The organism is Stenotrophomonas sp. PUT21 (assembly GCF_052232875.1).
Classification (GTDB): domain Bacteria; phylum Pseudomonadota; class Gammaproteobacteria; order Xanthomonadales; family Xanthomonadaceae; genus Stenotrophomonas; species Stenotrophomonas maltophilia_N.
On sequence record NZ_CP197645.1, the window covers coordinates 1866913 to 1982255 of the forward strand.

At 67.7% G+C, this 115343-nt stretch carries 82 protein-coding genes (2 of these 82 only partly in view); 33 read left to right on the forward strand and 49 right to left on the reverse strand.

Features of this window, described 5'->3' with window-relative positions; genetic code table 11:
- From ACTT2I_RS08720 to ACTT2I_RS08780, 13 genes are all read left to right on the forward strand, one after another.
- A protein-coding gene (locus tag ACTT2I_RS08720; RefSeq protein WP_421099932.1) for a DUF3348 domain-containing protein crosses the window boundary here: on the forward strand, positions 1-204 show its 3' portion. 474 nt of this gene lie to the left of the window's left edge; only the last 204 of its 678 coding nucleotides appear in the window; its start codon lies beyond the left edge, outside the window; its stop codon occupies positions 202-204.
- 10 nt (positions 205-214) lie between these two features.
- Positions 215-2467, forward strand: coding sequence for a DUF802 domain-containing protein (locus tag ACTT2I_RS08725; protein ID WP_421099931.1), 2253 nt, complete (start codon positions 215-217; stop codon positions 2465-2467).
- Positions 2464-3111, forward strand: coding sequence for an OmpA family protein (locus tag ACTT2I_RS08730; RefSeq protein ID WP_421099930.1), 648 nt, complete (start codon positions 2464-2466; stop codon positions 3109-3111). Before ACTT2I_RS08725 ends, ACTT2I_RS08730 begins: the two co-directional genes overlap by 4 nt.
- Positions 3101-3706, forward strand: a complete 606-nt coding sequence (locus ACTT2I_RS08735) for a DUF2894 domain-containing protein (RefSeq protein ID WP_421099929.1) — start codon at positions 3101-3103, stop codon at positions 3704-3706. Before ACTT2I_RS08730 ends, ACTT2I_RS08735 begins: the two co-directional genes overlap by 11 nt.
- Positions 3707-3882: 176 nt before the next feature.
- Positions 3883-5526 carry a malonate decarboxylase subunit alpha gene (gene mdcA, locus ACTT2I_RS08740; protein WP_421099928.1) on the forward strand — a complete coding sequence of 548 codons (1644 nt, stop codon included), beginning with the start codon at positions 3883-3885 and terminating at the stop codon, positions 5524-5526.
- 10 nt (positions 5527-5536) lie between these two features.
- On the forward strand, positions 5537-5857 hold the full coding sequence (gene mdcC, locus ACTT2I_RS08745; RefSeq protein WP_421099927.1) for a malonate decarboxylase acyl carrier protein: 321 nt from the start codon (positions 5537-5539) through the stop codon (positions 5855-5857).
- On the forward strand, positions 5854-6750 hold the full coding sequence (locus ACTT2I_RS08750; RefSeq protein WP_421099926.1) for a biotin-independent malonate decarboxylase subunit beta: 897 nt from the start codon (positions 5854-5856) through the stop codon (positions 6748-6750). The genes mdcC and ACTT2I_RS08750 overlap by 4 nt, the downstream gene beginning before the upstream one ends.
- Complete coding sequence (mdcE, locus tag ACTT2I_RS08755) at positions 6741-7445, forward strand: biotin-independent malonate decarboxylase subunit gamma (RefSeq protein ID WP_421099925.1); 705 nt, start codon at positions 6741-6743, stop codon at positions 7443-7445. The genes ACTT2I_RS08750 and mdcE overlap by 10 nt, the downstream gene beginning before the upstream one ends.
- Before the next feature lie 3 nt (positions 7446-7448).
- Complete coding sequence (gene mdcG / locus ACTT2I_RS08760; protein WP_421099924.1) at positions 7449-8087, forward strand: malonate decarboxylase holo-[acyl-carrier-protein] synthase; 639 nt, start codon at positions 7449-7451, stop codon at positions 8085-8087.
- Complete coding sequence (gene mdcB / locus ACTT2I_RS08765; protein ID WP_421099923.1) at positions 8084-8947, forward strand: triphosphoribosyl-dephospho-CoA synthase MdcB; 864 nt, start codon at positions 8084-8086, stop codon at positions 8945-8947. The genes mdcG and mdcB overlap by 4 nt, the downstream gene beginning before the upstream one ends.
- A complete protein-coding gene (gene mdcH, locus ACTT2I_RS08770) occupies positions 8944-9861 on the forward strand; it encodes a malonate decarboxylase subunit epsilon (protein ID WP_421099922.1) in 918 nt (305 codons plus the stop codon). The genes mdcB and mdcH overlap by 4 nt, the downstream gene beginning before the upstream one ends.
- Positions 9862-9948: 87 nt before the next feature.
- Positions 9949-11292 carry an SLC13 family permease gene (locus ACTT2I_RS08775; RefSeq protein ID WP_421099921.1) on the forward strand — a complete coding sequence of 448 codons (1344 nt, stop codon included), beginning with the start codon at positions 9949-9951 and terminating at the stop codon, positions 11290-11292.
- A gap of 74 nt (positions 11293-11366) precedes the next feature.
- Positions 11367-12086 carry a GntR family transcriptional regulator gene (locus ACTT2I_RS08780; RefSeq protein WP_421099920.1) on the forward strand — a complete coding sequence of 240 codons (720 nt, stop codon included), beginning with the start codon at positions 11367-11369 and terminating at the stop codon, positions 12084-12086.
- Between the two features lie 4 nt (positions 12087-12090).
- Here ACTT2I_RS08780 and ACTT2I_RS08785 read toward each other — a convergent pair whose 3' ends face one another.
- Positions 12091-12336 carry a hypothetical protein gene (locus ACTT2I_RS08785; RefSeq protein ID WP_088434254.1) on the reverse strand — a complete coding sequence of 82 codons (246 nt, stop codon included), beginning with the start codon at positions 12334-12336 and terminating at the stop codon, positions 12091-12093.
- Positions 12337-12846: 510 nt separating this feature from the next.
- Between ACTT2I_RS08785 and ACTT2I_RS08790 the strand changes: the two genes are divergently transcribed.
- Entirely contained in the window at positions 12847-15222 is a 2376-nt protein-coding gene (locus ACTT2I_RS08790; RefSeq protein ID WP_421099919.1) for an ATP-binding protein, read from the forward strand.
- Positions 15223-15282: 60 nt separating this feature from the next.
- Here ACTT2I_RS08790 and ACTT2I_RS08795 read toward each other — a convergent pair whose 3' ends face one another.
- Positions 15283-15747: a hypothetical protein gene (locus tag ACTT2I_RS08795; protein ID WP_421099918.1), complete on the reverse strand. Its 465-nt coding sequence runs from the start codon at positions 15745-15747 to the stop codon at positions 15283-15285.
- A gap of 160 nt (positions 15748-15907) precedes the next feature.
- Positions 15908-17449, reverse strand: coding sequence for an autotransporter family protein (locus ACTT2I_RS08800; RefSeq protein WP_421099917.1), 1542 nt, complete (start codon positions 17447-17449; stop codon positions 15908-15910).
- Between the two features lie 457 nt (positions 17450-17906).
- Between ACTT2I_RS08800 and ACTT2I_RS08805 the strand changes: the two genes are divergently transcribed.
- Complete coding sequence (locus tag ACTT2I_RS08805) at positions 17907-18308, forward strand: hypothetical protein (RefSeq protein ID WP_421099916.1); 402 nt, start codon at positions 17907-17909, stop codon at positions 18306-18308.
- A gap of 177 nt (positions 18309-18485) precedes the next feature.
- Here ACTT2I_RS08805 and ACTT2I_RS08810 read toward each other — a convergent pair whose 3' ends face one another.
- The 16 genes from ACTT2I_RS08810 to ACTT2I_RS08885 form a co-directional block, all read right to left on the reverse strand.
- Entirely contained in the window at positions 18486-20315 is a 1830-nt protein-coding gene (locus ACTT2I_RS08810; protein WP_421588916.1) for an autotransporter family protein, read from the reverse strand.
- 1062 nt (positions 20316-21377) lie between these two features.
- Complete coding sequence (locus ACTT2I_RS08815) at positions 21378-22664, reverse strand: DUF389 domain-containing protein (protein WP_421099914.1); 1287 nt, start codon at positions 22662-22664, stop codon at positions 21378-21380.
- 164 nt (positions 22665-22828) lie between these two features.
- Positions 22829-23500 (reverse strand): hypothetical protein, encoded by a 672-nt coding sequence (locus ACTT2I_RS08820; RefSeq protein WP_421099913.1) that lies wholly within the window; start codon positions 23498-23500, stop codon positions 22829-22831.
- A gap of 183 nt (positions 23501-23683) precedes the next feature.
- Complete coding sequence (locus tag ACTT2I_RS08825) at positions 23684-30133, reverse strand: ESPR-type extended signal peptide-containing protein (protein ID WP_443096830.1); 6450 nt, start codon at positions 30131-30133, stop codon at positions 23684-23686.
- Positions 30134-30264: 131 nt separating this feature from the next.
- On the reverse strand, positions 30265-30981 hold the full coding sequence (locus tag ACTT2I_RS08830) for a pilus assembly protein (protein WP_421099911.1): 717 nt from the start codon (positions 30979-30981) through the stop codon (positions 30265-30267).
- A 23-nt stretch (positions 30982-31004) separates the two neighbouring features.
- A complete protein-coding gene (locus ACTT2I_RS08835) occupies positions 31005-32009 on the reverse strand; it encodes a CfaE/CblD family pilus tip adhesin (protein WP_421099910.1) in 1005 nt (334 codons plus the stop codon).
- 170 nt (positions 32010-32179) lie between these two features.
- Positions 32180-34855, reverse strand: a complete 2676-nt coding sequence (locus ACTT2I_RS08840) for a TcfC E-set like domain-containing protein (RefSeq protein ID WP_421099909.1) — start codon at positions 34853-34855, stop codon at positions 32180-32182.
- Between the two features lie 60 nt (positions 34856-34915).
- Positions 34916-35431 (reverse strand): CS1 type fimbrial major subunit, encoded by a 516-nt coding sequence (locus ACTT2I_RS08845; RefSeq protein WP_421099908.1) that lies wholly within the window; start codon positions 35429-35431, stop codon positions 34916-34918.
- Between the two features lie 185 nt (positions 35432-35616).
- Positions 35617-36249, reverse strand: a complete 633-nt coding sequence (locus ACTT2I_RS08850) for a response regulator transcription factor (protein WP_088434242.1) — start codon at positions 36247-36249, stop codon at positions 35617-35619.
- Positions 36250-36489: 240 nt separating this feature from the next.
- The gene (locus tag ACTT2I_RS08855) at positions 36490-37260 is read right to left on the reverse strand and encodes a 2,3-dihydro-2,3-dihydroxybenzoate dehydrogenase (RefSeq protein ID WP_421099907.1); all 771 of its coding nucleotides are present in this window, start codon (positions 37258-37260) and stop codon (positions 36490-36492) included.
- Positions 37257-41168, reverse strand: coding sequence for an amino acid adenylation domain-containing protein (locus ACTT2I_RS08860; protein ID WP_421099906.1), 3912 nt, complete (start codon positions 41166-41168; stop codon positions 37257-37259). Before ACTT2I_RS08860 ends, ACTT2I_RS08855 begins: the two co-directional genes overlap by 4 nt.
- A complete protein-coding gene (locus tag ACTT2I_RS08865) occupies positions 41165-41416 on the reverse strand; it encodes a phosphopantetheine-binding protein (RefSeq protein WP_421099905.1) in 252 nt (83 codons plus the stop codon). The genes ACTT2I_RS08860 and ACTT2I_RS08865 overlap by 4 nt, the downstream gene beginning before the upstream one ends.
- Entirely contained in the window at positions 41413-42048 is a 636-nt protein-coding gene (locus ACTT2I_RS08870) for an isochorismatase family protein (RefSeq protein WP_421099904.1), read from the reverse strand. The genes ACTT2I_RS08865 and ACTT2I_RS08870 overlap by 4 nt, the downstream gene beginning before the upstream one ends.
- Positions 42048-43700: a (2,3-dihydroxybenzoyl)adenylate synthase gene (locus ACTT2I_RS08875; RefSeq protein WP_421099903.1), complete on the reverse strand. Its 1653-nt coding sequence runs from the start codon at positions 43698-43700 to the stop codon at positions 42048-42050. The genes ACTT2I_RS08870 and ACTT2I_RS08875 overlap by 1 nt, the downstream gene beginning before the upstream one ends.
- A gap of 16 nt (positions 43701-43716) precedes the next feature.
- Entirely contained in the window at positions 43717-44895 is a 1179-nt protein-coding gene (locus ACTT2I_RS08880) for an isochorismate synthase (RefSeq protein WP_421099902.1), read from the reverse strand.
- Positions 44892-46091 (reverse strand): MFS transporter, encoded by a 1200-nt coding sequence (locus ACTT2I_RS08885; protein WP_293984867.1) that lies wholly within the window; start codon positions 46089-46091, stop codon positions 44892-44894. Before ACTT2I_RS08885 ends, ACTT2I_RS08880 begins: the two co-directional genes overlap by 4 nt.
- A 471-nt stretch (positions 46092-46562) precedes the next feature.
- Here ACTT2I_RS08885 and ACTT2I_RS08890 point away from each other — a divergent pair, with 471 nt between their 5' ends.
- The 4 genes from ACTT2I_RS08890 (at position 46563) to ACTT2I_RS08905 (ending at position 50908) form a co-directional block, all read left to right on the forward strand.
- On the forward strand, positions 46563-48941 hold the full coding sequence (locus ACTT2I_RS08890) for a ribonucleoside-diphosphate reductase subunit alpha (protein ID WP_421099901.1): 2379 nt from the start codon (positions 46563-46565) through the stop codon (positions 48939-48941).
- Positions 48942-49073: 132 nt separating this feature from the next.
- On the forward strand, positions 49074-50114 hold the full coding sequence (locus ACTT2I_RS08895) for a ribonucleotide-diphosphate reductase subunit beta (RefSeq protein ID WP_088434232.1): 1041 nt from the start codon (positions 49074-49076) through the stop codon (positions 50112-50114).
- Positions 50115-50126: 12 nt separating this feature from the next.
- Positions 50127-50591, forward strand: coding sequence for a flavodoxin (locus ACTT2I_RS08900; protein ID WP_293984871.1), 465 nt, complete (start codon positions 50127-50129; stop codon positions 50589-50591).
- On the forward strand, positions 50585-50908 hold the full coding sequence (locus ACTT2I_RS08905; RefSeq protein WP_293984873.1) for a thioredoxin family protein: 324 nt from the start codon (positions 50585-50587) through the stop codon (positions 50906-50908). The genes ACTT2I_RS08900 and ACTT2I_RS08905 overlap by 7 nt, the downstream gene beginning before the upstream one ends.
- Positions 50909-50923: 15 nt before the next feature.
- Here ACTT2I_RS08905 and ACTT2I_RS08910 read toward each other — a convergent pair whose 3' ends face one another.
- The 5 genes from ACTT2I_RS08910 to ACTT2I_RS08930 form a co-directional block, all read right to left on the reverse strand.
- Positions 50924-51226, reverse strand: coding sequence for a DUF3817 domain-containing protein (locus ACTT2I_RS08910; protein WP_421099900.1), 303 nt, complete (start codon positions 51224-51226; stop codon positions 50924-50926).
- Positions 51227-51397: 171 nt separating this feature from the next.
- Positions 51398-53008, reverse strand: coding sequence for a ShlB/FhaC/HecB family hemolysin secretion/activation protein (locus tag ACTT2I_RS08915; protein WP_421099899.1), 1611 nt, complete (start codon positions 53006-53008; stop codon positions 51398-51400).
- A 20-nt stretch (positions 53009-53028) separates the two neighbouring features.
- Positions 53029-69909 carry a leukotoxin LktA family filamentous adhesin gene (locus tag ACTT2I_RS08920; protein ID WP_443096831.1) on the reverse strand — a complete coding sequence of 5627 codons (16881 nt, stop codon included), beginning with the start codon at positions 69907-69909 and terminating at the stop codon, positions 53029-53031.
- Positions 69910-70009: 100 nt separating this feature from the next.
- The gene (locus tag ACTT2I_RS08925; protein WP_421099897.1) at positions 70010-70765 is read right to left on the reverse strand and encodes a SapC family protein; all 756 of its coding nucleotides are present in this window, start codon (positions 70763-70765) and stop codon (positions 70010-70012) included.
- Positions 70766-71030: 265 nt separating this feature from the next.
- Positions 71031-71792, reverse strand: a complete 762-nt coding sequence (locus tag ACTT2I_RS08930; RefSeq protein ID WP_421099896.1) for an SDR family NAD(P)-dependent oxidoreductase — start codon at positions 71790-71792, stop codon at positions 71031-71033.
- Between the two features lie 103 nt (positions 71793-71895).
- On the opposite strand from ACTT2I_RS08930, the gene ACTT2I_RS08935 reads away from it, so the two are divergent.
- The 5 genes from ACTT2I_RS08935 (at position 71896) to ACTT2I_RS08955 (ending at position 78158) form a co-directional block, all read left to right on the forward strand.
- Entirely contained in the window at positions 71896-72804 is a 909-nt protein-coding gene (locus ACTT2I_RS08935; RefSeq protein WP_421099895.1) for a LysR family transcriptional regulator, read from the forward strand.
- Between the two features lie 177 nt (positions 72805-72981).
- The gene (locus ACTT2I_RS08940; protein WP_421099894.1) at positions 72982-73761 is read left to right on the forward strand and encodes a DeoR/GlpR family DNA-binding transcription regulator; all 780 of its coding nucleotides are present in this window, start codon (positions 72982-72984) and stop codon (positions 73759-73761) included.
- A gap of 11 nt (positions 73762-73772) precedes the next feature.
- Positions 73773-74921, forward strand: coding sequence for an MFS transporter (locus ACTT2I_RS08945; protein ID WP_421099893.1), 1149 nt, complete (start codon positions 73773-73775; stop codon positions 74919-74921).
- 137 nt (positions 74922-75058) lie between these two features.
- Entirely contained in the window at positions 75059-77236 is a 2178-nt protein-coding gene (locus ACTT2I_RS08950; RefSeq protein ID WP_421099892.1) for a TonB-dependent receptor family protein, read from the forward strand.
- A 97-nt stretch (positions 77237-77333) separates the two neighbouring features.
- The gene (locus ACTT2I_RS08955; protein ID WP_421099891.1) at positions 77334-78158 is read left to right on the forward strand and encodes an isocitrate lyase/PEP mutase family protein; all 825 of its coding nucleotides are present in this window, start codon (positions 77334-77336) and stop codon (positions 78156-78158) included.
- Between the two features lie 6 nt (positions 78159-78164).
- Here ACTT2I_RS08955 and ACTT2I_RS08960 read toward each other — a convergent pair whose 3' ends face one another.
- Both ACTT2I_RS08960 and ACTT2I_RS08965 read right to left on the reverse strand, forming a co-directional pair.
- Complete coding sequence (locus ACTT2I_RS08960) at positions 78165-78485, reverse strand: DMT family transporter (protein ID WP_088434219.1); 321 nt, start codon at positions 78483-78485, stop codon at positions 78165-78167.
- A complete protein-coding gene (locus ACTT2I_RS08965) occupies positions 78482-78853 on the reverse strand; it encodes a DMT family transporter (protein ID WP_088434218.1) in 372 nt (123 codons plus the stop codon). The genes ACTT2I_RS08960 and ACTT2I_RS08965 overlap by 4 nt, the downstream gene beginning before the upstream one ends.
- 109 nt (positions 78854-78962) lie before the next feature.
- Here ACTT2I_RS08965 and ACTT2I_RS08970 point away from each other — a divergent pair, with 109 nt between their 5' ends.
- Positions 78963-79829, forward strand: coding sequence for a LysR family transcriptional regulator (locus ACTT2I_RS08970; protein ID WP_421099998.1), 867 nt, complete (start codon positions 78963-78965; stop codon positions 79827-79829).
- Here the strand turns inward: ACTT2I_RS08970 and ACTT2I_RS08975 are convergent.
- The 3 genes from ACTT2I_RS08975 to ACTT2I_RS08985 form a co-directional block, all read right to left on the reverse strand.
- Entirely contained in the window at positions 79802-80728 is a 927-nt protein-coding gene (locus tag ACTT2I_RS08975; RefSeq protein WP_421099890.1) for a M14 family metallopeptidase, read from the reverse strand. The two genes, ACTT2I_RS08970 and ACTT2I_RS08975, sit on opposite strands and share 28 nt — an antisense overlap.
- Positions 80729-80793: 65 nt before the next feature.
- The gene (locus ACTT2I_RS08980) at positions 80794-81450 is read right to left on the reverse strand and encodes an SDR family oxidoreductase (RefSeq protein WP_421099889.1); all 657 of its coding nucleotides are present in this window, start codon (positions 81448-81450) and stop codon (positions 80794-80796) included.
- 78 nt (positions 81451-81528) lie between these two features.
- Positions 81529-81993: a (R)-mandelonitrile lyase gene (locus tag ACTT2I_RS08985; RefSeq protein WP_293984905.1), complete on the reverse strand. Its 465-nt coding sequence runs from the start codon at positions 81991-81993 to the stop codon at positions 81529-81531.
- A 201-nt stretch (positions 81994-82194) separates the two neighbouring features.
- Between ACTT2I_RS08985 and ACTT2I_RS08990 the strand changes: the two genes are divergently transcribed.
- On the forward strand, positions 82195-83088 hold the full coding sequence (locus ACTT2I_RS08990; RefSeq protein ID WP_421099888.1) for a LysR family transcriptional regulator: 894 nt from the start codon (positions 82195-82197) through the stop codon (positions 83086-83088).
- A 72-nt stretch (positions 83089-83160) separates the two neighbouring features.
- Here the strand turns inward: ACTT2I_RS08990 and ACTT2I_RS08995 are convergent, their stop codons facing one another.
- Both ACTT2I_RS08995 and ACTT2I_RS09000 read right to left on the reverse strand, forming a co-directional pair.
- Positions 83161-84138, reverse strand: a complete 978-nt coding sequence (locus ACTT2I_RS08995) for a zinc-binding dehydrogenase (protein WP_421099887.1) — start codon at positions 84136-84138, stop codon at positions 83161-83163.
- A 51-nt stretch (positions 84139-84189) separates the two neighbouring features.
- A complete protein-coding gene (locus tag ACTT2I_RS09000) occupies positions 84190-84960 on the reverse strand; it encodes a hypothetical protein (RefSeq protein ID WP_443096832.1) in 771 nt (256 codons plus the stop codon).
- A gap of 116 nt (positions 84961-85076) precedes the next feature.
- Here ACTT2I_RS09000 and ACTT2I_RS09005 point away from each other — a divergent pair, with 116 nt between their 5' ends.
- Together ACTT2I_RS09005 and ACTT2I_RS09010 are read left to right on the forward strand one after the other, a co-directional pair.
- Entirely contained in the window at positions 85077-86417 is a 1341-nt protein-coding gene (locus ACTT2I_RS09005) for an Nramp family divalent metal transporter (protein WP_421099997.1), read from the forward strand.
- 85 nt (positions 86418-86502) lie between these two features.
- Positions 86503-87336, forward strand: coding sequence for a class I SAM-dependent methyltransferase (locus ACTT2I_RS09010; RefSeq protein ID WP_421099885.1), 834 nt, complete (start codon positions 86503-86505; stop codon positions 87334-87336).
- 46 nt (positions 87337-87382) lie between these two features.
- On the opposite strand, the gene ACTT2I_RS09015 is transcribed toward ACTT2I_RS09010, so the two are convergent.
- The 7 genes from ACTT2I_RS09015 to cyoA are packed head-to-tail and all read right to left on the reverse strand — an operon-like array spanning position 87383 to position 93894.
- Positions 87383-88870 carry an MFS transporter gene (locus tag ACTT2I_RS09015; RefSeq protein WP_443096833.1) on the reverse strand — a complete coding sequence of 496 codons (1488 nt, stop codon included), beginning with the start codon at positions 88868-88870 and terminating at the stop codon, positions 87383-87385.
- A gap of 37 nt (positions 88871-88907) precedes the next feature.
- Positions 88908-89477 carry an SCO family protein gene (locus ACTT2I_RS09020; protein WP_421099883.1) on the reverse strand — a complete coding sequence of 190 codons (570 nt, stop codon included), beginning with the start codon at positions 89475-89477 and terminating at the stop codon, positions 88908-88910.
- Positions 89474-89956, reverse strand: coding sequence for a copper chaperone PCu(A)C (locus ACTT2I_RS09025; RefSeq protein ID WP_172407560.1), 483 nt, complete (start codon positions 89954-89956; stop codon positions 89474-89476). The genes ACTT2I_RS09020 and ACTT2I_RS09025 overlap by 4 nt, the downstream gene beginning before the upstream one ends.
- On the reverse strand, positions 89953-90306 hold the full coding sequence (gene cyoD / locus ACTT2I_RS09030; protein ID WP_293985056.1) for a cytochrome o ubiquinol oxidase subunit IV: 354 nt from the start codon (positions 90304-90306) through the stop codon (positions 89953-89955). The genes ACTT2I_RS09025 and cyoD overlap by 4 nt, the downstream gene beginning before the upstream one ends.
- The gene (gene cyoC / locus ACTT2I_RS09035) at positions 90303-90941 is read right to left on the reverse strand and encodes a cytochrome o ubiquinol oxidase subunit III (protein ID WP_088434206.1); all 639 of its coding nucleotides are present in this window, start codon (positions 90939-90941) and stop codon (positions 90303-90305) included. Before cyoC ends, cyoD begins: the two co-directional genes overlap by 4 nt.
- Positions 90938-92917, reverse strand: a complete 1980-nt coding sequence (gene cyoB / locus ACTT2I_RS09040; protein WP_421099882.1) for a cytochrome o ubiquinol oxidase subunit I — start codon at positions 92915-92917, stop codon at positions 90938-90940. The genes cyoC and cyoB overlap by 4 nt, the downstream gene beginning before the upstream one ends.
- A gap of 2 nt (positions 92918-92919) precedes the next feature.
- A complete protein-coding gene (cyoA, locus tag ACTT2I_RS09045) occupies positions 92920-93894 on the reverse strand; it encodes a ubiquinol oxidase subunit II (protein WP_088434204.1) in 975 nt (324 codons plus the stop codon).
- A 190-nt stretch (positions 93895-94084) separates the two neighbouring features.
- Between cyoA and ACTT2I_RS09050 the strand changes: the two genes are divergently transcribed.
- Positions 94085-95452, forward strand: a complete 1368-nt coding sequence (locus ACTT2I_RS09050; protein WP_421099881.1) for an aminotransferase-like domain-containing protein — start codon at positions 94085-94087, stop codon at positions 95450-95452.
- Positions 95453-95471: 19 nt separating this feature from the next.
- Here ACTT2I_RS09050 and ACTT2I_RS09055 read toward each other — a convergent pair whose 3' ends face one another.
- Positions 95472-95741 (reverse strand): hypothetical protein, encoded by a 270-nt coding sequence (locus ACTT2I_RS09055; protein WP_088434202.1) that lies wholly within the window; start codon positions 95739-95741, stop codon positions 95472-95474.
- Positions 95742-95911: 170 nt separating this feature from the next.
- Between ACTT2I_RS09055 and ACTT2I_RS09060 the strand changes: the two genes are divergently transcribed.
- Complete coding sequence (locus ACTT2I_RS09060) at positions 95912-96517, forward strand: TetR/AcrR family transcriptional regulator (protein WP_421099880.1); 606 nt, start codon at positions 95912-95914, stop codon at positions 96515-96517.
- A gap of 99 nt (positions 96518-96616) precedes the next feature.
- Positions 96617-97306 carry a type 1 glutamine amidotransferase domain-containing protein gene (locus tag ACTT2I_RS09065; protein WP_421099879.1) on the forward strand — a complete coding sequence of 230 codons (690 nt, stop codon included), beginning with the start codon at positions 96617-96619 and terminating at the stop codon, positions 97304-97306.
- A 16-nt stretch (positions 97307-97322) separates the two neighbouring features.
- Here ACTT2I_RS09065 and ACTT2I_RS09070 read toward each other — a convergent pair whose 3' ends face one another.
- From ACTT2I_RS09070 to ACTT2I_RS09100, 7 genes are all read right to left on the reverse strand, one after another.
- Positions 97323-98729: a DUF1254 domain-containing protein gene (locus ACTT2I_RS09070; RefSeq protein WP_088434199.1), complete on the reverse strand. Its 1407-nt coding sequence runs from the start codon at positions 98727-98729 to the stop codon at positions 97323-97325.
- A gap of 215 nt (positions 98730-98944) precedes the next feature.
- The gene (locus ACTT2I_RS09075; protein ID WP_088434198.1) at positions 98945-99139 is read right to left on the reverse strand and encodes a heavy-metal-associated domain-containing protein; all 195 of its coding nucleotides are present in this window, start codon (positions 99137-99139) and stop codon (positions 98945-98947) included.
- A gap of 89 nt (positions 99140-99228) precedes the next feature.
- Positions 99229-99729, reverse strand: coding sequence for a Cu(I)-responsive transcriptional regulator (gene cueR, locus ACTT2I_RS09080; RefSeq protein ID WP_293985045.1), 501 nt, complete (start codon positions 99727-99729; stop codon positions 99229-99231).
- Entirely contained in the window at positions 99726-102266 is a 2541-nt protein-coding gene (locus tag ACTT2I_RS09085) for a heavy metal translocating P-type ATPase (RefSeq protein ID WP_421099878.1), read from the reverse strand. Before ACTT2I_RS09085 ends, cueR begins: the two co-directional genes overlap by 4 nt.
- Before the next feature lie 119 nt (positions 102267-102385).
- Positions 102386-103702 (reverse strand): PQQ-dependent sugar dehydrogenase, encoded by a 1317-nt coding sequence (locus tag ACTT2I_RS09090; RefSeq protein ID WP_421099877.1) that lies wholly within the window; start codon positions 103700-103702, stop codon positions 102386-102388.
- Positions 103699-104115, reverse strand: coding sequence for a DUF2231 domain-containing protein (locus tag ACTT2I_RS09095; protein ID WP_421099876.1), 417 nt, complete (start codon positions 104113-104115; stop codon positions 103699-103701). Before ACTT2I_RS09095 ends, ACTT2I_RS09090 begins: the two co-directional genes overlap by 4 nt.
- An 80-nt stretch (positions 104116-104195) precedes the next feature.
- Complete coding sequence (locus tag ACTT2I_RS09100; RefSeq protein WP_088434193.1) at positions 104196-105125, reverse strand: LysR substrate-binding domain-containing protein; 930 nt, start codon at positions 105123-105125, stop codon at positions 104196-104198.
- Between the two features lie 148 nt (positions 105126-105273).
- Between ACTT2I_RS09100 and ACTT2I_RS09105 the strand changes: the two genes are divergently transcribed.
- Positions 105274-106431, forward strand: a complete 1158-nt coding sequence (locus ACTT2I_RS09105; protein ID WP_421099875.1) for an alkene reductase — start codon at positions 105274-105276, stop codon at positions 106429-106431.
- Positions 106432-106463: 32 nt separating this feature from the next.
- On the opposite strand, the gene ACTT2I_RS09110 is transcribed toward ACTT2I_RS09105, so the two are convergent.
- Complete coding sequence (locus tag ACTT2I_RS09110) at positions 106464-111212, reverse strand: ATP-dependent helicase (protein ID WP_443096834.1); 4749 nt, start codon at positions 111210-111212, stop codon at positions 106464-106466.
- 249 nt (positions 111213-111461) lie between these two features.
- Between ACTT2I_RS09110 and ACTT2I_RS09115 the strand changes: the two genes are divergently transcribed.
- Positions 111462-113249 (forward strand): FAD-dependent oxidoreductase, encoded by a 1788-nt coding sequence (locus tag ACTT2I_RS09115; RefSeq protein WP_421099873.1) that lies wholly within the window; start codon positions 111462-111464, stop codon positions 113247-113249.
- Here ACTT2I_RS09115 and ACTT2I_RS09120 read toward each other — a convergent pair.
- Together ACTT2I_RS09120 and ACTT2I_RS09125 are read right to left on the reverse strand one after the other, a co-directional pair.
- Complete coding sequence (locus ACTT2I_RS09120) at positions 113246-114400, reverse strand: pyridoxal phosphate-dependent aminotransferase (RefSeq protein ID WP_421099872.1); 1155 nt, start codon at positions 114398-114400, stop codon at positions 113246-113248. The two genes, ACTT2I_RS09115 and ACTT2I_RS09120, sit on opposite strands and share 4 nt — an antisense overlap.
- On the reverse strand, positions 114397-115343 hold the 3' portion of the coding sequence (locus tag ACTT2I_RS09125; protein ID WP_421099871.1) for a TonB-dependent receptor plug domain-containing protein. 1729 nt of this gene lie beyond the right edge of the window; 947 of the gene's 2676 nt are visible here — the last part of the coding sequence; its start codon lies beyond the right edge, outside the window — the gene reads right to left on this strand; the stop codon is at positions 114397-114399. Before ACTT2I_RS09125 ends, ACTT2I_RS09120 begins: the two co-directional genes overlap by 4 nt.

Consider the following 115343-nt stretch of genomic DNA (forward strand, 5'->3'; position numbering starts at 1 on the left):
CAGACCCTGAGCGCGCGCGAGCACAGCCTGCTGGCCAAGGTACCGGTGCTGCTGGGCGTGCATTTCGAGCGCCTGCGCGATGCCGGCAGCGATGATGCCTGGCTCGAGGTGTTCCGCCGCGACATGCAGAGCCTGCTGCTGGCCGAGCTGGATCTCCGTTTTCAACCGATCGAAGGCCTGCTTGCAGCGCTTCGCACCCACTAACCGGGACGTCATGTTCAGAACCAGTCTTCACTACGTTGTTTTCCTGCTGGGCCTTGTTGCGGTGTGCTGGATCGGGGCCGGTTACGTCAGCACCAATCCGGTCGGCTTCGCTGTCGCCCTGCTGATCGCCGTCTGCTACCTCGCTGGTGGCCTGGAGCTGTATCGGTACCGGCAGGCGACCGCGTCGCTGACGGCGGCCAGCGCCAGTGCCGGCTCCGCCACCCCCGGCCTGGCCGCCTGGCTCGGCCAGCTGCATCCCAGCCTGCGCAATGCCGTGCGTCTGCGCGTGGAGGGCGAGCGGGTGGCCCTGCCCGGTCCGGTTCTGACCCCCTATCTGGTCGGGCTGCTGGTGCTGCTGGGCATGCTCGGCACCCTGCTCGGCATGATGGCGACCCTGCGCGGCACCGGGCTGGCGCTGGAAAGCGCGACCGACCTGCAGGCCATCCGTGGCTCGCTGGGCGCGCCGGTGGAAGGCCTTGCAGTGGCATTCGGCACCTCGATCGCCGGCGTCGCCACCTCCGCCATGCTTGGCCTGCTCTCGGCGCTGTGCCGGCGCGAGCGCCTGGAAGCGGTACAGCGGCTGGACGTGGAAATCGCCACCACCCTGCACACGCACTCGCAGTCCTGGCAGCGCAATGAAGCCTTCCGGCTGCTGCAGCAGCAGGCCGAACTGATGCCCGTGCTGGTGGACCGGCTGCAGGCCATGTCCACCGCGATCGAACAGCAGAGCAGCGCCTCGGGCGAGCGGCTGCTGGCCAACCAGCAGCGCTTCCACGCCAAGGCCGACGAGGAATACGCGCGCCTGACCGCTGCCATCGAGCAGTCGCTGAAGGACAGCGTCGCCGAGAGCGCACGTGCGGTCGGCGCAGCCCTGCAGCCGGTGATGGACACCACGCTGGCCGGCATCGCCCGCGCCAACACCACCATGCACGAGACGGTGACTGAGGCGGTGCAGCGCCAGCTGACCGGCTTGACCGAGGGGTTCGACGCCAGCCGTGCGGCCACCGCCGCGTCCTGGCAGGCCGCGCTGGACAGCCAGCAGCAGACCAACACCGCACTGACCAACGATCTGCGCGCCGCGCTGGACGGATTCGCCGCACAGCACGATCAACGCGCGCTCGGCCTGCTCGACGCTGTTTCCGCGAAGCTGGTCAGCACTGCTGACGGTTGGCAGGCCGCCCAGTCCGCACAGCAGCAGACCAATGCAACCATGGCCGCCGAGCTGCGCAGCACGCTGGCCAGCTTCGCGCAAACGCATGACGCCCGGGCTACCGGCCTGATCGATTCGGTCGGCAGCCGCATGGAGGCCACCACCGCGCAGATCGCCGAGGCCTGGCAGCAGGCGCTGGCCCGCCAGGATGCCGCGGCGACCGCACTGAGCGAGCGCCACCAGCACGCGCTGGATGCCGCTGCCGCGACGCTGCAGGCGCAGGCAGTCTCGCTCGGCAAGGCGATGCAGCATTCGCACGCCCAGCTGCAGGACGCACTGGAAGCACGCGATCAGCAGCGCCTGAGCGTCTGGACCGACGCCTTCACCGCCATGAGCGCCCGCCTCGGCGAGCGCTGGGAGCAGACCGGCGCGAGCGTGGCCAGCCGTCAGCAGGAGATCTGCGACACCCTGGCACGCACCGCCAGCGAGATCACTCAGCAGGCCCAGGCGCACGCCAGCGAAACGATCAGCGAAATCTCGCGGCTGGTACAGGCCGCCTCGGAAGCGCCCAAGGCCGCGGCCGATGTCGTAGCCGAACTGCGCAGCAAACTCTCCGACAGCCTGGTCCGCGACACCGCCACGCTGGAAGAACGCAGCCGCCTGCTGGCCACCGTGGAGACCCTGCTGGATGCAGTCAATCACGCCGCCAACGAACAGCGCGTCGCCGTGGATGCTCTGGTCTCGACCTCGGCCGAGCTGCTGGACCGCGTCGGCACCCGCTTCACCGACCACATCCAAGCCGAGACCGGCAAGCTGGGCAGCGTGGCCGCGCAGGTCACCGGCAGTGCAGTGGAAGTCGCAAGCCTGGCCGATGCACTCGGCAGCGCCGTGCACGCCTTCGGCACCGCCAGCGATGGCCTCAACGAGCGCCTGGCCCAGATTGCCGCCTCGCTGGATGGCTCGCTGGCACGGAGCGATGAGCAGCTTGCCTATTACGTTGCGCAGGCCCGTGAGGTGATCGACCTCAGCGTGCTCTCGCAGAAGCAGATCATCGATGAGCTGCAGCAGCTGGCCGGCCGCCGCAGCAGCAAGGCCGGGGCCGCGTCGGCATGAGCGACGAGATCGAAGTCGAGGCCGACGGAGGCGCCCCGATCTGGGCCACCTTCGGCGATCTGATGTCGGTGCTGCTCGGCGCGTTCGTGCTGATCCTGGTCGGCGTGGTCGCGCTGCAGCTGGAGCTGACCAATCGGCTGGATGAAGAGGTCAAGCAGCGCCAGGCCGAAGTGCAGCGCCGCCAGACCCTGGAACAGGCCCTGGCCGGGCCGTTGGCGGCCGGACGCGTGACGCTCGTGGATGGCCGCATCGGCATCCGCGGCAACGTGCTGTTCGCGTTGAACTCCGATCAGCTCCAGCCGGAGGGCCTGGAGGTGCTCAAGAGCCTGGCCGGTCCGCTGAAAGGCTATCTGGCCTCGCGCGAGGAAATCCTCATGGTCAGTGGCTTCACCGACGACCAGCAGGTGCGCGACGGCAACTGGCGCTTCGCCGACAACTGGGAACTGTCCGCCGAGCGTGCGCTGACCGTGACCCGCACACTGATCGCCGAGGGGGTGCCGTCGGATGCAGTGTTTGCCGCGGCGTTCGGCGCCGAGCAGCCGGTGAGTTCCAACGCCAACGAGGACGGCCGCGCGAAGAACCGCCGCGTGGAGATCGCCCCGATCCCGAAACCCAAGGCGAGCAAGGCCGCGGATGCCCCGTAACCCTGTCGCAACCGCTGAGATTCTCCAGCGTTGGCGAGCAGACAAGCTCGACGAGCTGGACCGCACGCGCTTTGCGGTGATCGAGGCATTGCATGCCCGTGTGCAGGCGCATGACGGCGAGGTGCGGGCGCTGTTGCAGGCAAAGCTGGATGCATGGGTGGCCAGCTACGGCGAGCGGATTGCCGAGGCATCCGCGGCGGCGCCATCCGGGCTGGGCCCGTCACCCGGGCGCATCAGCCTGCAGGCGCTGATCACGGAATTGACCCGCCAGCACAACCCGGCCTACCCCGAACTGCCCGTGCTGGCCGAGGTTCGTGCAGGCTGGGCCACGCTGCGCAATGCCAGCCAGTTGAAGGAATCGCTCGCCCAAATGCCGACCAATGGCGGCCCGCTGAATTCCGGCGTGCTGGTCCATCGCGCCCTGACGCTGATGAAAGACACGTCGCCCGGTTATCTGACGCACTTCATGACGTACCTGGATGCCCTGTCCGGCATGGAGCATCTGCATCAGTGGGGCGTGCTCGTGGCGACGCCGAAGGCTGCATCACGGGGTGCAAAGCCGCGGCGGCCACGTGCGGGCAAGGCGGCCGGCTGATCGACCGCCGAGCGTGTCACTCGACCCTCGGCACATTGCGCTTTGGCCTGCGGTCATTCTCGGCCTCCGCTCACCTGAATACGACAGCCCCGAACGACGCTCTCTCGGCCCCTCTTGCCCCCGCCAATTTCGGGTGGTAATTTCGTAATTACAGCGTAATTACGTAGAGGCGGCAGATGGCTCGAGACTGGAACACGCTTGCGGACCGCCGCCAGGCAAGGCTGAAGCGGGCCACGGATGCCGGACTGGGGCCTCTGGTGCCCCATGCCGAAGTCACCCGGCTTCTGCACACCGTGCTCGAACCGGGTGACCGGGTCTGCCTGGAGGGCAACAACCAGAAGCAGGCCGATTTCCTCGCCGAGTGCCTGGCCCAGCTCGATCCGGCCCAGGTCCACGGCCTGCACATGGTCCAGTCCGTGCTGTCCCTGCCCTCGCATCTGGATGTATTCGAACGCGGCATCGCCCAGCGCCTGGACTTCTCGTTCTCCGGTCCGCAGAGCGGCAGGCTGGCCAATCTGGTCGCCGAAGGCCGGATCGAGATCGGGGCCATCCATACCTACCTCGAGCTGTTTGGCCGCTACTTCATCGACCTCACCCCGCAGGTCGCGCTGATCGCTGCCCAGGCCGCCGACCGCCACGGCAATCTCTACACCGGCCCGAACACCGAAGACACCCCCGTGATCGTCGAAGCCACCGCGTTCCGGGGCGGCATCGTGATCGCGCAGGTCAACGAAATCGTCGACACCCTCCCCCGCGTCGATATCCCGGCCGATTGGGTCAACTTCGTCACCGAGGCGCCGCGCCCCAATTACATCGAGCCGCTGTTCACCCGCGACCCGGCGCAGATCTCCGAGATCCAGGTGCTGATGGCGATGATGGCCATCAAGGGCATCTATGCCGAGTACGGTGTGCAGCGCCTCAACCACGGGATCGGCTTCGATACCGCCGCGATCGAGCTGCTGCTGCCCACCTATGCCGAATCGCTGGGCCTGAAAGGCAAGATCGGGACGCATTGGGCGCTCAACCCGCATCCGGCGCTGATTCCGGCGATCGAATCGGGCTTCGTGCAGTCGGTGCATTCGTTCGGCTCGGAGCTGGGCATGGAGCGCTACATCGAGGCGCGCTCGGATGTGTTCTTCACCGGCAGCGACGGCAGCATGCGCTCCAACCGCGCGTTCTCGCAGACCGCCGGCCTGTATGCCTGCGACATGTTCATCGGCTCCACGCTGCAGATCGATCTGCAGGGGAACAGTTCCACCGCCACCCGCGACCGCATCGCCGGCTTCGGCGGCGCGCCCAACATGGGCTCGGATGCACGCGGCCGCCGCCATGCCAGCCCGGCCTGGCTCAAGGCGGGTCAGGAAGCGGCGCTGCCCGGCCAGATGCCACGTGGGCGCAAGCTGGTCGTGCAGATGGTGGAAACCTTCCGCGAGCATATGGCGCCGGCCTTCGTCGAGCGCCTGGACGCGTGGGAGCTGGCCGAGCGCGCGAAGATGCCGCTGCCGCCGGTGATGATCTACGGCGATGACGTCACCCACGTGCTGACCGAAGAAGGCATCGCCAATCTGCTGCTGTGCCGCAGCCCCGAGGAACGCGAACAGGCGATCCGTGGCGTGGCCGGCTACACCGCGGTCGGCCTGGGCCGCGACCGCGCGATGGTGGAGAACCTGCGCGACCGCGGCATCATCCGCCGCCCCGAAGACCTGGGCATCCGCACCCGCGATGCCAGCCGCGACCTGCTCGCCGCGCGCTCGGTCAAGGATCTCGTGCGCTGGTCCGGTGGGTTGTACAACCCGCCCAAACGCTTCCGCAACTGGTAAGGGGCACGCCATGGAAACCCTGCGTCATCGCTTCCCCGGGCAGCACGATCTCACCGAGCGCAATCACCATGCGCTGGTCGGCGTGGTCGCCTCGGGCAATCTGGAAGTCCTGGTGGAACCGACCGATCTGGACGGCGCGATGGAGATCGAGGTGATCACCTCGGCCACCGGTTTCGGCACCATCTGGCAGGCCGTCCTGGCCGATTTCGCCGCGCGTCATCCGCTGCGCAATGTGCGGCTGTCGATCAACGATGCCGGCGCCACACCCGCGGTGGTCAGCCTGCGTCTGCAGCAGGCACTGGAAACGCTGCAGGAAGGAGACGCGCCGTGAGCAGTCACAGTTTCTACGAGGCCGACGCCCGGGAGCGCATCCACGGACTACTCGACAAGGGCAGCTTCACCGAATTCGTCGGCCCTGCCCGCCGCATCATCAGCCCGCATCTGGCCCAGCTGGATCAACCAGGCGCGTTCGATGATGGCATCGTGGTTGGCGCGGGCCGCCTGAAAGGCCGCGACGTGCTGATCGCCGCGCAGCAGGGTCAGTTCATGGGCGGCGGCGTGGGCGAAGTGCATGGCGCCAAGCTCACCGGCCTGCTTGAACGTGCCGTTGCGGTGCGTCCGGATGCGGTGCTGCTGCTGCTCGACAGCGGCGGCGTTCGCCTGCACGAAGCCAACGCCGGCCTGATCGCCATTTCCGAAATCATGCGGGCCGTGTTGGCCACGCGCGCCGCCGGCATTCCGGTATACGCACTGATCGGCAGCGGCAACGGCGCGTTCGGCGGGATGGGCATCGTGGCCCGGTGCTGCACGGCGGTGGTGATGTCCGAAGAGGGCCGCCTCTCGCTGTCCGGCCCGGAGGTGATCGAGACCGTGCGCGGGGTGGAAGAGTTCGACGCGCGCGACCGTGCCCTGGTCTGGCGCGTCACCGGTGGCAAGCACCGCTATCTGATCGGCGATGCCGTACAGCTGGTGCCGGATCGCATCGAGGCATTTGGTGACGCGGCGATGTCACTGCTCGCTGCCCACACCGAAGCCGACGACCCATTACAGGCCATCGAGCAGGAACACGCTCGGCTCGCCGCACGCATCAGCGCTTATGGAAACTCCCGCGATGGCCTCGAGGTCTGGCGCCTGCAGGGCATCGCCGATCCCGAACACCTGCCGTTGCTGGAGACCGCCGACTTCCTGGACGCGGTCAAAGACCGGAGCCTGCCATGGACCTGACCCCTCTGCTCGACGCCCTGTTCCCGCTGGGCCACGCGGTCACCCGCAGCGACGATGTGCTGGGCGGCACCGCCACCACTGCCGCAGGCGAGGGCACCGTGATCGGTACCGCCAACAAGCTGGAAGTCGGTGTCGACCATGCGCTGGCGCTGGCTGCCACCGTGCTAGCCAGTACCCGCGCCCATCCGCAGCGGCCGATCGTGATGCTGGTCGATACCGCCGGCCAGCGCCTGGCGCGCCGCGATGAAATGCTCGGCATCAACAGCTGCTTCGCCCATCTGGCGCGCACGCTGGATCTGGCCCGCCGCCGTGGCGCGCCGCTGGTCAGCCTGGTCTACGGTGAATCGGTCAGTGGCGGCTTTCTGTCGTTCGGCCTGATGGCCGACCGCATCTTCGCCCTGCCCGACGCCCAGGTGCGGGTGATGGATCTGCGCGCGATGGCCCGTGTCACCAAGCAACCGCTGGAGAAGCTGCAGGCGCTGAGCCAGAGTTCGCCGGTGTTCGCGCCGGGCGTGGAAAACTACGTGCGCATGGGCGCGGTGGAGGCCGTCTGGGAGGGCGACCTCGCGCAGGCATTGGTGGATGCGCTGCAGGCGCCGATCACCGGCGATCAACGCCGCGCACGGGGCGCCGAGCGTGGTGGCCGCCTGCTGGCGCGCGATGTCGCCGCTGCCGTGGCCGCGGGCGAGGCCTGAGCTATGCGCCGTCACGACCTGGTCTGGCTCGATCCGCAGGCGCCGTGGCAGGTTCTCACGGCCGGTGCCGATGCGCGGCTGCGGGCATGGGCCCAGGCGCGGCTGCCATTCGTGGTCGCGCGGCGCGATCCGGCCAGCGACGAACACCAGGTGCGGCTTGGCGTGCCACTCCCGGTGGCCGAGCACCGCCAGCGCCTGTCGCTGCGGGCTGATCCGTCCGCGGTCCTGCGCTGCGCGCCACCACCGCCGCTGGCCGAGGTTGCGGCTGATATCGGTCCGGCGTGGCGTGAGCGACTGCACGGTCTGGTCACCGTGACGGCCTCCCTCCCGGTGGCACCGCGCGTGTTCGGCAGCGCGGCGTGGCAGCACCTGACCGGCCTGCCCTATCTGCATGACGACTCCGATCTGGATCTGCTCTTCGAGGTCGCCGACACCCAGCATGCCGATCAGATCGTCGCGGTACTGCAGCACCATGAGCGCCAGCATCCCCTGCGGCTGGACGGCGAGCTGCGCTTCCCGGGCGATCGCGCGGTCAATTGGCGCGAGTACGCCAGCGGTGCCACGCGTGTGATGGTCAAAGGCGACGATGCCTGCTGGCTGGTGCCGCGTGAGGCGCTGGCTGCCTGGCAGGTGGCCGCATGAACGCCGTTCGCCAGCCCGTGCCGGGGATCGGAGCGCCCCGCTCCGCTGATGCGCGTCGGCTTGGCCGCCTGGCCATCGCCAGCCTGCACGCCGAGCTTGCCTGCACGCCCAAGCCGGGCCTGGTCACCCCCTTCAGCCGCGGCAGCCACAGCGACATGGATGCCGGCACCTTCCTGCGCAGCCTGTTCGCGCTGCGGGGTTACTTCGTCGCCATCGCGCAGGCCGGCGGCAACGATGCGCCGTTCGAGTCACTGCGCTCGCTCGGCATCGCTGCCGAAGCCGCGATGCTGCGCGCCACCGGCGGCATCAATACGCATCGCGGGGCGATCTTCAGCCTCGGGCTGCTGGTCGCGCAGTCCGCCCGGCTGCGCGCCAGCGGCGAACGCGCGCCATCGGGCGATGCGGTGTGCCGCGGCGTCACCCAATGGCGCGCGGCGCTGCTGGACGCTCCGTTGAATCCCGCAAGCCCCGGCCAGCGCGCCCGCCGCCGGCATGCCGTCCCCGGTGTCCGCGAACAGGCGGCTGATGGTTACCCGCTGCTGCGGGACCTGGCCCTGCCGACTCTGCAGCGTGTGCTCCACACCACCGCGAACGCCGAAGCGGCGCAGGTGGAGACCCTGATGACGTTGATCGCCCACACGGTCGATCTGAATCTGCTGCACCGGGGCGGTGACGCCGGGCTCGCATTCGCGCAGGGCCAGGGACGCCGCTTCCTCGCGCAGGGCGGTGTCCAGCAGGCCGACTGGCGTGAGCGAGTTGCCGCCATCGGCCATGCTTTCGAACAACGGCGGCTCAGCCCCGGCGGCAGCGCCGATCTACTGGCCTGCACGTGGTTCCTGCACCTGCAGGAGCGCGCATGAGCCTGGTCCTGCTCTGCTCGGGCCAAGGCGGCCAACACCCCGGAATGTTCGCGCGCGTTCGCGACGATGCACGGGCACGCCCCATCCTGGCGCAGGCCAGTGCGGTGCTGGGCACGCCGGTGGACGCCCTTGCCGCAGAGGAAAGGCGCTTCCGCAACGCCCTCGCCCAGCCCCTGGTCTGCGCCGCGGCACTGGCGCACTACACCGCACTGCGTGACGCACTGCCGACGATCACCGCCGTCGCCGGTTACAGCGCCGGTGAGCTGGCCGCGCATGCGATCGCCGGCAGCGTAGACAATGCCACCTGCCTGCACCTGGCCGCACGCCGCGCCGCGCTGATGGACGCCGCCTCGCCGGCCGATGCCGGCCTGATCGCCGTGATCGGCCTGGACGCCACACACATCGCCCAGCTGTGCGCCGCGCACGCGGTGCATGTCGCCATCGTCAACGGTCCGGACCACGTCGTGCTGGGTGGCCTGCGTCGCGGCCTGGACGCCGTCGCGGCGGCTGCTGCCCACCAGGGCGCGCGCACGCTGGCACTGTCGGTGGACGTTCCCGCGCATACCCCGCTGCTCGCGGCGGCGGCGCAGGCGTTCGAAACGCTGCTGCGCGATACCCCGCTGCTGGCCCCGCGGCTGCGCCTGCTGGCCGGCATCGACGGCCGCAGTGTCGGCGATGTCGCGCGTGTGGTGCACACGCTGGCCGCGCAGATCGCACAGACCGTGCAGTGGCAGCAGGCACTTGATCAAGCGGTCGAGCGCGGCGGCAAGGTATTTCTCGAGCTGGGCCCAGGCGCGGCGCTGAGCCGCCGGGTGCGCGAGCTGCACCCGCAGCTGCAGGCACGCTCGGTGGAGGATTTCCGCACGCTGGAGGGCGTGCGCGAATGGGTGGACGCGGCATGCGCACGCGCCTGAGCGGTCACCCGAAGCGGTAACACCAGCAGTCCCCGGGTGGCGGGTCGCCATCATGCTGCACGCGTATCAAGTGTCTCGGGAGGGCGCATGAGTCCGCAAATCGCAACGATCATCGGCTTGGTGATCATGTTCATCGTGGCCACGGCCCTGCCCATCAACATGGGTGCCGTCGCCTTCGCGCTGGCCTTCATCATCGGCGGCCTGTTCGTCGGGATGGAGGGCAAGGAGGTGTTGGCCGGTTTCCCGGGCGACCTGTTCCTGACCCTGGTCGGCATCACCTATCTGTTCGCCATCGCGCAGAAGAACGGCACCATCGATCTGCTCGTGCATTGGGCGGTAAAGGCGGTGCGCGGGCACATCGTCGCCATCCCCTGGGTGATGTTCGTGGTCACTGCAGTGCTGACCGCCTTCGGTGCGCTCGGCCCCGCGGCCGTGGCGATCATCGGCCCGGTCGCGCTGCGCTTTGCCAAGCAGTACAGGATCAACCCGCTGATGATGGGCCTGCTGGTGATCCACGGGGCACAGGCCGGCGGCTTCTCGCCGATCAGCGTGTATGGCGGCATCACCAACCAGGTCGTGCAGAAGGCCGGGCTGGAAGTCACGGAAATGGCCGTGTTCCTGACCAGCCTGGGCTTCAACCTGCTGATGGGCATCATCTGTTTCTTCGCCTTCGGCGGCCTGGCGCTGATGCGTCGCGCACCCACCGCGACCGAGCCGTTGCTGGCGGGCAGCCAAGCCTCCTCGCGGCAGTTCGCGATTGAAGGGCATGGCGCGCTGGTTTCGGCCGGTGGTGGCACCCTCTCCAATGATCCGGACGCGCTGGATGACGTGCGCATCAACCGCGAACGCGTGTTCACCCTGATCGGGCTGCTGGGCCTGGGCATCGCGGCCCTGGTCTACAACCTCAACGTCGGGCTGGTCTCGATCACTGTCGCGGTGGTGCTGGCCCTGCTCTCGCCCAACTCGCAGAAGGGCGCGGTGGATGGCATCAGCTGGTCCACCGTGCTGCTGATCAGCGGCGTGGTGACCTATGTGGCCGTGCTGCAGCAGGCAGGCGCGGTGGATTACATCGGTCATGGTGTGGGCGCGATCGGCATTCCCCTGCTGGGCGCGCTGCTGGTCTGCTATGTGGGCGGCATCGTCTCGGCATTCGCCTCCTCGGCGGCCGTGCTCGGCGCCACGATTCCGTTGGCGGTGCCGTTCCTGATGCAGGGGCATCTGAGCGCCGCGGGTGTGATCTGCGCGTTGGCGATCTCCTCCACCGTGGTGGATGTGAGCCCGTTCTCCACCAACGGCGCGCTGGTCGTGGCCTCGGCGGCGAAGGAAGAGCGCGAAGCCCTGTTCCGCCGGTTCCTGGTCTACAGCGGCCTGGTGGTGGCCTTCGGCCCCCTGCTGGCGTGGCTGCTGTTCGTCGTGCCGGGCTGGTTGTGAGCCCACGGCGGGCCTGCCCGGCAGGCCCGCCATGACCCGGTAGAATGCTGCACACCTCTCCACGAAGCCCCGCCATGCCCCTGGCCCCTGGTCCCCGCCTGTCGAATAAGCGCGTGCCGCTGTATGAAGAAGTGGCCGAACGGCTGCGCCAGAAGATCTACGACTACGAACTGCCACCGGGCGAGTGGATCGACGAGCCGATGCTGGCCGAAGAACTGGGCATCAGCCGTACCCCGCTGCGTGAGAGCCTCAAACTGCTGGCTGCCGAAGGCTTGGTGCAGCTCGATGCCGGCCGCGGCAGTCGGGTCACCCGGCTTACCTTGGAAGACCTCAACCAGCTGTTCCCGGTGATGGCCATGCTGGAAGGCCGCTGCGTGCATGAGGCGGTCAAGCGCATTGATGAGCAGGGCGTGGTCCAGCTGCAGGCGCTGCACGATGCGATGGAAGTGGCCGCCGCCGCCGGTGACCTGGCCGAGTACTACCGCAACAACTACCTGATCCATGAAAGCCTGCAGACCCACGCCGGCAACCCGTGGCTGATCCGCGTCACCCACGACCTGCACCGCATCCTGAAGATGCATCGCGGCCGTCAGTTGCTGACACCGGGCCGCATGGCCCAGTCATTGGCCGAGCACCGGGCGCTGATGGAGTGCATCCGCAACCGGGATGCGGAAGCGGCCGAGCAGATGATGAACCGCCATCTGCTCAGTCAAGGCGAGGCATTGGCCGCCTACGTGGCGGCCGGTGGCCAGTTGAACGTGCCTGCGCCGCTGCCACGGCACGGTGGGCGCTGAGCGGTCAGGCCAGTTCTACGGTCAGACGCGTCAAGGATTGCCCGAGCAGATGCAGCCGGATCTGATCCAGGCTGGTGAAGTAACACGCCGTGTCCGCACCGGCCAGCCGATAGATACCGCGCTTGCCACCGAGCAGGACGAATTTTTCCTGGTCCACCAGGTACTGGGCGACCGGTGGCACGCCCTGCGCTTTCAGCCCATCGATATCGATGGGTTCCAGCGCGTCGAGATCATGCAGTGCTGTGGTCATGGGGAAAGAAGTTCGCGACGGGAAGGTCAGGTTAGAGGCTGCGCAGGCAGCATCGCGTGGAATCATCGTGAGGACGGCGCGAGTGCTGCCGCCGAGCCCGATGACCCATCCTGCGCGAGACCCGCCCGCGCGTCTCTACAACGATTACGAAACGCAGCAGAAAGTGGCTCAAAGGGCCACGGATAGTCCGTCGTCAACGTCACAGCGCTTCCAATCGTGCCCGGGGTGATGGCGCATGCCTTCGCAACAGTTGCAGACGCTGCCCGGGATCGGCGAGGGCGCACGGCACTGTTCCTGCCGCGCCCGATCATTCTGACCCGCCGGTGTCAGCGCGGATATACAAGCACTATGAAAAACCATCTGCGGCATAGTTTCACGCCTGCCCTTCACATGACTTTGTGACGCGGCCTGCGGAGACAGCACCTGGCAGGGAACTTTCGTACTTTTTGCATACCGCCCCCCTGAGCGCGGGCGTATCTGTGGGGGATATTTTTGCCGGATGACAGGTGCATGGCTTCACGTGCTTCCACCCCTTCCCCCCTCAGCGGGCGGCACCGCAGTGCCGCACGCATTATCTGGTTCACCCTCACCTTGGCACTGGGCGGCAGCCTGCTATGGCTGGCGCTGTCCTCTCCAACCGCCCGGCGCACCCCGTTCGCCTTGGCCATCGGGCCGCAGATGGCCAGCCAGCATGGCCTGGCCGGCGATGCCGCCCAGGGTGGGCCCGGTGCGTACCTGGAAGCGGTGGAAGCACTGTCCGGGCTGAAGCTGGAGCTGGTCCGCGCGCCCTCCATCGAGCGTGCCGTCCTGCTGCTGCACAACGAACAGGTGGATGGGCTGGCCTTTTCGCTGCCCTCCACCGCGGCGATGCTGCCCACCACCGCTGCGGTATCGCCCTCGTTCTACACAGGGGCCACCGTCATGGTGACCCGCCCCACCGCGGCATTCCGGGCGTTGTCGGTGATGGACGGCATGCGGGTCGGCGTGATCGGCAATGGTGAGTACCGTGCCTATCTGGCCGAGCGACACCCCGGCATCGACGTGTATCCCCTGCCCTCCGTGGACGAGATGCTGGAGGCGGTGGACAGTGGCGGCATCGATGCCGCGATCGGGGTGGACGCCGTCCTGGCTCCGCTGGCCCGCAAGCGGTTTGACGAGCGCCTGGAGGTGCATCTGGTCTCCGATGGCCCCGCCGTGGAAATGCGCGTGGCCTCCTTGCCGCGCCGCGCCGGCGAGATCGCCATGGCCCACCAGACCTTCCTCTCGCTGCCACTGGATACCCGGCAGGACATCCTGGACCGCTGGTTGACCGCACTCTATCGCTCGCCACCCACGTTGCGCGCGGTGCTCGCCCACTACCGCGTGCACATCACCGTGCTGGGCATGTTCCTGCTCGCGTTCCTGCTGGCCGTCGCCCAGTCGCAGCGCAATGCGCGCTCGCTGGCCTCCCGGCAGGCCAGCGCCGCCCGCATCCTGACCCTGGTCAACCACGAGGTCCGCAACGGCGCGGCCTCGGTCATCTCCGCCATCGATCTGCTCGAGGCCGAAACCGACCCCGCTGAGCGCAACCGCCTGTTCCAGTCCGCTCGTTCGGCCGCAGACGCGCTCAAACACACACTGACCAATGCGCTGGAGTTCATGTTCCGTGACATGCCGGGTCAGGCGGACCCGGCCTTCCTGCAGAACGCCGAGGGCATCGTGAGCGAATGTCTTTCGGCGATGCGTCCACTGGCGCGCTGCAAAGGCCTGCACCTGGTGCTCCGGTTGGAGGGGCGGTATGTCCAGCAGGCGATGTGCGACGCGCGCGCCCTGCACCACATTGCCAGCAATCTGATCTCCAATGCGATCAAATTCAGCGACCACGGCGAGGTCACGATCAAGCTCGTCTATCTGGCAGGCGTGGGACACGCCGGGGCGGTGGAGCTCAGCGTCAGCGACGTCGGCCCGGGTATCCCGCGCGAAGACCTGAGCCGCATCTTCGAGCCTTTCAGTGCCACCCGCATCGGCCGGCTCAAGCATGGCGCGGGCATCGGGCTCTCGCTGTGCCGGCGCATCGCCCGCGCCCAAGGCGGCAATGTCACGGTCTCGAGCCAGCCCGGAAGGGGCTCCACGTTCGTCGCCACGCTTCGCGCCGAGTACGGCGAGGCCACCGGCAATGCCGCGCCGGCGCCATTGCAGGCCCTCAGGCCGGAGCTGGCCTGCGCGTTGGTGATCGAAGACCAGCCGGCCATCGCCAAGATCATGGTGCGGCGGCTGCGCGGCTTGGGCCTGGAAACCGTGGTGGCTGACTCGGGGGCCGCTGCCATCCGTCTGATGAATCAGGAGGGACCGTTCGGCATTGTCACCGTGGATGGCGACCTGATGGACGCCGATGGCAGTGATATCGCCCTGGAAATCCGGTCGATCGAACGCCGCAATGACTGGCCGCCGGCCCGGCTGTTGTCGGTCTCCGCGTCAAGCGATGTGATCGACCGCGCGGCCTACGCCCGGGCCGGGGTGGATGTCTACCTGGGCAAGCCCATCGACTGGGCCGCCTTCGATGCCGCCAGTGGCGCCCCGGCCAGCAGCGCCCGGCCACCGGTCGTGCCGACGCAGGAGGGCTTGAGCGTCATGGAGATCTACCACCACCAGATGCAGCTGGACCGCAGCGGCCTGGAAGTGTCCATCCGTGTACAGAACTGGCGCGGCGCCCTGGCCATGGCGCACCGCATGCAGGGGGCCGCCTCGATGGTGGGTGACGCCGGCGTGGTGGAGGCACTCCGGGAGCTCCAGCAGTGCCTGAAGGGCCATGCCATCAATGGCGACCCGGCCGATGCGCGGGTCTGGGCCCTGGTGGCGCTGCTCAACCCTGCTGCGGCGGAGGATGTGGATGACGCCGCGCCGTGAGCGGCTGCGCGCGGCACCACCTCCACTCCCGCCGCAGACGGTCATCCTGCGGCCTGTGCGTTACCGACGAGCGACGGCCTGCTTCAACAGCGTGCTGGTGTAGGCCGTTTCAACGGCATTGCCGAGCGCCGTAAGGGTACCGTCTCCCTCCATGAATGCGGCATACGCAAGGTAGACATCTGTCCACAGCTGCGTTGCCTGCGCCAGCAGATCACCCTCTAGGTTCGCCGCGACCGCCGGCCACGTGGCATTCCACTCCCAGAAGCTCTCCGACACCCGTTCAATGTCCGGCCGGTCAGCAAGCACGCCCCACGCCACGCGGTCTTTGTAGACGAACTTCAAGCGGCCACGGAACTTCACCCCGGCCGTGATCCAGCGCTCCAGCGCCAGCCGCCGTGACTCACATCGCGCTTGCGCTTTCCATGCAGTGGCACCTTTCCAGGTCGCCAGTGCCGCACCGAGCGCACCCACGCTCGCCGCGGCGGACGCCGCCAGTGTCATCAAGGCCATCGTGTCCTGCTCCATCGCCGGGTTCCCCTCATCGTTCGCTCAGTGCGGGATGCACTGGCGTACGTTGAATCTGGGGCCTCGGCATGGCCGCATACATACAACAACAATGAAAACAGGGCGCCCGAAGGCGCCTTGCGTGTTTACATCAACCCGATCACCAGGCTCGACGCACCGATCACCACGCCCGGCGCAGACCCAGCTGTGCTCCAGCATCCTTGTAGCCGCTGTCGCCACGCTGCACCCGCAGGTCACCCCACGCCGACCAGCGCTGGCCCAGGCGCAGCTGCGCGCCGGCCTGTGCTTCGTAGCGATTGGTGGGCAGGCGCGCATCCAGCCGCTCGCCATCGAAGCGCATCGCATCGCCGCGCTCGGTGTAGAGCCAGTTGACCGCCAGGAACGGCTGCACCCGGTTGCCCGAGGCGTTGTCATGCCCAAACAGGCGCACGCCCACACGGGACTCAAAGCCACCGGCGCGATCATCCTCGACCACCGTGCCGTTCACTTCCTGCAGCGTGTCGCCCTTGTAATCGGTGTAGGTCACCTGGGCCTGTGGCTGCAGATACCAGGTGCCATGGTCCGAGTTGGCGAAGGCCCAGCCGTAGCCGGCTTCAAGGCTGGCCGCACGGGTGGTCGCATCGTAGGTCTCACGCGGCAGGTTGTTGCCCTGCACGCGGTTGTCGTAGCGGCCGTACTGCAGCCAGCCGTCGACGTAGAGCCCAGCGCTGTCTTCGGCACTCTGCACCCACGTGCCGTACAGGCCCACCGCATCGCCCTTGACCTTGCCGCGGGTGCCGTAGCCGGTGATCCGCGAAGTGGCCCGGGTCTCGGCTTCGCCGGTGGCCAGCATCAGCCCGATCTGGCCGCGGCCAGTCTGGCCCCAGCGGTACAGGTCACTGCCGATCTGCAGCACATTGGTGTGCGTGCGCGTATCGACCTGACCGGCAATCGTGGTGTGCATCTGATCGCGGCCCACGCGTGCCCACGCCCCCGCACCATCGTGCTCGAAGGCCGGCTCGCCACGGTCGTGGCGGCGCTGCTGGAACATGTGCACGGCCGCCGCCTGGTTGGCCAGGTAGGCACCCGGCTCCGGGCGCAGCAGTGGGATCGGATCGGTCGGGCCACCCGGATCGATCGGGTCTACCGGAATGACGGGCGCCACCGGATCCACCGGCGTACCCGGATCGGTCGGCGCGCAGATCGGCAGCGACGGATTCAGATCACACGGGTCACCGGTGTAGGTGGAGCGCAGATACCAGGCACCGTCGTTCGGGTTGGCAACGCCGCCCTTGTACAGCAGATATTCGTAGATACCCGCCGTGGCACGGCCCGGCATCACGAAGCTGGCATCGGACGAACCGGCGACCGAAATCAGCTGGATGCCCTCGCCCGTCTGCGCACCGGTGCCGTTGATGTTGTTGACCACGATGTTGCCGGTGCCGGAGCTGTTACCCGCGATCACCACCTTGTCCGAGGGCGAACTGTCGTCCCCAAACACGGTGTTGAACACGAACGTGCCGCCCTGGCCGACGAAGTCGCCGTTGACGTTGAGGGTGTTGAAGGCCGTGCCATCGCCGAGCTTGACCGTACCGCCCGAACCGAGCGTCAGGTCGCCGATGCTGCTGTCGCCGCTGAGGTTCCAGCCGGCGCCGTTGGTGACGGTGGTATTTGCAGGGCCGGTGATGATGCCGTTGAGGATGGCGTTGTCAGTGAAGGTCAAGGCTGCAGTCGCAGTATCCGCCACCAGAATATTGCCATTCAGCGTCGAATCGCTGACCAGGAAGCCGAGTTCAGCCGTGCCAACGGCTTCAAGAATGTTCCCGTTTCCGCCGATCAACTCGGCTCCATTTCGCACAATGACCGTTGCGGGAATTGTGCCCGTGAACCCGGAAACGCGGATAGCGGGACCGCTACGCCCAACCACGCGGGATCCATCAACCACAGTTCCCCAGGTCGAGGTGTCCTGTCCACCTGGCTGGCCAACCTGACCGAGCCCGATACTGATGCCAGCGCGCTCCCCGGTGACCGTGCTGCCCGCGAGAATGTCAGCCCGGCCCCACCCGATGTTCACGCCGTAGCCTAGAGCGCCAGACGCCAGCGGTCGACCATCGAGGATGCTGCCGGAAATGCTCACGATACCTCCGCCTTGAACGCTGACCGCCGAGCTCGCGCCAGTGATGGTGCTGTTACTTACACTCACCAACGACTGGGCAGCGCCCGCCGCCGCTAACTGCAAGCCTATCGACACGGCATTGGAAATAGACGAATTGGCGATCGTCGCTGCGCTGCTGACCACGCTGACACCGCCAGTTCCGGTGGCGCTGGTAATGGTTGCGCCATCCATCAACAAGGTTCCGCCGGAGAGCAGGGAAACTCTCTTTGCGGTAACGCCCGGTCTGATATCCAACGTGCCCGTCTGGACGTTGAACGTTTCCGTCGCCGGGAAATCGCCGGGATTCACCACGAGCGTCTGCCCCGCGGGAACGTCGGCGGCACTGGCAGAAGGAGACCAGGTACCGGATATCGCCCCGAACCCGGCAGCCAAGCCAAGAGCGATAGCGGCTGAGAGACGGGAGTGAGACGTGAGGCGTGACGAAACCTGCGGCATGGCTAGGTCCTTTTCGGTTGGAAAATGGCGGTAAGTCATGGATCTGTATCTGGGTGTTCGGCACCCTTCGATCACGGCAGGATCATCCGAACACGTTTTTCAACTACAACACGGGTCCCGAGGGGCGCCCGAAGGCGCCTCTCTGGATTCACCACGCCCGGCGCAGACCCAGCTGTGCTCCAGCATCTTTGTAACCACTGTCGCCACGCTGCACCCGCAGATCCCCCCATGCCGACCAGCGCTGCCCGAGGCGCAGCTGCGCGCCGGCCTGTGCCTCATAGCGATTGGTGGGCAGGCGCGCATCCAGCCGCTCGCCATCGAAGCGCATCGCATCGCCGCGCTCGGTGTAGAGCCAGTTGACCGCCAGGAACGGCTGCACGCGGTTGCCCGACGCGTTGTCATGCCCGAACAGGCGCACGCCGACACGGGATTCGAAGCCACCCGCGCGGTCGTCTTCCACCACCGTGCCGTTCACTTCCTGCAGCGTGTCGCCCTTGTAATCGGTGTAGGTCACCTGGGCCTGCGGCTGCAGATACCAGGTGCCCCGATCCGAGTTGGCGAAAGCCCAGCCGTAGCCGGCTTCAACGCTGGCCGCACGGGTGGTGGCGTCGTAGGTCTCACGCGGCAGGTTGTTGCCCTGCACGCGGTTGTCGTAGCGGCCGTACTGCAGCCAGCCATCCACATACAGGCCGCTGCTGTCTTCGGCGCTCTGCACCCACGTGCCATACAGGCCCACCGCATCGCCCTTGACCTTGCCGCGGGTGCCGTAGCCGGTGATCCGCGAGGTGGCCTGGGTCTCGGCTTCGCCGGTGGCCAGCATCAGCCCGATCTGACCCCGTCCAGTCTGGCCCCAGCGATACAGATCACTGCCGATCTGCAGCACGTTGGTGTGCGTGCGGGTATCGACCTGACCGGCAATCGTGGTGTGCATCTGATCGCGGCCCACGCGTGCCCACGCGCCGGCACCATCGTGCTCGAAGGCCGGCTCGCCACGGTCGTGGCGGCGCTGCTGGAACATGTGCACAGCAGCCGCCTGATTGGCCAGGTAGGCACCCGGCTCCGGGCGCAGCAGCGGGATCGGAGCAGTCGGGCCGCCCGGATCAATCGGGTCCACGGGGGTCACCGGCGTACCCGGATCGGTCGGGGTGCCCGGATCGGTCGGCGCGCAGATCGGCAGCGACGGGTTCAGATCGCACGGGTCACCCGTGTAGGTAGAGCGCAGGTACCACGCGCCATCGTTCGGGTTGGCGACGCCGCCCTTGTACAGCAGGTATTCGTAGATACCCGCCGTGGCACGGCCCGGCATCACGAAGCTGGCATCGGACGAACCAGCGACTGAAATCAGCTGGATGCCCTCGCCCGTCTGGGCGCCGGTGCCGTTGATGTTGTTGACCACGATGTTGCCGGTGCCGGAACTGTTGCCCGCGATCACCACCTTGTCCGAGGGCGAACTGTCGTCCCCAAACACGGTGTTGAACACGAACGTGCCGCCCTGGCCGACGAAGTCGCCGTTGACGTTGAGGGTGTTGAAGGCCGTGCCATCGCCGAGCTTGACCGTACCGCCCGAACCGAGCGTCAGGTCGCCGATGCTGCTGTCGCCGGTGAGATTCCAGCTGGCACCGTTGGTGACGGTGGTGTCGGCCTGCGCACCGATGATGGTGCCGTTGAGCACAGCCGCATCGATGAAGGTAATGCTCGCATTGGCGGTGTCGTCGAAGAGAAGGTGTCCGTCCAGCGTGGAGCTGGCTACGTTCAATTCGGTAATGGAATTGGCGGCCGCACGCAGCAGCACGTCATCCGCACCGGCCAGTTGTGCACCATTGCGCAGGAAGATGCGCGCGGGAATGAACGGCGCAATAGATGAAGCGCCGACGAAAATGGCAGCATCGCTCTTGCCCTCCACACGAGAGCCATCCACCGTTACGCCCCAGGTATCGACATCGAGATCCGCCGGTTGAGCGCTGGTGCGCAAGGCCATACGTATCCCGGTCGCATCACCGGTAATCGTGCTTCCATCGGTGATGAGCGCGCGCCCACCATCGTTCCATAGCCCGTGCCCGGCAAATGTCCCTGTGCCGCGCTGCAGCGCCACGACGCTTGAGTTGGAAAGGACCAAGGTCCCGTCCGCGCTCAGCAGGATACCGCGGCCGGACCCTGTGATTTGGCTGCCCGTAATCGTAGCGCGGGATTTTGGATCACTGCTGCCAAGATTGCCATTCAGACCTATCGCATGGGTTTGAGCACTGCTGATAATCGAATTCGCAACCACGGCATTCGCTTGTAAAAGCAAAAGCGCTGGATTAGAACCGCCGCCGGTCCTTTCCACGCGCGCTCCATCCAGTGTGATCATCCCATTCGACGTAGCACTGATCGCTGCGGATCGCGCCCCATTGATGGTCAGGTGCCCTCCAGTGACCTCGAAAGAGCGTCCTTCATTGACGGAGCCGGGGGTGACAGTCAGCGACTCACCCTCGCGCACAACCACCTGGGCGGCAGCACCGCCTGCCAAGGAGAACAGGCCAACAGCCAACGCTGCAGCCAATGCATTTCGACGACGGAACATGCTGGGGGTATTTGGCACGGCGAGATCCTCTCAGCTAGAAAGAGGTCGCCGATGGATGATCCGCGACCTGGGAGACCGGCATCATCCGGATCCAGTGAGGCGTTCCCATACAAAAAGTTGCAATCTAACTGTGAACCGCATCACTGTTCATCCGTGACTCAGAACGGGCGCGTTCGCGGGATGACCTTGCCCTTCAACTATGTGAATGGGCCGTCAACGCTACGAAAGAAATCTCACCTCCACCTTTCGTTTTCTTTGCTCACAGCGATCACCCAGCCGCGAGAGCCCCGTCTCCCAATGGATTCCAGCGGGCGGCTTTTTCTCCACTTATAGGGCTGTCACATGGTCCTTTGGTTTCCGATAGCTCCAGCTAAGCGTGAAAATGCGCATCGGATACACGGCTGATGAAAATGTGCCGGTACATACTCATGCGTATTTTGCCAACTCGGTCGACCATGCCCCGATGCACCGGAGGCGTCAGCGAGGCGCCTCGCCGGCGGCCTGGACACCCTGCGCAGGCACCAGTGCCGCGTCAGGTGGCAGCGCCTCGCGCGTCCAGACAAGCACCGTCCAACCCGGCGCCCGGCGGGTGATCGCATCGCGAAGGGCGAGCAGCGCACTGTCGTCCAGGCCTTCCTCGGCGGCCACCCCCACGGAGAGCAACAGCTGGCCGTCATCCAGTTCCACGTGTGCGTCCATACCGTCCAGCTGCTGCTGGACCCCCTGCAGGATCATGGCGTTGGCTTCCGCGCGCAGCTGCGCCGCCTGCCGCGCCAATGCGGTGACGCTCAAGCTCAACCCATCCAGGTCCGCGCGGTCACGCCGGCCATTGTCATTGGCCTCCAGCGTCTGGCGCACCCGCACACGGGGCGTCTGGGCCAGGCGAGCGGCCAGCTGGGCGGACAGATCCTGCTGCACGGTGGGCAGGTAGGTCGGAACGATCACCACCAGATCCACGCTGAGCGTTGTCTCGCGACGAATCACTTCCAGGCGCTCGATCGAACCGCCCAGTTCCTGCAGGTACTCCTGCACCACCGCGCGGGTCTGGTTGGCCATCCAGGTCTGCCGGCCGATATCGCGCAGCGCCACGCCCAGCGGAAAGGCCAGCAGCACGAACGTCACCGCGATCACCGCGCCCTGCCACATCGTGTGCTGCGGCACGTTGTCCATCCCGAAGCCATACCACTTGGCAATCAGCGTCACGCTCAGCGCAATGGCCAACAGATTGGTCATGAACAGGAAGACGGCACCGCCGGCGATGGTCATGTCGCCCGTTGCCAGGCCGAAGGCCACCACCGCCAACGGGGGCATCAATGCTGTGGCGATGGCCACACCCACGATCGCCTCGCCCTTACGGGTGATCACCGCATACCCCCCGGCCAGGCCGGACAGCAGGGCCACCAGCAGATCGAACAGGTTTGGGTGCGTGCGCGCCAGGATCTCGCCGGTGGCCTCACGCAGGGGGGAGAGCCACACGATCAGCATCGCCGTGGCCAAGGCCAGGCCGATACCGCCCAGCAATGCCAGCAGCGAGCGCCCCATCATCCGGAAATCCACCACGCACAGGGAAAAGCCCAGCTGCACGATCGGGCCCATCAACGGGGAGATCAGCATCGCACCGATCACCACCGCAGCCGAGGACTGCAGCAGCCCCAGAATCGCGATCCCGCAGGACATGACGGCCATGAAGGCGAAGCGCGCGGTCAGCCCGCCGCCGTCGGTCACATTGGCCAGCACCGCGGTGTGATCCACGTTCTGGGCCATGCGCTGGCGCAGCTGATGCCACAGGTGACATGCCCGCCGCACGGCAGGATGGTGAAACAGCGTAGGTCGATTCATGGCAGCACGGCACGGGAAAAGGGAGGCAGGCGCAGCCACGCCGCACCGTGGGCGGCATGATCCCGATTGCGCCACCGGGTTCCATACAATTAGTTGTAAAGACCCTGCAGCAGCATCACGAAACGGTGCTCACGCGCATACGCTTCGGTCATTTCCCGGTGAATCTCGATCACCTCCCACAATGCGTTGCTGTAGTGGTCCACGTCCGCGTAGCCGCCGCGCAGCAGGGTATCGAGCGCTTCACTGTCAGCGTGGAGAAGCTCCGCCTGGCGCAGGTCCGCCCTGCCCCGGCGCACCCGGACGACGCTGCGGGCATGCAGGTCATGGAGGGCCGTGAACGCCACCACGCTGTCGGCCCGGGCGGCAGTGAGCACTCGCAGCCGTGCGATGACATCGGCGCAGCGTCGCTCCCCGCAGTGGTCGAGCGCGTTGCTGAGCGTGCCGATATCGGTGATCAGATCTTTCTGGAACCGGATCGAGGCGGGCGCCAGCAGCACCTGCCTTACCTGGGCGGCCTGCTGCGCAGCGCGATGCAGGGGCTCCAGCGGGTGCGCCTCGTCCAGCGGCCGGCCCGGATGCGCCATGACCACGGCGCCTTCGTCCTCATCGCCGGCCCCGGTGGTGCGCTTGAGGATGCTGGTATCCAGCTCGGTCATCCAGGCGCGGGCCGCATCCGGCGTAACCCGCAACGTGGGGGCACTGAGCAGCTTCCAGCTCACAACGGCCACGATGGCCATGAGCAACGCCGCGATGGGCAGCATCGGCCACGCCGTGTGTGCGGGCGGGCTGGCTTCGATATGGACAGGGGGAATGTGCATGAAACGCTCCAATACAAAAAGGCGCGGCCGCCAGAAGCGGACCGCGCCGGGTCCAGAAGGCCCGCAGGGTGGCCCGGTCATCCCGACCCGGGCCGCCCATGGGGCCGCAGCAATGCGAGGCGTCGCTTACCAGCCGATACCCACGCCCACGCCGACGGTCTTCTCACCGCTGTTGGTGAAGGCGCCATTGAGGCTGAAGGTGGCCGAGCCACGCTCGTTCATCACCCGCTGGTAGCCCACCGCCAGGGCCGATTCGCCATCGGAATGGCCCACACCCGCGCCGAGGCGGTTGTAGGTATTCAGGCCGGCGGTGTTCATCGCCATCGCACTCTGCGCACTGCTCATCGCCGCCATCCGGTTGAAACGCTTGTCCATGCCATCCAGGCGCTTGTTCAAGCCTTCCACAGCCAGATCGGTGTACTCGTTGGCACGGTCGAGCACCTCATTGAGCTGGCGGACATTGACCGCATCGGTATCGGCGGTGCCCTTGGCCACGTGGCGGATGCTGCGCTCCTTGCCCTCGCTGCCCACGGCCACGGCAGTGTCACCCTCGGCCTTGACCACCGGCTCGGGCGTATCGACCTTGGCGACCGGGGTGTCCACCGGTGCCGGGGACGGTGCCGGCGCAGTCTCGCTGGTGGTCACCGGTGCATCGGCGGACATCGCCACCGGTGCGCCCATCCGGCTCATCATCGCGACCGGCTCGGTGCCACGGCCTTCCAGGGTGTCGATCTGCCCCTGCAGGTTCTTCTGCACCTCATACAGCTGCCCGCCGTTGACCGCATCGCGGCTGCCGGAGGCGATCAGGCCGTTGGCCACATTGCCCAGCACCATGCCGTGGGCGCCGCCCAGGTTCAGGCGGCCGGGGCCGTCGGACCTGGCGCCGGCCTCCTCCTGAAACATGCGGTTGAGCTGGCTGCCCAAGGTATCCACATCGGACTGCGTGCTGACAACGGCGGAGTCTAGTGCCAGCAACGCGGTACCCAGGTTGTCGTAGGTAGTTCCGCTCAGGACATACTCAGGTGCCGTAATCCTACCGCTTGCATCGACGGTGGCGCCGCCGCCCAAGCGTTCCAGCGCGCCCTTGAGCTGTCCGACCGTGGTGGCGTCGCTATCTTTCGTACCTCGGGCCACGTTTACGACGCGGCGCTGCCGGGTATCGCTGCCAACGGAAATCGTGTTTCCCTCGGTTGCTATGGATCCATAGCCAAGTGCCACCGCGTCACGTGCACTCTGCTTGACCACCGAAGACGCGCCTAACGCTACGCCCCCCGTCACTTCAACGTGGGAGCTTGCACCAAGCGCGAAGCCCTCTTCTGCGCCAGCGTGGACGTATGCCGCACGCCCCAACGCAACCGAGTTCTTACCGCGCGCCACTGCAAAGCTGCCGAGTGCAACCGCGCCTTCCGTGTCAACGGAAGCCTCCGCAGAGTCGCCCAGCGCGATTCCAAACAGCCCGGCCCGTGCTTCAACGCTCTCACCGTCGTACCCGACCTTCACGAACATCCGCTGCTCCTCAAGCTCCCCTACCCGCGCATTGGTCGCAAACAACTGCCCACCGTTCACAGCATCCTTGCTGTCGGCCGACGAGATATCGCCCGCCCCCACACCGGCAAGGCGCGAGCCGCCGAAGTCGACCACCGGCGGGTCCGCCACCATCAGGCTACGTGCGGTGCGCGGCTGCATCCCATCCAGCGCTGCGCGCAGATCGGAGATCTCACTTCGGTTCTCGCCCACCTTCTGGTTCGTGGCGTGCAGCTGCCCGCCGTTGACGGCGTCACGGCTACCTGCACCGATACGGCCATCGGCCACGTTACCCAGCACCATGCCATGTGCACCACCCAGCGCCAGACGGCCTGCGCCATCTGTGCGCGTGCTGGCTTCCTCCTGGAACAGCCGGTTGACATGGTTGCCCAGCGCGTCGATGTCGGAGGTCGTAGTGGTGATTGCGGAATCGAGCGCCAGAAGCGCGGAGCCTACGTTGTTGTAGGTCCCGCCGCTCAGGATGTACTCCGGCGCTGTCACCTTGCCAGTTGGGTCCATCGTGGCATTACCACCGAGACCGTCAAGCGCGCCCTTCAGCTGGACGACCGTACTTGCGTCGTCGTCGGCAATGCCGCTACCAACGTTCACGATCCTTCGCTTAACGCTGCTGTTGCCAACGGATACCGTGTTTTCGTTTTCCGCAACCGATCCATAGCCGAGTGCAATGGAGTTCCTAGCGCCAGAAAGAACCTGGCTATCTACGCCGATAGCCAAACCTCCCGAAACATCCACAAGGGAATATGCACCAAGCGCGAAACCATCCAAACCCTCAGCTGAAACATATGATCCTGCCCCGAGGGCCACGGAGCGGAAGCCATTTGCCTCCGAGAAGCTTCCCAAAGCAAGTGACCTCTCGCCCAGCGCAATCGAGTTGCTGCCCACTGCGACGCCATATATCCCGGATTGAGCATCCTCATTATCCGCGCCAGTACCGATTGCTACATAGCGCTGATTGGTCTCGACCTGCGTGATTCTGCTGTTCGTCGCAAACAACTGCCCCCCATTCACCGCATCCTTGCTTCCGGCATGGCTGATATCCCCAGCCGACAGCCCGCTGATCCGCGCGTTGTCCAGATCCACGATCGTGCGATCTTCATTGAACGTCACCGCGCCTTCCAGGTCCGGCACAAAGCTCTCAAAGTCACTGCGCAGCGCGGCGATGTCGTCGCGGTTCACGCCGATGTTGGCGCGGTTGGTATCAATGCTGGTGCGATTGGTGGCGATGCCGGTCCGGTTGGTATCAATGCCGGTGCGATTGGTCTCGATGCCCGTGCGATTGGTTCCGATCCCGGCCAGGTTGCCTTCGATGCTGCTGCGGTTGCCATCGATCTTCTCGGCATTGGCCGACACGGCGGCCGCCTGGGCGGCAACCAGATCGTTGGTGGTCTTCAGCTGGCTGCCGGTGACGGCTTCATTGCTGTTGTTCGCCACGAGACCGTCGGCCACATTGACGATTTTGCGCTTGGTGGTGGCGTTGCCTACCGATACCGCATTGCCCGACGCGGCGACCGAACCCTGGCCCAAGGCGACGCCGTTGCTGGCACCCGCCTCCACCTTGGCCCCGGCACCCAGCGCGATGCCGCCCTTGGCACCGGCATCCACGACGGTCCGGTTACCCATGGCGATGGCGTCGTCTGCCGCGGCATCGACCATGGTGCCGAGGCCGACGGCATTGGCACCGGCCGCCTTGGCCCGGAAGCCAACGGCGTTGCTGTGCGAGCCACCCGCCTGTGCTTCGTAGCCCATCGCGTTGGCGTTGACGCCCGCTGCGGTCGCACTGGTGCCGATGATGGCCTTGCTGCTGGCGATCCGCTGAAGGGCCGCTGCGGCATCCCCCTTGGCCTTGTCCGCCGTCTCCTGTGCGGCCACGGCCTTGTCGTCAGCAGTCTTGACACTGGCCTCCGTGTTGAACAACTGCTTGCCGGTGACCACCTCCGTACTGCTGGCGCTCAGGACCCCATCGGCGACGTTCACAATCTTGCGCTTGCGTGTTGCGTTGCCGACCGACACGGTGTTCTCGGCGTTGGCGACCGAGTTCGAGCCAATGGCGACGCTGTTGGTGGCCCCGGCCTCCACCTTGGACCATGCCCCCAGCGCAGTAGCAGCGGCTGACACCACATCCACCTCGGCGCGGTTACCAATGGCAACAGCATTGGCGGCTGTCGCATTGGCCAACACACCCACGGCAATCGCGTTGTTGCCGGCGCTGGTGGCCTCGAAACCGATCGCATTGCTCTGCGAGCCGCGGGCCTTCGCCCCAGCACCCATCGCGGTGGCCTTGTTTCCGGCCACGGAATCCTTGCCGATGAACGCATTGTCGCCGGCAAGCCGCAGCAGCGCGGCAGCGGCCTTGGTGTCGGCCGCGCCGGCGGCCTCGGCCGCGCGGGTGACATTGGCATTGGTGGCATTGAGCTGGTTGCCGGTCACCGCCTCGCTGCTGCCGTCGGCTACCAGACCGTCGCCCACGTTGACGATCTTGCGCTTCAGCGTGGTGTTACCCACGGAGACGGTGTTGGCCGCCGTGGCGACAGATTCGGTGCCCAAGGCGACCGCCTTGCCAGCGTTGGCCAGCACTTTCGCCCCACGCCCAAGTGCCATGCCCGCGTCCGAGGTCGCGGCAACCGCCGCACGATCACCAAAAGCCAGCGAATGCTGAGCAGCGGCACTCGAGACAGAGCCAATGGCGACAGAACTGGAGCCACTGGCATCGGCCTGGTAGCCGACCGCGTTGGAGTAGCTTTCGCTGGCCTTGGCCTGGTAGCCCAACGCGGTGGCGTAGGCCTTGGAAGCATTGGCCTCATTGCCCAATGCGAGCGCTGCAGCGCCGGTGGCGGCACTGTCCTTGCCCAGTGCGGTCTGCACACTGGTCAGCTTGGCGAGGGCCAGGTTGGCAGAGGTGGTGGCCGTGCTCGCCTTCCGGTCGGTGGCCAGCAGCTGCTTGCCGTTCACCGCCTCGGAGCTGTTATCGGCCAGTGCGCCATCGGCAACGCCGCTCAGCTTGCGGCCTGCACCGCCCTTGTTGCGGACATCGATGACGGTGCCGGTGTTCTCAGCGCCGATGCGCACGTTGGCGCTTTCCGACGTCTGGCGGATCAGACCATCCACCGCAGCGACCTTCTGATCGGTGGCGTACAGCTGGCCGCCCGTGACCGCCTCCTTGCTGTCCTTGCCCACCTCGCCATCGGCCACGTTGACGATCTTGCGCTTGCGTGTTGTGTTGCCGACCGACACGGTGTTCTCGGCGCTGGCGACCGAGTTCGAGCCAATGGCGACGCTGTTGCTGGCCCCGGCCTCCACCTTGGACCATGCCCCCAGCGTAGTGCCGGCAGCTGACAACACATCCACGTTGGCGCCGTTACCGATGGCAATGGCATTGGCGGCTGTCGCATTGGCCATCACGCCCACCGCAACCGCGTTGTTGCCAGCGCTGGTGGCCTCGAAGCCGATCGCATTGCTGTGCGAGCCGCGGGCCTGCGCCCCGGCACCCACCGCGGTGGCCTTGTTTCCGGCCACGGCATCCTTGCCGATGAACGCATTGTCGCCGGCAAGCCGCAGCAGCGCGGCAGCGGCCTTGGTGTCGGCCGCGCCGGCGGCCTCGGCCGCGCGGGTGACATTGGCATTGGTGGCATTGAGCTGGTTGCCGGTCACCGCCTCGCTGCTGCCGTCGGCTACCAGACCGTCGCCCACGTTGACGATCTTGCGCTTCAGTGTGGTGTTACCCACGGAGACGGTGTTGCTGGCAGATGCCACAGCGCCGGCTCCCAGCGCGATTGCCCCCGCCGCTGCCGCGTCGACCGTAGCAAGTTCACCTATTGCAATCGACTTGGACCCGCGCGATTTTGCGCTGTTACCGAGCGCAACACCACTCCCTGCGACAGCTTCGGTGGCATAACCTATTGCGATTGCACCGCTAGTAGCCGCTTTAGCTTGCATGCCAAGTGCAATGCTGCCACCGGCGTGGGCAGTCGCATCGTAACCGATAGCTGTCGATCCCAAGGCGGCAGCCTCGGCACGATGTCCGATCGCCACCGTGTAGCTACTGGTCGCCTTGGAGTCAACACCCATCGCGAGGGCCGAGGAATCTCCGCTGGCGATGGAATCCGTGCCAATCGCGATTGCGTTTAGCCGACCGCTGGCGACGCTGCGCGCTCCGATGGCCGTGGCCCGTTTTCCACTGGCCTCGGCACGATTACCGATGCCGACCGAGTCTTCGGCAGCCGCCGCCAACGTACCCACCGCGACGGCATTACCGCCGGAGGCACTGGCGGCGTAACCAATGGCGCTGGCGTGCGAGCCATTTGCCTGTGACGCATTGCCCAGCGAGATGGCATTGGTGGCGCTGCTCTCCATGCCCGCACTGATGCCGATAGCGATGCCGCCCCTGGACGCTGCATTGGTACCCCAGCCAATGGCCACTGAATCAAAACCAGTGGCGTTGGCGGTAGTGCCCAGCGCTATGCTGGATTGGCCGGCTGCGTAGGCATCGTAGCCAATCGCGACCGCCGACATGGCTTCAGCGCGGGCATAAGCACCCAGCGCGGTGCTGAAGTTGGAGTAGGCACGAGCTCCCGAACCTACGGCGGTGGCGTAATCCGCACTAACGTAGGCATTGTTGCCCATTGCAACCCCGTAGCTGCCGGCAATGCTGATCCCATTGCCGTACCCCACCGAGTTGCTGCCGGTGAGGTTGGAGCGTGAGCCGAGCACGACGAGGTTGTTGCCGTTGAGGGTCGAATCCCGATACGCGGTATCGGTGACCAGTGCAACCTGCCTGTATTGGGCGCGGGTGTCGGCGGCGTCCATTGCGAAGGCGATCGCCGAACCCAGCGGCATGCTGCGCGCCAGCGCCCAGGCCGCCTCGGCATCGGCGTCTGCATCTGACGCGTATGCGGGAGCCGCCAGCACGGCGACTGCGACAGCGCCGGCCAGGCGCACCGCGCTGGCGCGCTTGCCACGGCCTTTGGTGTGTTCGCTGGCAACCGTCCAGCAGCCCAGGGCGGTATTCCAGATAAGTCGGTAAATTCGATTCACGGCAGGAGCTCCATGGAGAGGAAAAGGAAACATCAGGCAAAGCGCTGCCGCCCACGGCGGTTGCCGTAGCTGCAGGTGCGGGGGATGGGGCGACGTCGCGCGCGGTGCGCCGGCGACGTGCGGTCAGGGAGTCATGGGGTCAAGGATCGGGTGTAGTTTTTGTAGCCCTGATAGCTGAGGCGGTACGAAACGATCACCTGCGTGACGCCCGCGGGATCAAACGGCAGGGCCATCCGCGCGCCCGGATACAGGCTGCGCTCCAGGGCGTGCTCGGTGCACTGCTTCGGTGCGGTGCAGGCCTTGATGCTGGTCACGCCCAGGCGGACATTGCCGATGTTGTGCAGGTCTGCCCCGTCCAGCCGCATGTCCGGCACGGGCTGCGCGGGGATCACATGCACCAGCGCGCCCCAGATCAGGCTCACGCCCACGTTGGCCGTCGGCGTTTCAGTCGCCTCGTCGCCGGTCTCCTCCTGCGGCGGCGGGACCCCCTCAAAGTAGACGCGGTAGGGCGTTTCCTGGCGGACCGATTCCAGCGAGATCACGCGCACCAGGCGGTTGCCGCCGCTGGCCAGCACGAACTTCCCGGGCGTGACCACCACGCCATCCTGGTTGCCAGGACGCACTTCAACCTCTTTTTCCTCCGGCGTGCCGGGCTGGTCCAGACGCAGCACCCGGGTCTGCACGTACTGCACTTTGCTGGTCTGCGAGTACACCCGGATCTGGCCCGCGCGGCCGTCGTGGACCGGCAGCCGCATCGGGTGCACGGTGAGATTGGCCTGCGCGGGCGCGGCGACGGCAGCGGCCAGCAGGAGAAGAAGCGCCCTCAGCCGGGCGGTGACGCTGTTCATTGCAGTGTCTCGGTTGGAAGTCATCACGGCGTGGTGGTAGGAACGTTCATCAGGATTCTCAGGTTGCCCGAGTAGTAGCCGTTGGCCTTGGTGGAGGCATCCACACGCGGCATCTCCAGCGTCAAGGGCGTGGGCACGCAGTACACGGGCTGGGACATGCCCGGCAGCACCACCAGGCGCAGGTCAGCGGTATCGATGCCGCTCAACGGCTGCAGGCGGCCGTTCTCCATCGAAATCGGTACGCCGGCGTGCTGCAGTTGGATCTTGTAGTCCAAGCGGTCCCGCTCTGCACCGCCGCCGCCCTCATGCCAGACAGAGAACCGGTCAAGCGGTCGGCCAGGTGCCACCCGGCCAGAATCGCTGATCGTTACCTCCAGATAGTTGCTCTGCGAGCCCAGGCCGTCATAGAGGCACATCTCCAGCTCGCGCCTGCCCGCGATGGTGGGCGTCGGGAACGGGTTGTACTTGACGTTCAAACCGACGTGGGGCGTGGCCTGGTCGTATTCGGGGAAGTAGATGCTGACGCGGTCGTGATCGGTGACAGTGAGGTCAAATACAAAGGTGTACCGAGCGAGCTCACCGCTCGATTCATCCTTATGAAGCGCCAAGACAAGAACAGCGTCCCAACGTCCCGCTACCAAGTTGCGCAGCTGCTCGGAGGGTAACGCAAGCGCAGCGCCTGTCCCTGCTGGCTTACGCCCCGCGCAAAGCCCGCCGCCAGCCGAGGACCAAAGCTCTCGCTCAACCCCTTGCCAGTAGCCTGGTGAGCAGGTTGCTACGGCATCCACTCTCTCAAGCCAGCCTTGAACCGCAAGATCTGCTGTAAGACCACTTCTGCGTTCTTTAAATCGAACGTACACGGTGCTCCGTGCGCCGGATGAGTTCGCACTGCCACGGACGGGACACCGGCCAGTTGAAGAGTCGCTGTCTGACTGGCATAGCAAATGCAGCGCGCCATAATTGAGTGCGAGATCAGTGCTATGTCCTAGAACAGTTCTGGGAGACAGTAAGACTTGATCCCCCGGCATAGTCGACCGGTCATAGGTCAGCTTTATAGTCTCGCTCCTCCCAGTTGGGTGTACCTCTGGTGGCCGTTGCGCGAATGCGTCGAAGGACTTCCCGAGTAGGAGCCCTAGGAAGAGAACAAACAACGTGCCTCTCACAGCTGCGCCCCCCGTCCAGCCACCGACGGCATCTGCTAGCCCAGCTTCTGCTCGCGCAGCAACCGCTGCACGCGTGCCTGCTGCTGGATCTTCGCCGGCAGGCGATCCACCGCCAGGGGCTGGCAGCGCACCGCGCCCACCAGGAACACCACGCTGCGTTGCTCGCGCACCTGCAGCGGGCATTCCATCAGGCGGCTTTCCTTCAACAGATACAGCGTTCGTTCGCGCTGCGGGAAATCGGCGATGAAGCCGCCATCGTTGCCAAGCGTGGGCAGCGGCGCGTTGAGAATCCGGGCACCCTGCAGGGCGATGCCCTCGTCGTCGTGGGCGCTGCCGATGAAGGTGTAGGTGAGGTCAAGTTCGATCGGCATCATCCAGATCTTTCCAGGGGGCAGGAACAGGTTCTGGCCGCTGCCCTGGCCATCCACGCGGACGGCGGCGGCGACATCGTGCGAGCTGACGTCCTGTACTTCTGCACGGGTCAGGGTGTAGGTGCTCAGCGGCAGCAGGCGGCGCTGGCCGAAGCGCAGCAGCTGGCGGCGGGCGCCGGCCACGCGCACTTCGGCGGCCTGGCCGTGCAGTTCCAGGTCTTCCGGGCTCTGCACCTGCACCGCGACTCCGGCACCGCTGCCGTATTCGCTGCCCCAGAACAGGCCCGAGCGCCCCCACGCAAACGAGGAAGTGTGGGTGGCGGTGTAGGCCGTATCCGAATGCTGGCGGCTGCGGTAATGCGACACCGCCGCGGCGGTAGCGCCGTAGTCGTCCTGCTGGCGCAGGCTGCCGCTGGCGCTCTTCTGATCATTGCTGTAACCGCTGACCTCGCCGCCCAGCTCCCGGTAGCCGGTGCCCCACTCCCAGCGGCGGGTGCGGCCGATGCGGTAGCCGATCTCCGGCTGCTCGTCGCGGCCATGCTGCAGGTCCACGCCGATACGGTCCTGGCGGGTGGTCATGGGCGTACGCACCACGCGCGACACGGCAAGATTCAGGTACACGCCGGTATCACGGCGGGGCCCCTCGGTGGCGCCGGTGTGCTGGGTGAATGCACCGGTGCGCGTGGCGATGCTCATCTCGCGCCATTGGAAGGTGCGGCTGTAGCTGGCCTGCAGGGTGCGGCTGAGCTGGCCCTGGCGATCGCCGGGTTGCCAGGGCGCGACGGGCGGCAGACCGCCGTCGAACCACGGCACATCGTTGCGCTCGCGGCCCAGGGTATAGGTGGTACGCCGGGTGTAGCCGAAATAGAGGTTGCCGCCGGCCAGCGGCGCGGACAGCGAGGCGCTCAACGCATCGCTGCAGCCCAGCGATTCGGGGTTGAGGTAGTTGCCGGTGCAGGCGCCACCGCGCATGCGCTGGTGGTAGACCGTGCCGGACACGCGGTGGCGGTAGCTGGCCTGCTGCTGCAGACCGCGGCTGCCGTCATCGCCGCGCAGCACGGCGCTGCTGCCGGTGAATTCATGGGTGCCGAAGGCCTTGCGGCCTTCCAGGCGGAGTTCGCCATAGGTGACGTTATCGACGATGGCCGAGCCGACCGTCATGGCCAGGTTGGGCCGCAGCGGCATGCGCAGGCCGGCCTGGACGGCGCCCCGGTGATGGCGCACATCGCGCGTGATCAGGCGGCCACCCTGCACGAACCACTGCACGCTGGTGTCATCCCAGGTGGCGCCGGATTTGTTGAAGGGCGCATCTTCGGTACGCACCAGGGTGCCATCTTCAAAGATGCGCAGGCTGACGATATAGCTGCCGGCAGGGAAACGCGTGGTATCGAGATCGTTGATGCCGCTTTCAAGATAGAACGTCTGCAGCAGGCGCTCGCCGTCATAGGCATCCACCCGGGCATTGCGGCTGAGCAGCACCGTCAGCGGGCTGCCCTGCCCGACCACGGCCTGGTCCAGATACGCCTGGGTGGTGCCGAAGCGCGCGCCTTCGAAACGATCGAGCGGGAGCATGCCGAAGGCGAAGTTGCCGCCCTGCGAGCTGGACAGGTTGCGGCGATCAAGCCGGCCGACCTGCAGATAATGGCTGCGCGCGATGTCCTGGCGCAGGTAGAAATCGTTGAACGAGAAATCATCGCGGCTGCCATAGCCACGGTTCTGCTGGCGGTTGTAGTTCCAGTCCACACCGACGTACGCGTTGCGCAGCACGCCCACCGTGCCGTTGCCCAGCGCCGACAGGCTCATGTAGCCGCTGCCACCACTGACGTTGAGCATCTGCTGGTGGATGAAGGCATTCTGTGCGCGCTCGTTGGGGCGGTGGTAGCGCTCGCGCTCCGGCCCTGCCGCCGGCAGCCACTGCCGCGCCGGGAAGAGATTGAGCACGCCTTCGCTTTCGTCGTGGATCACGCCGACGGTGGCCGGATCTTCCGGCGGTGCGAGATAGCCACAGCCCGCTTCCGGCGCCGTGTTCTGGCAGGCCAGGTGGCCATTGCGCGGCAGCGTTTCACTCAGCGCAGGCCCAAGCACGGCCTTGGCTTCCTCGCTGAGCTCCAGCGCCGCCAGCACCGGTTCCGGGTCCAGCAGGCGCACGCCCTCCGGCGTCACGAATACCGGCCACACGCCGGCCGAACGCCCCATCAGGCGCACGTCCAGGCGTTCGGTCTGCCCGGCCGCAAGATCTTCAAAGCCGGCCGGGACCGGCCGTGCGCACACGGGGGCACAGGCCAGCGCCAGCGACAGCGCGATCGCAAGGCGGGAATGAGAGAGTGAGAGTGTCTGCATGGCAGTGTGCCCACAGCGCAGCCGCCGCCCAGGGCGGCGACTGCACCGCTCAGGCCTGGATTACGACTTCAGCACCATGATGACGCTGACGATGCCCTTGTACTTGCCGCCGGTGGCGATGATGCCCGGGGTCTTCTGCTCGATGCGCAGATCCATCGCCTTGGAAGCGCCCGGCATGTCCGAACCCGGGTACAGCGTGTCAGCGGTGAAATCCTTGCCGGCGGTGCCCAGTTCGATACCGTTGAGGCTGACCGTCAGATCGACCTTGGCAGCCGGGCCACCGGTGGATTCCGGCAACAGGGCGGCGTCGCTGCCCAGGCTGACGGTGATGGCCTTCGAGATGTCGTTGGAGAACACGCGCACGCGCTCGCTCCACGGGGTCAGGCCGGCAGTAGCGGCGGTGCCCGGGCGATAGGCCAGCTCGACCACGTCCGACAGCGGGGTGCCATCGGCCTTCAACAGTGCCAGCGTCGGGTCAACGTCGGCCCAGACGGTGATATCGGCCTGCACAGCGTGCGCGGACATCGAAGCGGTGGCCAGTGCGGCGGCGGCAAACAGTTTGGTCATCATGTTCATTGCGTCTTTCCTTGTGTGTTTTCCATGGATGAACTGGCCAGGCGGCGTGGGAGGCGTTACATGCCCCGCCCGGCCAGGACGCCTAAGCTAAAGATGCAAGCTGCACTGCACCATGCAACAACTTGATAAAAATTCGTTGGTGTCTGAAACGGAGAACGCGGTTGCAGAATTCTTCGCGCAGTGCGTCAGCTGCCGCTGGGCGACAGACCCACCGACTTTGCGTAGTCCATCAATTCGTAATCATTTTTCAGACCCAGGCGTTTGATCGCAGCGCCTTTCTGACGGCTGATGGTGCTCACGGTGCGGCGGTGGATATCGGCGATGTCCTTGACGCTCAGCCCATGCGCAAGCAGACGCACCACTTCGCTTTCGCGCGCACTGAGGCCGCCCGTGCGTCGCCGCGGCGGCTTGAGGCGTTGCACGAGATCGGGCGAGAAGTAGCGGCCACCGGCGAGGATGGTGCCGACGGCATCCCGCAATGCCGTCAGCGCGCTGGTCTTTTCAAGGATGCCTTCCACGCCGAGTTTGGCGACGGCGCGCAGCACTTCCAGATTGCCGAACGAGGTCACTACCAGCAGGCGGGTATGCGGATAGTCGCGGCGGAGCCCGGCGATCATGCGCACGCCGTCCGGGCGCGGGCCCCACGGCATGGAGAGATCGGTGATGACCAGCTCGCAGTCCTGCGCGGCAAGCAGTTGCTCCAGCTGCTCGGCGTCGGCGGCTTCGCCGACGATGGCCCAGCCGGCCTCCTGCGAAAGAATCGAACGGAGACCGGTGCGGACGACAGGATGGTCGTCCGCCAGCAGGATGCGCTTCATGGTGTGGCCTCGTGAGTGGAACGTGGCGGACGCGCGGTCGCTCTCGCTGCAAGGCAGCGAAAGCAATGACGTCCGATTCGGTTTCGCCGCGACAGCGTTACGCTGCGCGCCTTCTCACTTCTACGATGGCGCCCCCAGGTTCCTCGCGGCTCACTTGCACGGTAGGCGAAGTGCGGGGCTGCGCTCTATGAACCAACTTGCATAATTCGAGATCTGCGCGGTCTATCGCAGATGCCCGATTCACCCGCGCAGGGTGGCGCCCCCATCGACATAGACATCGCTCATCGCGATGTGGCCGGCTTGTTCGGAGAGCAGGAACATCACCGACTGGGCGATGTCCTCGGGCGTGGCCAGCTTGCGCAGCGGTATGCCCGCCTTATAGGTATCGAGATTGCCATCGATCACGCGCCGGCCGCCCTCCGCATCGGCCCACATGCCGGTCTGCATCGGCGTCAGTGTGGAACCCGGGGCCACGATGTTGCAGCGGATGCCCAGCGGTGCCAGCTCCAGCCCCAGGCAGCGGGTGAACATGGTGGCGGCGGCTTTGGAGGCGGCATAGGCGGCCATGCCGTGGCGCGGCACGCCGGCCGCGTTCGAGCTGACGGTCACGATGGCGCCGGCGCGGCGCGGACTCATCACCCGGGCCAGTGCGCGGGAGAGATGGAACACGCCATCGGTGTTGACCGCGAAGACCTGGCGCCATTGCGCGTCATCGATGCCGGTAACGGTGCCGACCTGCAGCACGCCGGCGACGTTGACGCCGAAGCCGATCGGGCCGATCTCGGCTTCGATCCACTGCACCAGGGCATCCACGGCGCCAGCATCGGTGACATCCAGTGCGCGCGCATACGCCGGTGGCTGGGCGGGCTGCGGTTCCAGCACGGGCGCGCTGAGGTCGGTGGCGATGACGATGCTGCCACTCTGGCGAAGCAGTGTGACCAGCGCCGCGCCGATGCCACCGCCCGCGCCGGTGACCAGTGCGATGGTGCCGTCGAATCCGGTGAGTTTCATGCCGATGTCCTGAGGATGTCGTAGCGCTGAAGCTGCGCATCGAGCCAAGGCGCGATCTGCGCCACGGCGTCGCGGCCGGTGAGTTCAGCGTGCAGGTAGGGAAGCGCGATGGCCTCGACGCTGGCCGCGTGTGCCTGCCACAGGGCGGACTGCAGCTGCGGACGAGCGACGTGGTCGCGGCCGGCCCGCACGTGCAGCAGCGGGCCGTCGTAACGGGTGTGGTGATGGGCGCGGATCAGGCGGTTGGTGCCGGTGACCGCGCGCACCACGCCATCCAGGACGACATCCGGAAGGTTGCCCAGCGCACTGTCGCCACGGCGCAGGAAGGCCAGGATGCGCGCGCGGCTGTCCAGTTCGGGGTGCGCGTCTGGGTCATGGCCGGCGATGGCCAGCAAGGCACGCAGCGCGGCGATCGGGTCCGGCTCGGGCTCGGCCCGCCAGCACTCGCTGGGGTAGGCATCCAGCAGGGCCAGCACGCCGACCTCGTGGCCGAGCGCACGCAGGTGCACCGCCATTGCCTGCGCAAGGATGCCGCCGACCGACCAGCCCAGCAGATGCACCGGACCCGGCCTGCCCAGCGCCAGGATGCGCTCCGCATAACTGGCCGCCAATGCTTGGATGCTGGCCGGCAGGGGCTCACCGGGATCGAGCACCGGTGACTGCAGGCCCTGCACCTCGCGCGCCGGGGAGAGCGCCCGGGCCAGGTCACGGTAATTCCAGGCGATGCCGCCGGCCGGATGGATCACGAACAGCGGCGCCAGCGCCGGGTTGCCGCCGGCAAGCTGGATCATCGGTGCCAGGCCATGGTCGGTGGCGGCCGGTGGTGCATCGATGCGGGCGGCGAGCGCCGCCACGGTGGGTGCGGCGAACACGGTACCGAGGCCGAGATCGCAGCGCCAGCGCTGTTGGATCGCCAGCAGCAGATGCACGGCACTGAGCGAGTCGCCGCCGAGGGCGAAGAAATCGGCGTCGGCACTGACCGGCGTGCTCAGCCCGAGCACCTCGCCGAACAGCTGTGCCACGCCCTGCTCCGTGCCGGTGCGCGGCGCTATGCCCGCGGCGTTTGCCTGGGCCGGGGCCGGCAGTGCGGCGCGGTCCAGCTTGCCGTTGGCGGTAACCGGCCAGTCCTCCAGTGCAACGAAGGCGCTGGGCACCATGTAATCCGGCAGACGGCTGAGCAGATGGGCCCGCAACGTATCCAGCGCCGGGCCGCCGGCGTTGAGATAGGCCACCAACCGTGGCTCGCCCGGGCGATCTTCGCGCAGCAGCACCTCGGCGCGGGTGATGCCGGTGGCCGAGCGCAGCGCGGCGTCGATCTCGCCGAGCTCGATGCGCAGGCCGCGCAGCTTGATCTGATGATCGTTGCGGCCGAGATACTCCACGGCCCCATCCTCGCGCCAGCGCGCCACATCGCCCGTGCGATACAGGCGGTTGCCGGGCACGAACGGATCGGGCAGGAAGCGTTCGGCGGTGAGGTCATCGCGGCCCAGATAGCCACGCGCCAGCTGCACGCCGCCCAGATACAGGTCGCCAGCGACGCCCGGCGGCAGCGGCTGCAGGCGGGCATCGAGCACGTACAGCTGCGTGTTCCAGACCGGGAAGCCGATCGGGACGGGCTGCGAGGTGTCGGTGCGGCTGGCGGGCCACGCGCTCACATCCACCGCGGCTTCGGTCGGGCCGTACAGATTGTGCAGCTCGGCCTGGAGCGTGGCATGGAAGCGATCACGCAGCGCGGCATCCAGCGCTTCGCCGCTGGTGAAGACCCGGCGCACCTGCAGCCCGTGCGCAGACGGCGCGGCCAGGAAGGCGGCCAGCATCGAGGGCACGAAATGCAGCGTGGTGATTGCGTGGTCACGGATCAATGCGGCCAGCGCGAGCGGATCGCGGTGCGCGTCGGGCGGCGCGACCACCAGCGTGGCACCGGTGATCAACGGCAGGAAGAACTCCCAGACCGAGACATCGAAGGTGGCCGGGGTCTTCTGCAGGATGCGGTCGTCGGGCTGGATGCCATAGTGCGCGCGCATCCACTCCAGGCGGTTGACGATGGCGCGGTGCTCGATCAGCACGCCCTTGGGCTCACCGGTGGAGCCGGAGGTATAGATGACGTAGGCGGCATCGTCCGGCTGCGGCGCGGTGCCGAGTGCCCCGTCGCTGGCGTGCTGCCATTGGGAGGGGGCGAGCACGGCGGTCACCGGGAAGCGGCGGCGGTCCTGCTCCAGGGCCAGGACGCAGACCGGTTCGGCCGAGCGCAGGATCCGCGCGAGGCGCTCGTCCGGGTGGGCCAGATCCACCGGCAGGTAAGCGCCCCCGGCCCGCAGCACCGCGACCAGGGCGATGATCAGCTCCAGCGAGCGCGGCAACGCGACCACCACCCTCGCCTCGCGGCCGACGCCCTGCGCCTGCAGCTGCAGCGCCAGCGCCCGGCTGCGTTGCTCCAGCGCCGCGAAGCTCAGCTGCTGGGCGCCGTAGACGACAGCCACGGCATCGGGCGTGCGCTCCATGCAGGCCGTGATCAGGGCGGCGAGGCTGACCTCGGGCACCGGGTGGGTGGTCGCGTTGACTTCGTATAGATAGCGCTGGGTTTCCGCTGGCGTGCACAACGGCACCGCGGCGATGTCGCCCCCGTCCGCCTGCACCTGCAGCGCGGCCGACACGAAATGCAGCAGGCGTGCGGCATGCGCCTGCACCTGCGCGGGCGTGTACAGCGTGGGGTTCGCTTCGATCTCCAGATCGAGCACGGCGGTGCCATCGCCACGGAAGCCCAATGTCACATCGTCGACCGGGCCGGTGGACAGAATCTCCAGCGTAGCGCGCACGCCCTCCAGCTGCAGTGGCCGATAGAACGGCTGCACGTTGACCAGCGGGCCGTGCAGGCGACGCTGCCCACCGATCAGGCCGAGATCGCGACGCAGCTGTTCGCCGCGGTAGCGCCCGTGGCGGCGACCGCGCATCAGGCGCAGGGCGACATCGCGCACGAAGGCATCCATGCTGCCCTCCGCGGCGCTGACCCGCAGTGGCAGCACGTTCATCACCATCGCCGGAACACGGGCGGAGACGCTGCCCAGGCGCCCCATGAACGGCACGCCGATCACTGCCTCGGTGTCACCACTGATCCGGCGGCAGTATTCGGCGCCGAGCGCGGTGAGCACATCCGGCCAGGGTTGGCCGATGGCGGCGGCCGCGCTGTGCAGGCGCGCACGCAGTGCCGCGCCGAGCGGCTCGACGTGGCGCAGTGCATCCGGCGCGGCGGCGCCGAGGGCAGCCTGCAGGCCGCTGGCGGCCGGCGCGTCGGCCATGAGGTCGCGCCAGTACGCCGCGTCACGCGTGCGGCGTTCGCTGTCACGGTAGTGCAGGTCTTCGTCGAGCACCGGCGCCAGTGGCGCCAGGCCGGCGTGCTGCGCATTGCCGGCGTACAGCGCGCAGACGCGCTCGGTGAGCAGGCCCATGCCATAGCCATCGGTGGCCAGATGATGCACGCGCAGGTACCAGACGCTGCGGGCCGGGCCGAGCAGGAACAGGCGCTGTTGGCTGAGGCGGTCGCGGGCGGGATCGACCGGGCTGAGGCGGTCGCGCTGCATGGCCTCACGGGCAGCGGCAGCCGGGTCCGGATGGCCGGAGAGGTCCACCACCTGCATCGTGGGCGTGTGCTGAGGGTCCACCCACTGTTCCGGAAGGCTCTGCGCGCCTTCGCCGATGCGCAACGCCAGCGCGTCGGATTCGTGTGCGGCCTGGTCGGCGGCGCGCACGAATGCCGCCACGTCCAACGCGCCCTCGATCCACACCGCGTGGGCGGTGTTGAAGGCGGGATTGTCCGGCGACAGGCGCTGGGCGTACCAGAGCCCGGCCTGGGCCTCGCTCAACCCACGGGCGAGGGGCGCGTCCCTGCCCGGCACCGCACGCGCGTTCATGCGCTGGCCGCGGCCTGGGCCTGCAGGCGCTGCACCACCGTCCACCAGCCGCCCAGTGTGGCGTGCTCGGCCAGGTGGCTGAACTCCAGCGGGATACCGGTGTTGCCCCAGGCCAGCACCAGGCCCAGCACCCGCATCGAATCCAGCCCGAGGTCCATCAGGTTTTCATCGTTGCCGATCTCCTCGGGCGCTTCGCCGATCATTTCGGCGACATCGGCGCGCATGCGCTCCAGGGTGAGTGCGGTCATGCGAGCGTCTCCAGCAGGTGATCGGTGGTCATCGGCACGCCGCAGGTGCGGGCGATCCAATGCAGGGCCAGGTCGTGGTCGGCGCGCGAGAAATCGGCGACGGCATCGGCGGCGATGAAGCTCTCGATGTCGCGCTGGAAGCCTTCGGCCACGGTGGCGGTGCAGCCGATGTGCGCGTACACGCCGGTGACCAGCAGCTGGTCGCGGCCGCGGGCGCGCATCATCGTTTCCAGGTTGCTGCGCTGGAAAGCGCTGTAGCGGTGCTTGACCAGCACGTGGTCGCCCGGCGCGGGCGCCAGTGCCTCGAGGATGGCTTCGTGTTCGTCCGTGGCGGACATGCCCGGGCCCCACAGGTCGGCCTGCAGGCCGCGATCACGACGGTCCTGGTTGCCGCGCTGGGCGGTATAGAACACCGGGATGCCACGCGCACGGCAGTGCGTGAGCAGGCGCGCGATGTTGGCCACGGCCGGCGCCAGGGGTGCCGCGTCCGGTGCGAACGCGGCCAGGAAGTAGCGCTGCATGTCATGCACCAGCAGCGCCAGGCGCTCGCTGCGCGGCTGCCAGGCGCCACGTGGGGTGGGCAGCTCGGACTGGGTCGGCAGCGGATACGGTTGGATCGTGGGCAGCGCCATCAGCGCGTTTCTCCTGTCTGTTGCATGAAACGTTCGCGCAGCTGGGCACGCAGCTCGCGGCGGCTGATCTTGCCGACCGCAGTGGTGCCGAAGGCATCGACGAACACGATCTGGTCCGGCACTTTGAACGCGGCCAGGCCGCGGCTGCGCACCCAGGCCTTGAGGCTGGCGGCCTTGGTCGGCTCGCCCTGGGCGACGATGAAGGCGCAGCTGCGCTCGCCCAGGTAGGCATCGGGAATCGAGACCACGGCAGCATCGAACACACTGGGATGCGCCAGCAGATGGTCTTCGATCTCTTCGGCCGAGATTTTCTCGCCGGCACGGTTGATGTGATCGCTGGCCCTGCCCTGCACCACCAGATAGCCGCCGGGCAGGCGCTGCACGACATCGCCGGTGCGGTAGAAGCCGTCCTCGGTGAAGGCGCGCGCATTGGCGGCCGGGTCATTGTGGTAACCGCGGATGGTGTACGGGCCGCGAGTGAGCAGATGCCCGGTCGCACCTTCGGCGACCGGGTTGCCATGGTCATCGACCACCAGCACTTCGTCGTCTTCGCTGATCGGGCGCCCCTGGGTGGAGACGATGGTGTCTTCACTGTCATGCAGGCGGGTGTAGTTGACCAGCCCTTCGGCCATGCCGAACACCTGCTGCAGCGTGCAGCCCAGCCCGGCGATCACGCGGCGCGCGGCTTCGGGCACCAGCTTGGCGCCGCCGACCTGAACGACCTGCAGGCTGGAAAGATCGTGCGGTGTCGTCAGGGCGGCCTGCGCCCACAGCAGCGCCAGCGGCGGCACCAGGCCGACACAGGTAACGCGCTCGCGCGCGATCAGGGCGAACGCGGTCTCCGGGCCGGCGCCCGGGCTGAGCACCACCCGGCCACCGGCGTACAGCGTGCCGAAGAAGCCGGGCGAGCTCATGGGGAAGTTGTGCGCGGCCGGCAATGCCACCAGGTAGACGCTGTCCTGGGTGATGCCACAGATCGGGTTGCTGGCGCGGAACGAGTACAGGTAGTCGTCGTGCGTGCGCGGAATCAGCTTGGACAGCCCGGTGCTGCCGCCGGAGATCTGCAGGAACGCGACCGACTGCGGATCCGGATCGGGTGGCAGCTGCTCAAGATCGCCTGCCAGCGCCTCCAGCGCGGTGAACCCGGCCGCGTCACCGGCGATGATGACGTGCTGCACCTCGGGCACCTGCGCCTGCAGTTCGCTCGCAAGGGTGCGGTAATCGAACCCGTCGCCACTGGCGGCGGCGATATAGGCGCTGGCCTCGGCCTTGCGGGCGAAATGCGCGACTTCGGTGATGCGGTGCGCGGGCAAGGCGTAGACCGGGATCAACCCGGCACGGAACAACCCGCAGACTACCGTCACGAATTCGGGCACGTTGCCAAGCTGGACCACGACGCGGTCGCCCGGGGTCAGCCCCTGCGCCAGCAGACCGGCACCGATGCGGCCGGCTTCCTGCCACAGCTGGGCATAGCTCAGGCGGGTATCACCGCCGACCACGGCGATATCGCCGGCGAACCGCTCGGCGCGCTCGCGCAGGAAGCCCGGGAAGGTCTCGCCGCGCCAATGGCCGGCGGCGCGATAGCGCGCGACCAGGGCGGGCGGCCAGACCTGGCGCAGCGGCACCCGGGCGGAAGAGAAGGATGCGTTCATGAGCAGCTCCCGCACATCAGAAAGGACGAACGTCATGGACGCCGAGCGCGGTCAGCAGGGCCATGAACTTGGCGGCCGTTTCAGCCACCTCGAGATCGGGCTGGGAACCGGCGACGATGCCGGCACCGGCATACAGGCGCACTTCGGTGCGCTGCACGCGGGCGCAGCGGATCGCTACGTACCAGTCCCCCTCGCCCTGGGCATCGGTCCAGCCGACGGCGCCGGCATAGAAGCCCCGCGCGACCGGCTCGGCCTGGCGGATCAGCTCCAGCGCCTGCTGGCGCGGCGTGCCGCACACCGCGGGGGTGGGATGCAGCAGTGCGACCAACGCCGCCGAGGACACCGAAGGGTCCTTCAGCGTGCCGTGGATGCGCGTGCCCAGGTGCCACATGGTGGCGGTGGCATGCAGCGTCGGGCGCGGCTGCGCCTCCACGTGATGGCACAGCGGCGCCAGGGCGGCCACGATGGCCTCGACCACGTGGCGGTGCTCGTCGTGATCCTTGGCCGAGGCCAGCAGCGTTTCCGCCGCGCGTGCATCTTCGGCGGGATCGGACGAACGGCGGGCCGACCCTGCGAGCGGATGCGAGAGCACGCGGTCACCCCGCTTGGAGACCAGCAGTTCCGGTGTCGCTCCGACCAGCCAGGCCGGTTCAGTCGCGCCCGTTGCGGGCACCGGCACCACGTAGGTGGCCACGCTGGGGTCTTTGCCCAGGCGCGCGGCCAACACGCGCGGGTGCAGCGGCTGCGCGGTGGTGACCCGCAGGCTGCGCGCCAGCACGACCTTTTCCAGCGGGCTGCCGGTGCGCTGCAGTTCCCCGACCGCTGTCGCCACCGCCTGCGCATACGCATCGGCGGGTGGCTCGGCGAGCACATCACCGACCAGCGTCGGTGTTTCCACACGCACCACGGTGGGCTGGCCGGAGATCTGATCCGGCTGGTACAGCGCATCGCCCTGCTCGGGATCGAACGGCACCGCGCCGACCAGCAGGCGCGGCCCGGAGCGCGGCGCGGCGAAGAACGCGGCCACACGCTCGGCCAACGTGGCGGTGGCGCCGGACGGCAAGTGCGCGCGCACGCCCTGCGCTTCCAGTGCCTGCTGCGGGCTGCGCAGCAGGAAGTACGGAGCGTCGGCCGCATCGGGGGTGGCGGTGCCGGTCTTCTCATCAGCCACACGGCGGATCAGCATCTCGTTCATGCCGCACCCCGCGCGCGGTGCATCGCGGCGGACAGCGCCAGGACCAGCAGCACCACGCCGACCAGCAGATACGGCGCACTCGGGGACCACCGATACAACAGCGTGCCGATCATCGGCCCCACCACCATGCCCATGCCCTGCACCGAGGCGACGGTGCCCGCGGCGGCGCCCTGCTCGTGCGCCTGCACCGAATCGGCCGCCAGCGCCTGGAAGTTGGGAAACACAAAGCCCATGCCGAACGCCGCGAACGCATAGCTGGCCAGCAGCTGCCACGGCACGCTGACCAGCGCGACCGACGCAAAGCCGAGACCGGAGATCAGCGCGCCGACCAGGATCCAGCGCGTGGGGCGGATGTCCTTGAGCTTCATCACCAGGCCCTGGGCGAAGATCAGCCCCACCCCGACCGCGGTCAGCGCCAACCCGGCCATGCGTGCACCGTCGGCCGGTGAGAGCTGCAGGCGATCAATCGCGAAGAAGCCTACCGTCACCTGCGCGATGGTGACCGAGATCATCGCCACGAACACCGCCAGCAACGGCAGCCGCAGGCGCGCATCGCCCAGCCCAAGGGTCGGCTTGGGCCCGGTGTGCGCCGGCGCGACGGGCGGCGTGTTCGGCAACCGCCACCAGATCATCAGCAGCGACAGCAGTGGCAGCAACGCGGCCACATACAGGGTGAGCGAGAGATTCTGGTACGCGATCCAACCCGCGGCGGCCGGGCCCAGCACCATGCCCAGCGCATTGGCAGTACCGAGTTTGGCCATCACGCTGCCGCGCTGCCCCGGGGCGGCCTGGTCGGCGATGATGGCCGCGGCGGTCGGCGGCACGGCGGCGTAGAACAACCCGACCAGGGCGCGAGTGCCGACCAGCACCAGCACGGAGATCCACACCGCCGGCGGTGAGGTCAGCGCCACGTCCACGAACACCGCCAGCGCCACGTAGATCACCGCGTAGGCGGCCAGTGCGATCAGCAGCACGCGCTTGCGGCCTATCCGATCGCTGAGCGCCCCCCAGCGGCGCGCCGAGAGCATCCACAACACACCGGCGGCGGTGACCGACAGGCCGGCGTGCCACTCGGCCAGGCCCAGCACCCGCACCACCGGGCCGATCACGGACACGAACGCCATCATCGCCATGGTGCCGAGCAACGCGGCGGAAACGAGGGCAGGCAAACCGGATACGACAGGACGTGCAGACATTGAACACCACAGCCAATAAGAAGTTGAACCACGCGGTGCGCCTTGGCGCGCGCGGTTCTGCCATCCGGTTGCGAACGCATCACCGCCCTGCGATCCATCAAATGATAACGGCTCGCATTTGCGTTTGATAGTGCAGTCTGTACGGAATGTTCATCTGCGCAGGTAACGCCGCCTGCGACAAAAAAGCACTACATCTTCGGTTGACTGCGCACCCCTACCCCACTATGTTGTGTCCATCGGCTCCCCGCTTCCGCCAGGCCCGGTGCATCGTCGCAACGCCGCGTTGCCGTTGAACGCCCCGTTGTGCCCACCTGACCGGCGCCTGGAAGCAAGGCCCGTCGCCACCGATGTGAGCCTGCGGCGACGTATTCCTGCACACGCAGGGCCTGCCCACCAATCACGCCTTCTGTCCGGCTGCCGCACGGCTCTGCCGCGCTGCCTGCCGAGTACTGCGCCATGCATGGAGAACGCATGAACACCGACGACACCGTCACCTCGCCCGCCACCGCGCCCACCGATACCGCTGTTGATGCGGCGACCGCCACTGAAACGATGTGGATCACCAAGGAAGGCGGCAACCGCCGCATGCCGTTCGACCAGGCGCGGCTGGAGCGCACCGTGCACAGCGTGCATGCCGAGTTCCCGCAACTGGAGGTGGCCGACTATCTGCGCAGCGTGCTCGGGCAGATCGCGCGGCGGCAGCAGCTCAGCGCCGATGAGATGGTGGACCTGCTGATCCGCGAGGCGGAATCGCGTATCGACCTGACCGCACCGGACTGGGAGCACTTCGCCGCCCGCCTCTATCTGCGGCGGCTGTACAAGCGCGCCAGCAAGAACCGCTTCTACGATGCCACGCTGAAGTACGGCTCGTACGTGGGGCTGCAGGAGAGCCTGGCCGACCGCAACGTCTACTCCATCGACATCCTCAAGGCCTATTCCAAGGATGAACTGGAGGAAGCCGGCCAGATGATCGAGCCCGAGCGCGACACGCTGTTCGCCTACAACGGGCTGTACCTGCTGGCCACCCGCTACCTTGCCACCGATCACTCGCGTGCGGTGTACGAGCTGCCGCAGGAGCGCTGGCTGACCATCGCGCTGTACCTGATGCAGCACGAACACGAACATGGCGAGCGCTCGCGGCGGCGACGGATGCTGCTGGTGCGCGAGGCCTACTGGGCGCTGTCCAACCTGTACATGACGGTGGCCACACCGACCCTGGCCAATGCCGGCAAGGTCGGCGGCCAGCTGTCCTCGTGCTTCATCGACACGGTGGATGACAGCCTGCAGGGCATCTACGACTCCAACACCGATGTGGCGCGCGTCTCCAAGCACGGCGGTGGCGTGGGTGCGTACCTGGGCTATGTGCGCTCGGCGGGCTCCTCGATCCGCGGCGTGGCCAATTCCTCCGGCGGCGTGGTGCCGTGGATCAAGCAGCTCAACAATACCGCGGTAAGCGTGGATCAGCTCGGCCAGCGCAAGGGCGCGATCGCGGTGTACCTGGATGTCTGGCACCGCGACATCGAGGCCTTCCTCGATCTGCGCCTGAACAACGGCGATCAGCGCCTGCGCGCGCACGATGTGTTCACGTCGGTGTGCCTGCCGGACCTGTTCATGGAAGCGGTCGAGCGTCGTGGGGACTGGTACCTGTTCGACCCGTATGAAGTGAAGCGGATCAAGGGCTGGTACCTGCAGGATTTCCACGATGAGCAGCGCGGCCAGGGCAGCTTCCGCGAAAAGTACGAGGAGGTCGTCGCCGACGAGCGCATCAGCCGGCGCACCATCAAGGCCATCGACCTGTTCAAGCGGATCATGGTGAGCCAGCTGGAGACCGGCAATCCCTTCATGTTCTACCGGGATGAAGTGAACCGGATGAACCCGAACAAGCATGCCGGCAACATCTATTCCAGCAACCTGTGCACCGAGATCCTGCAGAACATGAGCCCCACCCGCATGATCCAGGAGATGATCAGCGGCGACCAGATCGTGACGACCAGGCAGGCCGGCGATTTCGTGGTGTGCAATCTGTCCTCGATCAACCTCGGCCGCGCAGTCACCGCCGCGCCGGACCTGCTGACCAGCGACGTGCTGGAGCGACTGGTGCCGATCCAGGTGCGGATGCTGGACAACGTGATCGACCTCAACCAGCTGCCGGTGCCGCAGGCGACCATCACCAACCGCAAGTACCGCGCGATCGGGCTGGGCACCTTCGGCTGGCACCACCTGCTGGCCGTGCAGCAGATGGAATGGAACTCCGCCCAGGCCGAGGACTACGCCGACAGCCTGTACGAGCGCATCAACTACCTGACCATCCAGGCCAGCATGACCCTGGCCAAGGAAAAGGGACGCTACAGCGCCTTCGTCGGCAGTGAGTGGCAGAACGGGGAGTACTTCCGCGCCCGTGGCTATGACAGCCCGGCCTGGCGCGAACTGGCCGCGCAGGTTGGCGTGAACGGCCTGCGCAATGGCTGGCTGATGGCGGTCGCCCCGAACATGAGCACCGCGCAGATCGCCGGCTCCACCGCCTCGATCGACCCGGTCTACGGCGCGTTCTACTACGAAGAAAAGAAGGACTTCCGCCGCCCGGTGGCCGCGCCGGGCCTCTCGCTGGAGACCTACCCGTACTACGAGAAGGGCGCCTACCGGGTGGACCAGTTCGCCAGCATCCGCCAGAACGCCCGCCGCCAGCGCCACGTGGACCAGTCGATCAGCTTCAACCTGTATGTGCCCAGCACCATCCGCGCCAGCACGCTGCTCGCGCTGCACATGAGTGCCTGGCGCGAAGGGCTGAAGACGACCTACTACGTGCGCTCGAACGACATCGATATTTCTGAGTGCGAATGGTGCGGGTAGGCGCATCGCATCCGCGCTGACGCTCCCATGGTTCGCTGCGCAAACCATGGGCCCCGCATTACAACCCCCCAGACCCCCGCCGCTTTGCCGCCGCCCCCTGACTCAGGGGGCTCTGCTCCAGGACACACCCCGATGGCCATCCCCCTCGAACGCATCAAGATCCTCGAACCGCGCCACCCCAACCGCTCCACCGGCATCATCAATGGCCGCACCAGCGGCATCCTCAACTGGAACGACATCCCCTACCCGTCCTTCTACCGGGCGTACAAGGAGCTCTCGACCAACTTCTGGATTCCGGACGAAGTGGACATGAAGGGCGACGCGCGCCAGTACGGCGAGCTCAATGCCCGCGAGAAGAACGCCTACGACTCGATCATCGGCCTGCTCGCCACGCTGGATTCCCCGCAGACGCGCTTCATCTACAACGTCGCCGAGTACATCACCGACCCCGCCGCGCACGCCAATGCGGCGATCATCGGCCAGCAGGAGGTGATCCATAACGAAAGCTACAGCTATGTGCTGGCCTCGATCGCCGGCCTGGCCGACCAGAACCGGGTGTTCGAGATCGCGCGTACCCACCCGACCATCCTGGCCCGCAACGCGCCGATCATGCAGTCCTACGATGACTTCATGCGCGAGAAGACCGCCGAGACGCTGATCCGCGCATTGATCCAGTCCTCGATCCTGGAGGGCATCAACTTCTACTCCGGCTTCGCGTTCTTCTACAACCTGGTCCGCCAGAACCGCATGACCGGCACCGGCAAGATCATCAGCTTCATCAACCGCGACGAACTGGCGCACACCAAGTTCATCAGCGAGCTGATCCGCGCCATCATCGGCGAGAACCCGGCGCTGCAGGGCGAGCAGCTGACTGCCTACGTGCATGAGGCCTTCGAACACGCTATCCAGCTGGAGACGCGCTGGACCGGCGAAGTGCTCGATGGCATCGACGGCATCGACGTGGACGAGATGATCCGCTACGTGAAGTACCGCGCCAACAAGATGGCCGGCATGCTCGGCATCGAGAAGCTGTACAGCGAGACCAACGTCAACGTGATGCCGTGGATCAAGGCCTACGCGGACAACTTCACGGAGACCAAGACCGACTTCTTCGAGATGCGCAACGCCAGCTACAAGAAAACCAACGCGGACAACGGGTTCGATGATCTGTAAGGAGGCAAGGCGATGCATCTCCTGCTGGCCTTCGCCTCGCTGAGCGGCAACACCCGCGAAGTGGCGATGCTGATCCGGTCCCGCTGCGAAGCGCTCGGGCACCGCGTGGACTGGCTCGATGTCGATGCCGGCGACGTGGCCGTGGCGCTCGCCGGTGAGGCGCCCGCCCTGTGCCTGCTCGGCTCATGGACCGACAACGCCGGGCGTACCCCGGCGGAAATGAAGGACGGCGTGGCTGCGCTGCGGGACCGTTTCGGCCTGCCCCTGCCGTTCCCGGTGGCGGTATTCGGCACCGGCGAGACCCAATGGGGCGAGGAGTACTACTGCGGCGCCGCGCACCGGCTGGCAAGGTTTTTCAGCTCCCCTCATCCGGTGCTGGAGATCGAGCAGATGCCGCATGGCGCCGAAGACACCCACACCATCCACCAGTGGACCGACACCGTGTTGGCCCGTACCGAGACACAGACGACATGCTGACCCTGCACGCCCAGACCCCCGAGGACTACTACGCCGCCCTGCGCGAGCACCCGGCCCTGCTGGTGGATTTCCACAAGGACGACTGCCCGGGGTGCCGGATGCTGGAGATGTCGTTGGCCAGCGTGTCCGGCGCCATCGCGGATGCCGGGATGACGCTGTTGAAGGTCAAGCTGGAAACAGTCGGTGAAGGACTGTTCCGCGAACTAGGCTTGCGGCAGACGCCGACGCTGCTGGTGGTGCGCGACGGTCACGAAACCGCGCGGCTGGCGGGGTTCCAGTCGCCGAAGCAGATTCTGTCGGTGTTGGGGGCTGGGTGAAGGACGTCGAGTACGTCACCGCAACGGCGTGGACAACAGCCCGCGACGCTTGAACCACCACTCCAGCGGCAGCGTCACCAACGGTGGCACCGCCGCCGCCAATGCCAGCAGCGCGGCCCACCACGGCCAGCGCAGGCGGATGGCGGCGAGTACCGCGACCACCACGTAGACCATGAAGGCCACGCCGTGGATCGGGCCGAAAATCTTGACCCCGACCGGCGTCGGATCGGCCGCCTGATACTTCAAGTACATGCCGATCAACAACCCGGCCCAGGTCAGGGCTTCGATGAAGGCCACCGTGGCGAAAACGCGGCCCATGGGGCTGATTGGCAGTGCACTCTTCAAGGCGGGCTCAAGCTCGTAACGGACAGGACCCGCATCATAGCCAGCCGATGTGTCTGATGCGAATCATTCTCACAATGCGACCACTCGACCTCCCCGCCGGCCTCATCGCCGGCCGGGAGCCGTGCGCCCGACCGGACCTGCCGATCACCAGCGTGCGCTGATGCGGAAGTCCGCCCGCAGGCTGTCATCGTCCTGCAGCACTTTGTCCAGCGGGTGGCCGAGGTCAAGGCTGTAGCTGTAGCGCTTGGCGAGCTGTCCATTCAGGCCGACGCCGACACTGCTGATGCTGGCCGAGGTGGGATAGTCGCCGCGGACTTCGCCGTGATCGAAGAACACGTAGACATCGTGCGCCTGGCGGTAGGGCCGGTGCAGCTCGACGGTGCCGAAGTAACCTTTCACGCCGGAGAGCGCGCCACGCACGTAGCCACGCACGCTGCCGATGCCCCCCACCTGGAACAAGTTGCTGGACGGCAGGAAGTCGCCGTTGGTGAACTGCCACCCCAGCTGCGCCCGGTACAGCAGGCCGCTGCCGCCGATGCGCTGGGTCCAGCTGGTGGACCCGTTGGCGGTGGTGAAGGCATGCCCTACGGCCAGCGTCTCATCGGTGCGGATGCGCGACACACCCTGATAGAACGTCCAATCGTAGCCGTCGTTACGGTAGCCGGTGCTGATACCTAGGGTCAGGGTCGTCGAATCGACCTCCGACACACGCACGTCGCCGATATCCGAAACGGAGTTGCTGCGCGAGACGTTGGCGACCGTGGACAGCAGCCAGTTCGGCGTGGCCACCCATGGCTGGGTGAAGTCCAGGCCATAGCTGGTCGACTCGCCGGTGATGTCCAGACTGCGGTACGCGCCGTCGATGATGTTGATCTGGCTGCGTGAGACGCTGGCACCGACCCGGCCATTGCGGGTGTTGACGATCCCCGAGTAGCCGATGCGCCCTTCCAGCCCGCCGCGCGACCACGCCACCGAGCCGGCGAGCAGGTCACTGATTCCGGCCAGACCCCAGAACTGGCCGTGCGCACCGTAGCGCTCCCGGCCCGTGGTCTCCACGCCGGAGTTATCGACGAACACGCCCCAGTTGCGTCGGTCCGGCACATCGGCGAGCAGCAGGATGTCGGTCTGGCCGGCGGCCTGGCCCGGCCGCATCAGTGCCCGCACCTGCAGGTCGGTGGTGCGGTTGAGGTAGACCAGCTCATCGCGCAGGCGATCGCTGCGTACGACCTCCCCTACCGGCTGCCGCACCCGCCGCTCGACAAAGCGCACGGGGACCTTGCCCTCCCCGGACACCTCCAGCGTTCCCAGCGTGCCTTCCAGCAAGGTAACGTCAACGCGCCCCTCGTTGATCGACTGCTCGCGCAGCAGCGCCCGTGCCGTACTGATCCCGGCCGCCTCGTAGGCGGCGTTGACCTCGGCCACCAGTGTCTCCAGCTCGGCCAGGTGGACCTCGCGGCCCTCGTAGCGGGCGGCGATCGCATCGAGGGTGGCCTCCGGAAGCAGCGCCGATGGACTGAAACGGACCTCCTTCAGCACGAAGCTCCCACGGGCGTTGGCCAGCCCGCCCTGCTCGGTCGGCGGGGGCGCCGGTTGCACCGGATCCACCACCGGTCGCGCCGGCTGCAACGGCTGGCGCTGCTCGTAGTAGCCATCAATGCGCTGCGAGGTGTCCCTCCCCGCGGTGCCGGTACTGCTCTGCGCATGGGCCAGACAAGGCAGCAGCGCGCTGCCGATCAGGAGCATCCCTCGGTACATGGTGTTTTTTCCGTCGTTCATCAGTTGGGCGCCCCGAGGTTGACCGCGCCGCCGATGGCCGGGATCACCACGTCACGGGCCTTGGCCTCATCACCTTCCGCAGGCGCACGGGCGGGCACCGCCATCTCCGGCGACCGGAGATTCAGCATGCGGCCCATGTAGCGCACCGCGCTTTCGCCCAGGTAGGCCGGCCCGGCATCGATGTGCTCGCGGTTGTAGTTCGGGCTGCTCACCCGGACGCCATCGTTGAACCGCAGTACATAGGCATTGGTATCCAGCAGCCGGCCATCGGCCGCCAGATGGAAGCGGCGGTTCAACTGCATCAGCTGCGCATCCGCCGGGCGCAGTACCGGGCTGGTGTTGTCCATCAGCAGCTGCAGGGATGGCGTGGTCAGCGTCATGCTGCGTTCCACATGGCCATCGGCGATGGCCACGCGCGACGAGGAGGACGTCAGCTGTGCCTCCATGGCCTGCAGCGCGTCGATCAGCCAGGCATCGCGCGGCTGCACGTCCACCACGATCCGGCTGGCGACACCATTGCGATAGCCGGTCAGGGTGGTGGTCAGCGCGCCTTCGCCCGCATCGGACTGCCTTGCCTGTGCCTGCACATCATCGGCGGCCAGGTTCAAACGGGTATCGACCATCGCCTGAGCCAGCGACAAGGTGTCGCGCGCGGACAGCTGTGCAGCGGCTGCCTGCAGCTGGCCACCAGCCAACGAACCGGCCTGTGCGTCCATGTAGGCCGTGGTGCCGGCGCTGGCACGCTCGAAGCCGATGCTGCCGCCGGCAATGATCGAGTGGGCGCCACCGCTGCGGCCGCTGGAGAACTGGATATCCCGACCTGCCTGCAGCGCTGCGTTGCCACCGGCCTGGTACGCGCCCCACTGCTGGGTGCCGCCGCTGGTCGCCACCAGGTCGCCGCCGGCGCGGGCCGCTTCGATCCGGATATCCCCTACGGCCTGCAACTGCAGGGCTGTCCCCGCCTCCAGCTGTCGGCCCTGAACATCCGAGCCCCGCGATGCCAGCGCGATGCCGCCGGCCGCCTGCAACGCGTCGAACCGCAGCGCTTCATGGGCGGACAGGCCAATGCCGCAGCCTGCGTTGAGCGTGCCGATGGCCAACCCGGCACCGGCATCGCCGCGGAAGTTGCAGCCCACGGTCACTTCATCGGCGGAGAGGTGGGTGCCTGCAACCCAGTCACCATCCACCCCGATCGCTGCCGTGCCCACCTCGATGGACTGACCGGCGCGCAGCGTCATCGAGCCATCGACAGCCGCGCTGCCGACGGTGATGGCGCCGCCCGCGTTGAGCACCAGCGACTGCGCGACCGTTGCATTGCCAAGCTGCACATCCGTGCCGCCATCGATACTTGCCTGCCCCCCCACGGCAGCATTGTCGATGGCCAGCAGACCTCCAGCGTTCGCGGTGAAGTCGCCGTTGCTGGTCAGCTGCTGGATCTGCAGCGCACCGGCCGCATCCAGCTGCATCGCCGCCCCGGAGGACAGCGTCTGCGCTACCAGCGTGGCACCCGTGGTTCCTCTCAGCGCCCCCTGTGCCTGCAGTGTGCCAATGTCCATCGCCCCGCCGCTGCGAAGCTGCGCATCGCCACCGACCGTGGCGGCACGCACATCCAGCGTGCCGGCCGCACCAACGTCCAGCGACTGCCCGACTACCCCCTGGGCCAGGCGTACGTCCGCAGCGCCTTCAAGGCGCGCATCGCCATCGGCCACCAGGTCGCCGATGCCGAGCAGTCCGCCGGCCGCAGCGGCAAGATCGCCGGCGCTGCGCAGCTGCTGCACCTCCAACGCATCGGACGCATCCAGCTGCATTGCCGAACCCGACGACAGCGTCTGCGCCACCAGCGCGGCACCGGCGGCCGCGTTCAGTGCGCCCTGCGCCTGCAGCTCGCCAATGCGCATCGCTCCGGCGCTGTGAAGCTCCGCATCGCCGCCGACCCTCCCCAGGGCCACCGCAAGCGCGCCGGCGCTGTTCACGACGGCATCGGCGCCAGCATCAAGGCGGCCGATGTCGGCAGACGCCGTCTCCAGCTGGAGGTCGGTTGCCGCATCCAGCAGATCCGCTTGCAGATGCGCGTCGCTGTGCAACGAGACCGCCCCCGAGGCGGCCACCACGTCTCCCACCACACCCCCGTTGGGAAGGCGCAGGTGGATGTCCCCGCGGTCGCTGCGTGCCAGCGCAAGCTGGCCGACATCGACCGTGATGGCCTGCGTATCACTGCCGATTCCATCGCCCGCCTGCAGGCTGGCCAGCACGTTGCCGCCGCCACCGATGTTGACGGCTGCGTCTCCATTGGAATCGATGCGGCCGTCAGCCTGCAGCATCACGCTGCCCGTGGCGGTGTTACCGGTGACGGCTACCTTGCCTACCCGGATATCCGCACTGGAACGCACCGCCACCACCCGGCCCGCACTCAGCTGGCTCCCTACCCCCATCGCAACGCCGCCTGCATCGATCTGCACACTGTCGCCAGCGCTGACCTGGGCCCCCGCAGCCAGCGATGTGGCCTGCAGCGAGAGCAGCTGCAGCACCTGGTCAATGGCGGCATCCCCCAACTGCAGGCCGCCACCGGCGGCGACATGGGCGGATGCAGCGCGCAGGTTGCCAATGCGGATATCGCCCATCGGGGCACTGACCGTCGCCTCGCCCGCGGCCTCCACCACCGCCAGCTCGGCACCGCCATACCCCGTGGCCTGCAGATCGCCGCCGGCCTGCAACTGCAGCGCACTCAGTCTGCCCGTGGTGCTCAACAGCTGCAGGTCCCCACCTGCGGTGAGCGTGCCGATCGGCATGTCCACGTCGCTGGAAAGGCGCACCTGGCCTCCCGCCACGCCATCCAGCCGTCCGCCGGCCACGATCCGCAGGGCCAGCGAAGTGCCGTCCTCGTCGCGGATGTCGTCGCGCACGGCGAGCTGGATGTCGCGCCCGGTCAGCGTGCTCACGCCCTTGAGGTAGGACAGCAGGCTGCCATCGCCCACATCCAGGACCACGTCCTGATTCGCTCTCACCAGCCCGATGCGCAGGTTGCCGGCCTGCTGCGCCAGGCGCACATGCTCACCGGCGTTGGCCAGCAGCAGGCTGCCGTTGATCTGCACGCGCAGCGGCTGACCATCGTGGCCCATGATGCTGCGCAGGGCGCTCAGGCTGAGGTCCTTGCCGACGCTCAGTGTTGCGCCGGCGGCGCTGCCGCCGGTATCGGTGATATCGCCGTCACTGCCGATACGCACGTTGCCCCCGGCAGTGAAGCTGTCCAGCGCCAGCGACGTGCTGCCCTGCAGGTAGGCATCGCCGCCCACATCGGCATCGATCCCGCCCGTGGCCGCCAGGACCACCGGTGCCGTGCTGCGGATGCGCAGCGACACCACCACGGCACCGCCGCGCACCTGATCGGGCGTCAGCACGTTGCCCGCTGCGTCGAGCATCTGCACGTCGCCCGGCGTGGTCGCAAGCCGCATGGCCAGCATCGCCTCGGCACTGAGGTTGCCGCTGTTCACGTCCGCCAGGCTGACCGTGTATTCCTTGTCCAGGCGACCGAGGTCATCGCGGGCACGCAGGGTGACATTGCGCCCGATGATGACCGGTTCGGCATTCAGGGCCGAACCGGTGGACGGTTCCAGTGCATTGGCATTGAACACGTAGCGCAGCTGGTCCTGGCTCCACTGTGAGTCAGCCGTCATGCCATCAAGAAGTGCCGCCTTGCGTGCGGCCACCATGGCGCTGTCGCCAGCGCTGGCAGCCAGCTCATAGCGGTACCCCGCGTTGAAGACCGCGAAGATCGCTTCCTGCTGCCAGCCGCTGCCGAAGGCGTCGGTGAACACCGTCCCCAGGCGGTTGAAGCGCTCGGCGAGGTAGTCACTTACCCCTGCATCGTCCAGGCTGCCGCCCCGCGCGGCTTCTGCCATGGCGCGGAACAGGTTGATGGCGGTGCCACCGGCCACGTAGCGCCCATCCACGACACTGCCCAGCGAGCGGAGCTGGAAGTACTCGGCGTAGCTGGCGTCAACCTGGCTCTGATAGCTGGTGATCGACTGCTGGCCGCCGCCCTGGAACAGTTTGAGGTTGTCGCGGAGGCTGGCCAGCTGTGCTTCGTTGAGGAAACTGGACGAGGCGCGCTGGGAGCCGCTGTAGATCGAGCCCGAGGGGGCCTCGATCAGCACGTCGCCGGCCAGCGATTCGATGCGCTGGACCCAGAAGTCGCCGCCGAGGTCGCGCAATGCGATGTCACCGGTCGCCCGAGCCGAGATGAGCCCACCCTCCAGCACGCCGTCGCTGCGGGTACGCTCGCCGGCATCGACCACCAGGGGCCGGGAGAGCGAGCCGATGGCACCGTAGACGCTGTCCAGGGTGATGTCGGCACCGATGATCGACGCAGCATTGCCGTTGGCCGCACCTTCAATGTCGTACTTGGCGCGCAGCCACACATCGCCACGGCCGGTGCCACTGCCGGCGTTGATCAGCACCTTGGCTGCCGAATCCACGTCCAGCGCAATGTCACCGCCCGCACGGGCCACCAGGTTGCCGGCGGCCACGGTGGCGCCGTTGGCGTTGGTGTAGGACACCATCTGGACATCCAGCGGATTGGTGGCTTCGCCGGCCTGGGCGCCGACAATGCTGCCGATGCTGCCGGCCGCGTCGAGGGTCAACTGGTTCGTGATGATCCTGGCATCACGCGATGCGCTGACGATGCTGCCGTTCTCGCTGGTCAGGAAGGTCCGGCCATCGGTGTTCTTCAGAACACCATTGATACGGATGGTCTGGCCGGAGTCGACGTCGAGCAGGCCTGCATCGTTGGCGCTGAAGTTGATGCCGATCCGGTTGTCGGCCTTGGCCGTGTTGGTGACGACCAGCGTGCCAGTGCGCGGGGCGCGCTGGTACCAGCTGGTGCGCCACGTGCCACCGTCATTGAACTCATTGCTGCCCGGGAAACCGTAGTTGTAGCGGCAGCCACTTTGGTTCTTCTTCTCGCAGCGGTAGTTCACGCGTGAATCAAGGTAGCTGCCGAAGTCGCCGGTCAGCTGCGACTCGAAAACCGCCACGCCGCCTGCCTTGTTGCCGTACGTGACCTCGGAGGTTTCCCACTGCTGGCCGTTGAAGACGGTGTTGTTGTACCTGTCTACCCAGCGCCAGTTCTCGGCAGTAAGTACGCCGTTATCGGACTGGATGTTTCGCGCGATGCGGGCGGTCTGTGTCCAAGTCGCGAACATGCCGGCGCGCGGGTCATACGCGGTCGTGTTGCTGAGGGCCGATACCCCCGGGGCATCCCAGTTCAGGGCATTCACACCGCCCTGATAGCCCTTCACGTTGCCGTTGCCGTCGCGCAGATACCACGAGGCGGTATTGAGCTCACGGTCGCGGATGGTGATCTGCCCGGGCGCCCCGTTGCCGACCAGGATGTTGCCAAGCTGCAGGCCCACATCGGCCAGGCCATTGTTGATGACCACCGAGCCCTTGCCACTGACCACATTGAGCGAGCCGGCGGTGGATGTGCTGACGATGCGGCCATCGAGGTAGATCGAACCGCCCCCGTTGGCCGAAATGTCCGGCACGATGAACTGGCGGTTGAGCGAATCGTACTTCAGGGCGATGCGGGAAGAATCTGCGCCGGACTTCGCCACGAACATGGCAGGCACATCGAAGATGCCCTTGCTGGCCTGGCTGTCCTTGCCGTCGATCCAGGCGCGCAACGCGCTGCTTTCGACTAGAATCGCCGAGTAGTCGACCGGCCGCCCCGCCTTCAGCGCGACGTTGACGTCGATGTAGTTGGCCGTGATCTTGATGCCACTGCCGGCGTTCACACCGCTGCCCGTGCTGGGCACCTGGCCAAGGCTGGCGTTGCTGACGTCGTCGGGCTGCGTGGTAAGCAGGGTACGCAGATTCCGGGCATTCACCTTTGGCAGGTAATTGGTGTCCCTGTGGCTGTACCGCGATACCACGCCACCATCGTAGTACTGCCCACCCAGCGCTGAAGCGGTGCAGTCCTTGTCGCCGATGCGATAGCGGCATGCACCAAACACAAGGATGCTGGGGTTGTTGACGTCGTTGCCGGTGCCGTACAGCAGGTAGTCGGTCAAGCTCATGCCGGCCGCGGCGGCCGCTGCGCCGTACTTCGCGTTGGCGATGTACGCCGCGGCGTCGTCGGCATTGGTGATGCCCGATGCCACGCTGTGGCGTGCCCACAGCGCGCTCACCACATTGCCGTACCAGTTTTTCGAGCCGAGGTTGTAGCCAACCTCCCCGTTGGGGGCATTGATCGTCACGCTTTCGGCGAGCTGCTCGCCCCAGCTCTGGATGTTGCCGAGCGCGTTGTACATGTCCAGGTCGCCGCCCGTGACCGAGATCAGCCCGCCCGCACCGATCGCAGCGGTGCCGCTGGTCGCCTCGTTGCGGATGCTCACCAGCGCATTGCTCTGCCCCGGGTTCTGGCTGACGCCGATGCCCACGGCCTGGTTGCTGTTGCCGGTGAACAGCACGTTGCCGCCGCTGTACTCGGGTACCAGGATGTCGCCTGCCAGCAGCAGGTTGTCGGTACTGCGGTTGGTGATGGTGATCTTCGGCGCGCCCTTGGCGGTGACCGACCCGCTGCCGAGGATGTTGCGTCCATACAGGATCACATCGCCGCCGGCCGCATACAGGTCGCCGATGGTGTGGGTATAGAGCGCATTGCCGGAGATCGCATCGAAATCGTGGATGCCCGACGCGTTCAGTCGGGCCTTCAGCGCGCTGCTGAGCTCGCGCTGGGTATCGAACGGCAGCACATCACCCCCACTGCCGGTGCTGGTCAGCTTGCCATTGGCATCGATCAGGATATCCAGCACGTTGTAGCGCCCGGCGACGACGCGGCCATCGATCAGCACATCACCGCGGGTGCTGCCACCACTGCGGCTGTCGCGCACGGTGACCGGAATGAACCCCAACTGGTAGCCGGTGGCGGCGCCATCGGCGTTGCGGAAGACATTTTCACCGTAAGCACCGATCGACACGAATGCGCCACTGAGCAGTTCACTGCCCGCGGCCAGAGTGGTGCTCGCGTTGCTGTTCACCGTGGAGGACGCCGAGGAATCCGGCACCGCGATGAGCCCGCGGCTGTACCCCTGCGAGACCGCATTGGCGGCCAGGCGTGAGGTCCAGCCATTCATGCCGTCCTGGCCGGCGGAGACGAAGGCGTTGTGCAGCGATTCCAGCTTCGCGCCGCGGCCGACATTGACTTGCTGGTCCATCGCCAGCGCCACGTCCGCGTCTGAGATGCCGACCGCAGCCAGCACACCCCAGGTGTTCACCAGCGCGGTGGCGCCGATGTCCGTCGCGGCGTAAGTGCCGACGTTGAGCATGTAGCTGCTCTGCAGGCGCGCGTCATCGCCGATGTTCACGCGGTTGCCGAGCACCGCATTGGTGCGGGCCTTGACCACGGCGGCATTGATCGCCCCGCCGGTCGTCAGCCCCGCACGGTCATCGGTGTTCGCACGGGTGTTTGCCACGAGGTCCAGCGCGCCGCCATCGCCCGGCGTCGGTGCGACGCCGGCGCGCAGCAGGGCGCCCTTGCCGATATCGATGGTGCTGCTGCCATCCAGCCGGGTGACCACCTGTGCGGCACTGCCACTGAGGACACCGCCGCCGGCCGCGCTGGCGGCAAGCTCGCTGCCCAGCGTGCCGGTGTAGTTGTTGTCGGTGCGCAGCACCAGCGATCCGGCCGAGACAATCTGGGCGTCCTCGTCCACCAGCAGCCCGACGGTCGCGTCCGCACGGTTGTTCACGTTGGCGCCACTGGCGTTGAGCACGCCTGCACTGGTGCTGTTCGCGCTGCCCGCGTAGTTGCTGTCGTGCAGCGCACGGGCGTCAAGGCGGCTGACATCCAGCACGGCGTTGCGGCCGATGGACAATTGCGTGGTGCTGTCGGTGCGCGTCGCTGCCAGCGCCGCGTTGCCCGCAATGAGCCCGCCGGTGCCCGCCGTGGCGTTGGCGCGATTCTCGTCCTTGCCGCTGGCGGCGAGTGTGGTGCTGCCTGCGTAAAGCAGGCCCCCCGCCCCCACGGTGACGCCGGTGGTCGCCGAGGACCGCGCGTTGGCATCGACGACGCCAGCGGCCAGCAGGCCCGCCACGCTCAGCCCGGTGGCATCGGCATGCTGGTTGCTGTTGTTGACTGCGCGCATCGCGATGGTGCCGCCGCGCGCGTAGTCGATGATGTTGTTTGTGGAATAGGCCTCACCCTGCACCACCACGTTGGACCCAAGCGCTGCCTGCACCGCGTTGGTGCTGGCAGCGGTGGCGAAGGCGCCGGCGCCGGCCAGATACAGGCCACCGGAACCGGCGACCGCGCGTGCATCCACGCTCCCGCCGTGGACGCTGGCCAGGATGTCCAGCCCACCGCGGTTGGACAGCACCGCACCATCGCCTACATGGGCGTCCACCTTGGCACGGGCGGTGGCATCGGCGACCGCCGCACCGACCGCCAGCCCGCCGGCCAGTGCAGCACCGAAGGCCTCGGCCGAGACCTGGGGGGCGGCCTCGGCATGCACCTCAATGCTGCCGCCCACCCCGGATACGCGTGTCCGCTCGCCCAGCCAGGCGCGCACGTCGGAGCCATCGTCGGCCAGTGCGACGGCGGCGCTGACGCCGGCCAACACGCCACCGGCCGCACCCCACGCGCCTGCATGCGCGCCGCCCAGCGAGCTGGCGGCGAAGGTCACGTTGCCAAAGCCGGCCAAGGTACTGTCGTTGTGCAACCACGCCTGGACGTTAGCGTTGCGTGCCGCGGTTGCAACGACCGCGCCGGCGGCGAGTGCACCGGCCGCCATGCCGGTGGCTGTCACATCCAGCGTGCTGGCATCGCTGGCACGGACCGCAAGACCCTGGCCCTGGCTGCCTGCCTGCAGGTCACCGGCCACCGTGGCCGATACCGTCTGTTCCAGGCGCGCCAAGCCGATGGCAGCGCCGACGCCCACCAGGCCGGCACCGCCGGCATAGACGTCCAGACCTGCGGCCTTGCCTGCGCTGCCGTCGCCGGCGCTGGCGAGCACCGCGATGGAACCGGCCCGCGTGCTGTTCGCCGCCAGCACCGCCTCGGTGCTGCCATACAGGCCGGTCATGCCGAATGCGCCGCCCACGCCGAGGCCACCGGCGCCGAGGCCACCGACCTTGTTGCTGCTGCTCATCAAGGTCTGCGCGCTCACCTCAAGCGCGCGTGCCTGCACGCTGCCGCCACGGATGCTGGCGCTCACCAGGTCCCCACGACCCTGCAGACTGCCGATGTCCACCTGGGCGCGGCTGTTCAGCGCGCCGGCGCCCTGCGCGCCCAGGGTGCCGTCCAGCGCGGCGGCGTCGATCTTCTGGCCATTGCCCAGCTGCTTGAGGCTGGCAAAGGTGCCCCCCAGTTCCGTGTCACTGTCACCACGGTCGCCAATGCCGGCCAGCAGCAGCCCGGCAGCGCCGCCGATGCCGGTGGTGGCGCCCACGCCAGCCGTCACGGTGACCATGTCCACCGCGCGATCGGAGAGGGCATTCACATCGATGCTGCCCGTGGTCGACAGCGTGCTGTCTTCCACGGTGGCCTTGACGGTGCTGCCAAGAATGGCCACCGAGGCACCCGCACCTACACCGCTGCCGGCGATGCCCACGCCCACCGCACCGGAGTACGCGGACAGCCGCAGAATATCTTCGGCCACCACCGCCATATCGGTGGCATCCACCGAGGCCTGGGTGACCAGCGCACGGGTGTCGTTCTGCAGCAGGTGCACCTGTGCCATGCCGGCGATGCCGGCGGCGCCGGCACCCGCGCCACTCACCGCCACGCCATTGAAATCAGAGCGGCTGCGCGCGTTCACGTCGAGGTCGCGTGACACGAAAATGTCGGTCGCGCGCCCACTGTCGCCCACCTGCGCCAGCGTGGTCGCGGTGCCCATGTTGACCAGCGCGGTGCCGGCCACGGCCGCCCCACCCCCCAGTGCGCCTGCGCCGCCCACCAGCGAGGCCGCGTTGTCGCTATGGGCGTTCACCGCCAGTGATCCCGCCCGCAGGGTGCCGCCCAGCACGCTGGCGCGGGTATCGGTGGTGAAGTGGTTGACCACGCCGGTGGCGGCGCCGCCGGTCAGCCCTGCAGCCGCGCCGACCACGATCGCCAGCGCGTTCTGGCTGCCATTGGCCTCTACCGTGACCGCGTCGGCGGCCGACAGGGTGGCGCCCTCGATGCTGGCGCTGGCATGGCTGTCGAACAGGTTGGTCGAGAGCGCTCCTGCGCCCGAGAATACGCCCGCGCTGGCGGCGATGCCGGCCACATAATTGGCCGAAGCCACGTGATGGCTGGCGCGCACATCCACGCTCTGCTCCGCTGCGGCGAGACCTGCGCTGTCCTGGTCGGGGTCGCTGCTGGTGCCCAGCCCATGCTGGTTGATCCGTGCGTCCTTGATGATCGCGGTGGTACTGCCGGCGATGTCGTTGACGGCCGCCATCACCGCCACCGCACCACTGGCGATCGGGGTGGTACCGAGCGCGCCACTGACGCCGATGGTCCTGACCTGCTGGCGCGTGGCCGCATTGACCGCGATGCCATGCACGTCGATATGGCCGGTGCCCAGGTCCACCGTATCGAAATCCATGCCGGCGGCGTCGGTACGGGTGCTGTGGGTATTGCCCGCTGTGCGCCGGCCACTGTCCACGCCTGTCAGCGCATCTCCCATGCCCAGCGCGGTCACGGCAGTTCCCGCACCGGTGATCGCCGCCTCGGTGCTGCCATCCACCAGGTTGACGACGGTACCCAGGCCGATGCCCGCGTTGACGCCCCCGCCGATGCTGCCGGCGTACACGTCAATCTGCTGCGCCTGCGCGGCGAGCACGCCAACGTTGTCCTGTGCCAGGACATTGGCGCCTGCTTCAATCCGTGCCGAGACGGCGCCCTTCATCCGGTTGACCGCCACCGAGGCTGCGCCACCGACCGCGCCGCCGCCGCCCAGGCCAGCGGCCACGGTGCGGATGCGGTTGCCCTGACCGGCGGCCTTTCCGGAGGCATCGGCCTGCACCAGCAGATTGCGGACATCCAGCTCCAGCGCGCTACCGGACACCACCGCCGAGGTAGTGCCGCCGATATCGTTGTAGGCCACTGCCGCGCCCACGCCCACGCTGCCGCCGACCGCTGCGCCACCCGCCAGCGAATCGATGCTGCGCTCGTCACGGGCGCTCACCTTCACATCAGCCAACGGGTTGTGCAGGCTGCTGTCAGTCAGGCTGGCCTGGGTATCGGAGTGGATCAGGTTGGTGGTGACACTGCCGGCCACCGCGGCCGTGCCCGCCCCCGCACCGGAAACGGCCGCCGTACGCACCAGGCTGCGGTTGGCCGCATCGATGCTCAGCGCACTGGTGCCGCCCAGCGTGGCATTCTCCACCACGGCACGGGTACGGCCGCCGATGTCGTTGACGCTGCTGGCTGCGCCGATGCCTGCCGTCCCCCCGGCCGACAGCGCGCCCCCCAACGAATAGGCCGCACCCGAGGTATCGGCGCTGACGGACACCGCGCCGGAGATGCCACTCCCCTGCCCGGTGACACCCCGCAGGCGGGCCTCGGTGAGGGTGTCGATCAGGTTGGTGGTGTTGCTGCCGGCTATGGACGCGGTGCCCCCCAGCGCACCGGCAATGGCCAGTGTCTTGGTGGTGGCGGCCGACGCCGCACTGACATCCAGCGCAGTACTCACCTCCAGCGCGGTTCCATCCACCTCGCCCAGCGTGGTATCGCCGATGGTGGCCACGTTGATCGCCGCGCCGATCGCGGCGGTGCCACTGCCGGCGACCGCACCAGCCAGTGTGTGGATACGCGATGCGTTGCTGGCGGCCACCTGCACGATGCCCGCCTGCACGCTGCCGTCCCGCAAGGCGGCCTCGGCATGGTTGTCGATCCTGCTCCAGCCCACCGAGCCTTGAATGGCGACATTGTTGGCTGCGCCTGCGGCAACCGCACCGGACAGGATCCTGGCGGCGTTGGCGGCGTCGACATCGACCCGGCCGATGCCGGCAGTCAGCTGCGCATCATCGACCAGCGCCAGCGTGGTGTTGCCGATGTCATTGATGGTCAACGCCGCACCTACGGCGACCTTGGAGCCCAGCGTTGCCGCACCGGCCAGCGAGCCGATGAAAGCTTCATCGCGTGCCTCCAGGTGGATGCTGCCTGCGTTGAGCTGTGCGCCATCGCGCGGGACCTGGCCTTGTGCGTCGGCCAGGCCACGGCCAACCAGCACCGAGGTGGTATTGCCGATGGCGTTGTAGGAGGCACTGCCAACCCCGGTGAAATTGCCGGTGCTGCCGCCGATGCCGGCACTCACTGCCAGGATGTCGGACTGGTCGTTGGCGGTGAGCGCGATGCGCCCGGCATCCAGCGTGGCATCGTTGACCGACACGGTATGCGTGTTGTTGATGGTGTTGTAGGCGAAGGCTACCCCGGCATTGTTGCCTCCCACCTGGACCATGCCGGCAACGGCGATGATCGAGCTGCGGGCATTGTTGCGACCCGCGGCATCCACCCGCGTATCGTCGGTGCTCGCGGTGTCGGCATTGGCGTCGACCTCGATGGGGCCGATCCCGGCGCCACAGTAATCGACCGCAAAGCCCGAGCCGCAGCCGTCGCCGGTCCCACGTACGTCGTCGATCGTCGCCGTCCCGGCGAAGGCTTCGATGTCACCGCTGGCGATGATGCGGGTGCCCCCATCGATGCTGGCGGTGGTCTGGCTGGCGATCTGGTTGACCAGCACCGAACCGGCGATCGCCACGCCATCGTTGCGCGTGGACGCCCCGCCACTGGCGGCCGCCGCCACGATCCGTGAGGCATCGGCCACACGCACGCGCACATCCTGTACGCCGCCGATATCGGCACCGCTGATGGAGGCGCGGGTGCTGTCGCCCACCTCGGCGTACGTCACTGCCGCCCCCAGGCCGGCCTTGCCGCCCGCATACAGTGCGCCACCCCCGTTGGCGATCCTGGAGGCGTTCACGGCCTTGACATCGACACTCGCGGCCGCGCCGTTCTTCCCGCTGATGCTGCCCCCGATGATGCTGGCGGCGGTGTCGTTGTGGGACATCGCCACGGTCGCCGAGATCGCGCCGGCACCGGCCGAGCTCTGGTTGGAAGAGGCATTGACGCCTACGCTCAGCCCGACGTTGACCTGTTCGCTTTCGTTGCGTGCGGTCACCGTGACAGTGCCGGCATCGTGAACGGTGCTGTCGCGCAACTGCGCGGTGGTCGCGTTCTGGATGTCACCGTAGGCCACGCCACCGGCCAGCGATGCGCTGCCCTGCGTGTTGTCCGACCCGGCCGCAGCCACCGACAGCGCACCGCTGACGCTGACCAGCAGCGTCTCGTTGGTCGCCGCAAGATCCAGCTTCACGCCGTTACCACTGAGGTCCTTGATCACGGCCGAGCTGATGTCGGCCTTGGTGTTCTGCCGGGCACGGTTCACCGTCGCACTGCCGGACAGGGCAATGCCGAACTTGGGTTGCGGGGTCTGCGCGCCCTGCCCCGGCGCCGGGCTCCCGCCACCGAGCAGGCCCTTGGCTTTGTCGAAGTACTCGGTCAGCCCGGCGCTGCCGTTGCTGTCGGCCTTGTTCGCCATGCCTTCCAGTGCGGTCACCTTGCCGAGCGCGCGGGTCTTGAGCGAATCCAGGAAGCCCGGGTTTTCCGCATTCTGTTTGGCCGCCAGCTCATCCTGCGCCTTCTTCAACTGTTCCGACGAGCTCTTGGCGACGGCGCCGGCCGCGGCCACCGCGCCGGCCAGACCACCGCTGCTGGCGTTGACTGCCAGCTCCCCCGTGGTGATCGCGCCTACCGGTGCCATGCTGCTGCCGGTCGCGAAGGCTGCAGGCACCGCACCGATGAAGGCGCGGGTGTCGCTATCCAGCTGCTGGTAGGCAACGCTGGCCCCAACCGACACGCTGTCGCTCATCGCAACGGCACCGGCCACGGACCACACGAACAGGTCTTCATCGGCACGCACGCCAACCGTGGCTGCACGGATGTCGGCACGGTTGCTGATCCCGGCCAGCGTGGTGCTGTCCAGGTCGAGTGCGGTGGCTGTTCCGCTGACACCGATGCTGCCGCCCTGGCCTGACTGCAGCGCCAGCGCCACCACGGTTTCCTTGTTGTCGGCCTGTACGGCCAGGCTGCCGGCACCGGCATCGACGCGGACGCCATCGTGGATGATCGCCGCCGCCGTGTTCTGATAATCGACGTAGCCAACGCTGCCGCCCAAGGCAGTTCCACCGTTGCCGACGTTGCTGTCCTTGAGGTTCTTCAGCGCAAGATCACCGGCCGCGTGCAGCCCGGTGACATCGGTGTTGGCACGCACGGTGGTGGTAGCGTCAAACGTCCGGCTGCGCGCAGCGCCGGCATGGTCCTCACCCTCCAGCGCGGCGCTCCACGCCGCGGTGCTGGTGTCGCGGGTGGTCAGCGACGCGCCAGCGGCGACATCGGTGCGGGCGCTGTTGCTGGCCTTGAACCAGCTGACCGCGCCCCCGATGGCCACTTCCTCGGCCGAGCCCCGCGCCGCCGCGTACGAAGCGAACAGCTCCGACGGGTCGGTGATCAGGTCCTTGGCAGCGGAGATCGACGTCTTGAACGCGTCGAAGCTGCTGAAATCCGGGACGGCACCGGTGAGCGCACTGAAATCACGCGGCAGGCGTACGTCCGACGACAATCCGATCCGTTGCGCCGCCAGCTCGGCCGAACTGCCCACCAGGGTCCGTGCCTCATGAGTAAGGTTGGCGATGTTGACCGCCCCGGACAACGCGAACGCCGAGCCATCCGCGCTCTTGCCCTTGGCCAGAACGTTGCTCATCGCATGGTTGCCGATCTGTGCGTCGGTGACCTGGCTGTCGACCACGATCGCGCCGGCACTGTCGATCCTGGTGCCGGCGCCGATGCTGGCGGTGGCCGTATGATCGCCGTCGACGACGCTGATCGCCCCGCCGAGGCGGAAGGGCGACGCCGTGGTCGGGGTCGTCGCCGGCGGCGTGCTGCCGCCGTCCTCGCTGCCACTCAGCTTGGCGATGGCGCCCCCAATGCCGGCGCCGGCCAGCGACTGCGCCACGCTCATCAGGCCATCGCTGCCGCTGCTGATCGCTTCTACCTGCTCCTGGCCCGGCAGCGGTTCGCTCTTCGGGCCGGTGATCAGCGTGCTGGTCTTGTTGAGGCGCGTGATGCTGGCCGCCTGAACGGTGACATCGCCTGCCGTGGTGCGGGTATCACGGTCCAGGCGTGCTTCGGCCGCCATATCCTGCAGGCTGATCGCGCCGGCCAGGCCCACCGCGCCATTCTTGTCGGCACGCGCCGTGGCGGAAGTGTCCAGGGAGACCGCGTTGACGGCGGAAACGTTGACGCTGGCGGCGTTGAGCGCTGGCCCACCGGCTTCAATCACCGCACGGGTGTCAACGTTGACGTTGCTGATCGCCGCCGTGAACGCAGCCGTCGTGTTGTTCACCGCGAACGATTCGGCCGCAAGCTTCAGCGTCGTATCGGCATCGGCCTTCACCGCGACATCGCCACCCGCTGCAAGCGTCGCGCCCGAGCGCACGATCGCTTCCGTGGTGGCGTTGATCTGCGCGTATGCCGCGCCCAGGCTGAGCAGGTGCTTTTTCGGAATGGTGTTGCCATTGGCATCCTTCACCGGGTCGCCGTTGGCATCGGTCACCACATCGCCCTTCTCGTACGCCTTTCCGGCGGCGGAATTGTCGATGGCCTGCCGGGTGCTGGCGTGCAGCGTGATGTCATCGCGCGCGGTCAGCGCCGCGCTGTCCTTCACTTCCACCCGCGCCGTGGTGGAGCCGTGCAGGAACGAGATCTGTTCCCCCAGCAGCTTGTCCGCGCCCAGGTTCACCAGCGCATCGCCGAGGTCCTTGAGGTTGCTGGAATCGGTGACGCTGTTGACGAGGTCGGCCTTGAGCTCGTCGAATACCGCACCGTCCTTGTCGTAGCCGGAATCGATCACCGCAAGCGCGGTCAACTCGATATCGTCCGCCTCCAGACGTGCGTTGCCGCCCACCGTCACCGTTGCCTCGGCACTGCGCACGCCCAGCCCGGTATCGGAGATCGCCGCCGCGCGCAGTTGAATGCGGCCGCCCTCGTTGACCAGTACCAGCGGCTGCGAGGCGCCGGTATTGACGGCCGCGCCGATGCCCTGCAGATCGCCATTGACATCGCGCGGGCCGGCCGGCACCAACAGCGTGCCGGTGACATCAATGGCCCTGGCCTGTACGCGGATGCCGTTGCGGGCGTTCACTGTCCCGTGCAGCTCCACCGTCTTGTCGGTGAGCTGTCCCGGCGTCAGCGCGCCGTACATCAGGGCATCCAGGCTCTCTCCGGCGCTGAGGATGTCGCTGGCCGTGGCGCGGTTGGCCGTGGCCACCGACAGCGAGCCGACATTGAGCACGCCACCGTTGCCGACCACCAAGCCATCCGGGGCGACGAAGAACACCTTGCCGCCTACCGCATTGGTCGATTCCAGCACGCTGTTGAGGTTGCCGTTGATGTACGCACGCGCGTCGGTGACCAGGTTGACCAGGTTGTGCACCTGTTGCTGACCCTGGGTGGGCAGCACAAGATCAACGGTCTGGCCGACGCCCACCCCGAATTCGCGGAAGGAATTGAACGCGACCTGGTTGCCGGCGGCCCCCTTCACTGTGCGGGTGGTCACGCTCCAGCGCGGATCGCTTCCCTGCCGGACCACCTGGGTGTCGGTGCGGCCATCGGTGACCATCGCACTGCCGTCATCGCCGGCGATCACACTGCCTGGCAATGCCAGCCCCAGCACGGAGCCGATGGCCACGGCCAGCCCGGCAGGGCGCAGGCGATGGTTCCCCAGCTGCGCATTACGCACGGTGGAAGACGGGCAGGACGAGGGGTCGCGATGGTTCATGGCAGGCTCCGGGCAGTGGCAGGCGGTCGCAACCGCGGGCCACGAAGGGTCGCGACAAGGCAGGCGTGCCTTGCCGCTGGACGGCATTGCTGGGCAGGGATCAGTGCGTTGCGGCAGCGGCTGGACGGCTGTCCAGCGCGCGGCTGAGCAGCTCAACATTGCCCAGCGAAAGCAGATGGGCGTAGATCAGCCCCAGGTCGCCCGAACGCGCCAGATCCTGGAGCGCCTTGCCCTTCAATTCGCGCAGCTTCTGCTCATCAACGACGAAGAAGCCATCCAGCGAGAAGCCCTCGCCCAGCGCGGTCTGCACGTTCACCTGCCGCGGCACCAGCAGCCCATGGCTGGCCAGCGCCGCGCTGAAAGCACGCGTCCGCGCCAGGTGCACCTGGTACTCCTGCAGGAACTGCAGTGCGTTGCTCAGCAGCGGGCTGTCCTTGCCCTCGTCATCGAACAGTGGCGCACCTTCCTCGCCCCCTTCACGGATGCCCGCATACCCCGCATCCAGGCAGACGGTGAAATCGCTGCCCTGCTCATCGCGTTCGGCGAGCACGAACGGGTAGCGACGCAGGAACGCCGGCACATAGGCCCCCTCGGCCCAGCTGCCCTGCTCATCGACCATCAGGTTCTGGCCGGCACGCAGGCCCAGCAGTGCAGCCGGCACCACCGCGTCGGCGCTGTTGCCGGCGAACAGGATCGGATACTCGCGGGCCACCGGCGCGAACTCCACACAGGCCAGCGGCACGGAGTTGAGGGTGGCGGCGAAGGCGAAATCGCCGGGAGTGGCCACCACCCGGTGGTGGCGATGGACGACGCGGTTGAGCTGGATCGGACGTTCGTAGATGAGCAGCTGCTTCATGGTGGTTCCCCCTGGAGTGCAAAAAGTGCCCCTTTGCCTAACAACCGTGGAAAGCAGCGCCGTCCCATCAGTCAGCACGCAATTCGTCACACTTTTTTAATGAACGCGTTCACAAACCCCAGGCGCCACGCGCCATTGGACCTATGCGCCTTCCCGCTCCATCACCCCATCCCCATCCGTCGCAGCGCGCGCCGTCGTGGCGCGCGCCTTCTTCCGGCCCGCCGGTGCCGGCACGGCCATTACGCGTCATCCCGGTGATGCGCCCTCAGACGAACATGCCGCCCGATGCCTCCACCCGCTGCGCGGTGATCCATGCGGTCTGCGGCGACAGCAGCGCCACCGCCACCGGGCCGATGTCATCGGGCTTGCCTGGGCGGCCCATCGCGGTCACCGAGGACACCATCGCGTTGACCTGCGCATCGTCGCGCACGCGGCCGCCGCCGAAGTCGGTCTCGATCGCGCCCGGGGCCAGCGTGTTGGCACTGATGCCGCGTGCGCCCAGCTCCTTGGCCAGGTAACGGGTAAACACTTCGATGCCGCCTTTCATCATCGCGTAGGCCGAACTGCCCGGCAGCGAGAACCGCGCCAGCCCGCTGGACACGTTGAGGATGCGACCGCCGTCTGCGATCAGCGGCAGCAGCGCCTGGGTCAGGAAGTACGGCCCCTTCAGGTGCACGGCGACCAGTGCATCGAACTGCTCGACCGTGGTGTCGGCGATCATCGCGTGCAGGCCTTCGCCCGCGTTGTTCAGCAGCCCCTGCAGATGGGAGTCGCCCCACCCCTCCAGCACGCTGCGAACCTGGCCGGCGAAGGCACCGAAGCCGGCGCTGTCGGCCATGTCCAACGGAATCGCGGCGGCACGGCGCCCCAACGCGTTGATGCGGGCGACCACTTCCTGGGCGGCCTCGGCCTGGCTGCGGTAGGTGAGGATGATGTCGGCGCCATCGGCCGCCAGTGCGAGGGCGGCGTTGCGACCGAGGCCACGGCTGCCGCCGGTGATCAGAACGACTCGGGTTGTCTTGCTCATGTCAGTGCACCTGCCTGGGGAATGGGAGACCAGCGTATTGGTGTTGCAGGGCTGCATAAATCGGCGGATGCTGATTTGACTGTCCATACACCACGAACAATCAATGGATCGCCTCGATCAACTGCGCTGCTTCCTGCGGGTCGCCGAACTGGGCTCGTTCACCGGCGCGGCCGACAGCCTGGGCCTGGCCAAGGCCAGCGTATCGCTGGCGGTGCAGCGTCTGGAGGCAGAGGTCGGCGTACAGCTGCTGCACCGGACCACGCGCCGGGTGCAGCTCACCGCCGATGGTGCCCAGTTCCAGACCCGCGCCCACGATCTGCTGCATGACATGGACGATCTGCAGGGCATGTTCCGGGTCGATACCAGCCAGTTGAAGGGCCGCCTGCGGGTGGACATGTCCAGTGGGCTGGCCCGGCAGCTGGTGATCCCGCAGCTGCCGGGCTTCCTCGCGCAGCATCCGGGGGTGGAGATCGAGCTGAGCGGTACCGACCGCCGGGTCGATCTGATCCGTGAGGGGTTCGACTGTGTGCTGCGGGTCGGGCCGCTGGATGACAACACGCTGGTGGCCCGCCCGCTGGGACGGCTGCCGATCGTCAACTGCGCCAGTCCCGCGTACCTGGCCGCGCGCGGGATACCGGTCACGCTGGATGATCTGGCCGGCCATGCGCTGGTGCACTACGTGGGCACTCTGGGCCAGGGCTCGCCCGGCTTCGAGTACCACGATGGCGAGGGCTATCGCAGCCTGCCGATGCGCGGCGCGGTGACGGTCAACAGTGGCGACGGCTATACCGCTGCGGCGCTGGCCGGGCTGGGGATCATCCAGGTGCCACGACTCGGCGTCCGGCGCGCGCTGGCGGACGGCACCCTGGTGGAGATCCTGCCGGACTGTCTGGCCGAGCCGATGCCGGTCACCCTTCTGTACGCCCAGCGCCGCCATCTGCCGCGCCGGGTCGCGGCGTTCATGGAATGGGCGGCCACGGTGATCCGGCCGGAGCTGCTGCCGCAGCGGTGAGGGCGTGGTGCGCACGCGACCTGAATGAACCCGCGCATTCGCGCATATTCGCGCACATACACGCACGCACACCGTCGTTTCATGGTAAGGTGCACCCCAGATACAGGCGCATACGTGCACTTTCGTGCATGTTCAGGCAAGTCGCCACCGCGCCTCCGCCCTGATCCGAGGTTATCGATGACTACCCAGGACGCCCTGCCGGGCGAGCGCCAACAGACCATCCTGCGCCTGCTGCGCGAACACGGCCGCGTGATGTCGGCCCAGCTGGCCGTCGAACTGCAGGTCTCGGAGGATTCGATCCGCCGTGACCTGCGTGAGCTGGCCGCGCAGGGTCTGTGCCGCAAGGTACACGGCGGCGCACTGCCGGCCGCCCCGGCGTTCCCGGCGCTGGCCGAGCGCCACGAAAAGGACCATGACCGCAAGCTCGCGTTGGCCCGGATCGCGGCCACGCAGGTGCTGCCCGGTGAGCTGGTGTTTCTCGACGCCGGTTCGACCAACAGCGTGATCGCCGGTTGCCTGCCCGCCGATCAGGGCGTGCGCGTGGTGACCAACGCCCCGGATATCGCGCTGGCGCTGATGACGCGCCCGGGCATCGAGGTCAGCCTCGTCGGCGGCCGCATGGACCCGCGTATCGGCGCGACCGTGGGCGCGCAGGCGCTGGAAGCAGTCGCCGCACTGCGGGTGGACGTGTGCTTTGTCGGCACCTGCGCGGTGGATGCCGACGCTGGCATCTGGGCCGTGGACGGCGAGGAGGCAACGCTCAAGCGCGCGCTGCTCGCGGCGAGCAGCCGCTGCGTGGTGGTCGCCACGAACGACAAGCTGGGTGCGCAGGCCTCGCACCGGATCGGTGATGTGGACCAGATCGATCTGCTGGTCGTCGAGGCCGATGCGCCGCCCGCACAGGTCGCCGCGTTCGAGCGTCGTGGCGTTGCTCTCCAGCGCGCCGCGCAGCACTGAGGTCCGGACCCATGTCGACCCTTTCCGCGCCCTCGTCCCTCCTCGCCCGCGGCCAGCAGCACGCCACCCGCGCCGCCTTTTTCCTGCCCGGCTTCGCCACCGCCGCCTGGGCGCCGCTGGTCCCGTTCGCCAAGAACCGCACCGGTCTGGATGAAGGCTCTCTCGGTCTGGTACTGCTGTGCCTGGGCGCCGGTTCGCTGCTGGCGATGCCGATCGCGGGCATGCTCGCCGCACGCCACGGCTGCCGCGCCGTCATGATCGCCACACTGGTGATGGTGATCGCCACCCTGCCCCTGCTGGCCATCGCGCCCTCACCAGTGACCCTGGGCCTGGTGCTGTTCGTGTTCGGCGCCGGCGTGGGCGCGTGCGATTGCGTGATGAACATGCAGGCGATCATGGTGGAGCGCGACAGCGGCCGGCCGATGATGTCCGGCTTCCATGCCTTCTACAGCATCGGCGGTGCGGTCGGCGCCGGTGCGATGACCGCGCTGCTGGCGCTTCACCTGCCGCCGTGGCTGGTGTGCCTGCTGGCCTCGGCGGTGATGGCCGCGCTGCTGGCGATCTCGCTGCCGTACTGGCGGACCGACAAGGCGCCCAGCGATGCGCCGATGTTCGCGGTGCCGCACGGCGTGGTGCTGGCGATCGGCGTGCTGTGTTTCGTGGCGTTCCTGGCCGAAGGTTCGGTGCTGGACTGGAGCGCGGTGTTCCTGCATGAAGTGCAGCAGGTCGATCCCTCGCGCGCCGGCCTGGGTTACCTGGCCTTTGCCATTGCGATGACCGTGACCCGGCTGGTCGGCGACGGCGTGGTGGCCAGGCTCGGCCGCCATCGTTCGATCCTGATCGGCAGCCTGGTCGCGGCGTCGGGCTTCGCGCTGGCCACCTTCGCCACCTGGATGCCGCTGGCACTGTGCGGCTACGCCCTGGTCGGCCTGGGCTGCGCCAACATCGTCCCGGCCCTGTTCTCGATGGCCGGCAACCAGAAGGTCATGCCGGAAAGCCTGGCCATCCCGGCGATCACCACGCTTGGCTATGCCGGTGTGCTGGCCGGCCCGGCACTGATCGGTTTCGTGGCGCAGGCCAGCAGCCTGGTGTTCGCCTTCACCGCGGTGGCGGTGACCCTGGTGCTGGTGGGGCTGTGTGCGCGGTGGGTGCGGGCGTGATGGCGGGCGACTGAACGCCTGGCCATGGCCGCTGGCAGGACCAATGCGCATGATTCCCATTTCAGGTACGATCCGCCGGCTTTTCCCCAGGCGCGCACGCGCGCGGCCTGCCCTCGCCCGACCGGACCGCCGTACCCATGCACGCCCTTCCCGCCCGCCCCACCCTCGCCGCCATCGCAGCCGCCATCGGCCTGGCGTTGGCCTGCACCCCGCGCCTGGCCGCAGCGCAGGCCGCCGCGCCCGACGCCACGCAGCTGGATGCCGTCACCGTCACCGGCAACTGGCTGGACAACCCCACCGAAGCCAAGCTGCTCGAGCACCCCGGTGCGCGCAGCATCGTGGAGGCGCAGCGCATCGCCGAGAGCGGCTCGACCAGCGTGCGTGACGTGCTGCGCCAGATTCCCGGTGTGCAGGTGCAGGAAAGCAATGGCACCGGCGGCAGCGATGTGTCGCTCAACGTGGGCGTGCGCGGCCTCACCTCGCGCCTGTCGCCGCGCTCCTACGTGTTGATGGACGGCGTGCCGATGTCGTATGCCCCGTATGGCCAGCCGCAGCTGTCGCTGGCCCCGGTCGCGCTGGGCAACCTGGAATCGGTGGATGTGGTGCGCGGTGCCGGCTCGGTCCGGTACGGGCCGCAGAACGTGGGCGGCATCATCAACTTCGTGACCCGCGCGATTCCGAAGGACTTCGCCGGATCGCTGGGCTTCGCCTCGGAGATGTACGGCCAGGGCGGCAACGTCAAGACCGTTCCCAGCCTGTTCCTGGGCGGCACCACCGACGGCGGTCTGGGCGCGGCGCTGCTGTACTCCGGCACCCACGGCGACGGCTGGCGCAGCAGCAACGACAAGACCGACATCGACGATATCCTGCTCAAGGCGTCCTATGCGTTGGGCAATGCGGGCGACCTGGCGATGTCGCTGCACCACTTCGAAGGCAGCGGGCGCATGCCCGGTGGCCTGACCACGGCCGAGTACGCCGCCGATCCGTTCCAGTCCACCCGCCCGTATGACGTGTTCAACGGGCGCCGCAGCGATGGGTCGCTGAAATACAGCTACAGCGACGGTACGAACAACGTCGAGGTGCTGGGCTACTACGTGGATTCCTTCCGCGGCAGTTACATCGAGCAGGACGGCACCGGCGCCACCACCGGCCAGCGCCGGCTCACCGCCGCGCCGCGCAGCTACCACTACCTGGGCGTGGAGCCGCGCTATTCGCGCCTGTTCACCACCGGCACCGTGGTGCAGGAAGTGAGCGTGGGCTACCGCTACCTGAAGGAGGCCAGCAGCGAGGTGGCCTCGCGCACCCGCTACTACCGCCCTGACGCTGCGGTGGCCGCCTTCGATCTGCCGCTGCTGCCGTACCAGACCAGCCGCGGTGGCACGACCGCCCATGCGTTCTACATCGATGACCGCATCGATATCGGCAACTGGACCATCACGCCCGGCGTGCGCGTGGAAGACATCCGCACCTTCAACACCGTGACCAACCTGGCCACCAGTGGCGCGGTCACCAGCGTGCTGACCCCGAGCATCGATTCGCGCGAGACCCTGCCCACGCTGTCGGTGCTGTACCGCCTGAGCGATCACTGGTCCCTGTTCGCCAATGGCGGCAAGTCGTTCGGCCCACAGCAGTACAGCCAGCTGGCCTCGACCACCGAGGGCCTGCACCCGGAATCGGCGACCACCTATGAGCTGGGCACGCACTACAACGGCAACGGCCTGAGCGGTGAGTTCACCCTGTTCAACGTCGACTTCGACAAGGAACTGCAGCTGGCCCGCTCGATCGTCGGCGAAGGCATGTGGACCGACCTGGGCGCGACCCGGCACCGCGGTGCCGAATCGGCGCTGCGTTACGACATGGGCCAGCTCAGCGACGCACTCACCGGCCTGCAGCTGTCGATGACCTACACCTGGACCGAGGCCACCGCCCGCGCCGGTGCGTTTGCCGGCAAGGACCTGCCGCTGTACTCGCGCAATGTCGGCTCGTTCGGCGCGCGCTATGCGATCGACCGCTGGACCTTCAACGCCGATGTGTTCGCCCAGTCCGGCCAGCGCTCGCCGGGCACCCCGAACCCCGGCGCGGCCTATGTGACCGAGGAAGACCCGACCGGCCGCCTCGGCGACATTCCCGGCTACGCCACCATGGCCGTGCGCGCCGGCTACGACTTCGGGCCAGAGCTGCACGATCTGAAGCTGGCGATCGGGGTCAAGAACCTGTTCGACCGCCGCTACTACACGCGTTCCACCGACAACAACGGCGGCAAGTTCGTCGGCCAGCCGCGCACGCTGTACCTGCAGGGCACCGTCGCATTCTGAGTCAGCGCCGCTGCGCGGCCTGCACGGTCGCGCAGCGCAACACGGCGGTGGTGGCAGCGGGCGTTACCATCGGGTGACTGCTTACCGGATGCGCACCATGACGGACCTGTCCTTCGATCCCCGCCCGCGCCGCGCGGCCTTCCGTGCACTGCATGACACGGGCTGCTTCGTGCTGCCCAATCCGTGGGATGCGGGCAGCGCACGTTACCTGCACAGTCTCGGCTTCCAGGCGCTGGCGTCGACCAGTTCCGGCTATGCGTGGAGCCAGGCCCAGGCCGATGGCACGTTGACGCTGGAAGAAACGCTCGCCCATCTGCATTCCCTCGCGGCTGCGACGCCGCTGCCGTTGAACGCCGATTTCGGCGATGGCTTCGGCCCCCTGGAGGAGGTCGGCCGCAATGTCACCCGGGCCATCGCGACCGGCGTGGCCGGCATCTCCATCGAAGATGCCAGCGTGGATCCTGCGAGCCCGTTGCGCCCGCTGGATGATGCCGTGGCCCGGGTGCGCGCCGCCCGCCGCGCGATCGACGAATCCGGTGAGGACGCGCTGCTGATCGGCCGCGCCGAGAACTTCTTCGTCGGCCGTCCCGACCTGCATGATGCGATCACCCGCCTGCGCGCCTATGCCGAGGCCGGCGCGGACTGCCTGTACGCACCGGGCATCAGCACCCGCGAGCAGATCGAGGCCGTCGTGGCTGCGGTGGCACCGCGACCGGTCAACCTGCTGGTCGGCAGCGCGCTGCCGTTCACCCTGCAGGACATCGCGGCGATGGGGGTGCGCCGGGTCAGCGTCGGCGGTGCGATGGCGCGCACCGCCTGGGGCGGAATGATGCGCGCCTCGCAGTTGCTGAGGGACGAAGGCCGCTTCGACGGCTTCGCCGATGCGGCCTCCGGGGCAGCGCTGAATCAACTGTTCCGCTGACCACGGTCAGTGGCTGGACAGCACCACCACCGCGCCGGTGACCAGTGCGATCCCTGCCCAGCCGATCGGACGCAACCGATTGCCGAACAGCACGCGCCCGCAGAGCGCGGTACCGATCACGCCAATGGCGCCCCACATCGCATAGGCCGTGGCCAGATCCAGGGTCTTGACGGCCTGGCCGAGCAGCGCGAAGGCGATCCAGACCAGCACGATCGCGGCGAAGCCCCAGGCCGGCTTACGGAAGCCATCGGACTTGGCGACCATCATGTTGGCGGCGATGTCGATCAATGCCGAACACAGCACGAACAGGAAGGCAGTGAGGTTCATGGCGCGTGCTCCTCGCCGAGGGTGACGCAGACGATGCCGACCGCCGCCATCACCAGCCCGATCATCTGCTGCCCCGACAGACTGTCGTTGAACACGAATATGCCGACCAGGGTCAGCAGGGTCAGGCCCAGGCCTTCCCACACCGCGTAGGCGACACCGACCGCGATGCCGCGCACCGACAGCGCCAGGAAGTAATACGAAATGGCCAGGGCCACGGCCATCACCCCATAGCCGAGGTAGCCGCCATGACGGGCGGCATCGGCCATGAACGACGTGCCGACCACTTCGGCGACGATCGCCACGGTCAGGCAGGCCCAGGCGATCAGACCGCCACGGGCACGGGGTTGCGACTGCACCTGTGTGTGCATGGAAAGCTCCTCGATTGCGGCCGGGCGATGGCACCCGAGCGACGCGGCCATTATCATCGGCTTTTCCATCAGACCAAAGATGGAACCCATCGACAAAGGCGATACATCCATGCGCTATGGCCCGGAATCCCTGCATGCCTTCGTCGAGGCTGCGGCACTCGGCTCGTTCTCCGCCGCGGCACGCCGCCTGAAGAAAACCCAGTCGACGATCAGTACGGCGATCGCCACGCTGGAGGCCGACCTGGGCCTGACCCTGTTCGACCGCAGCGGCCGTTATCCGGTGCTGACCGAAGACGGCCGTAAAGTGCTTGGCCATGCGCAGGAGATCCTGGCTGCCGCCGACCGCCTGGAGCAGCTCAGCATCCGTTTGGCCGATGAGGTGGAGCCGCGCCTGAGCCTGGTGTTCTCGGACATCTATCAGCTCAACCCCGACCAGCACCTGCTGCGCCGTTTCGAACAACGGTTTCCGGATATCGAGCTGGAGTGGCTGGATGCCGAAGGCAGCGATGTGCTTGATGTCGTGCAGCGCGGCCGCGCCCATATCGGGCTGATCCCGCATCAGCCTTCGTACCCCTCCGAACTGGCGGTGCGCGCCCTGCCCCTGCGTGCGGAGATGGCGGTGTTCGTTGCCGCCGATCACGCGCTGGCCGCGCTGCCCGCACCGGAGGAATCGCACCTGGCCGGTCATCGCCAGATCTGCCTGAGTGGCAACGCGCTGCGCGACGGCCAAGCACGCGGGCGCATGTGGTCGGCCTCGGACTATCTGATGGTGCTGGAGATGGCCGAGGACGGCTTTGGCTGGGCCGAACTGCCACGCGCGCTGGTCGCGCGCTATGGCCGGGGCATGCTGGTGGAGCTGCCCCTGCCCGGCTGGCCACGGTTGGTTTCCACGGACGCGGTGTGGCAGAAAGGCGCACCGCTGGGGCCGGCAGCGCTGTGGTTGCTGGATCAGTTCCTGGGGGCAGCCAACGCGTAATCGATTGCCGCGCAGATCGCCGCTACCTGGGCGTCATTGCACTGCTGCGGGGTGGCGCGCGGGCTGTCCGGATACACCTCGGTCGTGGTGGTGTAGGTCGCGCCGCTGACGCTGGCGCACAGGCCCAGTTTTTCCAGTGGATACTCGATCACGCCCGGGGCCACCACCGGCGAGCCGATGATCTCGCCCTTGTCGTCGGCCGGGGCGATGTGAGTCACCCGCTCGACGGCCGCATTGACGGCGGTCTGGAACGCCGGCTGCGGATTTTCGGTGTCATCCACCAGATAGAACCCATCCGGGATCAGACCCGGTTCGAACGGCTTGCCGTCGCGCGCGGCCAAGGCCGGGCGGAACTCGGTTTCATCGGTGTCGGTGGTTTCGTGCAGATCGATATGCATCACGATACTGCCGCGCAGCGGCGCGACCAGGGCGATCAGCGCGGCCGATTCAGCCGCCGGGCTGTTGGCCATGAAGGAGCGGTTCGGATCGATCGCATCGGCGTTCCAGCGCTGGATGCGCTCATAGCCCCACGGGCTGACGCAGGGCACGACCAACAGATTCGCACGACCGGCATAGTCGGCCGCGCGGGTCTGCAGGAACTGCAAGGCGCCCTGCACGCCGCTGGTTTCGTAGCCGTGGATGCCACCGGTGACCAGCATCGTCGGCAGCGCCGGCGTCCAGTCGCGGCTGCGCACGGCGAACAGCGGGTACTGGTCCGGGGCGTAATCCAACGTGCCGTACTGGCTCACATCGAAGCGGCTGCGCAATGCCTCCAGCACGGGCAGCACGTCATCGGCATAGCGCCGCTGCGGCAGCTGGCGGGCACGCCACTGCGCCTTCTCCGCAGCGCCCCAGGGCCGGCCAGGGGTACCGATGGGATAGAAGGAGGCGTCGTTCATGGCGTGCTCGTCTGTGTTGCGGTGTGGAACCGCGATTTTACCACTGCCGCACCGGCCGGCCCCGGTTACGCGCGGGCAAGCGCTGCGATCGCTTCATCAACAGGCTGGTCGCCTTCGGTCAGTTCGATGATCGTGCGCCGCACCTCGGGGTGTTCCACCAGCGCGACCAGCGTGGCGGCCACATCGGCGCGCGGGATGTCGCCATAGGCGATCGCCGGGCCCGCGGCGACGCGGCCGGTGCCTGCTGCATCTTTCAAGGTGCCCGGGCGCAGGATCACCCAGTCCAGATCGGTCGCGGCCAGATACACATCGGCACGCTTCTTGACCGTCATGTAATTCTCGAAGCCCTCGCCCATGCCCTTGTTGCGGCCGGCTTCCGGGAATGCCGAGACCAGCAGGAAGCGGCGCACGCCGGCCTGCCTGGCGGCATCCACGGCCAGCGCCAGGCCACGGCCATCGATGGCGTTGGTCACCTCCACACCAGCGCCGCCCGCACCGGCGGTGAAGACCACGACATCGCTGCCGGCCATGCTGCCGGCGAGCGTAGCCACGTCGATGGCAGTGAGGTCGCCAGAGACCGACGTAGCCCCCAGCGCGCTGAGTTCATCGCCCTGCCCTGCACGGCGATGCAGCGCGAGCACGCGATGCGCTCTGTCAGCCAGCTGCTTGACGAGATGACGGCCAACCTTGCCGGCGGCGCCGACGATGAAAACACTGCTCAAGACCCTTCTCCTGTGTCGATCTGCCTGGAAGGGTACGCAGGCGGATGTGACACGGCCGTCCGCGTCACGCGCCGACGTTCAGCCGCCGCGGTACTGCGCGTCGCTGACCTGTTCCATCCACGTCACCGGCGAGCCGTCGACCGCTTCGGCGATCGCGATATGCGTCATCGCGGTGGTGGCCTGCGCGCCATGCCAGTGCTTGACGCCCGGCGGAATCCAGACGATGTCGCCGGGGCGGATCTCGCGCGCGGGCTTGCCCCACTCCTGCACGCTGCCCACGCCTGCCGTCACGATCAGGGTCTGGCCCAGCGGATGGGTATGCCATGCGGTGCGGGCGCCGGGTTCGAAGGTGACCGTGGCACCACCGACACGTGCGGGTGCATCGGCCTGGAACGGTGCATCGATGCGGACACGCCCGGTGAAGTAGTCGGCCGGACCGGCGGCAGAGGCAGTGCTGCCGGCGCTGGTGATGCGGATGGGTGCCGTCCCGGCGGGACCGGTGGCGGCCATCGAAAGCGACAGCGCGGCAGTGAACAGGTCCATGAAGCGATCTCCTGGGGGAGCGACGGATCCCGCCGCGGGAAGACCACTGTAGGCGCGCCCCGGTGCGGACACTACCCATCGCAACCGGGATGCAGCCATGACCTTGACTCATCAATGCACAGAGAGAATGCCGCTTGAGTTCATCAGTCCGGCCCGCGCATCATGGACGCGCATGACTGCCATGCGCCCCCGGCCCGCCCCATGGCCCGCGAGAACTTCAACGACCTGCAGGTGTTCGTCACCGTCGCACGTGAGCGCAGCTTCACCCGCGCCGCCGCCCAGCTTGGCGTCTCGCAGTCCGCGCTGAGCCACACCGTGCGCGGGCTGGAAGAGCGCCTGGGCGTGCGCCTGCTGACCCGTACCACGCGCAGCGTCTCGATGACCGAGGCCGGCGAGCGGCTGTACGACACCGTCGCCCCGCGCATGCAGGAGATCGAAGCCGAAGTGGCCGCGATCAGCGAATACCGTGACCGCCCGGCCGGCACCATCCGCATCACCACCGCCGAACATGCGGCCAACACGATCGTCTGGCCGCGGTTGTCCGCGGTGCCGCCCGCCTACCCCGACCTGCACGTGGAACTGACCATCGATTACGGCCTGGCCGACATCGTCGCCCAGCGCTACGACATCGGTATCCGGCTGGGCGGGCGCGTGGCCAGGGACATGATCGCCGTGCCGATCAGCCCACCGCAGCGCATGGCGATCGTGGCCAGCCCGGGTTACTTCGCCACGCACACCGCGCCGCAGGTGCCAACCGACCTGGCCGCACACAACTGCATCGGCCTGCGCCTGCCCACCCACGGCGGGCTGATGGTGTGGGATCTGGAAAAAGACGGCGAGGAAGTGAACGTGCGCGTGGACGGCCAATGGACCTTCAACGGCAGCGGGGCGATCCACCGCGCGGCGCTGGCCGGTGCCGGCCTGGCCTATCTGCCGGAGGACATGGTGCGCGATGACATCGCCGCCGGTGCACTGCGGCGTGTCATGGAGGACTGGTGCGATCCCTTCGACGGGTACTACGCCTACTACCCCAGCCGTCGGCACTCCTCCAGCGCCATGCGAGTGGTGATCGAGGCATTGCGCGCGGAAAGGTAGAGCCGACCGTTGGTCGGCTGACGCGGCGCCCGATGCAGGGCAGCCGACCAACGGTCGGCTCTACCGTGCACATCAGGGGCGCAGCAGCACCTTGCCGTTACGGCCCGGCTCCAGGCTGGCCTTGGCGGCAGCAGCCACCGCATCCAGCCCGAACACACCATCCACCGGCAGACTGAGCCCACCGCGCGCGGCCAGCTGCAGCAGTTCCCCGACCAGGCGGCGCTTGTCCTCCGGCGCCATCGCCTGGCTGACCTTGCTGCCCCAGAAGCCCTTCACCGTGGCCTGCTTGAAGATCACATCGCCCGAGCTGAGCTGCATCGGCTCGCCGGTCATCGACCCGAACGAGACCAGTGTGCCGCCATCGCCCAGCAGCGTCATCAACTCGCTGCTGGCGCGCCCGCCGACCGAATCCACGGCCGCGGCGATCGATGCCTTGCCGACCTTGGCCTGCACCTGTGCCATCCAGTCGGACTGCGCGGTGGAAATGGTGTGGTCGATGCCGAGCCCGGCCATCTCGGCCACACCGGCGTCGCGTCGCACCAGGTTGATGCAGTGCACGCCACGCGCCTTGGCCAGCATCGCCAGGGCTTTGCCGACCGCGCCATTGGCGGCGTTCTGCAGGATCCACTGGCCTTGCTTCACCTGCAGGAACTCCAGCAGCATCAGGGCACTGAGCGGCATGGCGATGAGCTGCGCGGCGGTATTGTCATCGATGCTGTCCGGCATCGGGATGACCATGCGCGCCGGGGCGATGAAGTACTCGGCCCAGGTGCCATGCACCGAAGCGGCGCTGACACGCTGGCCGACCTTCAGGCCGTCGACGCCTTCGCCCAGCGCGTCGATCACGCCGGTGCCTTCGCTGCCACCGACCGCGGGCAGCTCGGGCTTGTAGCCGTACTGACCGCGCACGGTCCACAGGTCGTGGTTGTGGATGGGCGCCAGCACGGTGCGGATGCGCACCTCGCCGGCCGCCGGGGCCGGCTGCGGCACGTCGCCGCCGTGCAGGACCTGGGTCGGGTCACCGAAAGTGGTGTGGATGGCAGCGCGCATCAGTGGCGCTCCTTCATCAGCATGTTCATGAGCGATCTCCTACAGAAAGAATCAACGGCGATGACGGTGCGCGGCGACGATGGCGCGCGGCTGGCGGTAAGCGCGTACGCGCAGCCACACCGTCTGGATCACCACGATGACGATCAGCACCAGCGCCAGGGTGGCGATGTTGGCCGCGCCGGGCAGATCCCAGCCGGACTGCTTGACGTACATACCGGCCAGCGCCCAGATGACCGCGGCCGGATAGGCGAAATGCCCGCGCAGCAGCTGGTTGACCACCAGCACCAGCAGCGTGGCCAGGACCAGCAGCACCAGGCTCCAGCCGAGCATGTTGTCGGTCGGCAGCCAGCCGTAGGCGACGATGACCTGGGCGGTGTTGAGGTAGGCCGCCAACGACAGCCAGCCAGCGTGGAGGCCCAGCGGGTACGCGGCCCACGCTCGCTGGCCGCCCGGGGCGGTGACCGGCGAGGCGCGGTAGGCGGCCACGATCAGGCAGAGCAAGGCGGCCCAGATGATCGCCAGCGCTGGCAGGAACCACTGGTTGGAGAACACCGGCATCCAGGCGGCGGTGAGCGCGAAGCCGGCGGCAGCCCACGGGCGAACCCCGGTGATGTCCGGCTTGCGCAGGCGCAGCTGCCAGAACCCGAACAGCACATCCCACAGGAAGATCAGGCCCCAGATCGCGAAGGCGTACCCGGCGGCGACCAGCAGCGTCGGGTACTGGTCGGAAATTGCACCGTTGGTCGGGCCGAACATGCCGGACTGGGACAACCACGCCACTACGGGCATGGCCAATGCGGCCAACAACACGATCCAACGCATGCACCCACTCCATCTGAAAAGAGCGGTGACGATACGCGGTTCAGGGTTAAGGCGTTGGGATGCCCCAGATTGCAAAGCCTTACTAACATAGCCTCTGCTATATTGCGCCCGTGGACATCCAACACCGCCCTGAGAATTCCCCTGCCTGGCCGTCCTCGGCCGGGCACACGCCCAGCCTGGGTGAGATGAACGCCAGCGTCGCGGTCCCGAGCGGTGGCCATTGGTGGTTCCGCTTGCTGGCCTTCTTGGGCCCGGGCTACATGATTTCGGTCGGTTACATGGACCCGGGCAACTGGGCCACCGATATCGCCGGTGGCGCGCAGTTCGGCTACCTGCTGCTCTCGGTGATCCTGCTCTCCAACCTGATGGCGATCGTGCTGCAGGGGCTCTCGGCGCGGCTGGGCATCGCGACCGGGCGCGATCTGGCCCAGGCCTGCCGCGACCACTACTCGCGCCCGGTGAACCTTGGCCTGTGGCTGCTGTGCGAGATCGCGATCATTGCCTGCGACCTGGCCGAGGTGATCGGCACGGCGATCGCCCTGAAGCTGCTGTTCGGCATCCCGCTGCTGGCCGGCGCGATCATCACCGCGGTGGATGTGGTGCTGGTCCTGCTGCTGATGAACCGTGGGTTCCGCGCGCTGGAGGCCTTCGTGATCGCCTTGCTGCTGGTGATCTTCGGCTGCTTTGCGATCCAGATCTTCATTGCCGCGCCGCCGCTGCAGGCGGTGCTGGCCGGGTTCATTCCGCACGCGCAGGTGGTGACCGATCCGAAGGCGCTGTACCTGGCAATCGGGATCATCGGCGCCACCGTGATGCCACACAATCTGTACCTGCACTCCTCCATCGTGCAGACCCGCGCCTACCCGCGCACGGATGCCGGTCGTCGCAGCGCGCTGCGTTGGGCGGTGACCGACAGCACCATCGCGCTGATGCTGGCGTTGTTCATCAATGCTTCGATCCTGATCCTGGCCGCCGCGGTGTTCCATGCGCACGGCCGCACCGACGTGCAGGAGATCGAACAGGCGTATGAACTGCTGGCGCCGATGCTGGGCGTTGGCCTGGCCTCGACGTTGTTCGCGGTCGCTCTGCTCGCCTCGGGCATCAACTCCACGGTGACCGCGACGCTGGCCGGGCAGATCGTGATGGAAGGCTTCCTGCGGCTGCGGATCGCGCCATGGGCGCGGCGGCTGATGACCCGCGGCATCGCGATCGTGCCGGTGGTGGTGGTCACGGCCATCTATGGCGAGCAAGGCACCGCACGGTTGCTGGTGTTGAGCCAGGTGCTGCTCTCGATGCAGCTGCCGTTTGCGGTGGTGCCGCTGGTGCGGTTCGTCTCGGACAAGGCCAAGATGGGCGCGCTGGTGGCGCCGCGGTGGCTGATCGTGCTGTCGTGGCTGATCGGCGGGTTGATCATCGTGTTGAACGTGAAACTGCTGGTGGACGTGTGGCGGGGCTGAGCCCTGCGTACTTGACCTCAACGTTGGTTGAGGTGGCACAGTGCGTTCTCCCTCTCCCACTGGCAAGCCCAGATCGAGCCACGCAATGACCGACACCTCGCAGCACGCGTTATGGAATGGCCCGGCCGGTGAGGCCTGGGTGGACGCGCAGCGCCTTCTCGACCAGATGTTCGCGCCGCTGGCCACCCACCTGCTGGACGCGATCGCGCCGGGCGACGAACTGCGCGTGCTGGATGTGGGCTGCGGCACCGGCGCGGTGGCGCTGGGCATGGCCGGGCGCCTGGGTCCGGATGCACACGTCACCGGGGTCGACATCTCCGCCCCGATGATCGCCTTGGCGCGCGAGCGCGCGCAGCGAGCCGGACTGGCGGTGGATTTCATCGTCGCCGACGCGCAGCAGCACGCGTTCGCGCCCGGTAGCCTGGACCGGATCGTGTCGCGCTTCGGCGTGATGTTCTTCGATGACCCGGTGCAGGCGTTCGGCCAGCTGCAGCGCGCCGCCAAACGCGGTGGGGTGCTGCAGGCGCTGGCCTGGCGCGGGGCGGACGAGAACGCCTTCATGACCACGGCCGAGCGCGCCGCGGCACCCTGGCTGAGCTTGCCACCACGCCAGCCGGGCGCACCGGGTCAGTTTGCGTTTGCCCAACAGGCCCGGGTCGAGCAGATCCTGGGCGACAGCGGCTGGGAGGATATCGAGCTGCTGACGCTGGATGTGGAGTGCCGCATCGACCGTGCGGATCTGGCGACGTACGTCTCGCTGCTCGGACCGGTCGGGAGCGCACTGCGCAACGGCGACCTCGCTGCGAACGTCCGAACCCAAGTGCTCGACGCGGTGCTGCAGGCGTTCGAGCCGTTCGTCGACGGCGATTCGGTGACGTTCAGTGCCGCCTGCTGGGACGTGCGCGCCCGCGCGTGGTGACCGCCGGCCGGAACCACGCCAGGCGCGGTCGCCCCCTACGGACCCTCTAGCGCCGGCTCATCAGCCTGCTGGTCAGCAGCATCGCCACCAGTGCCATCGCCGCCGCGGTCACGAACGCATACGCGGCGCCGTCTGCATAGGCCTGGCGCGCCAGCAGCGTCAGGCTGCCATGGGCCGCGCCGGGTACCGACAGTTCACCGACCACCACGCGCTCGATCAGTGCGGGCGAGCCCGCCTGCCCGGCCTCGGCAAGTGCGTGGCGGGCGGCGTCGCGTACATGGCTGGACAGCACCGCGCCCAGCGTGGCGAACCCGATCAGGATGCCGGAGAAGCGCGCGGTGGTGCTGATGCCCGAGGCCATGCCGGCGCGGTCCGGCGGGATCACGCTCATGATCGCCTTCTGCGTTTCGCCATTGAGCAGGCCGCCCCCACTGCCGAGCACCGCCATCGCCAGCAGCAGGCCGAGCTGACTGTGCTCCAACAGTGCCACCGCGATGCCGAGATTGCCGATCACGGCAACGCCCAGCCCCAGCGCCAGGATCCGACCGGACGCCCATCGCATGCCGAGCCGGCGGCCCACGAACGGCAGCAGCAGCATCGCCAGCGCGAACGGCAGCATGTGCACGCCGGCCTGCAGCACGCTGTCACCGCGGGCGTTCTGCAGCAGCAAGGGCAGCAGCGAGGCCATCACCTGAACGCAGGCGGCGTAGGCGAACATCGCCAGCACCGCACCGACCAATGCCGGCGCGCGGAACAGGCGCAGATCCAGCATGGGGTGGGCACGGCGCTGTTCGACCACGATGAAGCCGGCGCCCAGCGCGGTGCCGGCCAGCAGCCACGGCAGCACCGCGGTGCTGCCCCAGCCCTCCACCGGCCCACGGATCAAGGCCCAGGTCCAGCACAGCATGCTGCCGGCGAACAGCAGCACGCCCGGCACATCGATGCGGCGGCTGACCGGATCGCGTGATTCGGGCACGAAGACCGCGCTCAGGCCGGCCAGCAACAGGCACAGGGGAAGATTGATATGGAAGGCCCAACGCCACCCTGCCCAGGTGGCGATGGCACCGCCGATCAGTGGCGCGAGCACCATGGTCAAGCCCATGATCGCGCCCCAGATCGCCCAGGCACGCGCGCGGGATGCCGGGCTCTGGTGTGCATGGCCGATCAGCGACAGCGCCGGTGCCAGCATGAAGGCTGCCGCCGCACCCTGCCCGGCCCGTGCCAGGTACAAGGCCATGGCGGTGCCGGCGAGCCCGCAGGCCACCGAGGTCAGTGCGAACAGGCTCAGACCGATCAGGAACAGGCGGCGACGCCCGATCCGGTCGGCCAGGGTGCCGGCGGGCAACAGCAGTGAGGCGAAGCACAGGACGTAGGCACTGACCACCCACTCGATATCCGCGAAGGTGGCCGACAGATCGCGGGCGATGGTCGGCAACACCACGCCGACCACATTGGTATCGAGCACGGTGAGTGCACAGCCGGCCGAACCGAGCAGCAGCACGGCCTCCGCGCGGTGCGCGCCTGCGCGGTTCATGGCCGTGCGATGGCTCGGGGAGTGGCCTGCACCGACCTCACGTGCCGGCCTCGGCCAGCCGCACGCGCAGCTTCTCGACGATATCCTGTTCGCTCATTGCATAGCCGTAGACATCCTGCAGCTGGCCGTCAGCACCGAGCAGGAACCACGACGCGGTGTGTTCGAAGGTCGCCATGTCCCCTTCGCCGACGCGCCGATAACTAACACCCAGGCTCTCGGCGATGGCACGGGTACCGGCCTCGTCGCCGGCCAGGCCCAGGAACGTCGTATCGAAGGCCGCCAGGTACTGGCGCAGGTGCTCGGGCGTATCGCGCTGTGGGTCGACGGTGACGAAGGCCACCTGCAGCCGCTCTGCCGCGGGGCCCAGCAGCCGTTTGATCTGCACCGCCTTGACCAGGCTCAGCGGGCACACCTCGGGGCAATGGGTGAAGCCGAAGAACAGCAGCGTCGGCGTGCCCTGCAGGTCGCGGATCGCAAGCGTACGTCCGTCGCTGCTCTCCAGCTTGACCGCCCCGAGTGCCGCCTGGCCCATCACCGGCGCTTGGCCATCGGCGCAACCGGCCAGCAGCGCCACCGTCACGATGCCCGCGGCGACCCAGCGCCTCACTTCGCCGCTCCGTGCAGCGCCAGGCCATCGCGCACGCTGAAGTCCACCACCTGCGGTGCACTGCGGGCGAAGCGGAGCGTGACCCGCACCGTCTGCCCGGCCGACAACGGCCGCCGCGGCTTGAGCAGCATCAGGTGATAGCCACCGGGCTGAAGCGCAACGGTCTGGCCCTCCGGCACGGCCAGGCCATCGGGCAGCGCCTGCATGCGCATCACTTCACCGTCCATGCGCATGGCATGGATCTGCACCTCGGCAAACGCCGGGGACGCGGCCGACAGCAGCCGGTCCTCACCGCCGCCGTTGTGCAGCTGCACGTATCCGGCGGCTACAGTCGCCGCCGGCGGTGGCAGGCGCACCCAGGGATCGCTGACCGACACCGTTGCCGCGGTGTGGGCCTGCGGGGCCGCAGCCACCACCGGCATCACGGGAGAGGACAGCAGCAGCCCGGCCAGCAGGGCTGCGCAGGATGACCGGCTCATGGCGTGCCCGACATCTGCATCGGCATCATGTTGAGGTTGGCGTTGTGCATCACCCATAGCGAACCGGCCACCACGATGGCGATCAGGAACGCGGTGCACAGGAAGATGCCGGTGTTCTCGCGCTGGCTGCGCCCTGCCCCGATATGCAGGAACAGCACCAGCTGGGCGACCAGCTGGACCACGCACAGCACCACGATGGCGGTCAGCCGCAGCGGCTGCGGGACCAGATCGGTCATGACCACGCCGAACGAGGCGCCGGTCAGGACCAGGCACAGCAGCAGGCCGAGGATGTAGCCCTTCAGGGTGGCGTGGCCGCCACCGTGTTCGGCATCAGGCGCGTTCGCGCTCATACAAACTCCCTCAGGTAGACGAAGGTGAACACACAGATCCAGATCAGATCCAGGAAGTGCCAGAACAGGCTCAGGCACGCCAGGCGGCGGCGCACGATGCCGTCCAGGCCGAACTTCAGCACCTGGTGGATCATGATCGCCAGCCACAGGAGGCCAAAGGTGACGTGCAGGCCGTGGGTGGCCACCAGCGTGAAGTACGCCGAGAGGTAGGCACTCACATCCGGCGTTGCGCCTTCGTGGATCAGCTCGGCGAACTCATACAGCTCCATGCCGATGAAGACCGCACCGAGCACGCCGGTCACGGCCAGCCAGCCCACCACCTGGTTGCGCTTGCCCGCCTGCATGCCGAGCATCGCCAGGCCGAAGGTGAAGCTGCTGAGCAGCAGCACCACCGTTTCGGAGAGCACGAAACCGAGCTTGAACAGTTCCTTGCCGCTGGGGCCGTCGGCCGTTCCGTTGAGCAGCACGCCGAAGGTGGCGAACAGCACCGCGAAGATCAGGCAGTCGCCCATCAGGTACATCCAGAACCCGACGACGGTCTTGTTGCCATCGTCGTGGTGCTCATGGGCGTGGTCGTGATGACCGACCGCGAGCTGCCCGTGCTGCGTGGCAGCGGTCAGGGTATCGCCGCTCATGCCTTGGCTCCTTCCATCTGCGCGAAGTGCGCGTCTTCAATGCGCTTCACCTCGGCGGCGGGCACGTAGTAGTCCACATCACGGTCGTACGAGCGCAGCACGAAGGTCGCGATCACGCCGATCAGGCCGATGCCGGCCAGCACCCACATGTGCCAGACCAGAGCGAAGCACAGCACCAGGCTGAACACCGAGATCACCACGCCGGAGGCGGTGTTGCGCGGCATGTGGATGTCCTCGTAGCTGTCCTGGCGCTGCCAGGCACGGCCGTGCTGCTTGTCGTCCCAATGCTGTTCCAGCGAGGTGATCGCGGGCAGCTTGGCGAAGTTGTAGAACGGCGGCGGCGAAGAGGTGGCCCACTCCAGGCTGCGCGCGTTCCACGGGTCGCCGGTGAGGTCCATGTTGGCCTTGCGGTCACGCACGCTGACATAGAACTGGATGAACATCGCGGCGATGCCGGCTGCGATCACCAGTGCACCGATGGCGGCCACGATCAGCCACGGCTGGTAACCCTCCACGCCGTAGTGGTTCATGCGGCGGGTCATGCCCTTGAAGCCGAGCACGTACAGCGGCATGAAGGCCAGGTAGAAGCCGACCAGCCAGCACCAGAACGAAATCTTGCCCCAGCGCTCGTTGAGGGTGAACCCAAAGGCCTTCGGGAACCAGAAGCTGATGCCGGCCAGGCAGCCGAACACCACGCCACCGATGATCACGTTGTGGAAGTGCGCGATCAGGAACAGGCTGTTGTGCAGCACGAAATCCGCGCCCGGGATCGCCAGCATCACGCCGGTCATGCCGCCCAGGGCGAAGGTGACCATGAAGCCGATCGTCCACATCGTCGAGGAGTGGTAGCGGATCCGCCCGCGGTACATGGTGAACAGCCAGTTGAACAGCTTCACGCCGGTGGGGATCGAGATGATCGAGGTCATGATGCCGAAGAAGGCATTCACGTTCGCGCCCGAGCCCATCGTGAAGAAGTGGTGCAGCCACACGAAGAACGACAGGATGCCGATCGAGGAGGTCGCATAGACCATCGAGCGGTAGCCGAACAGCGGCTTGCCCGAGAACGTGGCAATGATCTCCGAGAACGCACCGAAGCACGGCAGGATCAGCACGTAGACTTCCGGGTGCCCCCAGATCCAGATCAGGTTGACGTACATCATGGCGTTGCCGCCGGCGTCATTGGTGAAGAAGTGCATCCCGAAATAGCGGTCCATGGTCAGCAGCGCCAGGGTCGCGGTCAGCACCGGGAAGATCGCCACGATCAGGATGTTGGTGATCAGCGCGGTCCAGGTGAACACCGGCATCTTCATCAGGTCCATGCCCGGTGCACGCATCTTGAGGATGGTGACGATGAAGTTCAGGCCGGTCAGCGTGGTGCCGATGCCGGAGACCTGCAGTGACCAGATGTAATAGTCCACGCCCACCGTGGGGCTGTACTCGATTCCGGACAGCGGCGGATACGCTACCCAGCCGGTCGCAGCGAAATCGCCGACGAACATCGACAGCATCACCAGCACCGCGCCCACCGCCGACAGCCAGAAGCTGAGCGAGTTGACGAACGGGAAGGCGACGTCGCGCGCGCCGATCTGCAGCGGCACCACGATGTTCATCAGCCCCACGATGAGCGGCGTGGCCACGAAGAAGATCATGATCACGCCATGCGCGGTGAAGATCTGGTCGTAGTGCTCCGGCGGCAGGTAGCCGGCACTGTCGTTGGCGGCGATGGCGTGCTGGGCCCGCATCATCAGCGCATCGGCGAAGCCGCGCACCAGCATGACCAGGGCCAGGATGATGTACATCACGCCGATCTTCTTGTGGTCCACCGAGGTGATCCACTCGGTCCAGATGTAGCCCCACTTCTTGTAATAGGTGATGGCCGCGACGATCGCCACGCCCAGCAGCAGCGAGCCCACCAATGCCGACATGATGATCGGGTCGTGGTAGGGAATCGCTTCGAGGTTCAACTTTCCAAGCACAATCAGTTCTCCGCGGTACGGCTGGCAGACGCGGCCAGGCTTACGAGTTGGGATGTCGCGCCGGGTTCTTCGCCGGGCAGGCAGATTTCGTCGTCGGGCATGCCGCCGTAGCGGCGCAGGATGCTGTCGAACAGGCCGGTATCCACGCTGGCGAAGCGCTGCATCGGCGCGCCGTGGGTCGGCTTCTCCAGCTCGGCCAGGCGGGCCTGGTCCAGATGGACGGCGGTGCCGCGCGACTGCGCCAGCCACTGGTCGAAGTCCGCGGCCGTCACCACCCGCGCATCGAACTTCATGTCCGAGAAGCCCGAGCCGCTGTACGCCGAAGACATGCCGGCGTAGGTGCCCGGCGTATGCCCGATCAGGTGCAGGCGGGTCTGCATCGCCGGCATGGTGTAGACCATGCTGCCCAGCTGGGGCACGAAGAAGGCATTCATCATCGATTCGGAGGTCAGCTTGAACGCGACCGGCGTATCGACCGGCATCACCAGCTCATTGACCGTGGCCACATTGTGGTCCGGGTAGATGAACAGCCACTTCCAGTTGAGCGAGACCACTTCCACGCGCAGCGCGGGCGTATCCGATTCGATCGGGCGGTAGGGATCCAGCGCGTGGGTGCTCTTCCAGATCAGCACGCCGAGCACGACCACGATCAGGCACGGAATCGTCCACACCACCACTTCGATGGCGGTGGAGTGCGACCAGTTGGGTGCGTAAGTGGCCTTCTTGTTGGACTCGCGGTAGTGCCAGGCGAAGTACAGGGTGAGGATGATCACCGGGATGACCACCAGCAGCATCAGGCCGGTGCAGACCAGGATCAGCTGCATTTCCTGCTCGGCGATGCTGCCCATGGGGTTGAACAGCTCCAGGTTCTTGCACCCGGTGAGCAGTGGCAGCAGCGCTGCCAGGCCGAACCAGCGTCCGGCGCGGGCTCGACCGGCCAGCGTGGCGCGGCGAGCGGAATGTGTAGCGGGGTTCATGCGTGACGGCCCTTCCAACGCAGTGCCGGGCCGGGCGGCCCGGATCATGAAAAGTGGCGAACACCCCCCTGCATGACCGATATGCATGGGGGGTGCCCGCCGCAGCCGCGTACGTTAGGCAACGACATGATCCATACATGATGCGACACACTGTCGCAGCCGCTCTGTCCGGCGCGGGTACCATGCGCGCATGGAATGGAGCCCCCTGATCGCCGACGGCCACGGGCCGGTGTACCTGCGCATCGTGCGGGCCCTGGAGCGGGCGGTCTGGTCAGGTGCGCTTCGCCCCGGCCAACGCCTGCCCGCACAGCGCGCGCTGGCCACTGAACTCGGCGTGGACCTGACCACGATCACCCGTGCCTTCACCGAGGCCCGCAAGCGCGGGCTGATCGATGCGCGCGGCCCGCTGGGTTCGTTCGTTGCGCCGCCGCAGGTGGAGCTCACCCAGTTGGTGGACCTGAGCATGAACCTGCCGCCCAGCCCCGACGGCGGCCAGGTGGCGGACATGTTGCAGCGTGGCCTGTCATCGGTGCTCAGCCGCAGCGACGTCGGCAACCTGATGACCTATCACGTGGGTGGCGGAAGCCGGGCGGATCATCGGGCCGCGCAACAATGGCTCAAGCCGATCCTTGGTAAGGTCGATGCCGACACATTGATCGTCACGGAAGGCGCGCAGGCCGCGCTGTCGGCCCTGCTGCTGGCCTTGACCGATGCCGGTGACACGATTCTGTGCGAGCCGCTGGTCTACCCCGGCCTGCTGCACGCGGCGCGGGTGCTGCAGCGGCGCCTTCAGGTGGTCGAGTGCGACGAACACGGGATGCGCCCGGATGCGCTGGCGCGCGCCGCGAAAAAACAGGGCGCGCGCGTGGTCTATCTCAACCCGACCGCACAGAACCCCACCGCCCACACGGTGCCGGCGGCGCGCCGCGAGGCACTGGCCGAGGTGATCCGCGCGCAGGACCTGCAGTTGATCGAAGACGATCCCTACTGGCTGCTGCTGGACGATGCCCCTGCCCCGCTCGCCCTGCTGGCGCCACGGCACACCTGTTACATCTCCACGCTGTCCAAATGCCTGAGCCCCGGGCTGCACACCGGGTTCGTGCGCCTGCCCGAGGGCATGGACCGGCAGCCGGTGCTGGGCGCGCTGCGGGCGGTCAACCTGATGGCGCCGCCGCTGATGAATGCCCTGGTGACGCAGCTGATCCTGGACGGCTCGGCGCAGGCGATGCTGAAACTGGTGCAGGAAGAGGCCGCCGAGCGCCGCTATCTGGCGCGGTCGGCGTTGTCGCCCCGGTTCCTGCAGCACTGCGCGGGTGTGCATGCCTGGTGCCGTCTTCCCGCACACTGGACCGATGCCAGCCTGACCCACGCCGCGCGCCTGCAGGGCCTGGGCATCGCACCGTCTTCAGCGTTCACGCCTGAAGGTGTGGCGATCAACGATGCGGTGCGGATTTCATTGGGCGCGGCCGCCCATCGGCAGGAACTGCATCGGGCGCTGCGCCAGCTGGATCAGCTGATGCATGTAGCGGCGACAGAACACCCCGGCTGGACGGTCTGACCCCAGCCTTGCGGCCCGCTCAGCCGGAAACGGCTTTGGCCTGCTTCCAGACCGCTTCAAACTGGCTGGCGGTGATGGCGTCATCCGAATCCAGATCCAGCCAGGACAGCGGCTGATCGGACAGCGGGAAGCGCTCGTCGGCCTGCCCCGACGTGTCGGCCCAGACCAGCACGCTGCGGTAGCTCTCGACCTGCCGGACGATCACATCGCCCTGGGCCTCGAGGTAAATGGTGCCGTTGCCGATCTCGGATTCCGCGGGGTGCTTGTAGTGTTTCCGGGTCGTGCTCATGGCGGTTCGGGATCTGGCGGTAAAAGGGGCCGGGGAATATACCCTGATCCTGCGCCGTTGGCCGACAGCCTGCGCCTGGAACCGATAGTGCCGGGCTGCTGGGCGGCTGCCGATGATGCCAACGCACACCCGAGTAGACGACCGGTCTAATTCGGCGTAGAGTGCGTCGCATGAACACGGCCACCACCTCTCCGAGCACCGACGTCCGCGACACGATCCTGGCCACGGGCCAGCGGATCATGGGCGCGAAGGGCTTTTCAGCGGTGGGCCTGAATGAGGTGCTGACCGCAGCGGGCGTGCCCAAGGGCTCGTTCTACCACTACTTCGCCTCCAAGGAAGCTTTCGGCGAGGCGCTGCTGGCGGACTACTTCACCGCCTATCTCGCCGACATGGACCGCCTCTTCCGCCAGCCTGGCCAGACCAAAGCGCAGCAGTTGGACGCCTACTTCAGCGCCTGGCAGGAGAGCCAGTCGTTCGAGGACTGTCAGGGCAAGTGCCTGGCGGTGAAGCTGGGCGCGGAGGTGGCGGACCTGTCGGCCAGCATGCGCGCCGCGTTGAAGCACGGCACCGCCGGGATCATCGATCGCCTTGCGCGGGCGCTGCAAGCCGGCGCCGAGGATGGCTCGCTCTCGTTCACCGGCACGCCGGAAGCACTCGCGCAGAGCCTGTATCAGCTTTGGCTGGGCGCCAGCATCATGGTCAAGATCGTGCGCAACGCCCAACCCTTCGACACCGCGCTGCATACCACCCGGCAGTTGCTCCACCCTTCGCGCTGACGCGCGGAAGACCACCGGCACGCCAGCCCGGCGTGCCTTTTTCACAGCCCGTTACTAGACGACCGGTCTACTGTTAATCCCCACCCTCTGGAGTCTCCCATGAAAGTCCTCATCGTTCTGACCTCCCACGACCAGCTCGGCAGCACTGGCAAGAAGACCGGCTTCTGGCTGGAAGAGCTGGCCGCGCCCTACTACACCTTCAAGGATGCGGGCGCCGAGATCGTACTGGCCTCGCCCAAGGGCGGGCAGCCGCCGCTGGATCCCAAGAGCAACGAACCCGACTTCAAGACCGACGCCACCCGCCGCTTCGAGGCGGACGCGGAGGCCAACGCGCAGCTGGCCAACACCGTGCGGCTGGACAGCGTTTCGCAGGCCGACTTCGATACCGTGTTCTATCCCGGCGGCCACGGCCCGCTGTGGGACCTGGCTCAAGACACGCATTCCATCGCGCTGATCGAAGCCTTCATCACCGCCGGCAAGCCGGTGGCCCTGGTCTGCCACGCGCCGGGCGTGCTGCGTGACGTCAAGACGGCCGAGGGCGCCCCGCTGGTGCAGGGCAGGAAGGTCACCGGCTTCACCAATACTGAAGAAGACGCCGTCGGCCTGACCGAGGTAGTGCCGTTCCTGGTGGAGGACATGCTCAAGGCCGCGGGCGGCCACTACTCCAAGGGACCGGACTGGGGCTCGTACGTGGTCAGCGATGGCTTGCTGATCACGGGCCAGAATCCGGCGTCCTCTTCAGAGGCCGCGGCGGTGCTGGTGCGGACGCTGGCCTCCAACAAGAACTGACCCGCCCCGCGCCGGGTCAACCCGCGACCCGTACCGGCGGTGGCGTCCAGCTGCCGTCGGTCACCGCGGGCTGCGGCCAATAGGCACGGATGTACAGCGAAAACGCTTCGCCTTCGGGTGCCGGCAGCCAGTTCGCCTTCTGCACGGGATCACTGGGTGCGTCGGCCTGCACGTAGATCGTCAGCGAGCCGTCGGGATTGGCGATCAAGGTCTTGTTCTTGGTCCCGACCGAATAGCGCTCGATCGCGTTGGGCGAAAAGAAGTGATGCTGGTTGTAGAGCGTCAGCGACCAGAAGCCCTGCACCGGCGGCAGCTGCCCGGCCGGGAAGGTCACCGTGTAGCGGCTGGATCCCTCCAGCCGCTGCCCGGCATCATCGAGGTCCTGATAGAAGTACTTCGTCTCGTTCGGCTTGTTCACGAAGATATTGGATTTGGCCACGGCGGTGCGGGTGTAGTAATCCGTGCCGAACGCCGCGCCATTGCGCTGCGTGGTCCAGTGGTGCGGCAGCGGCAGGCCGTAGTTGCGGAACTGCAGCAGCGGACCGACCAGGTCTTCTTCGGCCTTGCCCACTTCATCGGTCATCGCACGCTTGAGCTCGGGGTTCTGGCGTGCTGCCTCGACCACTGCCCGCAGCTCGGCATACAGGGCCTGCTCACCCGGCAATGGGCTGGCATCGTCCAGCACCAGCGGAAGCTCATCGACGAAGGTGGCAGGGATGACCCATTGCGCTTCGCCGCCGCTGTTGCCCTGGCTCTCGTCCGCCGGGAACCTGGCCACCCGGGCCCAATCGCGCTGCTTGGGCGTGCCGTCGAAGGCCGACAAGGGATACATGTCGATCTGGTTGATCAACGGCAGGATCGCCTGCCGGTCCTGCGGGGTATCGTCCAAGAACACGCGCGGAATGACGAAACCGGTCTTGCTGCTGGAACGGAACACCCGGGTGATGCCGGCGGGAACGTCGCCGTGCCAGTCCGGGCCCACCAGCAGGTAGAAGCCAGGTGCCGTACCGTACATCTTGCCGATATCGGCGAAGCTGTCGCTGCGCAGGTCGACCACCTGGTAGACCCAGAAGCGCTCGCCGAAATCCGGCACCTGCAGGACCACCGGCTCCACATCCAGGCCGATGCTGCCGGCACCGTAGACCACGTCCTGGTTGGGGCACGCCACCATCCGCTCCTGCGGACCGATGTAATCGCTGAGCATGCACACATGATTCAGTGGCGCCACCGGCACGAAGCCACCCATCAGGCCCGGCTCGGGCAGATCCTTGAACTTCAGCCGCCGGTTGTAGATGTTGACCATCGGCCACGCCCAGAAATAGGCGTTGCGCGCGACCATCCGCACATACGCTTCAGTCAGCCGGGTCCCCTTGACCGGACCCGCTATCTCGACCTGCGTGGACGTGTGCGCGACGTTGTGCATGGTGTCAGCTCCGAGTGGCCAGGGAGGCCTTGGGAGACTGATCCTCGCCGTGGCCGGTCCTGCGCACCAGCGAACATCTGCGTGGGCGGTCTCAGTAAAACTACTGCCGCTGCTGCGTGCGGTGCCGTCACCGCAGCCACCAGCGACGGCAGAATCGTCAGAAAATGCCTGGTGCACATGGGTGGCCCTCTGGGCAGGCATGCAGGATCGCGTGCTCAACGCGTTGCGGGAAATCCGGCCTCGGCCAGTGCGGCAAGAAACGCCTCCGGCCCGTGGGCGCTGCCCACACGCACTTCGCGCGCCGGCGGATCGGTCTCGATGCGCGCGTCCGGATCGACGCTCTGCAGGGCCTTGGTGACCGAGCGCGCGCAGCCGCCGCAGGTCATGGTGGGGATGCTGAAACGATGCATGGCGACCTCGCCGTGGTGGGTGTAAGCCCACTGTCAGGGATGACAACGTGGCAAGGTCAAGCCCTTGTTGTGGTGCGCCGCCGGGTCGATCAGGACCGTGGCTTGCCGGGCGCGCGCCCGCGCGAGGACACCGGCGTATCGGCCCCGAACAGCGGCGTCTTGCGCGGCTTCGTGGCCGATGCGGTCTCCGCCGGTGCGGCCACGGGCTGGGCCAGGTCGGCGATGATCGGGCAATCCGGCCGGTCGTTGCCGTGGCAGTGCGCGGCCAGATGCTCCAGCGTCTGCACCATCGCCTGCAGCTCGGCGATCTTCGCCTTCAGCCCGCCCACGTGCGACAGCGCCACCGCCTTGACGTCGGCACTGGCACGCTCGCGGTCCTGCCACAGCACCAGCAGTTCGCCGATCTGTTCGACGGAAAAGCCGAGATCACGCGCGCGGCGGATGAAGCGCAGGCTGTGCGCGTCCTGCGGGCTGTAATGCCGGTAGCCGGCCTCCGAGCGCGCGGCCGGGGGGATCAGGCCGATCTGCTCGTAGTAGCGGATCATCTTCGCCGACACACCCGAGAACGTCGCGGCTTCACCAATGTTCATCGTACGGTCCTCATCGCGCCTTCCTCCACGCCGGAGCCCAGCGTATCGGCCTGCATCGGTGCATGGAAGCGCTTGAGCCGCAGCGCGTTGCCGAGCACGAACACACTGGACAATGCCATCGCCGCGGCGGCGAAGATCGGCGAGAGCAGCGTGCCGTTCACCGGGTACAGCAGACCCGCCGCGACCGGAATCAGCACCGCGTTGTAGGCGAAGGCCCAGAACAGGTTCTGTTTGATGTTGCGGATCGTCGCCTGGCTCAGCGCGATCGCGTTGGGCACGCCGCGCAGATCGCCGGACATCAGCACCACATCGGCGGCTTCGATCGCCACGTCCGTGCCGGTGCCGATCGCCAGCCCCACATCGGCCTCGGCCAGCGCCGGTGCGTCGTTGATGCCGTCCCCAACGAACGCCACCTTCGCGCCGCCCGCGCGGAAACGCTTGAGCGCGGCGACCTTGCCATCGGGCAGCACCTCGGCGGCCACTTCATCGATGCCCAGCTGGCGCGCGATCGCGGCCGCCGTGGCCGCGTTGTCACCGGTGATCATCGCCACCTTCAGGCCCAACGCGTGCAGGGCCTGGATCGCCGCGGGGGTGCTTTCCTTGATCGGGTCGGCTACGGCGATCACCGCCGCCAGGCGACCATCGATGGCGGCATACAGCGGGCTCCTGCCCTGCTCGCCCAGCCGCTGCGCGGTGGGCCGGAAGGCGCTCACATCCAGACCCAGCCGGGTCATGTAGCGGTCCGCGCCCACGGCCACGGTGCGGCCACCGACCTGCGCGGACACACCGAAGCCGGGCACCGCCTCGAAGCGCTCGAGGGTCGCCAGTGCAAGCCCACGCGTTTTGGCGGCAGCCACGATGGCCTCGGCGATGGGATGCTCCGAGCGGGTTTCCACCGCAGCGACCAGCGCCAGCACTTCATCGGCCTGGAAACCGTCGGCCGGCTCCAGGTCGGTCAGTTCGGGGCGGCCCTTGGTCAGCGTGCCGGTCTTGTCCAGCGCGATCACACTCACATCGCGCAGGGCCTGCAGCGCTTCACCCTTGCGGAACAGCACGCCCAGCTCGGCCGCGCGGCCGGTGCCGACCATGATCGAGGTCGGCGTGGCCAGGCCCATCGCGCAGGGGCAGGCAATGATCAGCACTGCCACGGCGTTGACCAGCGCAAAGGTCAGCGCCGGCGCCGGGCCGAACACCAGCCAGACCAGGAAGGTCAGCGCAGCGGCGGCCATCACCGCCGGCACGAACCACATGGTGACCTTGTCGACCAGCGCCTGGATCGGCAGCTTGGAGCCCTGGGCCTGCTCGACCAGACGGATGATCTGCGCCAGCACCGTGTCCCCGCCCACCTTGGTGACGCGGAAACTGAAGGCACCGGTGGTGTTGAGCGTACCGCCCACAACTTCCGCGCCCACGGCCTTGGCCACCGGCACCGGCTCACCGGTGATCATGCTTTCGTCGACATAGGAGGAACCCTCCACCACCGCGCCATCGACCGGCACCTTCTCGCCGGGACGGACCAGCACGATGTCGCCCAAGGTGACCTGCTCAAGGGGCACTTCGACGGTCTCACCACCGCGCTGCACGCGCGCGGTCCGCGCCTGCAGCCCCACCAGCCGCTTGATCGCCTGCGAGGTACGGCCCTTGGCCCGCGCCTCGAGCGTGCGCCCAAGCAGGATCAGGGTCACGATGACGACCGCCGCTTCGAAGTAGACATTCGCCGTGCCCGGCGGCAATACGCCTGGCGCGAAGGTCGCGACCACGGAATAGCCATAGGCTGCCGCGGTACCGAGCGAGACCAGCGAGTTCATGTCGGGGGCGCCGCGCAGCAGTGCCGGCACGCCCTTGCGGAAGAAGCGCAGGCCCGGCCCGAACAGCACCAGCGTGGCCAGCGCGAACTGCAGGTACCAGCTGGTCTGCAATCCGACGGTATGCATCACCCAGTGGTGCATGGCCGGAACGAGGTGCGAGCCCATTTCCAGAATGAAGACCGGCAGGGTCAGCAGCGCCGCCAGCAGCAGGGAGCGGCGCAGCGCGCGTGCTTCGCCTTCGCGGCGTTCCTCCTCCTGGTCACCGGCCGCGGCCGTGCTCACGCTGACCGGGCGCGCGGTGTAGCCGGCGTTCTCCACGGCGGCCTGCAGATCGGCGACGGACACCGTGCCGGCCAGATGGCGCACCTGCGCCCGCTCGGTGGCCAGGTTGACGCTGGCGGCGATCACGCCCGGCAGCTGCGCAAGACTCTTTTCCACGCGACCGACGCAGGACGCACACGTCATCCCCTCGATGCTCAGCTCGGTGGTCTCTTCGCGGACGTTGTAGCCCGCGCTTTCGATGGCGCGCACCGCAGCCTGCGGGTCGGGCGCGCCGATGAAGCTGAGATCGGCCCGCTCGGTGGCAAGGTTGACCGAGGCGCTCTGCACGCCGGGGACGGCGGTCAGCGCACGCTCCACACGGCCCACGCAGGAGGCGCAGGTCATGCCCTCGATGGGCAGACTCAGGCGGCTGATCGGCGCGCCGGACCGGGAAGCAACAGAAGACATGGGGCAGTCCTTGGGGTGAGGTTACCTGCCACCCTAAAGATTCCCATCATGGGAAGGTCAAGCCCCTCTTAACGGGGACGGAGGGGATTATTAATCCCCTCCGTCCCCGTTAAATAGCCTTACGGCTGGGCCGCGGTGCCGTCGCGGGTTACCCGCCAGATCGTGTTGGAGAGATCGTCGGCAACAATCAGCGCGCCGCGCGGATCGACGGTGACGCCCACCGGGCGGCCGCGGGTCTTGCCGTCTTCGCCGAAGAAGCCGGTCACGAAATCGATCGGCTCGCCGGCCGGACGGCCGTTGCTGAAGGGCACGAAGACGACCTTGTAGCCCACCGGCGGATTGCGGTTCCAGCTGCCGTGCTCGCCGACGAAGACGCCCTCGGCGAACTGCGTGCCCATCACCGGGGACGAGAAGGCCACGCCCAGTGCCGCCACGTGCGAACCCAGCGCATAGTCCGGTGCGATCGCCGAGGCGACCTTCTCCGGGTTCTGCGGCATCACCCGGCGATCCACGTTCTTGCCCCAGTAGCTGTAGGGCCAGCCATAGAAGCCGCCCTCCTTCACCGAGGTGAGGTAATCGGGCACCAGGTTGGGGCCGATCTCATCGCGCTCGTTGACCACCGCCCACAGCGTGCCGGTGCTCGGCTGGATCGCCAGCGCGGTGGGATTGCGGATGCCGGTGGCGTAATCCTTGTGCGCGCCGGTGACCGCATCGATCTGCCAGATCCGCGCGCGGTCGATCTCCACCGCCATGCCACGTTCGGTGATGTTGCTGTTGGAGCCGATGCCCACATAGAGATAGCGGCCATCGGCGCTGGCGGTCATCGCCTTGGTCCAGTGATGGTTGATCGCCGCAGGCAGGTCGGTCAGCTTCACCGGTGCCCCGCTCGCCTTGGTCTGGCCTTCCTGGTAGTCAAAGCGCACCACCGCGTCCTGGTTGGCCACGAAGATCGCATTGCCGATCATCGCCAGGCCGTACGGCGCGTTGAGCTTGTCGGCGAACACCGTCTTCAGTTCATAGACGCCGTCGCCATCGGCGTCGCGCAGCAGGGTCAGGCGGTTGCCGCTCTTGACCGCAGTATTGCCCTTGGCCTTGATCTTGCCGGCGATGACATCCTTCGGCTTGAGATTCGGCGCACTGCCGCCGCGGCCTTCGGCCACGAGAATGTCGCCGTTGGGCAGCACCAAGGTCTGCCGCGGAATGCCCAGATCGGTGGCGATCGCCGAGATGCGGTAGCCCTTGGGCACGGTGGGAAGCGTGTCGCCCCACTGCGCCGGCTTGGCGATGGTCATGTCCGGCATCAACCCGCGATGCGGCTTGGGCATCTCCGGGTTGCCGCCATACTGCTCCAGCTCGGGCGCCTTGCCGCTGCAGGCAGCGAGTGCGACCGCAAGCGCGGACACCGAAAGAATGCGGAACGTCGTCTGGCGGCTCATCGCACACCCCCCACGCGCAGGCTGGACAGGCCCACCCAGGTGGCGATCAGCGCCAGCACGGTCAGGATCACCGAGAGCACCAGGCCCGCTGGCATCACCGCCCACGCGTCGCGCGCATGGTGCAGGCAGTTGATGAAGCCCACGCCCCAGGTCACCGCCAGAATCACCACGTAAGCGAGCTTGCGACTGCCACGAACCAGACCAACGATCCCGCACAGCAGCGCCAGCGTGGTCATCACCATCGCCCCGATCAGCAGCCAGGACGCGAAGTTGGCCCACTGGATCTCGTACGAACGCCAATACGCGTAGTCCGCCAGCAGTGCGCCGAGGAACAACGGCAGCACGCCGCCCAGTACAGCGGCGTGGAACGGATGGATGACCCACGATCGGGTCAGGACAACGGTCGAAGCCATGCTGGTCTCCTGGTGAGGGGGCGAATCTCTCCCGATCCTGCCATCCCCGGCGTGACGGGGGTGCCGATGGTCCGATGGACTCAGGGATCGGCCAGGTCCCAATACGGCGGCGACCCGATCGCATCGGTCAGGAACGCCGAGACCTCGCGGACCTTGCGCGAGCGCAGCTTGTTTTCCGGTGAGAGCAGCTGCAGGTGCACGCGCTCGGACTGCGGGGAAAACTCCCACTCGCCGAGCAGCTTGACCATGCCGCCACCTTGGAGGGTTTCCGCGTTGAACAGCCAGGTCGGGAACAGCACCACACCGCGCCCGGCGATGGCCGCGGCCAGCAGCGCTTCGGCATTGTTGCTGCGCAGCGGTCCGGTCACGTTCAAGGCCTTGAACGGTGCCTCCGGCGTAGCGCGGAAGTACCACTTCTGGATGCCCAGCTGTCCCTTGTAGACCAGGCACTGATGCTGCAGCAGATCCTCGGGGCGCTGCGGCGTGCCATGCGCGGCCAGATAGGCCGGGCTGGCGGCGAGGATGTTCCGGTGCGGGGCGATGACTTTGCCGATCAGCCCGGAGTCCACCAGCGGCCCGACCCGGATGGTGATGTCCACGCCCTCCTGCACCGGATCGATCAGCGTGTCGGTGAGCGTGAGTTCCACGATCAGCTCGGGGTATCTGGCCTGCAGCGTGTTGACGATATGCGCGATGTGCAGCCGCCCCAGCGATTCGGGCGCGTTGATGCGGATCAGGCCGCGCAGTTCCGCGTCGCGGCCTTCCAGCTGTTCGACCGCTTCATCCAGCAGATCCACGGCATCGCGCACCTGCAGGTGGAACTGCTCGCCGGCTTCGGTCAGCCGCACCGCGCGCGTGCTGCGGTAGAACAACTGCTGCCCCACATCCTGCTCCAGCGCGGCGATGAAGCGCGAGACCGACGAGGCCGGAACGCGGTAGTGCCGCGCCGTGGCCAGGAAGCTGCCGGTGGCGGCGACGGTAAGGAAATAGCGGAGCGCTTTGAGCTGCATGGGGAAGGCCTCGGCATATGAATTGCGATTCCAGCAATAGTTATTTGCCGGATGGCCCGATTGTGACGGATATCGCACGTCCATAGGATGAGGTCAGGCGTCTGGCGTTCCCGCCATGCCCTCCCCCTTCCCCTCTCCCGGACCCACCATGAGCTCTCTGTTCGACACCTTCGACCTCGCCGGCGTGCCGCTGCGCAACCGCGTGGTCATGGCCCCGCTGACACGCGCCCGTGCCCCGCATGACGCCGCCGACGAGCGCACCGCGCTGTATTACGCCCAGCGCGCCACCGCCGGCCTGATCGTCAGCGAAGGCACGCCCATTTCCCGCGAGGGCCAGGGCTACCTGTTCAACCCGGGCATTTTCACCGCCGAGCAGATCGCCGGCTGGCGCCTGACCACCGATTCGGTCCACGCCCTGGGCAGCCGCATGTTCGCGCAGCTCTGGCATGTGGGCCGCGTCTCCCACCCGACCATCCAGGCCGACGCTGCGCGTCCGGTCAGCGCCAGTTCGAAGCTGCCGGTCGGCGCGCAGGCGTTCGGCTATGACGACACCGGCACGCCCGCGCTGGTCGCCTCACCGGCGCCTCGCCAGCTTCAGACCGATGAGATCCCGCGCATCGTGGCCGACTTCGCACAGGCGGCCGCCAATGCCATCGAGGCCGGCTTCGACGGCGTGGAGATCCACGGCGCCAACGGCTACCTGCACGAGCAGTTCATCAACCCGCGGGTGAATGATCGCACCGACGCGTATGGCCCGCAGACGCTCGACAACCGCCTGCGCTTCACGCTGGAGGTGATCGACGCGGTGGTCGCCCGCATCGGCGCGTCGCGCACCGCGATCCGTCTGTCGCCCTATGGCCAGCTGTTCGACATGCCGCTGTACCCGGAGATCGACGCGACCTACACCGCCCTGATCCAGGCCATCGGGCAGCGCGGCCTGGCGTATGTGCACCTGATGGACCAGTCCGGTTTCAAGGTCGGCCAGAAGTCGGTCGATGGCGCGGGCGATACGGGCTTCAGTGGCCTGCTGCGCACGCTCAAGCCGCATCTGCCCGGGACCGCACTCATCCTCGCCGGCGGCATGACCCGCGAGCGCGCCGAGCAGTTGATCGCGGCCGGCCTGATCGATCTGGCCGCATTCGGCGCCGCCTTCATCAGCAATCCGGATCTGGTGGCGCGCCTGCAGCATGGCTGGCCGCTGGCGCCTGCCGATCGCGACACCTTCTACGGTGGCGGCGCGACCGGCTACATCGACTACCCGGCGTACGTTCCCGCGCGCGGGCACGCGACATCGCAGGCCGCTTGATCGAACGGGGCCGGCAATGCCGGCCCTTTTCCTTACCCTTCCCAGCTCACGCCCTTGGGCGCACTGGAAAAGCCCGCGGCACGCAGGGCCTCCATCACTGCATCGCGCTTCACCGCCGCGTCGTTGATCAGTTCCAGCGTGAACGGACTGCGCCGGCCATGCCTCAGCGCACTGGCCAATGCCTGCGCGGCCGCGGCAAGCGACGGATCATCCGGCGCGAGATACACCTGCAGGCTGCGCCCGCCCTGGGCGAGATACATCAGCAGGCGCCCGCCGCCGATCACCACGAACGCGCCGGCCCGCCGCAGCGGACGCTGTCCCGTGCGATCCACCGGCCACGGCAGCACCGTACCGAACGGATTGGCCGGGTCCACCGCGGAGAGACCGACCGCGATCTTGGCAGCCGCCGGCCGCAGCGCCTCGGCAATCCCGCGCAGACGGTCCACCAGCAGGCGGTCAGCGAACTGCGCACCGCCCAGCCCTTCGACGAAGCGCCCGCGCAGCACGCGGCCGGTGTCCTCCATCCCGCGATAGACCTGCTGCAACGCCGGGAAGCCGCCGGCAATCCCTTCCGCGACGGCCGCGCCACGGGTGACGATGCCGTGGCGATCCAGCAGGCCCTCGGCCAGCGCCACCGCACGCACGGTGTCACTCACCGCCTCACGCTGCAGCAGCGACCAGCGGCCGGCCAGCGTCGGGGCGGCGAAGCTGGCGGCGCCCGACGGCGATCCTTCAACGACGGTGGGCGTGTCGTGCATCGGAATGCCGCGGAAGCCCCGGCTGCGCCGCGAGGTCCTGGCCACGCGGGGTCGCGGCGGGCGCGTGCCGGACAGCGCGCGCAGGGGCGCCCACAGGTCGGTGGTGACCTGGCCCGACCAGGCCAGGTCCCAAAGGGCGCTGTGCAACAGCTCCGGGGTGATCTCCGGGCGGGCCGTGCCTGCCTGCTGCCACTGGCCACTCACGGCCACGGCCAGTTGCCGGGCAAAGTAGGCGCCGCCGTCGGCCAGCACCTGCAGGATGCCGGCCTGCAACGAGGAGAGGTCCGCGTTGGCCGGCAGTGCCGGCAAGGTCTCGGCGGCGAACTCCTGCAGGTGCAGCGCGACCAGGCCGTCGTCCTCGCCGATGCGGCCATGGCCTGACCACAGCACCGCGCCGGTCGCGAGCAGCTCATCCAGCAGGCCGGGCGCGTAGTCCACCACCCGCGCGGGCAGGATCTGCTGCTCCCATACCGAGGCGGGCAGTGGCACACCGGCCAGCAGTTCCACCACCCGCGCCACACCGTCGATGCCCTCCAGCGCACTGCGCGCCGGGGTCTGCATGCCGCGCGCGGCCTGGGCGGCATCGGCGATCAGGCCATGCCGTTCCAGCACCAGCAGCGCGTAGGCCTCGCGGGGCACCGGCCGGGTCGCCTCGCGCGCCGCCTGCAGTGAGCGCACCCGCAGCCGCCGGAACACGTCTTCGCTCACCCATTCGTGACGGGCCAAGGGCACCGGTGCCGGCATCGCACCGGCCCCCTCCGACCGCCGGCGGACCACGCCGAACGTGCCTTTCAGCAGCTTGCCCTGCGTCTCCAGCCGGGTCAGCGCGGCATCGGCCACGGCCACGCCCAGCCCGAACGCCGCCGCAGCGTCGGCCGTGGTGAACGGCGGGTGGCTGCGGGCATAGCGCGCCAGCAACTCGTCCAGCGGATCGGCTGCAGGCCGCAGGAACGCAGCCGGTACGTCCGCCGGCACGGCGACAGCCAGCGCATCACGCAGACGTGCGGCATCTTCGATGGCAGCCCACTGCTCGCCCCCGCCGATCAGGATCCGGATCGCGCGGCGCTCGGTCTGCAATGCCTGCAGCAGCGGCAGCGGCTCAGCGTCGATGAGGCGCGCGGCCACCGCAGCCGCCGTGAGCGGGCCCAGTTCGCGCAGGAGATCGGCAACGCCCTCCTTGCCGTTGGCGCGGCGGTCCGGCGCACGGCGCTGCAGCGCCTGGCCCACCTCATCGATCACCACCGGATCCAGCAGTTCACCCAGATCGACCTGGCCGAGCAGATCGCCGAGCAGGCCGCTGTCGAGCGAGAGGACCGACGCGCGGCGCTCGGCCAGCGGCACGTCGGTGCCATACATGAACTCGGCGACGTAGCCGAACAGCAGGTTCGCCGCGAACGGTGACGGCACCTCCGTGGTGACCTCGGCCATCGCCACGCGCCCGTCGGCCAGCCGCTGCATCAACCCGTCCAGTGCGTCCAGATCGTAGACGTCCTGCAGGCATTCGCGCGCGGTTTCGATCAGGATCGGAAATTCGGGGTAGCCCTGCGCGATCCCGAGCAGTTCGCCCGCGCGCAGGCGCTGCTGCCACAGCGGGGAGCGACGGCCCGGCGTACGCCGCGGCAACAACAGCGCACGCGCCGCGCATTCGCGGAAGCGGGCGGCGAACAAGGCCGAGCCACCTACCGCACGGGTCACCTCGCTGCGCAGCCGCTCCGGCTCGAACAGGAACAGCTCTGCCCCGGGCAGGCGGCCGGCAGCGTCGGGCAGCCGCGCGATGATGCCGTCGTCGCTGGCCACCACCGCCGGATCGATGCCCCAGCGCTCGCGGATGCGCGCGGCCATCGCCAGCGCCCACGGGTCATGCACGCGCCGGCCATACGGGGAATGCAGCATCAACCGCCAGTCGCCAGACTCGTCGCGGCAGCGCTCCACCACCAGGGTGCGATCGGTGGGCAGCCGGCCGGTCGCCTCACGCTGTTCGCCCAGCAGGCCGACGATGTTGGCGATCGCGTTGTCGGCCAGCCCATCGGCCTGCAGGCGCGCCCGCAGGGTCAGGGGCACGTCGCCCTCGCCGACCGCCGCTTCCAGCGCGCCGATGAACGCACCGACCGCTTCGCCCAGCTCGGCTGGCCGCCCCACGCCCTCTCCGCGCCAGAACGGCAGCCGCGCCGATCGGCCCGGTGCCGGGGTCACCACCACCTGGTCATGGGTGATCTGTTCGATACGCCACGAGGTCGCGCCGAGGGTGATCACATCGTTGACCCGCGACTCATGGACCATTTCCTCGTCCAGTTCGCCGACCCGACGCGACCCCGCGCGTTCCTCGCCTTCGGGCAGCATCACGCTGAACATGCCGCGGTCGGGAATGGTGCCGCCGCTGGTGACCGCCAGCTGCTTCGCGCCAGGCCGCGCGCTCAGCTCACCGGTCTCACGGTTCCAGACCAGCCGAGGGCGGAACCCGGCGAAATCATCGGACGGGTAACGCCCGGCCAGCATGTCCAGGGTGGCATCGAAAGCGCTGCGCGGCAGCGACCGGTACGGTGCGGCGCGACGCACGCAGGCAAACCACGCCTCCACCTGCAGCGTCTCCATCGCTGCAGCGGCCACGGTCTGCTGGGCCAGCACGTCCAGCGGATTGCGCGGTGGGTCGATCGCCTCGATCTGTCCGGCGAGCATCCGCTCCACCGCGACCGTCGCATCAATCAGATCGCGGCGGGTGCGTGGATAGACCAGGCCGGTGGAGGTGCCGCCCACCTGATGGCTGGCGCGCCCCACCCGCTGCAGCGCGCTGGCAACCGAGGGCGGCGCGGCGACCTGGATGACCAGATCGACCAGGCCCATGTCGATGCCCAGTTCCAGACTGGAGGTGGCGACCACGCAGCGCAGCGCGCCGGATTTGAGCGCCTGTTCGATCTCGCGGCGCTGCTCCTTGGAGACCGAGCCGTGGTGTGAACGTGCGATCAGCGCCTCCGCCCCGGCCGAGCGCGCGGCGGTGCCCCCATTGAAGGAGCCATAGTGCTCGGCAGCCGGGGCCGGCGTTGGCCTCTGCGCGAGGCGCTCGGCATGCAGCTCGTTGAGCCGCGCCGTCAGCTTCTCGGCCACGCCGCGCGAATTGGCGAACACGATGGTGGAGCGCCGCGCCAGCACCTGATCGAGAATGCTGGCCTCCACGTGCGGCCAGATCGACCCCAGCCGCCCGGAGGATGCAGCGCTGTCGGACGCGCCCGGATGTGGCGGCAGGTCGGCCATGTCCTCCACCGGCACCACGATGCGCACGTCCAGCGCCCGTTGCGACGGTGGATGGATCACGCTGACGGGGCGGTCGCCCCCGAGGAACCGCGCGACTTCTTCAACCGGCCGTACCGTGGCCGACAGCCCGATGCGCTGCGCGGGCACCGCCAGCAGGGACTCCAGCCGCTCCAGGCTCAGCGCCAGATGGGTGCCGCGCTTGCTGCCGGCCACCGCATGGATTTCATCGATGATCACGGTATGCACGTCGCGCAGCGTCTCGCGCGCCTGCGAGGTCAACATCAGGAACAACGATTCGGGCGTGGTGATCAGGATGTCGGGCGGGCGCCGGACCAGCCGCGCCCGCTCCGCGGCCGTGGTATCCCCGGTGCGGATCGCCACGGACAGGTTGACCGCCGGATCGCCGCGCCGCTCACGTTCGGCGCTGACCCCCTGCAAGGGAATCTGCAGGTTGCGCTGCACGTCGGCGCCGAGTGCCTTGATCGGCGAGAGGTACAGCACGCGGGTGCCGCGCTTTTTCGGCGGCGCTGGATGGGAGGGCGGAACGCTGGATGGCTCGCCGCTGCGGAACAACTGGTCGATCGCGTGCAGGAACGCCGCCAGGGTCTTGCCCGAACCGGTCGGCGCGATCACCAGCGTGTGCTGGCCGGCGCTGATCGCAGCCCAGGCGTGGTCCTGCGCCGGCGTGGGCGCGGTGAACGCCGCGGTGAACCAGGCGCGCGTGGCCGGGGTGAAGGTGGCCAGTGAGCCGGTGTGGTCGTTCGAGGTGGGCATGGATCCAGAGGTCGTAGGACGCCCGCCCGGCATCGGCCGCGAGCGCAATGGAACCAGACTAGGGTATGCCGCGTCGGGCATGCGTCAACCGGCCCGCCATCGCGCCGTCACTGCTTCGCACCAGTGGCCCCTGGGCCACCACCATTCGTCCCTTCACCCCGGCATCCAGCCCCAGCCCAATGCCCACTGGCCTTCGCGGGATCACACTGATTGGCATCACGCACAGCGCCCAGCGCAGGAACGACTTCCATGAAACGACGCGATTGCCTCAAGGCCGGGCTGACCCTGCCGCTGCTGCCGATGCTGCTCAAGGCCGGGCCCGCCTTCGCGGCGACCGGCGCAAGGGTGCGGCCGGGGAGCGCGGCGTGGCCGGCGGCGGCCGAGTGGGATCGGCTGTCGCGTGCAGTGGGCGGCCGGCTGTCGGTCCCGCAGTCGCCGTTCCTGGCTGACCCTGCCACCCGCGCGGCCGCCCTGGAACAGTTGCAGAACCCCTTCTTCCTCGGTGACCAGCCCGCGCTGACCCAGACCAGTGGCTACTTCGGTGCGTGGCGCTCCTTACCCAGTGCCAAGGTGGTCTCGGCCGCGAACAGCGCCGATGTCGCCGCCGCGGTGAACTTCGCCCGTACCCACCGGCTGCGGCTGGTGGTCAAAGGCGGTGGGCACAGCTACCACGGCACGTCCTGCGCACCGGATTCGCTGCTGGTCTGGACCCGCGCGATGAACCAGGTCGAGCTGCACGATGCGTTCGTCGCCCACAACGCCCGCCCGGGCACGGCGCCGCAGCCGGCGGTCAGCGTTGGCGCCGGGGCCATGTGGATCGATGCCTATGACGCGGTCACCACCCGTGGCGGCCGCTATGTCCAGGGCGGTGGCTGCACCTCCGTGGGCGTGACCGGGCTGGTCACCGGTGGTGGCTTCGGCAGCTTCTCCAAGGCCCATGGCACCGCTGCCGCCAGCCTGCTCGAAGCGGAGATCGTCACCGCCGACGGGCAGATCCGCATCGTCAACGCCGACAACGACCCGGAGCTGTTCTGGGCCTTGAAGGGCGGCTGCGCGGCGAGCTTCGGCATCGTGACCCGGATGACGCTGCGCACCCACGCCCTGCCCGACACCTTCGGCGGCGTCTCCTGCCAGATCCAGGCCAGCGACGACGCCAGCTGGCAGGCCCTGGCGGCGGAGATGCTGCGCTTCTACCGCGACACGCTGTGCAACGCGCACTGGGGCGAGCAGTTCACCTTCACCGACACGCGCCGGCTCTCGGTCTCGATGGTGTTCCAGGGGCTGTCGCGCGATGCGGCCGAAGCCACCTGGTCGCCGTTCCTGGCATGGGTGCGTGCACGGCCGGCCTACACGATCACCGCCCCCCTGCAGGCCCTGGCGATGCCGGCCCGCGATTTCTGGGATGCCGATTTCTTCCGGCAACATGCTCCCGGGTTCATTGCCGAGGACACCCGCGCGGGTGCCTCGCCGCGGCACATGCTGTGGAAGGGCGATCAGGGCCAGGTCGGCTGGTTCCTGCACGGCTACGCCTCGGCCTGGCTGCCGTCGGGCTTGCTGGATGATGCGCGGCGGGAGCAGGCGGCGGCCGCGATCTGTGCCGCAGCCGAGCACATGGATGTCGGCCTGCACTGCAACAAGGGCCTGTTCGGCGCCCCGGCCGCCGCGCTGGCGGCCAGCCGAGACACCGCCACCCATCCTGCAGTGCTGGATGCCTTCGCGCTGGCCATCATCGGCAATGCCGGCGGACCGGTCTTCCCGGGCCTGGGCCTGAACGTGGACGAGCCCCGTGCACGCCGGGGTGCGTTGAACGTGGCACGCGCCTACCAGGCACTGAGCGCGGTGGCCCCGTCCGCACCGGCCTACGTTTCCGAGAACGACTACTTCCAGAAAGACTGGCAGCAGGCGTTCTGGGGGCCGAACTACCCTCGCCTGCAGGCCGCCAAGCGCCGTTACGATCCGCAGGGGCTGTTCGTCATCCACCACGGGGTGGGCAGCGAAGACTGGAGCGCGGACGGCTTCGAGCGCGTCCGCGGCTAGGCCAGCACGTGACGCAAGGCCTGCTGCGCGCGCTGGTTCTCCGCCGGCGTGCCGATGGTGATCCGCACCCAGGTGTCATACGGTGCGAACACCCGCGCGATGCGGACGCCCTGCTGCAGCAACCCGGCTGCGACCGCTGCGTGCGGGCGCCCGGTGTCGACGAACACGAAATTGCCGGCCGCCTCGGTTGAACGCAGGCCCAGCCCGGTCAGCACCTGCTGCCAGCGCTGCCGCTCCAGCGCAACGCTGCGCCGGACCTGGGCCACGTGGGCGGTATCAGCCAGCGACGCCGCTGCCGCGGCGAGTGAGAGCTGGTTCTGCGCGTGCGCGCCACCGACCCCGCGCTGGTGCAGGGCCGTGGCCAACGCCGTCGGCGCCAGCGCATAGCCGACCTGCAGCCCGGCCAGCGCGTGGATCTTGCCCAGCGTGCGGAACACCACCACGTTCTGGCCCTGCCGCAGCAGGCGCACCGCGCTCAACGCGGCGGCATCCTCACGGTAGTCCAGGTAGGCCTCATCGACGATCACCAGCGTGCGCGCCTGCGCGGCGGTCACGAAACGATCGAAGTCCGCGCCCGGGCTGAGCGTGCCGGAGGGGTTGTGCGGATTGACCACGAACAGCGCGCGGGTGTCCGGCGCGATCGCGGCCAGCAATGCGGGCAGATCATTCTCCAGCCGCGCGCTCAGCGGCACTTCCACCGCCCGCCCGCCAAAGGGCCTGGCCGCATCCACCAGGGCGCCATAACCGGGCACCGAGTAGATGAACCCACCGGCGCCTTGGCTCAGCGCCAGGTGCTGGCCGAGGGCTTCCAGCACTTCACCGACGATGACCTGCTCCGGCGCGACCCCTTCCAGCGTGGCGATCTGCACCTGCAGGGCCTGCAGCTGGGCAGCGCTCACGTAGCGCGGCGCTTCCACCAGCGCACGCTGCACCGCCGGCCCCACCCGCGGCGAGGGACCGTAACTGCTTTCGTTGAGGTCCAGCCGCAGCAGATCGGGAGCGGTGTCGGCGGCAGCGGACGGTGCGGCTGCAGCGGCCGATCCGGCGACCGGTGCCAGCGCGGCGACCGCCGCACTGGTCAGGCCGGCACGCAGCCAGTGGCGGCGCTGCGGGTCGGCAGGCAGCGTGCCTGCCATCGTGGAATGGGTCATTGGAAACGGGCCTCCAGGCGTGCGTAGTAGTACGTACCGCTCCAGCCGAACGGCGACAGCTCGCTGTACGGGAACACGCCAAAGGTATCCGCACCGGAGACCTGCGGGGTGGTGGCGATGTTGCGGGTGGGATAGGTATTGAACAGATTGTTCGCGCCCACCACCAGGGTGACGGTGTCGGTGGCGCGGAAAGCGATGTCCAGATCGGTGACCCAGCGCGCCTCCAGCTTCTGGATCACATCGAAGTTGCCGGCCGTGCCGGCTTCGGTTGGCAGCGTGCGGAAACGGGTCGAGCCCTGCGCGAAGGCGGCGACGTTGGCCGCGCTCTGGTTGGTCGCCGCCACGCCTTCGATCTCGCCGTACCGGTGCGTGCCCAGGTGCAGGCCCCAGCGGCCGACGTCCCAGCCCAGCGCAACGGTCAGGTTGTCGCGCGGCTGGCCCTTCTCCACGCGGGTGCGCTCGGTGACATCGAACAGGGGCGTGCGCACGCCGAGTGCGGTGAGCTGGGCCGGGGTCGAGGCGACGTGGGTCAGCTCGGTCTTGTTGCGGTTGTAGGCGACCGTCGCGCTCAGCCGGCCATGGTCGGCCAGGTCCCACAGGTAGCGCGCCGATGCATCCACGCCGGTGGTGCGGGTGTCTGCGGCATTGCTGAAGTAGCGCACGCTGGTCACCCCCGGTGAACCCAGCGCCGCCAGATAATCGCGGATCGCGGTGGAACCGGCCGCATCGACGAAGTTGCTGGAGAGGAAGATGCGGTCATCGATGTCGATCCGGTACACATCCAGCGAGGCACTCAGCCCGCCGATGCCCCAGGTAAGGCCGGCGGTGAGATTGGTGGCCTGCTCCGGCTCCAGCGACCGCGCGCCCAGCGCGCGCGCCTCCACCGTATCCACCGGTGCGGTGCGCACCAGCACGTACTCCGGCACACCGGTCACCGCGTTGT

What these genes read in the sequence shown, in the direction of transcription:
- ACTT2I_RS08900 (WP_293984871.1), top strand. Translation starts at nt 50,127, where the DNA reads ATGCATCTCCTGCTGGCCTTCGCCTCGCTGAGCGGCAACACCCGCGAA.
- ACTT2I_RS08805 (WP_421099916.1), top strand. Translation starts at nt 17,907, where the DNA reads ATGGTGCTGTTACTTACACTCACCAACGACTGGGCAGCGCCCGCCGCC.
- ACTT2I_RS08870 (WP_421099904.1), bottom strand. Translation starts at nt 42,048, where the DNA reads ATGGCGCTGCCCACGATCCAACCGTATCCGCTGCCGACCCAGTCCGAG.
- ACTT2I_RS09110 (WP_443096834.1), bottom strand. Translation starts at nt 111,212, where the DNA reads ATGCCCACCTCGAACGACCACACCGGCTCACTGGCCACCTTCACCCCG.
- ACTT2I_RS09055 (WP_088434202.1), bottom strand. Translation starts at nt 95,741, where the DNA reads ATGAGCACGACCCGGAAACACTACAAGCACCCCGCGGAATCCGAGATC.
- cyoD (WP_293985056.1), bottom strand. Translation starts at nt 90,306, where the DNA reads ATGAGCGCGAACGCGCCTGATGCCGAACACGGTGGCGGCCACGCCACC.
- ACTT2I_RS08845 (WP_421099908.1), bottom strand. Translation starts at nt 35,431, where the DNA reads ATGAACATGATGACCAAACTGTTTGCCGCCGCCGCACTGGCCACCGCT.
- ACTT2I_RS08840 (WP_421099909.1), bottom strand. Translation starts at nt 34,855, where the DNA reads ATGCAGACACTCTCACTCTCTCATTCCCGCCTTGCGATCGCGCTGTCG.
- ACTT2I_RS08820 (WP_421099913.1), bottom strand. Translation starts at nt 23,500, where the DNA reads ATGCTGCCCATCGCGGCGTTGCTCATGGCCATCGTGGCCGTTGTGAGC.
- mdcE (WP_421099925.1), top strand. Translation starts at nt 6,741, where the DNA reads ATGGACCTGACCCCTCTGCTCGACGCCCTGTTCCCGCTGGGCCACGCG.
- mdcH (WP_421099922.1), top strand. Translation starts at nt 8,944, where the DNA reads ATGAGCCTGGTCCTGCTCTGCTCGGGCCAAGGCGGCCAACACCCCGGA.
- mdcB (WP_421099923.1), top strand. Translation starts at nt 8,084, where the DNA reads ATGAACGCCGTTCGCCAGCCCGTGCCGGGGATCGGAGCGCCCCGCTCC.
- ACTT2I_RS09120 (WP_421099872.1), bottom strand. Translation starts at nt 114,400, where the DNA reads ATGACCCATTCCACGATGGCAGGCACGCTGCCTGCCGACCCGCAGCGC.
- ACTT2I_RS08915 (WP_421099899.1), bottom strand. Translation starts at nt 53,008, where the DNA reads ATGTACCGAGGGATGCTCCTGATCGGCAGCGCGCTGCTGCCTTGTCTG.
- ACTT2I_RS08835 (WP_421099910.1), bottom strand. Translation starts at nt 32,009, where the DNA reads ATGCCGGGGGATCAAGTCTTACTGTCTCCCAGAACTGTTCTAGGACAT.
- mdcA (WP_421099928.1), top strand. Translation starts at nt 3,883, where the DNA reads ATGGCTCGAGACTGGAACACGCTTGCGGACCGCCGCCAGGCAAGGCTG.
- ACTT2I_RS08975 (WP_421099890.1), bottom strand. Translation starts at nt 80,728, where the DNA reads ATGAACGACGCCTCCTTCTATCCCATCGGTACCCCTGGCCGGCCCTGG.
- ACTT2I_RS08735 (WP_421099929.1), top strand. Translation starts at nt 3,101, where the DNA reads ATGCCCCGTAACCCTGTCGCAACCGCTGAGATTCTCCAGCGTTGGCGA.
- ACTT2I_RS08925 (WP_421099897.1), bottom strand. Translation starts at nt 70,765, where the DNA reads ATGAAGCAGCTGCTCATCTACGAACGTCCGATCCAGCTCAACCGCGTC.
- ACTT2I_RS09100 (WP_088434193.1), bottom strand. Translation starts at nt 105,125, where the DNA reads ATGCAGCTCAAAGCGCTCCGCTATTTCCTTACCGTCGCCGCCACCGGC.
- ACTT2I_RS08995 (WP_421099887.1), bottom strand. Translation starts at nt 84,138, where the DNA reads ATGCGCGCTGCCATCCACACCACTTTCGGTGACCCGACCCAGGTCCTG.
- ACTT2I_RS08850 (WP_088434242.1), bottom strand. Translation starts at nt 36,249, where the DNA reads ATGAAGCGCATCCTGCTGGCGGACGACCATCCTGTCGTCCGCACCGGT.
- ACTT2I_RS08940 (WP_421099894.1), top strand. Translation starts at nt 72,982, where the DNA reads ATGACTACCCAGGACGCCCTGCCGGGCGAGCGCCAACAGACCATCCTG.
- ACTT2I_RS08960 (WP_088434219.1), bottom strand. Translation starts at nt 78,485, where the DNA reads ATGAACCTCACTGCCTTCCTGTTCGTGCTGTGTTCGGCATTGATCGAC.
- ACTT2I_RS08875 (WP_421099903.1), bottom strand. Translation starts at nt 43,700, where the DNA reads ATGAACGCATCCTTCTCTTCCGCCCGGGTGCCGCTGCGCCAGGTCTGG.
- ACTT2I_RS08810 (WP_421588916.1), bottom strand. Translation starts at nt 20,315, where the DNA reads ATGGCCTTGCGCACCAGCGCTCAACCGGCGGATCTCGATGTCGATACC.
- ACTT2I_RS08905 (WP_293984873.1), top strand. Translation starts at nt 50,585, where the DNA reads ATGCTGACCCTGCACGCCCAGACCCCCGAGGACTACTACGCCGCCCTG.
- cueR (WP_293985045.1), bottom strand. Translation starts at nt 99,729, where the DNA reads ATGAACATTGGTGAAGCCGCGACGTTCTCGGGTGTGTCGGCGAAGATG.
- ACTT2I_RS09095 (WP_421099876.1), bottom strand. Translation starts at nt 104,115, where the DNA reads ATGGCTTCGACCGTTGTCCTGACCCGATCGTGGGTCATCCATCCGTTC.
- ACTT2I_RS08830 (WP_421099911.1), bottom strand. Translation starts at nt 30,981, where the DNA reads ATGAACAGCGTCACCGCCCGGCTGAGGGCGCTTCTTCTCCTGCTGGCC.
- ACTT2I_RS08795 (WP_421099918.1), bottom strand. Translation starts at nt 15,747, where the DNA reads ATGGAGCAGGACACGATGGCCTTGATGACACTGGCGGCGTCCGCCGCG.
- ACTT2I_RS08970 (WP_421099998.1), top strand. Translation starts at nt 78,963, where the DNA reads ATGCGCTATGGCCCGGAATCCCTGCATGCCTTCGTCGAGGCTGCGGCA.
- ACTT2I_RS08885 (WP_293984867.1), bottom strand. Translation starts at nt 46,091, where the DNA reads ATGTCTGCACGTCCTGTCGTATCCGGTTTGCCTGCCCTCGTTTCCGCC.
- ACTT2I_RS08930 (WP_421099896.1), bottom strand. Translation starts at nt 71,792, where the DNA reads ATGAGCAAGACAACCCGAGTCGTTCTGATCACCGGCGGCAGCCGTGGC.
- ACTT2I_RS08880 (WP_421099902.1), bottom strand. Translation starts at nt 44,895, where the DNA reads ATGAACGAGATGCTGATCCGCCGTGTGGCTGATGAGAAGACCGGCACC.
- ACTT2I_RS09085 (WP_421099878.1), bottom strand. Translation starts at nt 102,266, where the DNA reads ATGTCTTCTGTTGCTTCCCGGTCCGGCGCGCCGATCAGCCGCCTGAGT.
- ACTT2I_RS08945 (WP_421099893.1), top strand. Translation starts at nt 73,773, where the DNA reads ATGTCGACCCTTTCCGCGCCCTCGTCCCTCCTCGCCCGCGGCCAGCAG.
- ACTT2I_RS08935 (WP_421099895.1), top strand. Translation starts at nt 71,896, where the DNA reads ATGGATCGCCTCGATCAACTGCGCTGCTTCCTGCGGGTCGCCGAACTG.
- ACTT2I_RS08890 (WP_421099901.1), top strand. Translation starts at nt 46,563, where the DNA reads ATGAACACCGACGACACCGTCACCTCGCCCGCCACCGCGCCCACCGAT.
- ACTT2I_RS09090 (WP_421099877.1), bottom strand. Translation starts at nt 103,702, where the DNA reads ATGAGCCGCCAGACGACGTTCCGCATTCTTTCGGTGTCCGCGCTTGCG.
- mdcG (WP_421099924.1), top strand. Translation starts at nt 7,449, where the DNA reads ATGCGCCGTCACGACCTGGTCTGGCTCGATCCGCAGGCGCCGTGGCAG.
- ACTT2I_RS09015 (WP_443096833.1), bottom strand. Translation starts at nt 88,870, where the DNA reads ATGAACCGCGCAGGCGCGCACCGCGCGGAGGCCGTGCTGCTGCTCGGT.
- ACTT2I_RS09000 (WP_443096832.1), bottom strand. Translation starts at nt 84,960, where the DNA reads ATGCGTTGGATCGTGTTGTTGGCCGCATTGGCCATGCCCGTAGTGGCG.
- ACTT2I_RS08785 (WP_088434254.1), bottom strand. Translation starts at nt 12,336, where the DNA reads ATGACCACAGCACTGCATGATCTCGACGCGCTGGAACCCATCGATATC.
- ACTT2I_RS08950 (WP_421099892.1), top strand. Translation starts at nt 75,059, where the DNA reads ATGCACGCCCTTCCCGCCCGCCCCACCCTCGCCGCCATCGCAGCCGCC.
- ACTT2I_RS08955 (WP_421099891.1), top strand. Translation starts at nt 77,334, where the DNA reads ATGACGGACCTGTCCTTCGATCCCCGCCCGCGCCGCGCGGCCTTCCGT.
- ACTT2I_RS08985 (WP_293984905.1), bottom strand. Translation starts at nt 81,993, where the DNA reads ATGGACCTGTTCACTGCCGCGCTGTCGCTTTCGATGGCCGCCACCGGT.
- ACTT2I_RS08920 (WP_443096831.1), bottom strand. Translation starts at nt 69,909, where the DNA reads ATGAACCATCGCGACCCCTCGTCCTGCCCGTCTTCCACCGTGCGTAAT.
- ACTT2I_RS09060 (WP_421099880.1), top strand. Translation starts at nt 95,912, where the DNA reads ATGAACACGGCCACCACCTCTCCGAGCACCGACGTCCGCGACACGATC.
- cyoC (WP_088434206.1), bottom strand. Translation starts at nt 90,941, where the DNA reads ATGAGCGGCGATACCCTGACCGCTGCCACGCAGCACGGGCAGCTCGCG.
- ACTT2I_RS09070 (WP_088434199.1), bottom strand. Translation starts at nt 98,729, where the DNA reads ATGCACAACGTCGCGCACACGTCCACGCAGGTCGAGATAGCGGGTCCG.
- ACTT2I_RS08865 (WP_421099905.1), bottom strand. Translation starts at nt 41,416, where the DNA reads ATGACCGCACTCACCCTGGAGCGCATGCGCGCCGATGTCGCCGAAATG.
- ACTT2I_RS08815 (WP_421099914.1), bottom strand. Translation starts at nt 22,664, where the DNA reads ATGGCCCAGAACGTGGATCACACCGCGGTGCTGGCCAATGTGACCGAC.
- ACTT2I_RS09105 (WP_421099875.1), top strand. Translation starts at nt 105,274, where the DNA reads ATGAGCTCTCTGTTCGACACCTTCGACCTCGCCGGCGTGCCGCTGCGC.
- ACTT2I_RS08855 (WP_421099907.1), bottom strand. Translation starts at nt 37,260, where the DNA reads ATGAAACTCACCGGATTCGACGGCACCATCGCACTGGTCACCGGCGCG.
- cyoA (WP_088434204.1), bottom strand. Translation starts at nt 93,894, where the DNA reads ATGAACCCCGCTACACATTCCGCTCGCCGCGCCACGCTGGCCGGTCGA.
- mdcC (WP_421099927.1), top strand. Translation starts at nt 5,537, where the DNA reads ATGGAAACCCTGCGTCATCGCTTCCCCGGGCAGCACGATCTCACCGAG.
- ACTT2I_RS09010 (WP_421099885.1), top strand. Translation starts at nt 86,503, where the DNA reads ATGACCGACACCTCGCAGCACGCGTTATGGAATGGCCCGGCCGGTGAG.
- ACTT2I_RS08780 (WP_421099920.1), top strand. Translation starts at nt 11,367, where the DNA reads ATGCCCCTGGCCCCTGGTCCCCGCCTGTCGAATAAGCGCGTGCCGCTG.
- ACTT2I_RS09050 (WP_421099881.1), top strand. Translation starts at nt 94,085, where the DNA reads ATGGAATGGAGCCCCCTGATCGCCGACGGCCACGGGCCGGTGTACCTG.
- ACTT2I_RS08860 (WP_421099906.1), bottom strand. Translation starts at nt 41,168, where the DNA reads ATGAACGCGCGTGCGGTGCCGGGCAGGGACGCGCCCCTCGCCCGTGGG.
- ACTT2I_RS08725 (WP_421099931.1), top strand. Translation starts at nt 215, where the DNA reads ATGTTCAGAACCAGTCTTCACTACGTTGTTTTCCTGCTGGGCCTTGTT.
- ACTT2I_RS08775 (WP_421099921.1), top strand. Translation starts at nt 9,949, where the DNA reads ATGAGTCCGCAAATCGCAACGATCATCGGCTTGGTGATCATGTTCATC.
- ACTT2I_RS08910 (WP_421099900.1), bottom strand. Translation starts at nt 51,226, where the DNA reads ATGGGCCGCGTTTTCGCCACGGTGGCCTTCATCGAAGCCCTGACCTGG.
- ACTT2I_RS09025 (WP_172407560.1), bottom strand. Translation starts at nt 89,956, where the DNA reads ATGAGCCGGTCATCCTGCGCAGCCCTGCTGGCCGGGCTGCTGCTGTCC.
- ACTT2I_RS08895 (WP_088434232.1), top strand. Translation starts at nt 49,074, where the DNA reads ATGGCCATCCCCCTCGAACGCATCAAGATCCTCGAACCGCGCCACCCC.
- ACTT2I_RS09075 (WP_088434198.1), bottom strand. Translation starts at nt 99,139, where the DNA reads ATGCATCGTTTCAGCATCCCCACCATGACCTGCGGCGGCTGCGCGCGC.
- ACTT2I_RS09065 (WP_421099879.1), top strand. Translation starts at nt 96,617, where the DNA reads ATGAAAGTCCTCATCGTTCTGACCTCCCACGACCAGCTCGGCAGCACT.
- ACTT2I_RS08730 (WP_421099930.1), top strand. Translation starts at nt 2,464, where the DNA reads ATGAGCGACGAGATCGAAGTCGAGGCCGACGGAGGCGCCCCGATCTGG.
- ACTT2I_RS08965 (WP_088434218.1), bottom strand. Translation starts at nt 78,853, where the DNA reads ATGCACACACAGGTGCAGTCGCAACCCCGTGCCCGTGGCGGTCTGATC.
- ACTT2I_RS09115 (WP_421099873.1), top strand. Translation starts at nt 111,462, where the DNA reads ATGAAACGACGCGATTGCCTCAAGGCCGGGCTGACCCTGCCGCTGCTG.
- ACTT2I_RS08790 (WP_421099919.1), top strand. Translation starts at nt 12,847, where the DNA reads ATGGCTTCACGTGCTTCCACCCCTTCCCCCCTCAGCGGGCGGCACCGC.
- ACTT2I_RS08990 (WP_421099888.1), top strand. Translation starts at nt 82,195, where the DNA reads ATGGCCCGCGAGAACTTCAACGACCTGCAGGTGTTCGTCACCGTCGCA.